A 111,499-nucleotide genomic window follows, 5' to 3' on the forward strand; every position below is an offset into this window, starting at 1 on the left:
CAGCGCCGACTCGTCGGCGCTCAGTGCCACCCCATTGGCGAACCGCAGCCCGGTGGCCAGTGTGGTCACGGTGCCGTCGATGCCCCGGCGGAACAGCGAGCCACAGGGGCGACCCTCCAGGACCGCGCCCTTGTAGTACTCGTAGTGGAACCGCGACGTCGATTCGGTGAAATAGATGGTGCCATCCGATGATTCGACGACGTTGCTGCAGAATGTCAGCGGCCGTCCGGCCACCTCACGCACCAGCGTTTCGAGATGCCCGGTGGCCGGATCCAGCCGCAGCAGCCCGCGGTGGCTGTCACAGATCAGCAACCGGCCGTCGCGGCCCACCGCCAGGCCCAGCGGGCGCCCGCCGGTGTTGGCCACCACCTCGGGGACGCCCCCGGACCGGATCCGCACGATCCCGCCGTCGTCGGTACCCGTCCAGATCGCGCCGTCGGCGTCGACCACGACGTCCTCGGGCGCGTGGCCGGGTACGTCGATGATCCGAAGGGGTCCGCCGAGATCCGGCGGTGGCAGCGGCACCGAGGCCGGCGGCTGCCACCGCACCGGGTCGATCGACGGTTTAGTGCCAGGCGTCGCCACGGGTCTGCAGGTGATCCCAGGCCTGGGTGAATACCCGGCGCAGGATCTGCTCGATCTCGTCGAACAGCGCCTGGTCGCTGATCAGCGGCGGCGCCAGCTGCACCACCGAGTCGCCGCGGTCGTCGGCCCGGCAGTACAGCCCGGCCTCGAACAGCTCGACCGACAGGAAGCTGCGCAGCAGCCACTCGGACAGCTCGTCGTCGAGGATCGCCTTGGTGGCCTTGTCCTTGACCAGCTCGATGCCGTAGAAGAAGCCCTCGCCGCGGACGTCACCGACGATCGGCAGGTCGAGCAGCTTCTCCAGGGTGGCCCGGAACGCCGGGGCCGTGGTCTTGACGTGATCGTTGAGGCCCTCGCGCTCGAAGACGTCCAGGTTGGCCAGCGCGACCGCCGCGGCAACCGGATGCCCACCCCAGGTGTAGCCGTGGGCGAACGTCGTCTGGCCGTCGTTGAACGGCTCGAAGAGGCGATCCGAGGCGATCATCGCGCCCATCGGGGCGTACCCCGACGTCAGTCCCTTGGCGCAGGTGATGATGTCGGGCACGTACCCGAAGTCGTTGCAGGCGAACATCGAACCGATGCGGCCGAACGCGCAGATCGTCTCGTCGGAGACCAGCAGCACGTCGTATTCGTCGCAGATCTCGCGGACCCGCTCGAAGTATCCGGGCGGCGGCGGGAAGCAGCCGCCGGCGTTCTGCACCGGCTCGAGGAACACCGCCGCGACCGAATCAGGGCCTTCCATCTCGATGGCCTCGGCGATCCGGTTGGCCGCCCACTGCCCGAACTCCTTGATGTCGGTGTCGTGGCCTTCGGGCGCCCGGTAGAAGTTGGTGTTGGGCACCCGGAAACCGCCGGGCGTGATCGGCTCGAACGGTGCCTTGAAGGTCGGCAGGCCGGTGATGGCCAGCGCGCCGTGCGGCGTGCCGTGGTAGGCGATGCTGCGCGAGATGACCTTGTACTTGCCCGGTCTGCCGGTCAGCTTGTAGTACTGCTTGGCCAGCTTCCAGGCCGACTCGACGGCGTCGCCGCCGCCGGTGGTGAAAAACACCCGGTTCAGATCACCGGGAGCGTAACCGGCCAGCCGCTCGGCCAGCTCGATGGCGGGCGGGGTCGCATAGGACCAGAGCGGGAAGAACCCCAGGGTCTCGGCCTGCTTCTTGGCGGCCTCGGCGATCTCCTCGCGGCCGTGGCCGACCTGCACGACGAACAACCCGGACAGGCCGTCGATGTAGCGCTTGCCGTCGCTGTCGTAGATGTAGACGCCGTCGCCGCGCGTGATGATCGGCGGCGTGATGCCCTCCCCGTGCCGGGCGAAATGGCCCCACAGGTGCCGGTCTGCCTTCGCGCCGAGCTCGGCGGTCAGGTTCTGGCTTGCGGTCGTTGTCATCGGGTACCCCAATTGTATTGTTGTTTAACGAGTTTGAGATAGACCAGGGTCTCGGTGGAGGTCACACCTGGTACCGAGCGGATCTCGGTGTTCAGCAGATCGAGAAGTTCCGCGTCGTCCTCACACACCACTTCGGCTATCGCGTCGAAGGTGCCGGCGGTGAGCACCACGTAGTCCACGGCATCGATCTGTGCGAGCTTGTCGGCGACCTTGGTGGTGTCACCGGTGCAGCGGATGCCGATCATCGCCTGCCGGGTGAAGCCCAGCTGCAACGGGTCGGTCACCGCGACGATCTGCATCACCCCGGAGTCCACCAGGCGCTGCACCCGCTGGCGCACCGCGGCCTCGGATAGGCCGACCGACTTGCCGATCGCGGCGTAGGATCGGCGGCCGTCCTGCTGAAGCTTCTCGATGATCGCTTTCGACATCTCATCGAGCTGGACGGGACCGTTGCCACCTGCCCCGACCGCGCGGACGGGGAACCGACTGGCAGGCACACCCGGGTCGCGCATGCCCATGATTGTGCACGGAATCCGTTGTTTTAGGCAACGGGATCGATGAAATTGGTGGCCTTCACCCGTTCATACAGCGGTAATGCGTAGCACCGCTGTGGCTGGTCGGTTACCGTTGCGCTGTGACCACACGCACTTCTGACAAGACCCGAGTCGTGCCCAGTAGCTGGATCGATGGCGCCCCGGTGGTGACCGGCGGCGGCCTGCACACCGTGGTCAATCCGGCCGACGGCAGCGCCGTGGCCGAGCTCGCTCTGGCTCAGCCCGCCGACGTCGACACCGCGGTGGCCTCGGCCCGCGCCGCCCTGCGCGGCTGGTCGGGCGCGGCCCCCGTCGAACGGGCGACCGTGCTCGCCAAGCTCGCCGAGCTGGTCGAAGCCCACGCCGAGGAGATCGTCGCCGAAGAGGTCAGCCAGACCGGCAAGCCGGTGCGGTTGGCGACCGAATTCGATGTGCCCGGCAGCATCGACAACATCGCGTTCTTCGCCGGTGCCGCCCGCCACCTGGAGGGCAAGGCCACCGCGGAATACTCCGGCGACCACACCTCCTCCATCCGCCGCGAGGCCGTCGGCGTGGTCGCCACGATCACGCCGTGGAACTACCCGCTGCAGATGGCGGTGTGGAAGGTCTTGCCGGCGCTGGCCGCGGGCTGTTCGGTGGTGATCAAGCCCGCCGAGCTGACCCCGCTGACCACGCTGACGCTGGCCCGGCTGGCCACCGAGGCGGGACTGCCCGACGGGGTGCTCAACGTCATCACCGGCGCGGGCGCCGATGTCGGCACCGCGCTGGCCGGGCACCGCGACGTCGACGTCGTGACGTTCACCGGATCCACCGCGGTCGGCCGCAAGGTGATGCTGGCCGCGGCCGCACACGGCCACCGCACCCAACTCGAACTCGGCGGCAAGGCCCCGTTCGTGGTGTTCGACGACGCTGACCTCGATGCCGCCATCCACGGCGCGGTGGCCGGATCGCTGATCAACTCCGGACAGGACTGCACCGCGGCCACCCGAGCGATCGTCGCCCGCGAGCTCTACGACGACTTCGTCGCCGGGGTGGGCGAGCTGATGGGCAAGCTGGTCGTCGGCGACCCGCAGGACCCCGACACCGACCTGGGCCCCCTGATCTCAGCGGCGCACCGGGACAAGGTCGCCGCGATGGTGGCCCGCGCACCGGGCCAGGGCGGCCGGGTGGTCACCGGTGGCGCCGCGCCGGATCTGCCGGGCTCCTTCTACCTGCCCACGCTGATCGCCGACGTCGCCGAGACCTCCGAGGTGTACCGCGACGAGATCTTCGGCCCGGTGCTGACGGTGCGCCCCCACGACGGCGATGACGACGCGCTGCGTCAAGCCAACGACACCGAGTACGGGCTGGCCGCCTCGGCCTGGACCCGCGACGTCTACCGCGCGCAGCGCTCCTCGCGCGAGATCAATGCCGGTTGTGTGTGGATCAACGACCACATCCCGATCATTTCCGAGATGCCGCACGGCGGTGTCGGGGCGTCCGGTTTCGGTAAGGATATGAGCGACTACTCCTTCGAGGAGTACCTCACCATCAAGCACGTGATGAGCGATATCACCGGCGTCGCCGAAAAGGGCTGGCATCGAACGATTTTCAAGCTTCGCTGACCGGCCGGTCCGGCACCGGCCGGCGGTGGTGACACAATCTGGCGGTGAAGTATGGGCCGGATTGGCACCCCACCGCCGTCGACTGGTCGTCGACGCGGGGCCGCATTCTGCTGGCGGCCGCCAGCTTGTTCGCGCAGCGCGGTTTCTTCGGTACGTCGACCCGCGACATCGCCGACGCCGTGCACATCCGGCAGCCGTCGTTGTTCCATCATTTCGAGGCCAAGCACGCGATCTACCAGACCCTGGTGGAACTCGACCTGGGGCCGTCGGTCGAGCGGGTACACCGCTATCTCGGTGAGGACACCAGCTGGGCCGAGAAGCTGCACCTGAGCATCGCCTGCGATGTGCGCCAGGCGTTGGAACAGCCCTTCGACTCGCGCGGGCTCTATCAGGACGCGGTCCTGGGCCTCGACGAATTCGCCGACGAACGGGCCGGCATCGCGCTGTTCCACGAGCTGGTCGAGCGGGTGGTCAGCGGCGGATGCGCGGCGGGGGAGTTCGTCGCCTTCGAGCCCGGTTTCGTGCAGCGTGCCATCAACGGCGTGCTCTTCGAAACCCTGCGGGAACAGGGCGGACCGGGCGGCCGGGTCCGCGGACGACGCCCGTTGGAGGCCGCCGACTTCGTGTTGCGGGCGTTGCTGACCGACCAGTCCCGGCTGGCCGGGTTGCAAGCCGAGACCACTGCCAGGCTGGTCGAACTCGACGAGGGCGCGGGGTAGTCGGGGCGACTTTGCCGTATCTGTTGCCTATCAACCGATAGTCTCCTATCGTTCGATAGGCCCGCAGTCTGCGGGGTGGAGATTTCGGAGGCCCTCATGTCTGCAACCGTCCCCAAGTCGACGCTGGTCGCCATCGCGTCGTGCGCGGCCGCCCTCGCCGTGGCACTGACCGGCTGTTCATCGGACTCCACGGAGGCCGCGGCGCCCAGCGGCCCGGCCAAGGTCGCCCCGCCGGCGATCTTGGAGGCCGGCACCCTCAAGGTCTGTGCGCCCAACGACGGCACCCCGCCGAGCGTCTATCACGACGAGACCGGCGCACTGGTGGGCAGCGAAGTCGACCTGGCCAAGGCGCTCGCAGCCCAGCTGGGGCTCAAGCCCGACTTCGTCGAGACGGCGTTCTCGTCGGTGATCCCCACCCTGCAGGCCAAGCAGTGCGACGTGATCATGGCCCAGCTCTACATCAAGCCGGAGCGCGAGAAGGTCGTCGACTTCGTGCCCTACGTCTACTCCGGAACCGGCATTGCGGTCTCCAAGGGGCACCCCGCCGCCATCACCGGGATGGACGAGAGCCTGTGCGGCAAGAAGGTCATCGTCGCCATCGCCACCACCGCCGAGGAACTGACCGTCGAGCAGTCCGGAAAGTGCACCGCCGCAGGCAAACCCGAGATCGACATCACCCGAAACAGCCACGCCGACGTCGCGCTGCAGCAGGTGCAGAACGGTCAGGTCGACGCCTACCTCGACACCGCCGAGACGCTGGGGTACTACGCGACCAAGACTGGCGCCCAGATCCAGCTGGCGGGAAAGCCGTTCGGAACCATCAAGATCGGCGCCGCCACGCTCAAGGGCGACACCGCACTGCACGACGCCATCGCGAAGGCGCTTGGTGAACTCGAGGCCAACGGCACTTACGCCAAGATCCTCGGCGAGTGGGGCCAGACCGATCTCGACATCCAGAAGTGACGGGGGATCGGCGGCGTGCACTTCGATTGGCAGTTCTTCTGGAAGGCGTTGTTCACGCCCAGTGAGCCATTCCTGGACGGTCTGGTCCTCACCATCGTCATCTCCGTGGTGGCGATGGTGCTGGCCACCATCGTCGGATTGGTCATAGCGCTGCTGCGCCGGTCCCGGTTCGCGGTTCTGCGCTGGTGTGCCAGTCTCTACATCTGGGCCGTGCGCGGTACCCCGCTGCTGGTGCAACTGGTCATCATCTACACCGGCCTGGCGGCGGTGGGGCTCTACCAGTTCCACGACGTGTCGTTCCTCGGGCTCTCGGTGAAGGCGGCCATCCAGGCTGCCATCGTCGGACTGACCGTGAACGAAAGTGCCTACATCGCCGAGATCATCAGGGCCGGACTGGATTCGGTGCCCAAAGGGCAGTTCGAAGCCGCCGAGTCGTTGGGCATGAAACCGGGCAAGGTGATGCGCTGGATCGTGGTGCCGCAGTCGTTGCGCGTCATGGTTCCGCCGCTGGGCAACTCGTTCAACGGCATGATGAAGACCACGTCGGTGCTCTCGGTGATCGGTGTCAGCGAGATGTTCCTGGTGACCCAGTCGATCAGCTCGGCCACGTTCCACACCTTCGAGATCTTCATCGTCGCAGCGCTTTACTACCTGGCGCTGACCACGTTATGGACCGTCATCCAAGCCGAGATCGAGAACCGGTTGGCACGCCAGCTCGGCATCAACCAGCGGGTGCGTATTACTCAGCGGCTCCTCGGGGCGCGCCGCAATCCCGCCGCCGCCCCGGCCGAGGTGTGAGGTCGACCATGAACCCTGATCAGAAGTCCCCGATCGTGTCGATCCAGGGCGTGTCGCGCACGCTCGGTGGCCGCAGGGTGCTCGACAACGTCTCGCTCGACGTGATGCGCGGCGAGGTGGTCGTCCTGATCGGGCCATCCGGTGCGGGCAAGACGACCCTGCTGCGGTCGCTGAACCATCTCGAAACCGTCGACAGCGGCCGGATCCTGATCGCCGGCGTGCCGATCGGCCACCGGGACCTCGACGGCACCAAGAAGGTGAGCATCGGTGAGCTGGCCCGCCGCCGCCGCGAAATCGGTTTCGTCTTCCAGCATTTCAACCTCTTCCCGCATATGAGCGCCGCCGAGAACGTCTGGAACGGACCGGTCCGCGTCCTTGGTGTGGCCAAGGACGAGGCCCGACGTGACGCGATCGCGCTGCTGAGCCGGGTCGGCCTCGGCGACAAGGCCGATGCGCGCCCCAGCCAGCTCTCCGGCGGCCAGCAGCAGCGGGTCGCGATCGCGCGTGCCCTGGCGATGCGGCCCAAGGTCATGCTTTTCGACGAACCCACCAGTGCCCTGGACGTCGAGATGGTCGGGGAGGTTCTGGCGGTCATGCGCGAACTGGCCAACGAACACATGACGATGGTGGTCGTCACCCACGAGATGCGCTTCGCCCGCGACGCAGCCGACCGTATCGTCGTCATGGACGGCGGCCGGGTCATCGAAGACGCCCCGCCCGAGCAGTTGTTCGCCAACCCGCAACACGACCGCACCAAGGCGTTTCTGTCCACCATTCGTTGAACCCGCCGGCATCCGGCTGATTCGGCACATTGAGGAGTGATCTTTTCCGTGTCTGCCTCCCTTGGTAGTCCACCGGCAACAGGGGCGCTGGCCACCCCGCACCACCTGGCAACCGAAGCCGGGATCCGCATGTTGCGCGAGGGCGGCACCGCCATCGACGCGGCCATCGCGGCCGCCGCGGTGCTGACCGTGGTCTACCCGCACAACGTCGCCCTCGGCGGTGACCTGTTCGCGCTGATCCGGACTCCCGACGGCACGGTGCGCTGCGTCAACGCCTCCGGGTGGGCGCCCGCCGCGGTCGACGCCGCCGACCTTCGTGACCGCCACGGCGACTGGTTGCCGGCCCGGGGCGCCGACCCGGTGACCGTGCCCGGGGGAGTGCGAGGGTGGGAAGCCATGCGAGGGTTCGGTTCCCGCGTCTCGTGGGGCACGGCGCTCGCCGCCGCCGAGGCGGTGGCCCGCGACGGCGTCGCGGTAGCGCCGTCACTGGCCACCCACCTCGACGACGTCGAGAACCACGACCTGATCGGGACCGAGGACTTCGACCGGGTGTTCCGTCCGCGCGGTGCGCTCCTGAGCCGCGGCGAGGTGCTCCGGCAGCCGGAGTTGGCCGCGACGTTCGCGACCCTGCGGTCCCAGGGGCCCGACGCCTTCTATCGCGGTGAGCTCGCCGAGCAGATGGTGAACTACCTGCGCTCGCGCGGTTCCCGTTTCGACGTGGGCGATTTCGCCGATTTCCGGCCGGAGGTCCAGGCGCCGCTGCAGGCCGAGTTCGGTGAACTGACGGTGCTGACCAGTCCGCCCAACAGCCAGGGCTTGGTGCTGTTGCACGCGCTCGGGGTGGTTCGTGACAGCGCGCTCGAGGATCCAGTGGGTGCGGCCATGGGCGATCTTCTGCGGGCTTTCCACGGCGGCAACGAGTTTCGAGACAACCGGCTGGCCGACCCGCGGTTCGCCGGTGTCGACCAGCACCCGGGACCAGTACCCGCGGCGCCGCCGGGGGTGCCGCGCGGGGACACCGTGGGCATCGCCGCGGCCGACGGCGAGGGCTACGCGGTGTCCCTGATACAGAGCGTGTACCACGCGTTCGGTTCGGGACTGATCGATCCGGTGACCGGGGTGCTGTTCCACAACCGAGGTTGCGGGTTCTCGCTGAACCCGGCGTCGCCCAACGTGATCGCGCCGCGCAAACGGCCGGCGCACACGTTGATGCCGGCGATGACGGTGCGCCAGGGCAGGGTCGAGCACGTGCTGGCGACGATGGGCGGTCAGGGGCAGCCGCAGATCCTCGGCCAGATCCTGCTGCGGGCCGTCGGCGGCGCCGGGGCGATCGAGGCGGTGGCCGCGCCCCGTGCCATCGTCGGCAACCAGAGCGGCGGCGGCCCCGACACCGTGACCGTCGAGGCCGATCTGGCGCCGCCGGCGCTGGCGTCGATTCGCCGGGCGGGCTTCTTCCCGGTCGAGGTGGCGCCGCGCACCGAATCGCTCGGCCAGGCCAATGTGGTGTTCGTCGACCCGACTGGGGCGATGACGGCGGCCTCCGACCCGCGCTCGGACGGCGCCGCGGTCGTGGTGCACTACCCGCGCCCACAGCGGTGAGCGCGTTCGTCCGGACGCATCTGCAGCTGTGGCTGATGCTGGTGCTCACCTTCGTGACCGGCCTGCTCGACGCGGTGGGCTACCTCGCGCTGGACCGGGTGTTCACCGGCAACATGACCGGCAATGTGGTGATCCTCGGCATGGGTATGGCCGGCGAGGACGAACTGCCCGTCGCCGGGCCGCTGGTGGCGCTGGGCGCCTACGTGGTTGGCGCCGCGGTGGTCGGCCGGTTGTTGCAGCGCCGCCGCCACGGGTGGGAGCCGGTGGTCACCGCGGTCTTCGCCACCAGCGCGGTGGTTCTCGCCGTGGTGGCGACGGTGCTGACCAGCGTCGCGGTCAGCGGCAGGGCGCCGATCGGCGTCGGGATTGCGGCCGCGCTGGCCGCGCTGATGGGTGCGCAGGCCGCGACCGCGCGGATGCTGGCGGTGGCCGACGTCACCACTGTCGTGGTGACGTCCACGCTGACGGCGTATGCCAGCGAGACGCTGTTCGGCCCCGGCTGGTTGTGGCTCACCCACCGCCGGCTGTGGGCCATCGTGGTGATCATCGCCGGAGCGTTCTGCGGCGCTTGGCTACTGCACCTGGCCGCGGGCTCGCCGGTCTACGTCGCCGCGGCGGCCACTGCCCTGGTGGCGGTCGTGGGCCACCTCAAGTGGCACGGGCAGTGACCGCGCGGCGGCAGGCTAGACGTGCCGGCTCTTGGTGAACTCCTCGCCGGTCTCGGGGTTGATGGCCGTCTCGCCCGGGGGCAGGTTCGACAGGTCCGGCGCGATCACGGTCGGCATGTCACCGGAGTCCGGCAGGCCTAGCGTGGGCTCGACCGCGGTGGCGGGCGTGAGGACCAAATCGGCGCTGGAGCGCCGGGACAGCGTGCGACCCCGGAAGAAGTCCGGCGAGGCGAACCACCACACCACCATGAGGACGACACCGAGCACCAGCGCTCCGATGCCGACGACCGCGACCGCGCCGAAGCCGAAGATCGTGACGTTGTTGCCGTCGTCGTCGGTCAGCCAATCCGGCTTGGCGTACTGGATGAGGCCGTAGATGAAGATCACCAGCAGAATGACCCCGCCCAACAGCGGGACGACTCCGCGCATCACGAAGTCCCGGACATTCTTGGTGAGGTCCTTGCGGTAGAACCACACGCAGGCGAACCCGGTCAGGCCGTAGTAGAAGGCGATCATCAGACCGACCGAACCGATCAGCGCCGACAACAGGTTCGGGCTGATCAGCGTGAACAGCACATAGAACCCGATCGACACCGCACCCATGACGATGGTCGACGTGGTGGGGGTCAGGTAGGTGCGGTGGATCTTGGCAAAGGACGTTGGCAGCGCGCGGTAGACACCCATCGACAGGGTGGTGCGGGCGGTGGGCAGAATCGTCGTCTGCGTCGACGCCGAGGCCGAGGTCAGGATCGACGCGGCCAGCAGCATCAGCGCGATCTTGCCCAGCACGCTGTCGCCGAACAGATCGGGTCCGATCGCGGCGAAGACATCGGCGGCGTTATCCGCGTTGCCCAGGCCGATGCCCTCGGTGCCGACGCCGGCGAACGCGATCGCCGCCACCGCGACCAGTGCGTAGGTCGCCAGGAGCAGGAACGTCGAGATGACGGCGGCGCGGCCCGGCGTGGTGCCGGGATCGTCGGACTCCTCGTTGCAGGCCACCGCGGTGTCCCAGCCCCAGTAGATGAAGAGCGCGGTGAGCAGGGCGGGCGCGATCACGGTGGTGAAGTCCAGGCCGGCGGGCCAGAACCAGGCCAACGAGGGGTGCAGCGAGTAGGCCTCGGCCTTGCCCGCGTACACCTTGAACAGGGCGACGACCGAGAACACCACCAGCACGACCAGCTCGATGCCCAGCAGGCCGTACTGGATTCGCGCCGACACCTCGATGCCGCGGTAGCAGATGTAGGTCATCACGATGATCCAGATGACGCCGGCCACCGTCGACCACAGAGTGCTGCTGGCCAGGTCGGCCACCGAGGTCCAACCCAGGCCACCGACGAAGGTGAACGAGTAGGAGCCCGCGATCTGGGCCAGGTTGGCCATCACGATCACGTCGGCGGCGATGATGCCCCAGCCGCCCATCCAGCCGACCAGCGGGCCGAACGCGCGGGAAGCCCAGGTGAACGTGGTGCCGCAGTCCGGCTCGGCCTTGTTCAGTTCCTGGTAGGCGACCGCGATCATGTACATCGGGATGAACGCCAGAAGGACGATCGCCGGGGCTTTGACGCCTGCGAGCAGCGCGCCGCCGCTGGCGACGACCAGGCCTAGGGTCGCGGCCAGCGAGTAGGCCGGGGCGGTCGAGGCCATTCCGACGACGATGCTGGACAACAATCCCAGCGCGCCGCCTTTGAGGCCCTTGCTCTCGACGGTGTTGGACGACCCGGGACTCTCGGGCTCGAGCGTGAGCTCACCTTTACTCATGGCATCTCCTGCTTAAACGCCTGAATTGAACGAGACGAGACTACGGTTTCAGTGGCAGATGCGCGCGGAATCTACGGAATTGTTTTCATCGAGGTAACACGACGATGGAATCAGTGGCCAAACCGGGCGCATTTGACGAATTGAGCGGATTATTAACCTGTCGTCCACGAAAACACGGGGTCGCAATCCCCATCAATTTCGGTTGACGAACTAACTATTCGGCTAGGGTGCGCACTTGTGGATTTCGACCTCGACGCCGATCAGCGAGCCTGGTTGGCCGAGGTGCGGGAGTTTTTGAGCGAGAACGTCACTGAGGCACTGCGTGCCGAGATCGCCGAACACAATCTCGAGCACCCCGGCGGCGAGGTGGCGGCATTCCGCCGCAAGCTGGGCGCCAAGGGCTGGTTCGGGCTGAACTGGCCCGCGGAGTATGGCGGGCTCGGACTCGGACCGGTCTACCTGCACCTGCTGATGACCGAGTTCGGATACTGGGGCGCGCCCGGTCCCGATCTGACCGTCACGTCGATCGCGCCGATGATCATGCGGCACGGCACCGAACAGAACAAACGGGACTTCCTGCCACTCATCGCCCGCGGCGAGATGACCTGCGCCCTAGGCTATTCCGAGCCCGACGCCGGCACCGACCTGGCTTCGCTGCGCACCAGGGCGGTGCGCGACGGCGACCAGTGGGTGATCACCGGATCCAAGATCTGGAACAGCGGAGCTCAATGCTCCACCCACGAATGGCTGTGCGTGCGGACCGATCCGAAAGCACAGCGGCACCGCGGCATCTCGGTGATCGTCGTTCCCGTCGACAGCCCCGGCGTGCGGATCCGGCCGTTGATCGCCTGGTCCGGCTACCGCACCAACGAGGTGTTCTTCGACGACGTGCGGGTGCCGGTGTCCAACCTCATCGGCGAGGAGAATCGCGGATGGTCCTACATCACCGGCGCTCTCGACCTCGAGCGCGGTGCCCTGACCAACGCGGGCGACCTGCGCCGAGCGCTCGACGAACTGCAGGTGCTGGCGCGCATGCCGCGACGCGACGGTTCGGTCCCGATCGACACCCCGGGGTTCCGGCGCCGGCTGGCCCAAGCCGAGGCCGACGTCGAAGTCGCCGGCCTGATGGGCTACGAAGCCTCGTCGCTGTTGGCCGACGGGATCATCCCGACCGTCGAGGTCAGTGTCGAGAAGGTCTTCAGCAGCGAACTGCGGCAGCGCATCGCCGACCTGGGTGTGGACCTGCTGGGGGCCGACGGGCTGCTGGCCCACCGGAACCCGGAGGCTCCGGCGGGCGGGCGATTCGAGAAGCTCTACCGGTTCGCCCCGCTGATGCGTTTCGGTGGCGGTACCAACGAGGTGCTGCGAGACGTCATCGCCCAGCGTGGCGACGGCATGCCGTCCTACGGGCGCTGACATGAGACTGGTTGCCGGGCAAGACGAACGCGATCTCGCGGCGAGCCTGCGCGGATTGCTGGGCGCCGGGCGCCCCGATCTGTGGAGCGACCTGGCCGCTGCGGGCGTCATGGGTCTGGGCCTGCCCGAGGCGGTCGCCGGGTCCGGCGGCACGCTCGGCGATCTCGGCGTGTTCTTCCGTGAGTCCGGGCGCGCGCTGTGCCCGGTGCGCGTGCACAGCACCGTGTTCGCCGCACACGCCGTGCACCTGCTCGGTGGCCAGCGCTCCCGCCGTCGGTGGCTGCCCGACCTCGCCGCGGGCCGGATCGCGGGCACCACCGCCCTATGGAACGCCAACGACGCCGCCGACGTAGTGCCCACCCTGCGCGCCGAATCCACGCGTGACGGTGGCTGGCGACTCACCGGCACAGCCGATTTCGTCGCCGACGCCGACACCGCCGACGTCGTCGTCGTCTCGGGTCTGGACCCATCGGGCAACACCATCGGCTTCGTCGTCGCGCTGCGGAACGCCGGCGTCACCCCGCGGCCGCTGGCCCTGATGGGCGGCCACCATGCGTCCTGCGTGCGCTTCGACGACGTGCGGGCCGACGACGTGCTCAACGACGGCGCGCCCCTGGATCCAGACCAGCTTCGGCGGGTCGGCAGCGCCGCGGTGGCGTTGACGTCGCTGGACCTGGTCGGCGTCGGCGAGGCCGTCATGGAGCGGACCGTGCGCTACACCACGATGCGCCACCAGTTCGGCCGGCCGATCGCCTCGTTCCAGGCCGCCCAACACATCGTGGCCGACATGCACATCGCACTGTCCGCGGCGCGGCTGGCCGCGCAGTCCGCGGTGTTCTGGATCGGCCAGGGCCGCATCGGCATTCGTGAGGCCGCGATCGCGCGGATCCAGGCCTGCACCGCCGCCAAGTGGGCCACGCTCGACGCCCACCAGTTGCACGGCGGGATGGGGTACGTGGTGGAGACCGACCTGTACCTGTGGTCGCAACGCGCCCGGGTGCTCTCGACGCTGGGCGGCGGCGCCGACACCGCGGCGAGCTGGCTCGACGACGACGACGTCAGCGGCGCGGCCGTCAACGAGCGGTTGCGGCGCAAGGACGGCCGGTGACCGAGCGTTCCAGCCGGTCCGCCCGCTACCAGGTCGCCGACTGAGCCGAGCTGCAATCCAGGTGTGGGGCCGGGTTCAGTCAGGCGGATGCCGGTCGGCAGCCATCTGGCGGATTCCCGTCGCGGTCCTGCCACGTCACCCTTGAGCCGGCGGACATCCCCCAGATAGGAGCCGGCAATGCGAATCAGGAATCGGTCGTTGGTCACGTCGGGGATGGCACTTGCCAGTGCCGCCGCGATCGTGGCCGCCACACCGACAATCGTGTCGGGGGCGGGCTCCGCCATCGGGGGAACCGGCACCGATCTCCGGGTGTCGGCCGACAACGTCGAACTGACCGCCCTGGCCGACATCACCGTGAAAGGGATTGTCGACGCGTACTGGAGCGGATGGGGTGGCTACATCGGCCCGGTCAACGGAAAGCCGGACAAGTACTACCCCAACATCAACGCCACCGGCACGAGTCCGGTGTATGTCTCCGGGGCTTCCGGCGTCGCCTACTACGTCATCGACGAGGCGTTGGATCAGTTCGGATCCGTCAATCTGGATAACTACTTCTTCGAGACGGGCGCCTACTTCGGCACCGGGAAGGCGACCGCGGGCAGCGCCGCGGGTGCGTTGATCTACGTCGGCAGCAGTGAACTCTTCGGCGACAAGTCGCCGATTGCCCAACTGGCCAAGGCGGTCTTCTACTACGGGATCACGCCGCTCACCCAGTCGACGATCCTCCAATTGGCCACACTGGTCCCCACCGCGACGATCGGGCCGGTCAAAGTCGGCGGCGGGATCCTGGCCAGCCTGTACTTCACCGGCCAGACGCCCGACGGGCAGTACAGCTTCGGATCTGCCGGGCTCCCAGCCGTTCTCGGCTACGTCACCACGTCGATCTCGGATGCGCTGCCCAAGCCCGGTGCCGCCGTGGTGCCCGGCGCGGCCACCAAACAGCTCACCGCCGCCTCAACCGACGACACCGTCGCGAATGCCGTCGAGGCCCCCGCCCATGCCTCAGCCCCGACCCCCGCCCCAGCCCCGTCCTCAGCCCCGGCCGCCGACTCGAAGCCCGAGCAGACCAGCGCCACCGCGGTCACCGATCCCGCGCCCGTGGCAAAGGCGGCACCGAAGCCCACGGCCTCAGCCGGCCGCAAGGATGCCCCGACCACGCCCGACAACCCGACCAGCCCGACCGGCGCCGGGACCAAGCGCGGCACCGGCGGCTTCAAGGCGTCGCCGCACAGCACCGCCGCCGCGGCGTCCGATGGTGCAGAGTCCAAGTCCGGCAGCGACACTCACGCCGCCGCGGCGTCCGATGGCGGAGAATCCAAGTCCGGCAGCGACACTCACGCCTCCGGCGGCTAGCGCGCGAACATCAACGCGCGCTTGACTTCCTGGATCGCCTTGGTCACTTCGATGCCGCGCGGGCAGGCGTCGGTGCAGTTGAACGTGGTGCGGCAGCGCCACACCCCGTCGACGTCGTTGAGGATGTCCAGCCGCTCGGCCGCACCCTCGTCGCGGCTGTCGAAGATGAACCGGTGGGCGTTGACGATCGCGGCCGGCCCGAAGTAGGAACCCTCGTTCCAGAACACCGGGCAACTCGTGGTGCAGCACGCGCACAGGATGCACTTGGTGGTGTCGTCGTAGCGGGCCCGGTCGGTCGGGCTCTGGATCCGCTCCCGGGTCGGGGCGTTGCCCGAGGTGATCAGGTACGGCTTAACCGCGCGGTAGGCGTCGAAGAACGGCTCCATGTTGACCACCAGGTCCTTCTCCACGGGCAGGCCGCGGATCGGTTCGATGGTGATGGTCAGTGGTTTGTTGTTCTTCGGCAGCAGATCGCGCATCAGCACCTTGCAGGCCAGCCGGTTGACACCGTTGATCTTCATCGCGTCCGACCCGCACACCCCGTGCGCGCATGAGCGGCGGAAGGTCAGCGTGCCGTCCAGATAGCTCTTGACGTAGATCATCAGGTTCAGCAGCCGGTCGCTGGGCAGGCACGGCACCCGGTAACTCTGGAAGCCGGCGCTGTCGGGATCCTCGGGGTTGAAGCGCGCGATCTTCAGTGTCACCATCACCGCGCCGTCCGGGATCGGCGGAAGGGCGGGTTCCCGGGTGTCGACCTCTGGCGAAATCGTCATCAGTATTTGCGCTCCATCGGCTCGTAGCGGGTCTGCACCACCGGCTTGTAGTCCAAGCGGATGTCGGAAAGCAGGTCATGGCCTTCCTTGTAGGCCATGGTGTGCCGCATGTAGTTGGTGTCGTCGCGGTTGGGGTAGTCCTCCCGGGCATGCCCACCGCGGGACTCCTTGCGGTTGAGCGCACCGACGACGGTGACCTCGGCCAGCTCCAGCAGGAAGCCCAGCTCGATGGCCTCGAGGAGGTCGCTGTTGTAGCGCTTGCCCTTGTCGTGCACCGTGATCCGGGCGTAGCGCTCCTTGAGCGCGTGGATATCGGTCAGCGCCTGCTTGAGTGTCTCCTCGGTGCGGAACACCGCGGCGTTGTTGTCCATCGACTGCTGCAACTCAGTGCGGATGTCGGCGACCCGTTCGTTGCCGTGCTCACTGAGGATGTCGGCCACCCAGTCGACCACCATGCCGGCCGGGCTTTCCGGCAGATCGACGAAGTCGTGACCGAGGGCGTAGTTGGCGGCCGCGATACCGGCGCGGCGGCCGAACACGTTGATGTCCAGCAGCGAGTTGGTGCCCAGCCGGTTGGCGCCGTGTACCGACACACACGCGCACTCGCCGGCGGCGTAGAGGCCCGGCACGGTCGTGGTGTTGTTGCGCAGCACCTGCCCGGTGATGGTGGTCGGGATGCCCCCCATGACGTAGTGGCAGGTGGGGTAGACCGGCACCAGTTCTTTGACCGGGTCGACGCCCAGGTAGGTGCGGGCGAACTCGGTGATGTCGGGCAATTTGGCCTCGAGCACGTCCTCGCCGAGGTGGCGCACGTCGATGTAGACGTAGTCCTTGTGCGGGCCGGCGCCGCGGCCTTCCAGTACCTCCAGCACCATCGAGCGGGCGACGATATCGCGCGGGGCCAGGTCGACGATGGTTGGGGCGTAGCGCTCCATGAACCGCTCGCCCTCGCCGTTGAGCAGTCGGCCGCCCTCACCGCGCACCGCCTCGGAGATGAGGATCCCGAGTCCGGCCAGACCTGTCGGGTGGAATTGGTGAAACTCCATGTCCTCCAGGGGAAGTCCCTTGCGGAAGATGATGCCCAGTCCGTCACCGGTCAGGGTGTGGGCGTTGGAGGTGGTCTTGTACATCCGGCCGGATCCGCCGGTGGCGAAGACGATCGCCTTGGCGTGGAAGATGTGGATGTCACCGGTCGCGAGCTCGTAGGCGATGACGCCGGTGGCCACCGGACCGCTCGGCGTCTCGGTGAGCGCGATGTCGAGTGCGTAGAACTCGTTGAAGAACTCGACGTCGTGTTTGACGCAGTTCTGGTAGAGCGTCTGCAGGATCATGTGGCCGGTGCGGTCGGCGGCGTAGCAGGCCCGGCGCACCGGGGCCTTGCCGTGGTCACGGGTGTGCCCGCCGAACCGGCGCTGGTCGATCCGGCCCTCGGGGGTGCGGTTGAACGGCATCCCCATTTTCTCCAGATCCAGCACCGCGTCGATGGCCTCCTTGGCCATGATCTCCACGGCGTCCTGGTCGGCCAGGTAGTCGCCACCCTTGACGGTGTCGAAGGTGTGCCACTCCCAGTTGTCCTCTTCGACGTTGGCCAGCGCGGCACACATCCCGCCCTGGGCGGCACCGGTGTGGGACCGCGTCGGGTACAGCTTGGTCAGCACCGCGGTGCGCACCCGCGGGCCCGCCTCGACGGCGGCCCGCATACCCGCTCCGCCTGCGCCGACGATGACGACGTCGTACCGGTGTTCCTGAATCATGTTCGCCCCTGCGAGCTTCTAGGAGATGTTCGGATTGAAGGTGAGCAGCACGTAGGTACCCACCACCAGGACGATGAGAATCGAGATCGCCAGCAGCGAGTTCAGCCAGAAGCGAGTCGAGTCCTTACGCGCGTAGTCGGCGATGATGGTGCGCATGCCGTTGCCGCCATGCAACTGAGCCAGCCACAACAGCAACAGATCCCAGGTCTGCCAGAACGGTGAGGCCCAGCGCTGCGCGACGTAGTTGAAGTCGATGCGGTACACCCCGCCGTCCCACATCAGTCCGATGAACAGGTGGCCCAGCGCCAGGAAGATGAGCACCACCCCGGAGAAGCGCATGAACAGCCACGCGTACTTCTCGAAGTTGGGCATGCCGCCCCGGCGGCGCGGGGTGCGCGGGTTGTCCAGACCGGCCGGGCGGTCGTGGCTGCGTTCCAGGATTGGCGCGGGCGGCCCGAGCCGGCTCTCCGGCGCGCTCACAGGAACCGCTCCGCCATGTGCATGCCGATGATCACCAGCGACGGCACCATCACCAGCAGCCAGACCGCGGCGACACCCCAGAGCATCTGTCGCTGATAGCGCGGCCCCTTCCACCAGAAGTCGATGAGGATGATCCGTACGCCGTTGAGCGCGTGATAGAGCAGCGCCGCCACCAGCCCGATCTCCATGAGGCCGACGATGGGGGTCTTGTAGGTCTCGACCACCTCGTTGTATGCCTGCGGGCTGACCCGGACCAACGCGGTGTCCAGCACGTGGACGAACAGGAAGAAGAAGATCGTGGCGCCGGTGATCCGGTGCAACACCCACGACCACATGCCGGGGTCGCCGCGATAAAGGGTGCGCCGTCGCCGGAGCGACTTGTCGCGCGGGGCCGGCACGACCGGTGCCGCTGTACTCATCAGCGCCTCCAACGCACGTCGATGGACGTTTTGGGTGGACTCTAACTCCGTTTGTACTGTCGGAAGAATTACGGTGCAGGGACAAGATGCGGTGAGCCGGTCGATCCGGTCGGTCTGGCCGCGGTCCAACAGGCGGGGCGAGGCGGCTGGTGAATGCATTCAGTACGGGCGCGGAGAGCAAACCATGACAATCGAAATTGACTGGAAATCCCTGCGTGACAGGGCAATTGATTCATCGCGGCACGCCTATGCGCCCTACTCGCGTTTTCCGGTCGGGGCGGCCGCGCTGGTCGACGATGGCCGGATCGTCGCCGGGTGCAATGTGGAGAATGTCTCATATGGCTTAGGTCTCTGTGCCGAGTGCGCGGTGGTCTGCGCGCTCGTCTCAACCGGTGGTGGACGTCTGCTCGCCCTCGCTGTCGTCGACGCCACCGGTGCCGCTCTCATGCCGTGCGGGCGGTGTCGTCAGCTGCTGCTCGAACACGGCGGGCCGGAGCTTCTCGTCGACCACGCGCACGGGTCGCGCCGGCTGGCCGACTTGCTGCCCGAGGCCTTCGGCCCCGCCGATCTGGCCCGGGTACACGGGGAAATGCCGTGACCCAGTTCACATTCGATGCGCCGACCGTCATCAGGGCCAAGCGTGACGGCGGCCGGCTCTCGGCCGGTGCCATCGACTGGGTGATCGACGCCTACACCCACGGCGGCGTGGCCGACGAGCAGATGTCGGCGCTGCTGATGGCGATCTTCCTGCGGGGGATGGACCGCGACGAGATAGCGCGGTGGACGACGGCGATGATCGCCTCCGGGGAGAAGCTGGACTTCGGTGATCTGCGCCGCGACGGCCGGCCGCTGCCGACGGTGGACAAGCACTCCACCGGGGGAGTGGGCGACAAGATCACCATTCCACTGGTTCCGGTGGTCGCGGCCTGCGGCGCCGCGGTCCCCCAGGCCGCCGGGCGCGGGCTCGGGCACACCGGCGGCACGCTGGACAAACTGGAGTCGATACCGGGGTTCACCGCCGAGATCCCCAAACATCAAGTGCGCCAGCAACTCTCTGAGATCGGTGCGGCAATTTTCGCCGCCGGCGAGCTCGCGCCCGCGGACCGCAAGATCTACGCGCTGCGGGACGTGACCGCAACGGTGGAATCGTTGCCGCTGATCGCCAGCTCGGTGATGAGCAAGAAGCTGGCCGAGGGCGCGGCGTCGCTGGTGCTGGACGTCAAGGTGGGGCGCGGGGCGTTTCTGAAGACCGAGGCGCAGTCACGTGAACTGGCGGCCACCATGGTCGAGCTCGGCCTCGCGCACGGGGTGCCGACGCGGGCATTGCTGACGGATATGGACATCCCGCTGGGCCGGACCGTCGGCAACGCACTCGAGGTGGCCGAGTCGCTGGACGTGCTGGCCGGCGGGGGGCCACCCGACGTCGTCGAACTCACGCTGCGGTTGGCCACCGAGATGCTGGAGCTGGCCGGAATCGACGGGTGCGATCCGGCCCAGACGTTGCGCGACGGCACCGCCATGGACCGCTTCCGCGCCCTGGTCGCCGCCCAGGGCGGCGATCCGGACGCGCCGCTGCCGATCGGTTCCCATTCCGAGACCGTGCCGGCACCCCGTGGCGGCACAATGGGGGACATCGATGCGATGGCGGTGGGGTTGACGGTATGGCGGCTCGGCGCTGGCCGGGCCCACCCGGGTGCGCCGGTGCAGTTCGGCGCCGGGGTGCGGATTCATCGCCGCCCGGGCGAGCCGGTCGCGGCCGGCGAGCCGCTGTTCACCCTCTACACCGAGACACCCGAGCGGATCCCCGCCGCGATGGCCGAGCTCGACGGTGGCTGGAGCGTCGAGGACACCCCGCCGGCCGGATTTCCCCGGCCCCTGATCATCGATCGGATCGGCTGATGACGACACCCCTGACACTTCCGATGATCCATCAGGCGCCCAAGGCGCTGCTGCACGACCACCTCGACGGCGGGCTGCGCCCGGCCACGGTCCTCGACATCGCCGGCCAGATCGGTTACGACGAACTCCCGGCCACCGATGAGGCCGCGCTGGCGGACTGGTTCCGCACCGCGGCGCACAGCGGCTCATTAGTGCGTTATCTCGAGCCCTTCGCCCACACCGTCGCCGTCATGCAGACCCCCGAGTCGCTGCATCGGGTGGCCTTCGAGTGTGTCGAGGACCTGGCGGCCGACAACGTGGTCTACGCCGAGGTGCGGTTCGCCCCGGAATTGCACATCGACGGGGGGCTGTCGCTGGACGACGTGGTCGATGCCGTGCTGGCCGGCTTCTCCGACGGCGAGAAGGCCGCGTCCGCCGAGGGCCGCCCGATCGTGGTGCGCTGTCTGGTGACGGCCATGCGGCACGCCGCGAGATCACGGGAGATCGCCGAGCTGGCGATCCGGTTCCGCCACCAGGGTGTGGTGGGGTTCGACATCGCCGGCGCCGAGGCTGGCTACCCGCCCACCCGTCACCTCGACGCCTTTGAGTACATGCGTGGCCACAACGCCCGTTTCACGATCCATGCCGGGGAGGCGTTCGGCCTGCCCTCCATCCATGAGGCCCTGGCATTCTGCGGGGCGGACCGGCTGGGCCACGGCGTTCGGATTGTCGACGACATCGAGGTGCTGCCGGACGGGTCGGCCCGGCTCGGCCAGCTGGCCGCGATCCTGCGCGACAAGCGCATTCCGCTGGAGATGTGCCCGAGCTCCAATGTGCAGACCGGCGCGGTGGACAGCATCGCCAGCCACCCCTTCGACCTGCTGGCGCGGCTGCGGTTCCGGGTCACCGTGAACACCGACAACCGCCTGATGAGCGATACGACGATGAGCCAGGAGATGCTGCGCCTCGTCGAAGCCTTCGGCTACGGATGGAGTGATCTGGAGCGGTTCACCATCAACGCGATGAAGTCGGCGTTCATCCACTTCGATGAACGGCTGGCCATCATCGACGAGGTGATTAAGCCGCGCTACGCGGTGCTCATCGGCTGAACCAAGGTTGCCGAATCATGCCGACGTGCCGCGCGTTGCCCGCCGTGGGCGCGTACGATCCCGAACCAGGGTGCGTTGCCAACATTTGCCGCGCCCACGTCGTGATACGCGGATGGGTATCCGCGCGATGTAACTTGGTGTGATGTCCAAGCGCGCCATCTTCAGGGGCGTGTCAGCACATCGGCTCTTTACCGCCCTGGGGCGGACGATCGTCCGGCACCCACTGGTCGTGATTGCGGCTTGGCTGGTGCTGGCGGGGGCCCTGATGGCCCTCATCACCCCGTTGGGGGTCGTTTCGGCGCGTAACCCACCGGCGTTCCTTCCCAAGGACGCTCCGGTGCTGCTGTCGGCCCAGAAGATGCAGGAGGCCTTTCACGAGGCAAACGCGGGCAATTTCGCTGCAGTCATCCTCAGTAACGAAAACGGACTGACGCCCGCCGACGAGGACACCTACCGGCGGATCGTCGACAAGCTCAAAGCCGACACCAAGAACGTCACATCGCTCCAGGATTTCGTGCACATCCCGGAACTCAAAGAGGTGATGACCAGCAAGGACAAGAAAGCCTGGAACCTGCCGGTCAGCATGGCCGGCACGATGGGCGCCCCGGACGGCCAGGTCTCGTATCGCGCCGTCATGAAGATCGTCGACGACGAGAGTAAGAATTCGTCGCTGAAGGTGAACGTGGTCGGCGGCGCGTCGACCATCGAGGACTTGGCCGTCATCGGTGCGCGTGACCAGCACATGATCGAAATCGCGACGGTCGGACTGGTGTTCACGATCCTGGTCATCGTCTATCGCAGCCTGCTGGCGATGCTGATGCCGTTGATCACCATCGGAATTTCGTTGGTGGTGTCGCAGCAGGTGGTGGCCGGCCTCGGCGAGCTGGGGCTGGGGCTGGGCCCGCAGACCATGATGTTGATGACCGGAATGATCATGGGCGCGGGCATCGACTATGGGGTCTTCCTATACAGCCGCTACCAGGAGCTCACCAAAACGGGGATGGGCTCCGACGATGCCCTGGTGGAAGCGCTGAGCTCGATCGGCGAGGTGATCGCTGGTTCGGCGGGCACCGTCGCGATCACGTTCCTCGGGATGTCCTTCACCAAACTGGCGATCTTCTCCACCATCGGGCCGGCCCTCGCGGTGACGATCGCGGTGGGATTTCTGGCCTCGATCACCCTGCTTCCGGCCTTCATCGTGATTGCCGGGCGACGGGGATGGATCAAACAGCGGCGCGACATCACCGGCCGGTTCTGGCGGCGCTCCGGTGTGATGATCGTGCGCCGGCCTGTGCTCCTGCTGGTGACGAGCTTGCTCATCCTGGGCGGGCTCGCCTCCACCACGATGCTGATGAAGTTCAACTATGACGACCGCAAGACCTTGCCGCGCGACTCCGCGAGCAACCGCGCCTACGAGGTGATGGACAAACACTTCCCGATCAGCAGCACGCTGCAGCAGTTCCTGTTCATCCAGTCGCCGAATGACCTCCGCACCCCCAAGGCGCTGGCAGACATGGAGCAGATGGCCGAGCGGATTGCGCAGCTGCCCGACATCGACATGGTCCGCGGTATCACTCGGCCGACCGGCCAGGTGCTCGAGCAGGCCAAGACCACCTACCAGGCCGGTGAGGTGGGCACCAAGCTGGGCGACGCGTCCAACCTGATCTCGTCCAACGAGGGCAACTTGAGCCTGCTGTCCGGGGGCGCCGGGAAGATGGCCGACGTCCTGGGGCAGATCCGCACCCAGGTGGTGGGATCGATCGCCAGTGTCCGCGGGTTGACCAGTGCGCTCGACGCGATGTCGCAGAAGTACGGCGGGTCCAAGACGCTGGACCAGATCGACAAGACCGCCTCGCTGGTGACCAACATGCGGTCCCTGGGCGATGCACTCGGGCTCAGCATTCTGCGGGTCACCAGCATCAGCGACTGGGCCACGCCGATGGTCGACGCGCTGAACGTCAGCCCGCAGTGTGATGCGGATCCGGCGTGTGTGAGCTCCCGCTCCGACCTGCAGAAGATCGTCGATGCCAGCAACACCGAAGCCGTGAAGTCCGTCGAGGCCTTTGCCCGTGAGCTGTCGGCGACCGAGGGATCGCAGAAGCTCGACGAGTCGGTCCACGCGCTGAGCCAGAACCTGCAGAAGGCCACGGCGGCCGCGCGTTCGCTCGGCGTGGGTCAGCCGGGCGGGGTGGAAAAGAGGCTCAACGAGGCCGTCCTCGGCGTCAATCAGCTCGCCGATTCCAGCCGCCAGCTAGCGCTTGGCGTGCAGGCCCTGGTCGATCAGACCCGGACCCTGGGTGCGGGCCTGGATCAGGCATCGGACTTCCTGCTGGCGATGAAGCGGGAGGCGGCCGACCCGCCCATGTCGGGTTTCTACATCCCGCCGCAGGTGCTGACCATGGACGAGTTCAAGAAGGCTGCGGCGTTGTTCGTCTCCGAGGACGGACATTCGGCGCGCTACCTGATCCAGACGGCGCTCAACCCGTTCAGCATCGCGGCGATGGATCAGACCAAGACGATCGTCAACACCGCGAACGACGCCCGGCCCAATACCGAGTTGGCTGGTGCCGAGATCTCGATGGTCGGGTACTCGTCGATCAACGCCAACGTCCGCGACTTCTACGACTCCGACTTCGTCTACATCTTGGTCATGACGCTGGTCGTGGTGTTCCTGATCCTGCTGGTGCTACTGCGGGCGATCGTCGCACCCCTGTATCTGGTGCTGTCCGTGGTGCTGTCCTACGGGGCCGCGTTGGGCATCGGCGTCGTGCTGTTCCAGTTCATCCTCGGCGAGGAAATGGCCTGGGGCGTACCGGGAATCGCATTCATGGTGCTCGTCGCGGTGGGCGCCGACTACAACCTGCTGCTGATTTCCCGCATCCGCGACGAGGCCAGATACGGTGTGCGCTCGGCGGTCATCCGCACCGTCGGCGCGACCGGCGGGGTGATCACGTCGGCTGGTCTGATCTTTGCGGCGTCGATGATGGCACTGACCGTCAGCAGCATTCTCACCGCGGCACAGATCGGCTTCGTCATCGGTGTCGGGCTGTTGCTGGACACCTTCCTGGTGCGGACTCTCACCGTGCCGGCGGCCTGTGTGCTGGTCGGTGACGCCAACTGGTGGCCGTCCAAGCCGCCGCGGGTCAAGTTGGAGGCCGCGCGGCGGGCCGCCGCGGCCGAAGCATCCGCCGCCGAAGCATCCACGGCACCCGTTGCGGTCCTCGACAAAGCGGCGGTCGACGTGGACGTCGAGTCCGTCTGGGAAGGGGAGGGCGGGGCGACGCTCGACGACAGGGAACGGTGAGTCGACTACACCGCCGCTGTGGCGCTACTCGCGGCGCAGCCGCGACTCGACGAACCGCTCGAGTTCTTCCCATTCCTTGACCGCGGCCGCGTACGGGGCGGCGGGCCGGGAGTTCTCGTCGGGCTCCAGCGCGTAGTTGACCAGCTTGCCCAGCGCGCTGTCCTCGGCCAGTAACCGGTCGACGGTGTCCTCCTCGGAGTACTCGCCGACATCGCGCACCAGCTCGACAGCCAGGTCGAGCTGGTCGCGGTCGACGGCGTCGGGTCCATCGGAGATGTCATCGGCGAGTCCGGTGAGCACGTAGATGTTGTCCTCGGTGACCTCGACCCGCAGCGATCCGTCGGTGGCGGCGGTCCGGATGTCGTCATAGGTGCTCAGGTCGGACAGGTCGTGGTCGTGCTCGTCGGCCAGGTAGCGGGCCAGCGCGCGCTCCGAGCCGAAGACGCTGATCCGTCCGTTGCGGCCCAGGAAGATCGGCCGGTCGTCGAAGTAGCAGCGCAGCGTGTAGAGCGTTCCCGACCCGGTCATGATCCGCACCGGGTCGATGCCGACCTCGGTCCAGAACTCCTCGTCGCTGCCGAGCACCACCTGCCGTTGCCGGGCGGGCTCGGCGACAGCCTCGGACTCGTCGCCTTCGCCGTCGGCCTCGTCCTCGTCCTCGATGGCCTCGGGCTCGGGGGTGTCGTCCTCGAACGGCTCCTCAAGCTCCTCAGCGGCCAGTGCGGCGGCCTTCTGGTCGACCTCCGGGGTGGTGACGACCTCGTCGATCGCGGTCAGCACACCGTCCCACCCGCGGGCGACAATGTCGCCGATCATGCTCCAGCGCTTGAGCCCGGCCTTGCCGCTGAACTGCTCGAAGCCGCCGGACACCAGGCCGAGGTTGGGGTTGCCGTTGAAGAACCGGGTCACCGTGGGCAGCTCGCACACCGAGCCGATCGAGGAGACCACCGCCAGCGTGTTGGCCAGGGCGGTCACCGATTCCTCGGTGGGCTTGTCGGCCAGGAGTTCCTCGACCGCGATCAGGTCGACCTGCCGATCCTCGGCGGGTGCGAGCTTGTGCGCGTTGGCCTTGGTCAGGGCGTCCCACGCCGGGTGGTCGACCAGGTCGTTGTCGGTGTTGGTGCGCACGAACGCGGCCAGGTCGGCCACCGACTCGAACGCGTAGAGGTCCTCGTCCTTGCCGAGGAACGCCTCCCACTCGTCGCCGCCGTCGCGCCACCGAGGCGCCCACAGGGTGTACAGGTCACCAGCGGTCACACTCATGCGGACCGGAACGAGCTCAGCAGCCATGCCGCACAGCCTAACGACGCATGCTGGCCGGTAACCTGCCCCCCGTGGGCAGGCCCGGTCGAGCGCTGGTGATGGTGGCGGTGATCTGCACGGGAATCGTCGCAACGCTGGGCGTGGCCGGCTATTTCCTGTTCACCCGTCCGCATGTCGACCCGCTGAGCAGAGCCGACGCGATCATCGTGTTGGGCGGGGAGAACGACGGGCGCCTGCAGTACGGCCTGAGCCTGGCGCAGCAGGGCTACGCCGCCACCGTGGTCTTGTCCAACTCCTATGACGACAGGAGCGAGACGGACAAGGCCGAGTATCGTCGAGCCTGCGCCGCCGGCACCGCGGTGATCACGGTCATCTGCTTCACACCGGATCCGTACACCACCCGCGGCGAGGCGATGTTCACCGCCCGGCTTGCCCAGCAGCACAACTGGACCCACGTGATCGTGGTGTCCTGGAACTATCACATGGTCCGCGCCCGCTACATCTTTCATCAGTGCTTCGACGGCGCCGTCACCATGCGGCCGGTGCCGCGTGGCTACGACTTCGCGCTGCCGCGCTGGGCGCTGCAGTATGCCTATCAGTACACCGCGTTGGTCAAAGCGTTCGTGCTGGGCTGCGATCGGCCCTGAGACCTCACTACAGTCTCTGCGCATGGATGTGTGCGTGATCGACCACCCGCTGGCCGCGGCACGGCTGACCACCCTGCGCGACGAGCGCACCGACAACGCCGCCTTTCGCGCCGCGCTGCGCGACCTGACCCACATGCTGGTCTACGAGGCCACCCGGGACGCGGTCTGTGAAGAGATCACGGTGCGCACCCCGATGGCCGACACCATCGGCACCCGGCTGGCCCGGCCACCGCTGCTGGTGCCGGTGCTGCGGGCGGGTCTGGGCATGGTCGACCAGGCGCACGCCTTGATCCCCGAGGCGCAGGTCGGCTTCGTCGGCGTGGCCCGCGACGAGACCACGCACACCCCGACGCCGTATCTGGAATCACTGCCCGACGATCTGAGCAGCCAGCCGGTCATCGTGCTCGACCCGATGCTGGCCACCGGCGGATCGATGGCCTACACGATCGGCTTGCTGCACAGCCGCGGCGCGGTGGACATTACGGTGGTCTGCGTGGTGTGCGCCCCGGAAGGCATTGCCGCGCTCGAACGGGCGGCTCCGGAGGCCAGGTTGTTCACCGCCGCCGTCGACGACGGCCTCAACCACATCGCCTACATCGTGCCCGGCCTCGGCGATGCCGGTGACCGCCAGTTCGGCCCGCGCTGACTACCAGCTGCGGGCGATGTCGAGCAGTTGCGCCTGCAGGGCGGCCGCGCGACCGCGTGCATCGGCCAGCCCGTCGGTGACGGAACAGCGAGACTCGCTGTAGCACTTTACTTTTGGTTCGGTTCCCGACGGTCGTACCACCAGCCGTATCGAGGTGTGCTGATCGCCGCCGGTCAGGATCAGCGCGTCGGCATGCTCGGCGGCACCGACCGGGAACCCGGCCAGCTGGGCGGGTGGCCGGGTGCGCAGCCGGTCCATCATCGCAGCGGCCTCCTCGGCGCTGCCGACCCGTCGCGACACGGCCGCGGTGGTGTACACGCCGTGCCGCAGCGCCAACCGGTCCAGCGCCGCAAGTACCGAATCACCCTGCGCGCCAAACGCCGCCACCAGGTCACAGGCCAGCACCGCGGCGCTGATCCCGTCCTTGTCGCGGACGGCCTTCGGGTCGACGCAGTGGCCGATCGCTTCCTCGTAGGCGTAGACCAGCGAGCACCCCGGTAGTCCGGCGTCTGCGCGGGCCAGCCATTTGAACCCGGTCAGGGTCTGCACGTGGTGGGCGCCGTGGTCGGCGGCGATCGCGGCCAGCAGCTGGGACGAAACCATGCTGCTGGCCACCACGCTGGTGGCCGCGTGGCCCGGGGGCAGCGTTGTCAGGATGTAATCGCCCAGCAGCCAACCGGTTTCGTCACCGGAGAGCATCCGCCACCCGGACGGGGTCCGAATACCGACGGCGCAGCGGTCGGCATCGGGATCCAGTGCGACGGCGATGTCGGCATCGACGGCGGCGGCCAGTTCCAGCACCGCGTCGGCGGCCCCCGGTTCCTCCGGGTTGGGGAAGGTCACCGTCGGGAAGTCGGGGTCGGGACGGAATTGGCTTGCCACGGTGTGAACATCGTCGAACCCGGCAGCGTGCAACGCGCGCAGCGCGAGCTCACCACCGACACCGTGCATGGCGGTCAGCGCTACCCGGGCCGTCCCCCGCGACGTCCGCCGCACCGTCGCCGCGCGCTCGATGTAGGCGTCCACCAGCGCATCGCCGGCCGGGCGGACCTCCCGGCGGGCGATCTGGTCGGCGGGTGGCGCGCCGGCCATTGCCGCCTCGATGTCGCGGTCGGCGGGCGGGATGATCTGCAGGCCGCCGTCGAGGTACACCTTGTAGCCGTTGTCGGCGGCGGGGTTGTGCGAAGCGGTGATCTGGACCCCGGCCGCCGCACCGGTGTGCCGGACAGCGAACGCGACGACCGGCGTGGGGACCGGGTGTGTCCAGGTGATCACCGAGAAGCCATGCGCGGCCAACACTTCGGCCGCCGCCGCGGCGAACTCCGCCGAACCGTGCCTGGCGTCGCGGCCCACCACGACGCTCGACCCGCGCTGGCCGCGTTCGGTGAGCACCTGAGCCACCGCCCAGCTGGCGCGCAGCACCACCGCCAGGTTCATGGCATCGGGGCCGCCGCGCACCGGACCACGCAGCCCGGCGGTGCCGAACGTCAGCGGCCGGGCGAAGCGGGCGGCCAGTTCGGCGTCGTCGAGGGCGGCTAGCTCGGCGGCCGTGACCGGATCCGGGTCGTGGGCGATCCAGTCGTCGGGCGTCACGGCACCGATTGTGCCCCCCGATCGGCGTCGGCGAGTTTGCGTAGCACCGGCGCGGTGAGCATCAGCAGGTTGACCTCGAGCTCGGTGAGGTGGTCGCGCATCGTCTGCTGTAGCCAGGCGTCGCGTTGTGCCCGGTCCTGCATCAGCAGTTCCATGCCGTCGGCGGTGAGCTCGACCAGCTGGCGCCGTCGATCGGTCTCATCGGGACGGCGAGAGAGCAGCCCGCGGGCCTGGAGTTCGTTGATGCTGTCGGTCAGCGACTGCACCCGCACCTGCAACCGGGCGGCGATTTCGGCGGGTGTGGTGACACCAGCCCGGCTCACATCGCCGACGATCTCCAGCTGGCTGAGGGTCAGCCCATGGTCGGGGCGGTGCCGCCGAAGCTGACGGGCCAGCGCCATCAGGGCTTCCCGGAGCTCGGTGGCCGCGGCTGAACTCATATTCCAAGTTATACCTTACTAATAAGTGAGCCAGGTCGCTTAAAACGCGCGTGACAGCGCCATAATTACAAGGGCATACTTGCTATATGCGATGGGCGCTGCTGGTACTGATGACGATCGGGGTCACGGTGCCGCTGGACCTCCTCGGCGTTCCATCGGCCGCATTGTTCGCCGCTCTCCTGGTCGGCGTCGTGCTGGCGGTCGCCCGGTTGGCGCCCCGCGGTGTCCCGCGCCGCGCGGGCCTGGCGGCCCAGGGCGTCCTCGGGGTCTACATCGGCACCATGGTGCACTCCGATGCGCTTGCCGCGCTCGGCCCGAATTGGCCCATCGTGGTGGGCGTCGGCGTGGCCACCTTGCTGCTCAGCATCGGTGCCGGCGCTTTGCTCGGTTTGCACCGCGACGTCAGCCCGCTCACCGGAGCCCTGGCCCTGGTCGCCGGTGGGGCCTCCGGGCTGGTGGCGATCGCCCGCGAGCTCGGCGGTGACGACCGCGTCGTCGCCGTCATCCAATACCTGCGGGTCGCGGTCATCACCGCCGCGATGCCGGTGGTCGTCACCCTCGTCTACCATGCCGACCGGTCACACGCCGGCGTCGGGGGACCCCAAACCGCTTCTGCCCCTTGGTACGTGAGCATGGCGATGATCGTGGCCCTGGTGGTGACCGGCTCGCTCGCCGGCCGATTCGCCCGGCTGCCCGGCTCGGGTCTGCTCGGCCCGATGGCGCTGACGGTCGTGCTCGAACTCGGCGGTTGGTCGTTGGGGCTGGCCGTGCCGGACCTGTTGGTCTCGGCCTCCTACATGCTGATCGGCTGGCAGGCCGGGGTGGCGTTCACCCGCGAGTCTCTGCGCGCGATCGAACGGCTCCTGCCCGCCGCGCTGGGTTTGATCGTGCTGCTCAACGTCGCCACGGCCGGCCTGGGGGTGGCGCTATCGAAGATCACCGGGATCAGCATGCTGGACGGCTACCTGGCCACCAGTCCCGGCGGCATCTACGCCGTGCTGGCCACCTCGGTGGAGACCGGGTCCAACGTGACGTTCATCGTGGCCGCGCAGGTGCTTCGGGTGCTGTTGATGCTGTTCGCCGCGCCGCTGCTGGCGCGCGGCATGGTCTGGTTGACCTACAGGCGAGCCAACAGCGAGGCCAGCAGCGAGCCCATCGCGGTCGCCGACGCCCGACCGGCGGCCAGCACCTCGTCGTGACTGAGTGGCTCGCCGGTCATCCCGGCGGCCAGGTTCGTCACCAGCGAGATCCCCAGCACCGCGGCCCCGGCGGCGCGCGCGGCGATGGTCTCGTTGACCGTCGACATGCCGACCAGGTCGGCTCCCAGGGTCCGCAGCATCCGGATTTCGGCCGGGGTCTCGTAGTGCGGGCCGGGCAGTCCCGCGTACACGCCCTCGGTCAGGCTCGGGTCGACCGCGCGGGCCAGGGCACGTAACCGCGGCGAGTACGCGTCGACCAGGTCGACGAACTGCGCGCCGACCAGGGGCGAGCGGGCCGTCAGGTTGAGATGGTCGCTGATCAGCACCGCCTGTCCGACCTGGTACTCCGGGCGCAGACCCCCGGCCGCATTGGTCAGCACCACGACCTCGGCGCCCGCGGCCCGCGCGGTGCGCACCGGATGGACGACGTCGCGCAGGTCGTGGCCCTCGTAGGCGTGGATGCGGCCCAACAACACGAGCACGTTGTGCGAGCCGAGCGGCACCGACAGCACCCGGCCGCGGTGGCCCAGCGCGGACGGGGGAGTGAAGCCGGGAATCGACGACATCGGGATCTCGGCGGCCGGGGTGCCCAACGCGTCCGCGGCGGGTGTCCACCCCGATCCGAGGACGACGGCGACGTCATGGCGTGCCACCCCGGTGCGCTCGGCGATCACCGATGCGGCGTGTTCGGCGTCAGGACTCACAACCAGCGAGCCTATCGGTGAGTGCGATACTTCGTGGATGCCTACAGCCACCGCGTCGGCCCGCGTCGAGGACGTGGTGGCGGCGCGGCGCGGCGATCTGATCGAACTATCCCACGCGATCCATGCCGAACCGGAGCTCGCCTTCGACGAGTACCGCAGCTGCGCCAAGACCCAGGCGCTCGTGGCCGAGCGCGGTTTCGCGATCAGCGCGGCGCCGGGCGGCCTGGCCACGGCGTTTCGCGCCGACTACGGATCCGGGCCGCTGGTCGTCGGGATCTGTGCGGAGTACGACGCCCTGCCGGACATCGGACACGCGTGCGGGCACAACATCATCGCCGCCTCGGCCGTCGGGACGGCGCTGGCGCTGGCGGAGGTGGCCGACGAACTCGGCCTCACCGTGGCCCTGATCGGAACTCCCGCCGAGGAGTCCGGTGGCGGCAAGGCCCTGCTCATCAATGCGGGGGTGTTCGACGACGTCGCGGCCGCGGTCATGCTGCATCCCGGGCCGATCGACATCGCCGCCGCCCGCTCGCTGGCGCTCTCGGAAGTGACCGTGACCTACACCGGCCGCGAGTCGCATGCCGCCGTCGCGCCCTACCTGGGTGTCAACGCCGCCGACGCGGTGACCGTGGCCCAGGTGGCGATCGGGCTGTTGCGCCAGCAGATGGCCCCCGGCCAGATGGCTCACGGCATTGTTACCGAGGGTGGATCGGCCACCAACGTGATCCCGGGCCGGGCCAAGCTCCAGTACACGATGCGGGCCACCGACAGCACGTCGCGGCAGGCGCTGGAGGCCAAGATGCGTGGATGCTTCGCGGCGGGCGCGGTGGCGACCGGCTGCGAGTATGAGATCGCCGAAGCCGCTCCGCCGTACGCCGAACTGGCCCCAGACCCGTGGCTGGCCGAGGTGTTCCGCGAGGAGATGGTGCGGATGGGCCGCAGTCCGGTGCCAGCCGACCTCGAGGCGGCGATGCCGTTGGGCAGCACCGACATGGGTAATGTCACCCAGCTGCTGCCGGGTATCCACCCGGTCGTCGGCATCGAATCGGGAGGGGCGGTCATCCACCAGCTCGGTTTCACCGCCGCGGCGGCCGGCCCGAGTGGCGACCGCGCGGTTACCGAAGGCGCGATCATGTTGGCGCGCACGGTCGTTCGGCTGGCTCAGGCAGCCAGTGAACGCGACCGGGTGCTCGAGTTACGGGACCGGAGACGCGGATGAGTCTCGCCGATACGGCCGAGTCGTGGCTGGCCGCCCATTTCGATGATCTGGTGGAGTGGCGCCGCCACATCCACCGCTACCCCGAGCTGGGCCGCCAGGAGTTCGCCACCACCCAGTTCGTCGCCGATCGGCTGGTGGAAGCCGGACTCAACCCGAAGGTGTTGCCCCGCGGTACCGGCCTGACGTGTGACTTCGGGCCGGAGCATGCGCCCCGGATCGCGTTGCGCGCCGATATGGATGCGCTGCCGATGGCCGAGCGCACCGGCGCGCCGTACAGCTCGACCATGCCCAACGTCGCCCACGCCTGCGGCCACGATGCGCACACCGCGATGCTGATCGGTGCGGCGACCGCGCTGGCGTCGGCGCCGGAGCTCCCGGTCGGCGTGCGGCTGATCTTCCAGGCCGCCGAGGAGCTGATGCCCGGGGGCGCGATCGACGCCATCGCCGCCGGCGCACTGGTGGGAGTCGAACGGATCTTTGCGCTGCACTGCGATCCGCGGCTGGCGGTGGGCCGGGTGGCGGTCATCCCGGGCCCCATCACCTCCGCGGCGGACTCGATAGAGATCACCCTGCGGTCCCCGGGTGGGCATACCTCGCGCCCGCATCTCACCTCCGATCTGGTGTACGGCATGGGCACGTTGATCACCGGACTGCCGGGTGTGTTGTCCCGGCGGGTCGACCCGCGGCACAGCACCGTGATGGTGTGGGGTGCGGCCAACGCCGGGGTCGCCGCCAACGCGATCCCGCAGGCCGGCACGCTGGCCGGTACCGTGCGCACAGCCAGCCGCGAGACCTGGGTGGGTATGGAAGACCTTGTGGGCGAGATCGTTTCGGGGCTGTTGGCGCCGCTGGGTATTGAGCATTCGCTGCAGTATCACCGCGGCGTGCCGCCGGTGGTCAACGAGGAACGCTCGACGCAGATCATGACCCACGCCATCGAGGCCGTCGACCCCGAAGCGCTGGCCGACACCCGGCAGTCCGGCGGCGGCGAGGACTTCTCCTGGTATCTCGAGGAGGTGCCCGGCGCGATGGCCCGGCTGGGCGTGTGGAGCGGCACCGGAGCGCAGCTCGACCTGCACCAGCCGTCCTTCGACCTCGACGAACGGGCCCTGGCGGTCGGGGTCCGGGTCCTGGTCAACATCGTCGAACAGTCCGCGGAATTCTGATGAGACTCCTGGTTACCGGCGGCGCCGGTTATGTCGGCAGTGTGTGCGCCGCCGTGCTGCTGGAGAAGGGCCATGAGGTGGTCGTCGTCGACGACCTTTCGACCGGCAACGCCGACGCAGTGCCGGCCGGGGCGCAGTTCGTGCACGACGACATGGTTGAGGCCGCGCCGCGGTTGCTGGCCGACCGACCCTTTGACGGGGTGCTGCACTTCGCGGCGAAGTCGCTGGTGGGGGAGTCGGTGGCGGCGCCGGAACGCTACTGGTACGGCAACGTCGTCAAGACGCTGGATCTGCTGGAGGCAATGCGCGCCGCCGGCACGCCGCGGCTGGTGTTCTCCTCGACCGCGGCGACCTACGGGGAGCCGGAGTCGGTGCCGATCACCGAGGACGCCCCGACCCGGCCCACCAACGCCTACGGCGCCACCAAACTTGCGATCGACCACGCGATTACCTCTTATGCCGCCGCCCATGGGTTGGCCGCCACCAGCCTGCGGTACTTCAATGTCGCCGGTGCCTACGGTGGCCTCGGTGAGCGCCATGGCACCGAGACGCACCTGATTCCGCTGGTGCTGCAGGTGGCCACCGGTCAGCGGCCCGAGATCCTGGTGTTCGGCACCGACTGGCCCACACCGGACGGCACCTGCATCCGCGACTACATCCACGTCCGCGACCTGGCCGATGCACACCTGCTCGCGTTGCAGACCGCGCAACCGGGCGAACACCGGATTTACAACCTGGGCAACGGGACCGGCTTTTCGGTGCGCGAGGTGATCGCCTGCTGCGAGCGGGTCACCGGCGCCCCGATCGCGGTGCGTGATGTCGAGCGGCGGGCCGGTGACCCGGCCGTGCTGATCGCCTCCAGCGCGAAGGCCGTCACCGAGCTGGGCTGGCAGCCGCGGCACACCAGCATCGACGAGATCGTCGCCGACGCATGGGAATTCACCCAGTCCCTCTGATCGCGAGCGTGCGTGTCTGTACAGTGACACGCCGCCCTACCGGACAGTTCGCGCACGCTCGCTATCCACAGCAGTGACTTTCCCGGCCGACTGCGGGCCTGCACCATCGGCTGCATGGATCACGAGCTTGCCGCCCTCTTCGAGGACCAAAACGGGGTAGCGACCAGTGGTCAGCTGCTCGGCCTCGTCAGCCGACGTCAGCTCGAGGCGATGCGGGAATCAACTGCGTTACAAAGGGTGTGGCGAGGTGTCTACAGCCGCGGAATGCCGGACGACGAGGTGCGGCTCAGCGGTCTCGATCTCCTGTGCGGTGAGAAGGTGGCGATCTGCTTGGGCACTGCTGCTCGGGTCTACGGGTTCGACACCGAGCGAAGAGCCGAGCTGCACGTGCTCAATCCTGTTGGGCACCAGCTGCGACCAGCTGTCGGCCTCGTTGTGCACCGCCGCGACGGCGCTCCGCTGATCGAGGTATCAGGTCGGCCGGCGACGGCCCCGGCGTGGACGGCCGTCGAGGTGGCGTGCTCATCGCGCCGCCCGCGGGCGCTGGCCACTCTGGATGCCGCGCTGCGCTCAGGACGCTGCGACGTCGCGGAGCTGGCCCGAGCCGTCCTGGCGCAGCGCGGACGACGGGGCATCGTGAAGGTTCGCGACCTCCTGCCGCTTGCCGACGGTCGAGCGGAATCGCCGATGGAAAGCGAGGCCCGGCTGGTGATGATCGACGGGGGCTTGCCTGCCCCGGTGCTGCAGTACGAGCTCGTGGATGGGCGTGGGCGATGGCGCAGGCTCGACTTCGCGTGGCCGCAGCACAGGGTTGCCGCCGAGTACGACAGCGGTGAATGGCACGTCGGGGCCGAAGCGCTGCGGCGCGACCGCGAGAAGTTGGCCGCGCTTCAAGACCTCGGATGGATGGTCGTGCCGATCGTCGCCGACGACGTTCGCCGCCGGCCGGATGCGTTGGTCAACCGTCTCCATGCTCACCTGCGTGCGCGCGAGTGTGCGTGAAGTGCCCGCTGCGACGGCGTGTTGGCGTGCAGACACGCACGCTCGCGAGTGGGCGCTAACTAGCCGCCGTGGCCGGGCCCGATATTGCGGGCCGGGCGGGTGCGCAGGTCGTGCACGTACTCAGCCGGTGCGCCGGCGATCTCGGCGGCGTCGGCCATCACCCCGAGGTAGCGCGCCGAGGGCAGCCCGCCCTCCCAGGCGTCCAGCACATACAGCCAGGCGAGCACGGGATCGGTTGTGGTGTCGGTGGATTCGCATTCGATGCGGCACCTGATCTTCTTGTGGAAGCCAAGCTCCGAACCTTCCCATCGGTCCAGGTTCGTCTCGTCGGCCGAGGTCATGTCGTAGAGGACCACGAACACCTTGGAGTCCGGGTCTTCGACGAGGGTCGCCAGCGCGCCTTCCCAGCCGATGTCCTCGCCGGCGAAGGTCAGCCGCCAGCCGTGCAGCCAGCCGGTCCCGGCCATCGGGGAATGCGGTGCGCGTTCCAGCATCTGCTCGGGATGCATATTGGACCCGTAGGCGGCGTACAGCGGCACGGGGAAAGCCTAGAGCGTCCCCTAGTCAGGAGCGCAGCGACTCGGGTGATTCGTTCAGTGGGGAGGAGCACACCTGCTCGGTCCACTAGATTGGGCCGCGTGACGACGCGGATCGTGATCATCGGTGGGGGGCCGGCCGGCTACGAAGCCGCTCTAGTCGCCGCGGGGCGGGGCAGGGACGTCGCCGAGGTCACGGTGGTGGACTCCGACGGCATCGGCGGCGCGTGCGTGCTCTTCGACTGCGTGCCCTCCAAAACCTTCATCGCCTCCAGCGGCGTGCGCACCGAGCTGCGGCGCGCTGCCGGCCTCGGCTTCGACATCAGCATCGACGACGCGAAGATCTCGCTGCCCCAGATCAACAACCGCGTCAAGACCCTGGCCCGCTCGCAGTCCGCTGACATCGGGAGCCAGCTGCTGCGGGAAAAGGTCAACGTCGTCGCGGGGCGCGGCGAGCTGATCGACGATGTGCCCGGGATGGCGCACCACCGTGTGAAAGTCACCACACCCAATGGTCAGGTGGGGGTGCTCAAGGCCGATGTGGTGCTCATCGCCACCGGTGCCAGCCCGCGGGTGCTGCCCAGCGCGGTGCCCGACGGCGAGCGGATCCTGACCTGGCGTCAGCTCTATGACCTCGACGAGCTGCCCGAACACCTGGTGATCGTGGGCTCAGGTGTGACGGGTGCGGAGTTCTGCAACGCCTACACCGAGCTCGGAGTGACGGTCACGGTGGTGGCCAGCCGCGACCAGATCCTGCCGCATGAGGACAGCGACGCCGCCGCCGTGCTGGAGGAGGTCTTCGCCGAACGCGGGGTGACGCTGGTCAAGAACGCGCGAGCCGACTCGGTGCTGCGCACCGAGGACGGGATCGTCGTCAGGATGGCCGACGGCCGCACCGTCGAAGGCAGCCACGCCCTGATGACCGTCGGCTCGGTGCCCAACACCGCGGGTCTGGGTCTGGAGCGGGTCGGCATCGATCTGGGCCCCGGCAATTACATCCCGGTCGACCGGGTGTCCCGGACGGCGGCCGCCGGCATTTATGCGGCCGGCGACTGCACCGGGCTGCTGCCGCTGGCCTCGGTCGCGGCGATGCAGGGCCGCATCGCGATGTATCACGCGCTGGGTGAAGGGGTGGCCCCGATCCGGCTGCGCACGGTGGCCTCGGCCACCTTCACCCGCCCCGAGATCGCCGCCGTCGGGGTGCCGCAGACCGCGATCGACAACGGCACGGTGCCCGCCCGCACCCTGATGCTGCCGCTGACCACTAACGCGCGCGCCAAGATGTCGCTGCTGCGCCGCGGCTTCGTCAAGATCTTCTGCCGGCCGGCGACCGGGGTGGTCATCGGCGGTGTGGTGGTGGCCCCGATCGCCTCCGAACTGATCCTGCCGATCGCCCTGGCGGTGCAGAACCGCATTTCGGTGACCGACCTGGCGCAGACCCTGTCGGTGTACCCGTCCCTGTCGGGATCCATCGTCGAGGCCGCCCGTCGTCTGATGGCGCACGACGATCTCGACTAGCCTGGGCAGCATGAGCGACCCGATCCAACGACCGGGCACCGGTCAGACCTTCCTCGGGCCAACGCAGCGCGCGCACGCCTGGGAACGGCTGGGCAGCGAACAGTTCGACGTCGTTGTCGTCGGTGGCGGTGTCGTCGGCGCGGGGTGTGCATTGGATGCGGCCACCCGCGGACTCAAGGTGGCCCTGGTCGAGGCACGCGATTTCGCCTCGGGCACCTCGAGCCGCAGTTCCAAGATGTTCCACGGCGGGCTGCGCTACCTCGAGCAGCTGGAGTTCGGCCTGGTGCGCGAGGCGCTGCACGAACGCGAGCTGTCCCTGACCACGCTGGCGCCGCATCTGGTCAAGCCGCTGCCGTTCCTGTTCCCGCTGACCAAGCGGGTCTGGGAGCGGCCGTACATCGCCGCCGGCATCTTCCTCTACGACCAGCTGGGTGGCGCGAAATCAGTTCCCCCGCAAAAGCATTTGACCAAATCTGGCGCGCTGCGGCTGGCCCCTGGGCTCAAGCGCAGCTCGCTGGTCGGCGGTATTCGCTATTACGACACCGTCGTCGACGACGCTCGCCACACCATGACCGTGGCCCGGACCGCCGCCCACTACGGCGCCGTGGTGCGCACCTCCACCCAGGTCGTGTCGCTGCTGCGGGAAGGTGACCGGGTGGTGGGGGCGTCCATTCGTGACTCCGAGGACGGCGCGGTCACCGAGGTGCGCGGTCACGTCGTGATCAACGCCACCGGGGTGTGGACCGACGAGGTCCAGGCACTGAGCAAGGAGCGCGGCCGGTTCCGGGTGCGTGCCTCCAAGGGCGTGCATATCGTCGTGCCGCGGGACCGCATCGTGTCCGAGGTGGCGATCATCCTGCGCACCGAGAAGTCGGTGCTGTTCGTGATCCCGTGGGGCACGCACTGGATCATCGGCACCACCGACACCGACTGGAACCTCGACCTCGCCCACCCCGCGGCCACCAAGGTCGACATCGACTACATCCTCAACACGGTCAACGCCGTGCTGGCCACCCCGCTCAGTCACGACGACATCGACGGGGTCTACGCCGGGCTACGGCCGCTGCTGGCCGGCGAGAGCGAAGAGACCTCGAAGCTGTCCCGCGAACACGCCGTAGCGGTGCCGTCTCCGGGACTGGTGGCCATCGCCGGCGGGAAGTACACGACCTACCGGGTGATGGCGGCCGACGCCGTCGACGCCGCGGCCGAGTACATCCCAGCCCGGGTGGCGCCGTCGATCACCGAGAAGGTGCCGCTGATGGGCGCCGACGGCTACTTTGCACTGGTCAACCAGACACAGAGCGTGGGTGCGCGCTACGGCCTGCACCCCTACCGGGTGCGCCACCTGCTGGACCGGTATGGGTCGCTGATCGACGAGGTGCTCGCGCTGGCGGTCGACCGGCCCGAGCTGCTCGAGCCGATCACCGACGCCCCGGTGTACCTCAAGGTGGAGGCCGCCTACGCCGCGGCGGCCGAGGGTGCCCTGCATCTCGAGGACATCCTGGCCCGCCGGATGAGGATCTCGATCGAGTACCCGCACCGCGGCGTCGATTGCGCCCGGGAGGTCGCCGACGTCGTCGCGCCGATCCTGGGCTGGAGCGACGCCGACTGTGCCCGCGAGGTGGCCACCTACCTGGCGCGGGTGGAAGCCGAGGTGCTCTCCCAGGCTCAGCCGGACGACGCCTCCGCGGACGCGCTGCGTGCCTCCGCGCCGGAGGCCCGCGCCGAGATCCTCGAGCCGGTGCCGCTGACGTGAGCCCACGGCGGGCCGCGCCGCTGCCGGATCGCGACGGTGTAGGGCCGGCGCGGGTGCGGTTGCGCGGCGGGGCGGTGTTGGTCGAGCTGGCCGACCGGTTCGGTGCGGCGGCTGCCGAGAAGGTGTTGGGCGGGGAGGTCGTCGACGCCGATGGCGCCGTGGTCACCGCTGCCACGGTGCTGCCGCCCGGATCCCACGTCTTCCTCTACCGGGAGCTGCCCGACGAGGTAGTCGTGCCATTCGACATTGCGGTCATCCACCGCGACGATGACATCGTGGTGGTCGACAAGCCGCACTTCCTGGCCACCATGCCGCGCGGCGGGCATGTCGCCCAGACCGCGCTGGTGCGGCTGCGCCGCGAGCTGGACCTGCCTGAGCTGTCCCCGGCGCACCGGTTGGACCGGCTGACCGCCGGGGTGCTGTTGTTCACCACGCGGCGCGAGGTTCGCGGCGCGTACCAGACCCTGTTCGCCGGCGGGCTGGTCCGCAAGACCTATGTGGCGCGTTCCTCGGCGCCGCCACGGACGGAATTCCCCGTGCTGGTCCGCAGCCGGATCATCAAGCGGCGCGGTCATTTACAGGCCATCGAGGAGCCGGGGGAGCCGAACGCCGAGACCCTGATCGAGGCCTTGGGGTCGGGCCGTTACCGGCTGTTCCCGCGGACCGGGCGTACGCATCAGTTGCGGGTGCACATGGCCTCGATGGGTCTGCCGATCGACAACGATCCGCTCTATCCCCGCATCGTCGAGGTGGCGGGCGACGACTTCTCCGCGCCGCTGCAGCTGCTGGCGCAACGGCTGGAGTTCGATGATCCGTTTACCGGTGAATGCCGATCCTTCGTCAGTTCAGCTGAGCTGTAACTGTTTACGGTAGGCGGCCGGCCCGCAGTCGAACCAGCGGTGGCAGGACCGGGTGAGCACACTCTGTTCGGCGTAGCCCAACTCGCGGGCCAAGTGCGCCAACGTGATCCGGGTGTCGCGCAGATAGCGCTCGGCAAGCTCACGGCGGACTTCATCGACGATCGCGGCGAAGGTGGTGCGATCGGTGGCCAGCCGGCGCTGCAGCGCCTTGGGGTGCAGGTTTAGCTGCTCGGCGATCAGGTCGAGGGTGACCGTGCCGCTGGGCAGCAGCTGGCGCACCAGCGTGCGCACCGAGGCGATGGTGCGCGGTTCGGCGGTGGTGATGGTGGCCAGGTATCGCATCACGGCGTCGTGGGCCAGCTTGTCGCGTCGCAGCGGGCGGGACAGCTCCGCGGTGCGGACGGTGAAGCCCATCCTGAAACTTGTTGCGCTTTCGGCGAATACCGGCCGGCAGCCGAAGTACTCCCAGTAATCCTCGACGGCGGTCAGCGGGTGGTGCGGAACGTGTACCGATAGCGGGGTGTACTGCGCGCCGAGCAGGAAGCGCAGCACCCGCAGGGTGACGCCCAGCGACAGCTCACTGCCCTGCGGGTGCGACGGCAGATCGGCGCCGAGCATCAGGTACTCGATGAAGGTGCAGTCCGGATCGCTCAGCGCGGTGGTGTGCAGGCTGATCGCCGGGCTGTAGGCAGACAGGAAGTTCTCGAAGATCCGCAGCGCGTCGGCGATTGTCGCGGTGGTGCGAGCCGCTACCCCCACTGGCCCGAGGATCTCGATGCCCTGCAGCTGGGCCAGCCGGCGTCCGAAGTCCGGGGTCTCGGTGGCCGTCGCCGCCGACTCGATGACCGTGGCCACCCGCGGCAGCGGGACGAAGACGTCGTAGCGCCCGACCACGACCGGGTCGATCCCGGCGGCGGTGAGCAGGGCGGTCGGGTCGCCACCGAGCTGGCTGACCAGCTTTGGGTAGTTCGACAGCGATGTGCCGCGCACCACTGACATGTCCTCAAATGTTAAATTTCAGTCGCGGATTGTCAAGGCCAGGCCGGTGCCGGTGGGGCACCATAGCGGGCATGACGCCGATCGAGACTCGCCGGATCACCGTCGACGGCATCACCACCTCGGTACTCGTCGGAGGCAGCGGGGTAGCGGGTGAGGCGGTGGTGTTCGTGCATGGCAACCCCGACGCCGGCGCGGACTGGATGCCGCTGATGACGCGGATCGCGCCATTCGCCACTGTTGTCGCTCCCGACCTGCCGGGCTTCGGCGCGGCTGACGCGCGGGCCGACGGCGACTACACCGTCGCCGGGTACGCGCGATTCCTCGACGGCGTGATCCGCGCGTTCGACATCGAACGGGTTCACCTGGTCGCCCACGACTTCGGCGGCCCGTTCGCGCTGACCTGGGCCGCCGACCACCCCGACCGGGTCGGCAGCGTCACCCTGCTCAACACCGGTGTGCTGCTCGGCTACCGCTGGCACCGCATGGCGCGGGTGTGGCGCACCCCGATCCTCGGTGAGTTCATGATGCGGCGGAGCACCCTGAAGGTGGCCCGGGCCGTGCTGGGGCGGGAGAACCCCGGCCTGCCCCGGGAGTGGGTGGACACCATCGCCCGTCATCTGGTGCCGGCCGAGACCAAGCGCGCCGTCCTGCGGCTCTACCGGTCGACGGAGCCCGCCAAGGTCGCGGAGCTGGCGCCGCGGCTGCGCATCCACGACCACGACGCCCTGGTGGTCTTCGGTGGGGCCGACCCCTACATCCCCGTCGAGCAGGCGCACCGCCAGGTCCAGGCCTTCCCGCGGACCGCCATCCACATCCTGCCCGGTGTCGGCCACTGGCCCTGGCTCGAGCAGACCGACCAGGTCGCCGCCCATGTGGTGCCGTTCCTTCGTCAGCGGGTCGGCACCGCACTGACCACCAATAGTCAAACCACCCAAGGAGATTCGTAATGACCAATGCTGTCGATGATCGTCCGGTCAACCTCAAGGCGCTCGCGGACCTGCCCGCCGACAGCCCGGTGGTGATGATCAACCTGTTGAAGTTCCACGCCGGCGACGGTGTGCAGCACTACCAGCAGTACGCCCGCGAGGTGCAGCCGCATCTGGACCGGGTCGGTGCGGCGGTGCGCTACGCCGGGACCACCCCGCACAACATCATCGGCGACGGTGAGCGCCCGTGGTGGGACGCCATCCTGGTCGTCGAATACCCCTCGCCGCAGGCCTTCGCCGACATGGTGCTCGACCCGGGCTACCAGAGGGTCCACGGGCACCGCGCCGCCGCGCTCGAGCAGGGTGACCTGGTGGCCACGTCGCACTGGGCGCTCGGTTGAGGGGTCCCAATGCCCTCGGCGTGGGGACCTTCGGTCCCTAGCCAGCCGGTGTGAACTGCGTCACGATTTTGGCATGGACGACGATCACGAACTGGTTCTCATTGCCGCGTACGGAGATCTCGACCGGGCCCGCACCGATTTCGGTGAACTGGAAAAGCGGATCAAGCACGGTCTGGAACTGCGGGCCGCGGCGCTGGTCACCAAGGATGCCGAGGGCCACCCGCACGTAGTGGAGGCGCAGAACCGGCACGGTCGGGTGGCGGCCGGCCTGGGTGCGGGGATGGGCATTCTCATCGGGCTCTTCCTGCCGCCGGTGGGCCTCGCGGTCGTGGTCGGCGGGGCGGCCGGCGCGCTGGTCGGCGCCTTCGCCGAGCATGAGCTGCGTACCGGCCTGCAGCACGAGGTCGGTGAGGCGCTCAAGGCTGGCACCGGCGTCGTGATCGCGCTGGTCTACCCCAACGGCCGCGGGCCGGTCGAGTCGACGCTGATCCGGGCGGCCGAGGTCAGGTCCGTTCGGGTGGATCGCGCGACCATCACCAGTCTCGACGATCTGGTCGCCGAGGAGATGTCGGGGCTCAGCGTTGGCACGAAGGACACCAGTACGTGACGCGTTCGGACTCGGCGCGCCGGATGGGCGTGCCACACCGGCGGCACGGCGCGCCGGCCCTGCCGTAGACCCAGAGTTCCTGCCCGGAGCGCCGGTTGCCGGTGGTGGTGCGGTTCGATCGGGCGCGGTTGGCCCACAACATGTCCCGCGCACGGGTCGCCACGCGCAGCGGGTCTGTCAGCGTGCTGACCGAGCTGGTGGGTAGCCGGCCGAAGAGGAAGCACAGCTCGTTGACGTAGACATTGCCTACCCCGGCCATCACCCGCTGATCGAGCAGGGCCGCGGCGATGGGCCGGTCCGGGTCGGCGAGCAGGTTCGCGGCGGCCAGCTGTGCATCCCAATCGTCGCCGAGCAGATCGGGTCCCAGGTGGGCGACCGCGTCCTGGTCGTGCTCGCGGTCGAGCACCTCCAGGATGCCCAGGTCGATGCCGAGCGCTTGAATGTCGCCGGCCTCCAGGATGATTCGGATCTTGTGGGCCTGTCGCACGGGTTTGCCCCGGCGGTCGACCCGCCAGCTGCCATCCATCTTCAAGTGCGAATGGATGCTGGCCGGCCCGACCCGGATGAAGAGGTGCTTGCCGCGGCTGAGCACCTCGTCGACGACGTGTCCGCGCAGATCCACGGTCGCGAACTGCGGAACGCGGATATCGCAGCGAGTCAGCGCCTTACCAACCAGCGCCTCGCGCAGAGTGGCGGCGGTGTGGAAGACGGTGTCGCCTTCGGGCATGGTGCCAGCCTAGAAGGGCGGGGGAACTGCTCATCGCACCTGCAAGTGATCAGTGACGAATCTGATGGACTTCTCGAACCAGTCAGGTGCGTTGCTCATCGCGCAATGGTCGTCACCGGGATAGAGCTTGAGTACCGCGTTAGGGGCGTGGGTGGCGATGTCGATCGAATCCTGGACGGCGACGAGCGTGTCGGAGTCGCCGTTGATCACCAGTAGCGGCGCAGAAATCCGCTCGTAGTACTGCTCGAGTGAGAGCGCCCGCAGCTTGCGCATCAGATCGAGGGTCCCGTCAGCCTGGGTGGCGTTGGCCAGGGTGGTCACCATGATCTCCGGTGTACCAAGGGCGCCCTGGGGTTGAAAAGTGTGATGCGCGGGTGCGCCGTTGGCGACTGCGACGCGCACCCGGGGTTCGACGGCTGCCATTCGGGTGGCCCAGTACCCCCCAAAGCTCAAGCCGAGCATGCCGATCCGCTCGGGATCCACCCGCGGATCGGCAACCAGGCGGTCTATCACGGTCCGGTAGACCTCCTCGCCGTCGGCCCGCAGGGGCTGGCGATAGGAGTAGGTGCCGGGCATCTCCATCACGAAATATCCGAGTCCGCGGGAGCGGTACGTGAGCAGCGGCAGCAGCATCTCGGCCACAGTGCCCTCGAGACCGTTGGTGATCAGCACGGTGGGAATCCCCACCGCGCCGGTCGGGAAGATGGCCGTTCCGTGCACGACATCGCCCCCGGGAACAGGGATGTCCAGGTGATGCACCTGCACCGCCATCGCGGGGGCGAGGGCCTCGACGAGGATGTCGCACAGTCGACGCGAGGTCCGATAGGCCTCGAGCCGTTCCGGGGTGTAGCCCGGCCAAGCCGCGGCGAAGGTGTAGGTGATTGCTTTGATCAGCGCATCCACGGCGACCGCAGCGTCGTCCCCGAATCCGGCACTGGTGCGGCGGAACGTCTGCACGGCATCGGGCGGGGCGATGGCCCCCCGCTCAGCCAGGATCGACACGGCGGGCGCCAAGAGTCCACCGAGAATCGCGAGGTCCACGGATTGCGGCCGGTCGAGCATCTGCTGTACCGACGGACCACCGAGGTTCGCCAGTGCCGCGTCGGCGACTGCGACGTGCTGTGCGGCGATGTGCGACCAGTAGCCGGCCCACACCCGGTCGTCGAATGAACGGCACCCGGCAAGTTGTGCGGTGAAGATCGCAGGATCTATGCCGCCCAAATGCGTGAACCGGTCCACGAACAGTGCGGGCAGGAAATATGCGGTGCCCAGCCGGGAGGCGACCCACTCGGTAGCGTGCGTTACCGCGCAGGCCGATACGAATAGTTTGCGCATGGTGCTACCGACGGACACGCGATCTGGTCCTTGCTTTGAACGCCAGCCCGCGGCTTGGGGCACGGCACCACCATAAATTCGGGAATTGCCAATGGCAACCTAGAAAGTCGGCGTCGCCGTGCCGGTACCCGGACACCGGGTCGAGAACCGCTGCGGTCTCGCAGCGGCGCACTGTCGAGGTGTTCGGTGGCGCACGTTCCCGTGGTGGGGCGGAAAAATCAGTACCCCAGCTGTTTTCGTCCTGTAGGCGGTTGTCACCGGCCGGCTCGCAGGCCCGCCGCCGAAGCTAGAACAGGCCGCCCTTGAACGCCCCGATCGAGGTCCCCTGGCTGGCTCCCGCGGCAGCGTTATTCCCGCCATGGGCTTGCGCTGACGCCGGACCGGCGAACAACAGCGAACCTGTCGTCAACACGCCAGCACCCAGGACGATGAAGGATGTCTTGCTCAGTTTCATGTCAGTACTCCTTGTCTAGGTTGGACGCGTCGAGTCTGCGCAGCTGGCCGGGCGCGTGCCGTCCTCCGGGAGGACCATGCTCGGGATGAATCGTGTGTCCGCTGATCGGCGGACAGCTACCGCAGCCGCAGGCCGCGCGGGGTGCGGGCGAAGCCGGCGTCGACCAGGGCCTCGGCGGTGATCTGCCGGTCGGGGTGAGCGGCGGCCTCCAAAACTGGTACACCGTCTAGCTTTTCGATGAGCACACCGCCGATGCGACCACTGCCGACCAGCTCAGCCAGCGCGCCGGCCGCGGCGCGCTGGGCCTCCGGGTCGGCGCTGAAGTTCAGCAGGGAGCGTCCGCCTCGCTCCAGGAACCACGCCAGCTCACCGTCGACCAGCACCACCAGTGCACCCGCCTTGCGGCCGGGCCGATGGCTGGCATCGGTATCGGCACGGGCCGGCCACGGCAGCGCGGCACCGTACGGATTGGCCGGGTCGGCGGCCGCCAGCACGACCGTGCGGTAGTCCGGGCGTTCCGAGTCCACCCCGTCGAGGTAGGTGCGCAGCCGGTCGACCGTCGAGGCGACCGCGAACTGCGCCCCGCCCAACGATTCGACGAAATAGCCGCGCTGACAACGCCCGGCGTCCTCGAACCCGGTGAGGACTTTGTACAACGTGGCGAATCCCCCCGGTACGCCCTCGGCCGCCACCGCGCCCTTGGTCAGCACGCCGTAACGGTTCAGCAGTAGTTCGGCCGCAAAATGTGCGCGGACAGTTGAATCCGGCTCCGGGACGGGCAGCGCCGACCACCGGCCGGCGACGGTCGGATCGGCGGGACGGGATTGGGCATGGGCCACCGAGTAACGGTTCAGCCGCGGCGCGCGCCGCTGCCGATGGGCGGGCGCAGCGGCGCGGCGGTTGCCCGGCCGGCGTCCGCCGGCGAGCATCGCACGCACCGGGGCGAACGTGTCACCGGTGACCCAACCGGCCCAGATCAGTTCCCACAGTGCGGTTTTGAACGCGTCCTCTGACCCGTCGGCGAGCTGGCGGAAGAAGAATGCGCCGCGCGCCTCGCCGGGCGAACCGAGGACATCGAAGATCGTCCGGTGGGTATCGGTGAACTCGATCTCTGCCGGCGGCGCTAAGGTCAGCGCGGCGGTGTCGGCGTGGTGGAACGCGATCCACCCGTCGCTGCCCGAGATCGAACCCGCCCCCGACCAGGTGACCTCGCCCGAAGCCAACAGCTCGTCGAGCATCGCTGGCTGGTAGTCGCGCACCCGCGGTCCGAACACCAGCGACTCGACCGCCGACGCCGGTACCGGCACCCCGGCGAGCTGGTCGATGACCCCGGCCAACCCATCGACGCCCGAGCTGGCGGCGCTGCCGACCTGCTGCCAGGCCGGCAGAAAACGGGCGTAGGCGGCGGTGCTGACCGGCTCGACCTGGGCGCGCAGCGCCGCCAGCGAACGGCGGCGCAGGATGCGCAGCACCTCGGCATCGCACCACTGGTCGGCATCCGTGCTCGCGACGAACTCGCCGCGAACCAGTTTGCCGTCCAATGCCATTCGGCCCAATACATCGGCGGCGACGCGTAGCCCCAAACCGAACCGGGCGGCGGCCTCGGTAGTGGTGAACGGCCCGCGGGTGCGGGCAAAGCGCCCCAGCAACTCGCCGAGCGGATCGGTGACCGCCTCGGTGAAGCTCGCAGGGACGCCGACCGGGACGGCCACCCCGACGGCGTCCCGCAGCCGCCCGATGTCCTCGATCCCCACCCACCACGACTGACCGGCGTAGGACACCGGCACCGCGCGCTTGGCCGCGTGCAGCCCGGCCAGCCAGCCGCCGACGTCGGCGGCCGTCGACCGTTGGGCGATCTCGGCCTCGGTGAGTGGGCCGAGCAGGCGCAGCAGGTCGGCCACGCCCTCGGCGTCGCGGGCCTTGCGGTCCTCGGACAGGTGCTGCAGCTGGCGGCAGGTGGCGGTGATGACGTCGGAGTCGAGCAGCTCGCGCAGTTCCACGCGGCCGAGCAGCTCGGCCAGCAGCGTGCTGTCCAGAGACAGCGCCGCGGCACGGCGCTCGGCCAGCGGGCTGTCACCCTCGTACATGAACGCCCCGACGTAGCCGAACATCAGCGACGCCGCGAACGGTGAGGGGACCTGTGTCTCGACCTCGACCAGCCGCACCCGCCGCTGGGCCACCCGTGCCATCAGGTCGGTCAGCGTCGGAACGTCATAGACATCCTGCAGGCACTCGCGGACCGCTTCCAGCACGATCGGGAAGTCCGGATATTTGCGTGCCACGTCGAGCAATTGAGCCGCCCGCTGGCGCTGGTGCCACAGCGGGGATCGCTTGCCCGGGTGACGTCTGGGCAGCAGCAACGCCCGTGCCGCGCACTCCCGGAACCGGGACGCGAACAGCGCCGAACCACCCACCTCGGTGGTCACCAGCGGCTCGATCTCGTCGGCGTCGAAGATGAACAGGTCGGCCCCGGGCGGGGCGTCCTCGGTGTCAGGCAACCGGACGACGATGCCGTCGTCGGAGGCGGTGGGTTTCTCGTCGATACCGTAGCGTTCCATCAGCCGGCGGCTGACCGCCAGCGCCAGCGGGCCGTGCACCTTCAGCCCGTACGGCGAGTGCAGGATCACCCGCCAGTCGCCCAGCTCGTCGCGGAAGCGCTCCACCACCAGCGTGGTGTCGCTGGGCACCACCGAGGTGGCGCCCCGCTGGTCGTCGAGCAGCTGCCACAGGTTGTCGGTGGCGTAGTCGGCGAAACCCAGCTCTCCACAACGCCTGTCGAAATCCTCCCGGCCGAGGCCGGCCAGCTCACCGGTGAACTTCCCGATCGCCTGGCCCAGCTCGGCCGGCCGTCCGACACCGTCGCCGCGCCAGAACGGCAGCCGCGCCGGCTGGCCAGGCGCGGGGATCACCAGCACCCGGTCGTGGGTGATCTCGGTCATCCGCCAACTCGTCGCCCCCAGTGCGATCACGTCACCGGGGCGCGACTCGTAGACCATCTCCTCGTCGAGTTCTCCGACACGGGAGGGCTTTTCGGAATCGGTAGCCAGGTACACGGTGAACATGCCGCGGTCCGGGATCGCCCCGCCGGAGGTGACCGCCAGCCGCTGCGCGCCCGGTCGGGCGGTCACGGTGCCGGTGTCACGGTCGTAGACCAGCCGCGGGCGCAGCTCGGCGAAATCGGTGGACGGGTACTTGCCGGACAGCAGGTCCAGCGTCGCCTCGAAGGCGCTGCGCGGCAGGGTCGCGAACGGGGCGCTGCGCCGGACGACGTCGAACCACTCGTCGGCGCTCACCGGCTCCAGCGCGCATGCTGCCACCGTGTGCTGAGCCAGGACATCCAGCGGGTTGGTGGGTACCCGCATGGTCTCGATCTGCCCGGCCAGCATGCGCTGCACGCTGACCGCGCAGCCGATCAGATCGGTGCGGTGCTTGGGAAACAACACCCCGCGCGAGATCTCACCGACCTGGTGGCCGGCGCGGCCGATGCGCTGCAACCCGCTGGCCACCGACGGCGGGGCCTCCACCTGGATCACCAGGTCGACCGCGCCCATGTCGATACCGAGCTCCAGGCTGGAGGTGGCCACCACCGCCTTGAGTCGCCCGGTTTTCAGGTCGTCCTCGACGGCGGCGCGCTGCTCCTTGGACACCGAACCGTGGTGGGCGCGGGCCAGGAGCGTGTCGGCCCCGTAGGTCTGGCCGCTGGCCATCACGTGGGCCGGTGGGCCGCCGGGCACCTCACGGTTGGCCGGCGCGGCCAGTTCGACACCCGAGCGTTCGGCGTGAATCTCGTTGATGCGGGCGGTGAGCCGCTCGGCGAGGCGCCGTGAGTTGGCGAACACGATGGTCGAGTTGTGCGCCTCGATCAGGTCGACCACACGGGCCTCCACGTCGGGCCAGATGGTGTTGTTCTCCAGATTGGCCATATCGGGCACCGGAACCTGCACAGTCAGCTCGAATGTCTTGGCCGACGGCGGGGCGACGATCGTGGTCGGTCGGCTACCGGATAAAAACCGCGCCACCTCCTCGGGCGGGCGCACCGTCGCCGACAGCCCGATGCGCTGGGCCGGTGTCTGCAGCAGGGCGTCGAGGCGTTCCAGCGACAGCGCCAAGTGGGCGCCGCGCTTGGTGCCCGCCACCGCGTGCACCTCGTCGACGATCACCGTCTGAACTCCGGCCAGCGTCTCGCGGGCGGCCGAGGTCAGCATCAGGAACAGCGACTCCGGGGTGGTGATCAGGATGTCGGGCGGCTTGGTGATCAGCTCGCGACGCCGCGCCGGGGGAGTGTCGCCCGAGCGGACCCCGACGCTGATCTGCGGGGCCGGGATGCCGTCGCGCTCGGCGAGCCGGGTGATGCCGGTCAGCGGCGTGCGCAGGTTGCGTTCGACATCGACGGCCAGCGCCTTGAGCGGGGAGACGTACAACACCCGGGTGCTTCGCCTGGTTTCCGGGTCCTGTGCCAGCCGGTCGATGGCCCATAGAAACGCGGCCAACGTCTTGCCGGAGCCGGTCGGGGCGATGACCAGGGTGTTGTCCCCGTCGGCGATGGCCGACCAGGCCCGCGCCTGAGCCGGGGTCGGCTCGGCGAAGGTGCCTGCGAACCAGCTCCGGGTCAGCTGACTGAACCGGGCCATCGGGTCGGCGGGACGCACGTCTCCAGAGTGCCAGGCGGCACCGACACGAGAGGTCAGTCGATCGAGGCGAAGTCCACCCACAGGTGCCGCGGCCCGCGGAACACCTGGTTGTGCCGGTACGGCGGCGGATCCACCACCAGCCGGGGGGACCGCACCCGGCGCAGGAAGATCTCCAGGGCGATGTTGATCTCCAGCCGGGCCAGCGGGCCGCCGAAGCAGGTGTGGATGCCGCTGCCGAAGCCGAGGTGCTCGTTGTCCGCCCGCAGCGGATCGAACCGGTCCGGGTGCTCGAACCGGCGTGGGTCGCGGTTGGCCGCGGCCCAGACCAGGAACACCGCGGACCCGGCCGGGATCCGCGTCCCGGCGATCTCGATGTCCGCGGTGGCCCACCGGCTCGGGAAGAACTGCACCGCCCCCTGCAGTCGCTGCACCTCCTCGATGGTGCGCGGGACCAACTCGAGGTTGTTTCCTACCAGCTCCCACGAACCCTGGTTGCGCAGCAGCGTCAGCACGCAATTGCTGATCGTGTTGACCGTCGAGTCGTGCCCGGCGACCAGCAGCAGCAGCGCATTGGACTCCGCCGCGGCCTTCGACACCGGGCCGTCGGGTCCGTCGTCGTGCAGCGCCGCCGACAGCAGGCCCGGCGCCGGTTCGCGGCTCAGCCGCTCCACGAGGTCATGGACGTAGGAACCCAATTCGGCCATGCTGGCGGCTGCCTTGGCCGCCGCGGCCCGCCCCGCGTCGGTATCGCGCTCGGGTCCCACGTCGGCACCCTGCATGAAGTCGGTCACCCAGCCATGGAACATCGGTTCGTCGGCCATCGGCGCGCCCAGCACCCGGAAGATCACCGACACCGGGATCGGGTAGGAGAAGTCCTCCACCACGTCCATGCGGGTGCCACCGCGAGCCTTCACCTTGTCCAGCAGGCTGTTCGCCAGATCCGCGACCATCCCTTGCATGCTCGGGATCAGGCCGGGGGAGTGCGGCGGGCCGAAGTGGCGCATGAACTGGCGGCGCATCCGGTCGTGGTCGGGCGGGTCGGACACCAGCATGCTCATGTCACGGGCCTGGGCGGCCTCCTCGGGCTCGAGGTGGGCCTGCTTCTCGCCGAACAGACCGGACGGGCTACGGCTGATATCGGAGCTGATCCGCGGATCATGGGACAACGCAACGGCTTCCGGATATCCGGTGACGACGTAGGTATGCTCCGAGACCTTGGCGACGGGCGTCTTGCGCAGTTCGTCGAAGTAGGGGTAAGGATTCGGGCGATTCTCAAACTTCATCGCCTCGGCCCAGGCGGTGGCGGCATCCATGATGCGAGTCTCCTTAAGCGCGCGGCCGGAACTCGGCGCTGCGGTCGGTGGGGTCATGTCCGGTGAGCACCACATCGGGGTTGCCCGCCGGCTCGCGGGGATCGGGGAACCCGGCCGGCATGACCTCGCCGTCCACCGGCCGGTCGAAACCGGGCGGCGGGGGCGGGAACGGCGCGGACTTCTCGATCAGGGATGCGTAGTAGGGCAGCCACTTGCCGTGGTTGAAGGTGACCGCGCCGACGATGCGGCCTCGCCTCCCGTAGGCGGCGGCGAAACGGCGCTGCGACGGCGAACCCTGGGTGAACACGATCTGGTCGCCGTAGGAGCACACTCCGACGCTCTTGATGTTCACCCCGAACTGCCCGGACCAGAAGGACGGCAGGGGTAGGTGTGGCACCCGGCCGACTTCGAGGTGGATCATGTTGTTGGCGGCCACCTGGGCTCCGAAAACCGCGTTGTCCCAATGCTCCTGGGACAGGAACTCATACCCATAGAGCACGTGTGGCGCCCGGGCGACGTCGCCGGCGACGAAGATGTGGTCGGTCACCACGCCGTTGATGTCGAAGGCGCGGCAGCCGGCGTCGCAGCCAACGCCCCATTGGCCGGCGGCCAGGCCCGCGCCGTCGAGCCATTCCACGTTGCGGATCGAGCCCAGCGAGGCCACCACCACGTCGACGTCGAGGATCGTGCCGTCAGAGAGATGGGCCTGACGCACGTGTCCGGTGCTGTCGCCGGACAGGCCTTCCACCGCGACGCCGGTGCGCAGGTCGACCCCGGCATCGCGCATCATGCCGGCGGCGATGTCACTGATCACCCCGCCGAGTGCTCCGCGCAACGGGCCCTTGCCCCGCTCGGCGACCGTCACCGGAAGGTCGAGATCGCGGCACACCGAAGCGATTTCGGAGCCGACGAAGCCCGATCCGACGACCAGAACCCGCTTGGGACGGGCTTTGAGTGCGGCGGCCAGGCCGGCGGCGTCCTCCACGGTGCGCACGGTGAACACCCCCTGCAGTGCGCCCTCGGCCGGGTTGGGCCAGGGCCGGGCCCGGGTACCGGTGGCGATCAGCAGCCGGTCGTATCCGACATCCTGTCCGTTGGCCAGCTTGACGATGTGGTTGAACCGGTCCAGGCCGACCGCGGCGACCCCCAGCTTCCAGTCGGCGTCGACCGGCCGCAGCCGCGGCAACTTGGTGTGGTCGGCCGGAACCCAGCCTTTGAGCACCTGCTTGGACAGCGGCGGACGGTCATAGGGCTCGTGCGGTTCGTCGCCGATGATCGTCAGCGAACCGTTGAAGCCCTTCTCCCGCAACGCCTCCGCCGCACGCAGGCCGGCCAGCGAGGCGCCCACGATGGCGATCCTGCCCTCGGCCCGGAACTTGCGGACGACCTCGTCCAACGAGTAGGTGCCGCTCATGGGAGCTGCCGATCAGACGGCGTTTCCATCTCGACGATGATGGCCTGCACGGGGCACGACGCTGCGGCGCGCAGGACCTGCTGGCGTTGTGAGTCGTCGGGATTGGGGTCGTAGGCCAAGGCCTCCTCGCCGACCAGGTGGAGGACTTCGGGCGCCAGCGGCACGCACTGGGCGTACCCCTGGCACTTGTTGAGATCGACGACCAATCGCATGAGCGCAGACACTAGCCCCGGCGTAAGCCCGACGTGACGATTTGAGTTGACGTAGGCGCTAAATAACCCCGGCTATTTCGGCCTTCAACGGAATGTTGCACCGGTTGCGCAGGTCGACGCCGGGCTGGCGGATCGCGGTGATTTCATCGCGAACCTGCGGGTTGGCCGCGAGGTAGTCCTGGGTCTGCTGGCGGGCGTCGGACTTCTTCAGCCCCTGCAGGCTGGTGAAGAAATCGTTGACATCGGGATGAGTGAACAGGTACGCCGTCAGCGAGGCAGAGACACCGGTCATCACCGCGGTGACGTCACCGGCCGTGCAACCCGGGATCGGGTCGGCGGCTGCGGTTCCCACGGTGCCGAGAAGCACCCCACCGCTGCCCAGGATCACCGCGGCGATGCGACCGATACAACGAGGTGCGGACTTCATGCGGCTCCTAGGGGGTGTCGGGTTGAGGGCAGTCTAGTCACCTCAGTCTGGCCTGGAGACGACACCGACTGGGTACGATTGCCCCAAGCCGACCCAAAGGACAGCTCATGCCACGCACACGTCAATTCCTGCTCCTGCCCGTCGTCGGGATGGGTGTCGCTGCGGCGATCCTGTCCGCTCCCGTTGCCGCCGCCGACGAGACCGCCAACCCGTCGCCGCTGCCGCAGTGTGAGACGTTCGATGGCAGCTCCGTCGTGGGCGGGCAGACCACCGAGTGCGCGACACCGGGCAACGTGCAGCTGAACTCGACGCCGCAACAGTTCCCCGGCGAGGGGTTCTACGGCTTCCCTGCCTTCGGGTTCTGGTGATCCGTCCGTTCCGTATCGCGGTATCCGAGGACGTACTCACCGACCTGCGTGACCGGCTGGCCCGCACCCGATGGCCCGAGCGGCAATGTGTCGAGGACTGGTCCCAGGGCATTCCGCTGGACTACACCCGCGAACTGGCCGCCTACTGGGCACACGGATACGACTGGCGGCGGCGCGAGGCCGCACTCAATCGATTCGATCAGTTCGTCACCGAAATCGACGGCCTGGAACTGCATTTCATCCATCAGCGCTCGGCGGACCCCGAGGCGCTGCCGCTGATCATCACGCACGGCTGGCCCGGTTCGGTGGTCGAGTTCACCAAGGTGATCGAGCCGCTGACCGCCGACTTCCACGTGGTGTGCCCGTCACTGCCCGGATACGGGTTCTCCGGCAAGCCCGCCGAAACGGGTTGGGGCGTCGAGAAGATCGCCCACGCGTGGGACACCCTGATGCAGCGGCTCGGCTACCACCGCTACGGTGCCCAGGGGGGTGACTGGGGATCGGCGGTGACCACCCAGATCGGCCGAAACGGCCGAGGGTGCGTCGGCATTCACACCAACATGCCGATCGCCCGCCCGGCCGGCGCACTGGACAACCCGACGCCCGAGGAGCAGGAGGCGCTGGCCGCCGCCGCGCACTACGACCGATGGGACTCCGGCTATTCCAAGCAGCAGTCGACGCGCCCCCAGACGCTCGGGTATGGGCTGGCCGACTCCCCGGTGGGCCAGCTCGCCTGGATCATCGAGAAGTTCTGGGCCTGGACGGACTGCGATGGCCACCCCGAGAACGCGCTCACCCGCGACGAGTTGCTCGACAACGTGATGCTGTACTGGGCGACCAACGCCGCCACGTCATCGGCCCGGCTGTACTGGGAGAGCTATTCGTCGTTCGGCGCCAAGGGCAGGGTGGAGGTGCCGACCGGGGTGGCCCGGTTCCCCAAGGAGATCATGCGGCCCCCGCGCAGTTGGTGCGAGGCCCGCTACAACGTGACGCGCTGGACGGACATGCCGCGCGGCGGGCATTTCGGCGCCTTCGAGCAGCCCGAGTTGTTCGTCGAGGACGTGCGGGCGTTCTTCGCGACGGTGCGCTGACCGCTAGGTCGTGTCGACCAGCTCGAATTCCTGCTCGAACCGGACATGGGCCAGCCCGCCGCGCGCCAGTCGGCCCGAGGGCAGCGACGGGTGTTCCAGCCAGATCGACACCCCCGGCGAATTGCCGTCTTCGCGGCGCATGATCCGCAGGATCTTGGCGGCATAGACGGTGTCGGATTCGGGGTCGTGGCAGCTGAGGAACTTCCCGACATGCTCCTGGGTCAGATCACCGGCGGCGATCCGGGTGTTGGCGGTCATCCGCCCACTGCCTCGGCGAGTGTGGCGGGTATGCCGGGCACGCGGGCGATGGCGTCGAGCAACGCGTGCGCACACGAGTCGGCGAGGTGGTCGGCGTCGACGGACGGGTCGAGGATGCGCTGGCGGCACAGCTCGAAGGTGAACGCCAGCCAGCCGTAGACGATGACGCCCAGATCACGTTCCACCTTGGAGTCCAGATCCCCGGATGTCACGTCGGTGATGGCGGCCATGATCCGCTGCATCTGGCGCTCGTTGTCGACGTCGTCGATACCGCGCAGCACCGGGTCGGTGCGGCCCATCCCGATGTAGGCCGCCCAGGCGCCGTGCGGATGCTCCTCGTCGTAGCGCACGTAGGCCAGCACGCCGGAGCGCAACCGGTCGAACAGGCTCTGGCCCTCGGCCGCCGGAGTGTTGGTCGCTTCGAACAACCGCTCACTCTCGGCCCGCACCACGGCGGCGAAGAACGCCCGCTTGTCGGGGAAGTAGTGGTACATCAACGCCCGTGACACCCCGGCGCGCTCGGCGATCTCGTCGATGCGCACCTCGTCGTACGGACGCTGGCCGAACACCTCGGCACCCAGGGCGAGCAACTCACTGCGCCGGTCGTCGGGGGACAGGCGACGACGTGCGGGTGGCTCAGCCATGAGCCCATCCTAGTTGGTCACATGTAGAACAGGTTCTGACGAATCAGGAACACATCGCCTGGTTGGGCGGCGGATTGCCGCCGGAGCTGGTAACCGATGAGGTATGGCCACGATATTGGCATACGGCTCCCCGGCGCTCGGTCACCTGCTGCCGGCCAGTGCGCTGCTGGGCGAGCTCGCCGGGCGCGGCCACGAGATCCATCTGCGCACCCAGTCAGCCGGGGTGGCCACCGGCCTGAAGCTGGGCCTGCACACCCAGCCCGTCGACGCCCGCATCGAAGCCATCACCAGCCGAGATTGGACCGCCCGCAGCGTCTTCGGCGTGCTGAGCATGACGATCGACGTGTTGTGCCGGCGCGCCGAACTCGAAGTCGACGACCTGGCCCGGGCGATCGCCGAGGTGAAGCCGGACGCGCTGATCCTCGACGCCAACTGCTGGGGAGCGCTGTCGGCCGCCGACGCCGGGGACCTGCCGTGGGCGGTGTTCTCGCCGTTCACCCCGTTCCTGCGTTCCCGCGGCGTGCCGCCGGTCGGGCCCGGCATGCGGCCGTGGTCGGGGCCGCCGGGATTGGTTCGGGACGCGATTCTGCGGGCGGTGGTATGGCAGGTGATGGACCGGCCGATGCTGCCGCGGATCAACGCGGTGCGGGCCAGGGTCGGCGCGCCGCCGGTGCGATCGGTCGACGGATTCCTGCGTCGCGCGCCGCTGATGCTGGTGGTCGGCGGTGAGCCCTTCGAGTACCCGCACCCGGACTGGGGACCCAATGTGCACCTGATCGGAGCCTGCGCGTCGGCGACCGATCCCGACGTTCCCGACTGGCTGGCGGCGATCGAGGATCCGATCGTCCTGGTGACGACGTCGTCGATCCGCCAGGCGGATTCCGCGCTGGGCCGGGCGGCGTTGCACGCCTTGGCCGACGAACCGCTGCATGTCGTGGCGACCTTCCCGGCCGGAGTGCCCGACGATCTCGTGATACCCGCGAATGCGACTGTGCGGCAATATATTCCGCACAGTCCGGTGCTCGACCGCGCGGTGTGCGCGGTGACCCACGGTGGGATGGGCGCCACCGTGCGGGCGCTGGACCGCGGCGTGCCGGTGTGCGTGGTGCCGTTCGGCCGCGACCAGCCCGAGGTGGCGATGCGGGTTCAGGTGGCTCGCTGCGGCACCCGGCTACCCGCGGCCAGGCTGACGCCGGCCAGACTGCGAGCCAAGGTGTTCGAGGCCATGACGATGACCGACGGCGCCCGACGGGTGGCCGCCGGTTTCGCCGCCACCGGCGGAGTGCGCCACGGTGCGGACCTCGTCGAGCGCCACCTCCTGGACCCCTCGTGCGCCCAAACCAACGTTTCGCCGCGAAAGTGCGAGTAGATCTATACAAAACGTCGATCTCGGAGGCCCGCCATGCTCACTGACGAACTACGCCAGCGCCGCCTCGACGTCATCCGAGAACACATGGACACCGAGGTGACCAAGGAGTTCGACCGCACCCTGGCCACCTTCAACGGTCACCCGCGCTACGAGATCATCCCGACCGGTCAGGTCTTCGACGGCGAGGTGATGGGCTACTACCTCACCACGCGCACCGCGTTTCCCGACCAGCGCCACGAGAACGCGCGCTTCCACCTCACCGACGACGGGGTGATTGTCGAATTCGACCTGCTCGGAACCAATCTCGGCGAATTCTATGGACTACCGCCGACGGGCAAAGCCTTCCGGGTGCCCGTCATCGCGGTGTTCTCGTTCGACGGCGACCGCATCACCAACGAGCGGATCTACTTCGACGCGGCGACGCTGGTGAACCAGATCGGCCGTGGGGAGCTACTCAGCCTGCTGGGCGGCTAACCGAAGTGCACGCCCTGGGCCAGCGGTAGCTCCGAGGAGTAGTTGACGGTGTTGGTGGCGCGGCGCATGTAGGCCTTCCACGAGTCCGACCCCGACTCGCGCCCGCCGCCGGTTTGCTTCTCCCCGCCGAACGCGCCGCCGATCTCGGCACCCGAGGTGCCGATGTTGACGTTGGCGATCCCGCAGTCCGAGCCGTCGGCGGCCAGGAACCGTTCGGCCTCGCGGACGTCGGTGGTGAAGATGGCCGAGGAAAGCCCCTGCGGCACCGCGTTGTTCAGCGCGATGGCCCCGTCGAGAGTCTCGTAGGTCAGCACGTAGAGGATCGGTGCGAACGTCTCGTGGTGCAGGATGTCGGTCTGGGCGGGCATCCGCACCACGGCCGGCTCGACGTAGAAGGCATCCTCGCCGTCCGGCCCGCCGATGTGATGACGCTGTCCGCCGACGACCGTGCCTCCGTCGGCGCGGGCCTGCTCCAGGGCGCCGACCATGTCGCGGTAGGCGGTCTCGTGGATCAGCGGCCCGACGAGGGTGCCCTCGGCCGAGGGATCGCCGATGGGCAGGGTGCGGTAGGCGGCCACGATCCGCTCGACGAGCGCGTCGGCGACCGAGGAGTGCACGATCAGCCGGCGCAGCGTCGTACACCGCTGGCCCGCGGTGCCCGCCGCCGAGAAGACGATCGCCCGCACGGCCAGATCGAGGTCGGCCGACGGGGTGACGATGGCCGCGTTGTTGCCACCGAGTTCGAGCAGGACCCGGCCGAACCGCTCGGCGACCCGCGGGCCGACCTGCCGGCCCATCCGCACCGAACCGGTGGCCGACACCAGCGCCACCCGCGGATCGTCGACCAGCGCCTCGCCGACCTCCCGGCCGCCCAGCACCAGCCGACTCAGCTGAGCCGGCGCGCCGACGTCGGCGGCGGCCCGTTCGATGAGGGCCTGGCAGGCGATCGCGGTCAACGGCGTGAGTTCGGATGGCTTCCACACCACGGTGTCCCCGCACACCAGGGCGACCGCGGTGTTCCAGGCCCACACCGCGACCGGGAAGTTGAAGGCCGTGACCACGCCGACCACACCCAGCGGGTGCCAGGTCTCCATCAGCCGATGACCGGGCCGCTCGGAGGCGATCGTGCGGCCATACAGCTGGCGGGAGAGCCCGACGGCGAACTCACAGATGTCGATCATCTCCTGGACCTCGCCGAGGGCCTCCGAGGTGATCTTGCCGGCCTCAACGGTCACCAGGGTGGCCAGATCCGCCTTGTGCTCGCGCAGCAGCTCACCCAGCCGGGCCACCAACTGGCCGCGCACCGGGGCCGGTGTGGTTCGCCAGGTCGAAAATGCCTGCGCCGCTTCGGCGATCGCGGCCTGAGCCTGCGCGGCGGTGGTCTCGGCGACGGTGAACAGCACATCGCCGGTCAGCGGGGTGCTGGCCGGCAGGCCATGGCCCCCCGGCTCGGCGAGGTCGACCTCGGCGCCGATCGCCCCGAAGGCGTGCCGCACCCGGGTGCGCAGGTCTTCGGCGGTGGGCAGCGCGGTGACGGTGGTGGTGCTCATGCGGGCGGCTCCTGTGCGGTCGCGTCGTAAAGGTCGTACGGGTCGTGGATGTGATGCCCGATCGTGCCGGCCATCCAGTCCATGCTGTAGCCGGATTCGTCGGTACCGGCGGCGGCTTCGGCGTCGGTGTCGAGGTTCGACCGGAAGATACCCGCGGCAGAGGCGGGCAGGAAATCCTCGTAGACCACCGGCGCCGACGGGTCGCCGCGGTGGTAGTAGGCAAGCCCCTGGGACGCCATCTCGTCGTCGGTGCGCGGGAAGTAGTCGGCCCACCGCCCGGCCGGGTCGGCCGTCGCCATCGCGGCGTCGTAGCGCTCGCGGCCCTTACGGGTCAGCGCCACACCGCGGGCCTCCACCTCGCCGAAACGCACCCGCAGTGTCCCGTCGGTCACCTCGCCGTCCGCCTCGAGGAAACGGCGCGGCTCGGCCAGCGCCCGAAACGATGTCTGGCGCAACAGCACATCCGGGCCGTCCCAGCGGGGTGGCCCCTGGATGGCGTCGATCATCGCAATGCCGCGCTCACTCATCCGGCAGTACAGGTCGTCGATGTCGAGCACGCGGGGAGTCAGATGGTTGATATGCGTGGTCGGAACCCCGGCGATGTCGGCGGCCACGGCCGAGACCGCCGTCAGCTCGGTGTACCAGGCCCGTTCTACCGGCTCACGGGACAGCGCAAAGGCCGCCACGGCGCGGGCGACGAAGTCCTGCGCGGTGTCGGCGTCGCACCCGCCGGCGGCGGCGATCCGGCGAGCGGCGGCGATCAGGGCGGGATCGAACAGCGTGCGCCGACGCAGGAATTCGTCGACGCGGCGGCGCAGATCAACGCTGAAGAACCGGGCGTCGCGGCTGGCCAGCATCGAGGTGAACACCCGGAACGGGTTGTGCGCCAGCTCGGCCGCATCCACCGGCCGAAACGCCGTCGACACCACCGGAACCGGCGAGGCGGCCTCGCGCAGATCGTAGTAGCCGACCGGATACATGCCGAACGCCGCGAAAAGGTCTGCGACGTCGGCCAATTCAGCCGGTGTGCCGACTCGGATGGCGCCGTGCCGTTCGGCGGTCACCCGTTCGATCGACCCCAGCCGCTCGGCGTCCGGGTGGGCGGCGACATAGTCGCGGTTGACGGCCTCGCTGACGTCGACCAGCGTGGTGTAGGCCGGCACCTCGGTGCCATACATCGTCGACAGGGCCGCCGCGAACCGGGCTCGCAGCTGCCAGATGGCCACCTCGGGTGCGCTCACCGCAGGACCTCGCTGGGATAGTCTGCGGCCATGGCGGACAGCGCGGAGGCGACCCACGGCCTCGACGAGATCGACCGCACCCTGGTGCGCGAACTGGTCGTCGACGGCAGGGCGACGTTGGCGCATCTGGCAACCACAACCGGCCTGTCGGTGTCGGCGGTGCAGTCACGGGTGCGGCGCTTGGAGGCCCGCGGGGTAGTAACGGGATACAGCGCCCGCATCGACCCCGAAGCGTTCGGGCACATGTTGTCGGCGTTCGTGGCCATCACCCCTCTTGATCCGTCGCAACCCGATGATGCCCCTACTCGCCTGGAGAACATCGCCGAAATCGAGGCGTGCTACTCGGTGGCCGGCGAGGAGAGCTACATCCTGTTCGTGCGCGTCGAGTCGCCGCGGGCATTGGAAGGCCTGCTGCAACAGATCCGCACAACGGCGAACGTCCGCACTCGAAGCACCATCATTCTAAACACATTTTACAGTGATCGAGTCTATCTGCCGGAATAGTTCCGGTGTTCGGCGGGATGGGCCGCGATAATTCCGAGGGTTGTGCGGCGCTGTCGCGTGGCAAGCGAGAGATTCCCTAGGAAAATTTGCGCTCCTAGGACTGGAAGAGCGTAAAAATTACGATAGGATTCCCTCATGACGGAACTCTTGTCGCGGGATGACCTGTTGTCTTCGATTTCGGCCACCTCTCGGCGCAGTGCCGTCGCACCAGGTGACGTCCATGCGGTCCTGGCCCGCAACATCCTGGCCGACGGGCTGGATCTGGTGCTCGATCTGGAGCGGTCGTCGGGTTCACACTTGATCGACGCCCGCGACGGCAAGGGCTACCTCGACATGTTCACGTTCTTCGCCTCCTCGGCGTTGGGTATGAACCACCCCGCCCTCGCCGGCGACGAGGAATTCCGCGCGGAACTGGCCCAGGCCGCGATCAACAAGCCGTCCAACTCCGACGTCTACACCGTGCCGATGGCCCGTTTCGTCGACACCTTCGCCCGTGTGCTCGGCGACCCGGCACTGCAGCACCTGTTCTTCGTCGACGGCGGAGCGCTGGCGGTGGAGAACGCGCTCAAGGTCGCCTTCGACTGGAAGAGCCGGCACAACGAGGCCCGCGGTATCGACCCCGTACTCGGCACCCGCGTTCTGCACCTGCGTGGCGCCTTCCACGGGCGCAGCGGCTACACCCTGTCGCTGACCAACACCGACCCCAACAAGGTCGCGCGCTTCCCCAAGTTCGACTGGCCGCGCATCGACGCGCCCTACCTTCGTCCCGGCGCCGATATGGACGCGGTGGAGGGCGAGTCGCTGCGGCAGGCAAGGGCGGCGTTCGAGGCGCATCCGCACGACATCGCCTGCTTCATCATCGAGCCGATCCAGGGTGAGGGCGGCGACCGGCACTTCCGGCCCGAGTTCTTCGCCGCGATGCGCCGGTTGTGCGACGAGTACGACGCGCTGCTGATCGCCGACGAGGTGCAGACCGGGTGCGGCATCACCGGCTCGGCATGGGCCTACCAACAGCTCGGCTTCACCCCCGACATCGTCGCGTTCGGCAAGAAGACCCAGGTCTGCGGCGTCATGGCCGGCGGACGGGTCGACGAGGTCGCCGACAACGTCTTCACCGTCAGTTCCCGGATCAACTCCACCTGGGGCGGCAACCTCGTCGACATGGTGCGGTCCCGGCGGATCCTGGAGGTCATCGAGGCCGACGGGTTGTTCGCCCACGCCACCGAGATGGGCGCACACCTGAAGGCCGCGCTGGTCGACCTCGCCGCCGAGCTGCCCGACACGGTCGGCGACGTGCGCGGCCGGGGGTTGATGTGCGCCTTCAGCCTGCCCGATGCCGCCCGTCGCGACGCGGTGTTGGCCGCACTGTGGGACCGTGGTGTGATCATGCTCGGCAGCGGGTCGCAGAGCATCCGGTTCCGCCCGGCGCTGACCGTGACGCGCGCCGAGATCGACCGTGCGGTGACGGCGTTGAGAGAGGTATTGCTCGCGGCGGTCTAGCATTCGCTGCATGCGACTGCCCGCTCTTCTCGGCGCGGCGGCGGTGGTGTTGGCCGGATGTGCGCACTCCGTCGCGGGCAGCGCGGTGTCCAATCCGGCCCAGGGAATTACCCCGTTGCGTGCCGGTGACACCGACCAGGTGCTGGTCAGCCCATCGCAGCTGCGCGACATCGTCGGGGTCAAACTGCAGACCGACGCCGACCAGGCGCGACCCATCCCGGGCACCTCGGCGGTGCCGGCCTGTTCGGCGCTGGACGCCGCCGGCATGGCCGCCTTCCTCGGCGACAAGTGGCTGGGCTTCCACGTCCTGCTGTTCACCGACGGCGACCAACACGACCATGTGGTGGCCGAGGCTGTCGCCGTCTATCCCGACGAGGGCTCGGCGGCAGCGCAATTCGCCACCGGCACCAAGAACGCCAAGGCCTGTGACGGCCAACGGGCGCTGAGTACCGGCGGCGACGCCGCGTGGAAATTCACCGTCCCCGAGATCAGTGCCGACACGGTGCGCTGGAGCAAGCAGCAGCTCGGTATCCCGTTCGACTGGACCTGCTACGCCGAAGCGCGGTTGCGCAACAACGCGATCGTGCAGGCGATGGCCTGCCAGGGCGACGACGGCGGCCAGGTCACGGTCACGACGATGACCGACCGGATGTCGGCGAGTGTGTGGGAGCTGTCGGGCCGCTGAGCGCCCGCCACACCCGCGCCGGAGTCATCGGCAGGCTGCGCAGGCGCGCCCCGCACGCGTCGGCGATCGCGTTCGCCAGGGCCGGTGCCACCGGATTGTAGGGTGACTCGCTCATCGACTTGGCGCCCATCGGGCCGAGCTCGTCGACGGTGTCGGCGAAATAGACCTCGGTCACCGGCAGGTCGGCCAGCTGCGGAATGTGATAGTTGCGCAACGCATCCGTGGTCACCGCGCCGTCCGGACCGGTCCTCATCTCCTCGTACAGGGAAGAGCCGATCGCCTGGGCCGCACCGCCTTCCACCTGTCCGCGGCACTGCTCGGGGTTAATCACCACGCCCGCGTCGGCGCTCTGGATCGACTGCAAGATGCGCACCTGCCCGGTCTCGACGTTGACCGCCACCCGGAACGCGTGCACGTTGAAGGCCACCGACCGCGGCGAGCCGTCGTGTCGCCCGGTGCCCCGCAGCGGTCCGGCCAGCAGCAGATCGCCGAAGCCGACGAACGTCTCGCCGCACTGCACCCCGTTGGGTCCGAGGATGCAGGACGAGTCGGGCACCCCGGTGCGGGCGGCGGCCGCAGCGCGGATCTTCTCGTGCAGCTCGCGGGCAGCCAGCAGAACGGCCTTGCCGGCGACCACGGTGCCTGCCGACCCGAATGCGCCGGTGTCGTGCCCGCCGAGGTCGGTGTCGGACTGCCGCAGGTCGATCCGGTCGGCGGTGGTGTGCAACTCCGAGGCGGCCAGCTGGGTGTGGACCGTGGAGGTGCCGTTGCCGAACTCGGCCGTTCCCACCGAAACCACATATCGGCCTTCGGAATTCACACTCACCTCGGCGTCGGCTAGGTGCCCGCGCGGCGGGATGGTGGCGATCATCGCGACGGCCATCCCCTCGCCGACTCGCCAGTGCGACCCCGGTGGCGGCGGTTGCCCGTTGCCCCGGCGCAGCGCGGTTTGAGCCAGGTCCAGGCATTGGTCCAGTCCGTAGCTGCCGAAGGTCAGGTCATCGGACACCACATGCCAGTCCACGAAATCGTCGCCGGGCACCACCACGTTCGCCCGCCGCAGGTCGAACGGGTCGATGCCCAGCTGCCCGGCCAATTCGTCCAGCGCGCACTCGACGGCGAAGATCACCTGCCCCAGCCCATACCCGCGGAACGCGCCCGAGGGCAGGTGGTTGGTGTACACGGCTTCGGCATCGACACGCTTGTTGGGGCACCGGTAGACCGACAGCGACTCCCCGCAACTGTGGAACAGCACCCCGAGGCTGTGGTTGCCGTACGCCCCGGCGTCGGCGAGCACGTCGATCCCGAGCGCGGTGAGCACACCGTCGGGCCGGGCCGCCACCGTCACGTCGACCCGGTAGGGGTGCCGGCACGGCGCCGTCCGGAACTGGTCACTGCGGGTGAACTCGTAGCGCACCGGCAGGCCTAGCCGAAGCACGGCCAGTGCGACGAGATCCTCGACCAGCATTTCCTGCTTGGCCCCGAAGCCGCCGCCCACCCGCTTGGCGACCACCTGCACCCGGTCGGTGTCCAAGCCGAAGATGTGGCACAGTTCGTCGCGCACCAGGAACGGCACCTGCGTGCTGCTGCGAATCACCAAGCGTCCTTGGGTATCTCGCCAGCCGGTGCAGCCGTGTGTCTCCAGGTGGGTGTGCTGCACCCGGGCGGTGGTGTAGCGGCCGGTCACGACCACACCCTCGGCGGCGCGGGCCGCGGCCACCCCGGCGTCGACGTCGCCGACCTGGCCGTGCACCTGTGCGACGAGGTTGCGGGAGGGATCGGCGATCCGGGCGTCGGCCCCCTTGTTGGCGTGTAGCAGCGGCGCGCCGGGCCGGCGCGCCTGATCGGGATCGAAGACCGCGGGGAGTTCCTCGTAATCGACAGCGATGGCACGACAAGCCTTTTCGGCAATCGCCAGGCTGTCGGCCACCACCGCGGCGACCCGCTGGCCGACGAACCGCACGGTGTCGTCCAGGATCCGGGTGTCGTCGGGGTCGTCGGTGCGCAACTCGTGGCGGGCGGTGGAGAACGCCACCGGCGGGCTGTCCCGGTGGGTGAGCACCAGCCGGACACCGGGAATCGCCTGTGCCGCATCGGTGTCGATGGCCACAATCCGGGCGTGCGGCAGCGGACTCGTCAGCACCGCCAGGTGCAGCAGCGGGCCTTCGTCGGGTTCGAAGTCCATGGTGTAGCGCTCGGTTCCGGTCACCACGCGCACTGCCGCCGGCGGGGCTACCGACCGGCCGACGTCGGCGGCCTCGGCCGGCTTCTCGGTGTTTCTCTTGCCGGCCAGGGCGTCGGTGATCGACCGGTAGCCCGTGCACCGGCACAGGTTTCCCTTCAGCTGCTCGGCGAGGTCACCGGGGGGATCAGCATCCAGCGTCGAGGCTGTGACGATCATGCCCGCGGTGCAGAAGCCGCACTGAAAACCGCCGGCCTCCACGAAGCGGCGCTGCACCGGATGTAGATCATCGGGGGTGCCCAGTCCGGCGACCGTCGTCACGTCCCGACCGACGGCACGGAAGGCCGGCACGATGCACGAGTGCATCGCTTGCCCATCGAGTAGCACCGAACACGCCCCGCAGTCACCGGCGTCGCAGCCCTTCTTGACCTCGAAGTGGCCGTGCTCGCGCAGATAGGTGCGCAGGCACTGGCCCGGCCGGGGCGGGTCCGGCTGCTCGGCACCGTTGATGCGGATCATGCCAGCTCCGCCGCGACCTGCCGGGCCAGCAGCAGGGCTATCGCCGCGCGCCAGTCCGGATCGCCGTGCGCATCGTCGGTCCAGTCCCCGTCGGGAATGCTGCCATGCGCGGCGCGCAGTTCCTCCTCGCCCGGCCGGCCGGCGAAGGTGAAGACATAGGGGCGCACGGTGGCGCCGGTGACCGAGATCGTCAGCCGGCCCCCGTCGCCGGCGGTGTCGCGGCGTCCGATCACCACCACACCGGAACGCCCGAGGGTCGACGGGGCGACCTTGCGATAGGCGGTGCGCGACCGCAATGCCGCCGCGGGCAGGTGCACCGACCGGATCACCTCGTCGGCGGCAAGCCGGTTAAGCGCTGCTCCCGTGACGAAGCGGCTTACCGGCATTCGGTGCTCGCTGCCGTCGGGCCGCCAGATCAGCACCTCGCCGTCCAGGGCGCTGGTCAGCGAGATCATCGATCCGGCGGGAAAGGACAGGCTGAGGTTGCCGCCGATGGTGGCGGTCTTCCAGACCTTGAACGAAGCCTTCAACGCGGTCGCGCACTGACGAAACAGGGGTGCGGCCGACCACTGCGGCCGCTGCTCGAGAAGCCGGCCCGACAACCCGGCGACCTGCTCGATGGTACAGGTGGCGGCGATCTCGATTCCGTTGTCGTGCAGCGTGATCGGCACCCAGCCCAGGGTGGTGAGGTCAACCAGGCGGCGCAGGTGGACTTGCGGCTCGGAAAACAGCCAGGTGCCGCCCGCCAGCACCGCGTCGCCGGGTCCCAGCGGCCACACGTCGGCGCGGCGCGTCGGCGTGTCGACGGTCTCGATGGTCGGGATGTCCACGCCACGAACGTAAACGCCGGGGGCGCAGCCCGCACCCGCAACTGGGTGTTCTGCAATCGTGTGGTTGCACAACGGTCCCGCCTTATGCAACTCTGTAGTTGCATACCCGTCGTCCCTCAGGAGACCCGATGAACGCACTGGACATCACCCGCACCATCGATATCGACGCGCCCGTCGCCCGGGTATGGGCGGCGCTGACCGAGCCCGACCTGATCGCCGAATGGTTCGGTGAAACGGCGATATTCGTCGCCGAGGCAGGTGGCGCCGGCGCGTTCGGCTGGGCCGGGCACGGCACGTTCCGGGTGCTCGTGGAGCATGTCGAGGAACCGAAGACCCTGATCTACCGCTGGGCCCGCGACCGCGATGTCGACCCGGTCCCGGGCAACTCCACCCTGGTGCGTTTCGACCTCGAGCAGACTGCCGGCGGCACCCGGCTGACCCTGGTCGAATCCGGTTTCGAGGAACTCGACGACCCACAGGGCCACCACGACGGCAATTCCGAGGGGTGGACGGTGGAGTTGGGCGAACTCGTCGAGTACCTGAGCCGGTGATGGGCCCCGAACTCGAGGATCTGCCCGGGGTGCTGGCAGCCTTGGCCGACGAGACCAGGTGGCAGATCCTGACCGCGCTGGGGACTCAGGAGCTGTCGGCCAGTGCACTGGCCGCCCGGCTGCCGGTCAGCCGGCAGGCGATTGCCAAACACCTGGCCACCCTTGCCGCTTCCGGGCTGGTCGAGCCGGTGCGGGTCGGACGCGAGGTGCGCTACCGCGCGCTGGGCAGTCGGCTGTCGGCCGTCGGGGTCGAACTCGACCGGCTCGGCCGAGTCTGGGATCGCCGCCTGGCCGCCATCAAGCGCATTGCCGAGACTTGAGGGGTGCGCTTGCGGTCGTCCGGCATGGCGTCGTTCGGTGTTCAGTAACTACGGATAAGTGCGATCAGCTTTTCCTTGCTCAAGCCCGAATAGCCGGATATTCCAAGCTGCTTAGCCCGCTTCTTGAGCTCGGCGACGGTCCAGCCCTCATATGCACAGGACCGACTCGGTCGAAAGAAGCGGATGTCATCGGCATCCGTACGTTCGGTCATGGAGATCGACATCTCCTAACCCCCTTTGCTGAGGTATCAACTTCCTCGCAGGGGCTAGTACCCAACCCGGCGGGCGGGCCAAACATTCTCCTGACTAGCGGATCTCGTCCTGATCCGGATCCTCGATGACCTGGCGTTGTTCGTTCCAGTCCGATTCGTTGCTCTCCAGCGGCACGGCACCGTCGTCGATCGCCACCCGCTCCTGCGGGTCGACCACCGGGCGCTGCTGCTCGACGGCGTCGGCAAGGGGGACGTCGTCGGGGAAGGAATCGCGGGGAGTCATCAGTGCCAACATACCCGCGCAACGTGGGGGATTGCCCGCTGCCGGGGTTCGCCGAATGGGACTTTGCGGTCGAAAGGTTTGGCGCGTGCCCTCTAGTGGGTATGAGTGGGCCACCATGACGACGACTTCCTGGGCAGTGCTGCGCTGCATGCCGGCATCCGCACGCGCATCGCGTACCCCGCCGACGCGGTGATGACGCGACCGTGGCGAGCACATCCCTGGGCTGGAGTAGTGTCGGGTCGACATTGCCAGGAGGTCAGATGACGGATGCCGAAAGCCGTGGCAGCGAGCACCAACGGGGTGCCAGCGCTGTCGAGTTCAGGGTTGCTGCGAGGCTGGAGAACCTTGCCGTACTGCGCACCGTGGTCGGCGCGGTCGGCACGTTCGAAGACCTCGACTTCGACGCGGTCGCCGACCTGCGACTGGCCGTCGATGAGGCCTGCACCCGGCTCATCCGCTCGGCATCGCCGGACGCGACGCTCGTCGTGGTCGTCGACCCGCACGACGACGTGGTGGTGGTCGAGGCGTCGACGACGTGCGACACCTACGACGTGGTCACCCCCGGCAGTTTCAGCTGGCATGTGTTGAGCTCGCTGACTGACGAGGTCAGGACGTTCCACAACGGTCACGAGCCCACCGGCGACGGGCAGGTCTTCGGTATCACTCTGACCACGAGGCGGGCGGGCTCCGGCCGGTGACTTCCCGAGCTGCCAACAGTTCGTCACGGTCGAACTCGGAGTACGCCGACGTCCCGGACATGTTCCGGGAACTGGCGAAACTCGACCCCGAGTCCCCCCAGTTCCAGCGCCACCGTGACCGCATCGTGGAACGGTGTCTGCCGCTGGCCGACCACATCGCCCGCCGGTTCGATGGCCGCGGGGAACCGCGCGACGACCTGGTCCAGGTTGCGCGCGTGGGCCTGGTCAACGCTGTCATCCGCTACGACGTGGAGACCGGTTCGGACTTTGTGTCGTTCGCGGTGCCCACGATCATGGGCGAGGTTCGGCGTCACTTCCGGGACAACAGCTGGTCGGTGAAGGTGCCGCGCCGGCTCAAGGAACTGCACCTGAGACTGGGTACGGCCACCTCGGAGCTGTCCCAGCGGCTGGGGCGTGCTCCGACGGCGTCCGAGCTGGCCGAGGAACTCGACATGGAACGTGAAGAGGTCGTCGAAGGCCTGATCGCGGGTAGTTCCTACAACACGTTGTCCATCGACAGCGGTGGCGGCGGCAGTGAAGAGGATGCGCCGGCGATCCTCGATACCCTTGGCGATGTCGACTTGAGCCTGGATCAGATCGAGAACCGGGAGGCGCTGCGCCCCCTGCTGGCGGCCCTGCCGGAGCGGGAGCGCACCGTGCTGCTGCTGCGGTTCTTCGAGTCGCTCACCCAAACCCAGATCGCCGAGCGTGTCGGGATCTCACAGATGCACGTCTCGCGCCTGCTGGCGAAGTCGCTAACTCGGCTCCGCGACCAACTCGAGTAGCCGGCGCGGTTCGCCGTCGAGCAGCGCGACGGCTTCGGCCACCGATTCGGTGATCGGCAGCGCATGGTCGGGATCGCACACCCGCAGCAGCCGGGACACCGCGTCGCCGGTCACCAGTGCCCAGCGTGACGCACTGTTTGCGCAGCGGACGTTGATCGTATGGAGGGCCGAAAAACCGGCTGTGCCAAAGAATTCGAGTGAACTCAAATCCAGGACCAGGCGGGCGGCGCTGCCGGCGCACTCGGCCACGTGATCGGCGAAGGCGGCACTGTTGGAGGCGTCGAGTTCGCCGTGGACGGTGATGACGGCGACGGTGTCGTCGGGCCACTGGGTGGTAAGCCGTGCGGTGTGGCACTCATGGGAGTGCGGCGCGGTCGGACGGTTGGATCGATCTGTTTGGACAACAGACATGGTGACTCCATCAGCGAACGAGTATTCGTACTGTGAATCACGTCAAGTGGGTAAGCCCGTGTGTGCAGGAGTTTCGCGCGCCCCTGCACGTCTTTGACGCTGTTCCGGGCGGCTGTTAACTCAACCTGATTGAACAGTACCCCGTGCGGGCAGCCCGCGACAGCGATCGAGGCGGTTCTCATCGTCCTCACATCTCATCGGCGCCACGCGCCAGGCAAGAATCAACGCGCGGTCAGCTCAGCGGGGTGAGGGGACCGCCCATGATGTTACCCACGATCCCGCGAATAATGTTGGTACCGTCCTCTTTTCGCAGCTCGGCATACCACTCGGCGGTCTTCTCCGGTTCCTTGGCATGCGTCACGTCGCAGCGCCGGCGCGCCCGCAGCACCAGCTCGGCCGCCCGTTCGGTCCGGGTTTGCTGGTAGGTGGCCAGCGCGGCATCCGCATCGCCGGGGTGATCGCGGAACGCCCATTGCAGCGCGACGGCGTCCTCCATCGCCGAACAACCGCCCTGGCCGATGTCGGGTGTGGTGTTGTGCGCTGCGTCACCGAGCACGGCGACGCGGCCCCGCACCCAGGTGTGGAACGGGTCGAGATCGAGGATCTCGACGCGGTTGGTGGTCATCGGGTCGAGCGTGTCGATCAGCACCTGCACGCCGGGCGCCCAGCTGGCGAAATGGCCGCGCAGCACCTCGCGCGCCGACCCTCGCTCGTACTCGGTGCCCTGCGGCTCGACCACGTCGAAGAAGAAATAGAACCGGTCGCCGGCCACCGGCATGACCGAAACACGTTTGCCGTCACCAACATAGGTCGTCCACTCGGTGGGCGGGCCGATCCGCCCGTCGACCGCCACCAGCCCGTTGAAGTTCACATAGCCGGCGTAGCGACGGCTGACCGGTGCGCCGAGCACGTACTCGCGGGTAATGGAGCTGGCGCCGTCGGCGCCGATGACGATGTCGGCCGACACCGTGGTCCCGTCGGAGAACGTCGCGGTCGCGGTCTGCCCGTCGTCGCGGACACCGACCATCTTCATGCCGAAGTGGATTCGGTCGATACCGTAGGCCTGCATCAGCATCAACTGCAGTTCGGCACGGGCAATGGGGTAGGGGCGCTGGCCGACCTCGTCGATCAGCGGCTGCATCGAGAAGCGGCACATGGTCTCACCGGTGTGGCCGTCGACGTAGCTCATGGTGTCGACGATGCCGCCGAGCGCCGCCGTCTGCTCCTCCAAGCCAAGGTAATTGAGGCATTTGACCCCGTTGGACCACACCGAGATGGCCGCGCCGACCGGCTTGTTGTCGGTCACCCTCTCGTAGACCTCGGTGTCGATTCCGATCTGCCGCAATGCGATTGCCGCACTCATACCGCCCATGCCAGCGCCGATGATCACCGCTTTCACTGCTCAGCTCCCTCGATAGGTGGAATAGGCGAAGGGCGACAACAGCAGTGGCACGTGGTACTTGCCCGCCGCGTCGGCGACATGGAAGGCGATCACCACTTCGGGATAGAAGGTCGCGACGTCGCGGGCAGCGAAATAGCCGCCGGTGTCGAAGTGCAGCCGGTGCACACCCTCGGGTATGTCGCCGCCGAGGCCGGCCCGCCCGTCGGCGTCGGTGACGGTGGTCAGTTCGCCGTTGAGGCGGACGGTGACCCCGGCGGCGGGCTTGCCGGTGGTGGCGTCGAGGACATGGGTGCTCAGCTGTGCCATGGGCTCACTCTTCCTCAGACCGGCTCGCTCAACAGCCGCTCCAGCCGCAACCGGTTGATCTTGGCCAGCTCGTTGCGCATCACCCGGCGTTCGGTCTCCGGGTCGTTGCCCAGCCGTTCGGTGAGGATCGCCAACAGCTCCTCGGCCGAACGGCCGCTGGCACACACCAGGTAGACGTAGCCGAAGGTGTCCTCGTAGGTGCCGTTCTTGGCCGCCAGCTCGGCCTTGACCGCGGCGTCGGCACCGGCGACGCCGGCCTGCTCGCGCGCCGAGGACGGGTTACTGGGGCGGTCCCCGATGCGGGGGTGGCCGTCCAGCGCCGCGTCCAGTTCGGCCTCGGGCAGCTCGGCCAGCACCCGGTCGGCGCGGTCCAGCAGCGCCTCGACATCCGGGAAGGGCCCGCCGGCCAGCACCCGCCGGGCCCAGATGGGCGACGAGCACACCTCGAACAGGGCGTGCATGCGCTGTCGTTCCGAGAGCCGGTTGAACCCCTCGAGGCCGATTGCTCTCACGTCAGCTCGTTGAGCCGATTGAACCGCGCGGCGGCGATCGGGTTGGCGTCGGCCACCAGCTCACCGAACCGGTGGTTGGCGATCTTGGCGATCTCGATCAGTGCGAACGCGCGCTCGGCGGAGGCCGAATTGTCCATCCGCGACCAGCCGTTGCGCAGCACCCGGTCGAAATGCTCGGTCTCCCGGGCGCAGATCACCAGCGGGAAGCCGAAATGCTCGCGGTAGGCGGTGGCCAACTCCACCACGTCATTGTGGTCGTCGTCGCTCAGATTGCTCAGCGCCACGTGGTCGACGGCCAGTGCGTGTCCGGTCTCGTCTTCGGCGCCCAGATCGGGGAAGGCGTTGATCAGCTCCAGTTGCTGCTCCGAGGCGCCGGTGAGCACCGCGTCCCCGAAGGCCTCACGAAGGGCCTTGGTGTCGGCGAACGGCCGGGCGGCGAACGCGCGGGCGACGGCCCACGGCACGTCCTGCACCACGTGTCCGAAGACCTCGGTGAATCGTTCGGCTGTCATCGCGTTGACCTCGTCGAGGGTGATGGTGCCGCCCCCGGCGACCCGCGGGCCGCGGCTGCCGGTGTGGAAGAACACGATGTTGAGCAGGATGGCCGCGATCGCCCCGGTGCTGATGCCGCTGCCGAAGAGCAGGTCGACACCGGCGGGCATGGCCTTGGCGACGTCGGGGTAGCTGGTCACCCACAGCGCCAGCGCCAGGCTGGTGGTGACGATGATCAGGTTGCGGTGGTCGGTGAAGTCGACCTTGCCCAGGGTCTGGATGCCGACGACCGCGACGGTGGCGAACAGTGTCAGCGCGGCTCCGCCGAGCACCGGTTGGGGAATGGACGACACCACGGCGGCCACCTTGGGCAGGAAGCCCAGCACGATCATGATGACGCCGGCCGCGGCGACCACCCACCGGCTCTTCACCCCGGTCAGTCGGACCAGGCCGACGTTCTCGGAGAACGCGGTGTAGGGGAACGAGTTGAAGATTCCGCCGATGACCGTGGCCAGGCCGTCGGCCCGCAAGACGTTGCCGATGTCGTCGGCCTTGATCCGCTTGCCGACGATCTCGCCGGTGGCGATGGTGCTACCGGTGGATTCGACCGCGGTGATCAACAGCACGATGATCATCGTGATGCACGCGGCTACGTCGAACTTGGGCATGCCGAACAGGAACGGCTGGGTGAACCCGATGAGGTCGGCGTCGGCCACCTTGTCGAAGTTCATGTCGCCCAACGCAAAAGCCACCGCGCACCCGACGACCAGTCCGAGCAGCACGGCGATGGTGGCGACGAAGCCGCGGAAGAGGCGCTGGATGGCCACGATCACGGCGATGGTGCCGACGGCGTAAAGCAGCCAGCGGATGTTGGTGGGGTCGTGTTCGCCGGTGTGCGGGTTGGTGACCGCGTCGCCCGCGCCGACCGGGACCAGGCACAGGCCGATGATCGTGATCAGCGTCCCGGTCACCACCGGCGGGAAGAACCGCAGCAGCCGGATGAAGATCGGCGCGATCAGAAAGGTGAACACCCCGGCGACGATCACCGCGCCGTATACGTAGAGCAGACTGGCCGACCCGCCGCCGTGGGCCAGGCCGATGGCGATGATCGGGGCGACGCCGGCGAAGGTGACGCCCTGCAGCAGCGGCAGCCGCACACCGATCCGCCAGAACCCGACGGACTGGATGATCGAGGCGACACCGCAGGTGAACAGGTCGGCGGTGATCAGCTTGACGAGATCTTCGCCGGGCAGGTTGATCGCGCTGGCGATCAGGATTGGGACCAGAACGGCGCCGGCGTAGAACGCGACGACATGCTGGAAGCCGTACGTCGCGAGCTTCGGCGCAGGCAGGACCTCGTCGACGGGGTGCACCCGTTTTTTCGCTTTCACCGGGGCGGACATTGACCAAGAATCGCCCGAGTTCACACTGTTCGCATGTCGAAGCGTGACGGCGCGGGCGGCCGGGCGGCCGGCGTGGTGTTGGCCGCCGGCGCGGGGACCCGCTACGGGATGCCGAAAGTTCTTGCCGAGGAAGGTCTTTGGTTGCGCTTGGCGGTGGCGGCACTGGCCGGCGGCGGTTGTGGGGATGTCGTCGTGGTGCTCGGTGCGGCCGTGGTCGAGGTTCCCGCGCCGGGTCGCGCGGTGGTGGCCGAGGACTGGCGCTACGGGATGGGCGCCTCATTGCGGGCCGGGCTGGCGGCGGTGGAGGGCGCCGACCACGCCGTCGTCCTGACGGTCGACACCCCCGATGTCGGCGCCGATGTGGTGGCGCGAATCCTCGCGGCGGCGCGGACATCCGATTCCGGCATCGCCCGGGCCACCTACGGCAAGCGTCCCGGGCATCCGGTGGTCGTCGCCTCCCGGCACTGGCCGGCGCTGCTGGCGACCCTGGATGGTGACCACGGCGCCCGACACTTCCTGTCGGGGCGTGCCGATGTGGTGGCGGTCGACTGCGCGGATCTAGCGACCGGCCTGGACGTGGACGAGCGTTAGCCGCTCCCGATCCCGTGTGCCTCGGCGAAGCGGCGCACCGCGGCCCCGGCAATCTCGGCGGCCTCACCGTGCCCGGGCCGGGACCGCACGCTGACCAGACCGGTGGCGACCTCCAGCGCGACCTCGGCCAGCAGCTCGCCGGTCGTCGGCTCGCAGACCGCCCACGTGTAGGACCGGTCGTGCAGCCACCGGGCGATGCTCTGGGCGACGTAATCGGGTTCGGTCTCCCCGATCTGGGCAAGCCCGGGCCGGTCATCGATGCGGTCGTCGGCGCGCAGGGCCCGCAGATACCAGGTGCCCGCGTTGATTTCGACGGGCTCCATGTCAGCGGCGAACCCCGTAGAGCAGCATGCCGATCACCGGCATCGCCAACCAGGCCAACCACCCGTGCGGCACCAGGATGGTGAACGCCAATGCGACGAGCGGGACGAGCGCCATCACGACGGCCCGCCAGTCCCGGCCACGTTCGGCGATGGTGGATGCGACAGCTCCGGGCTTGGCCGGCAGGTCGGCGAAGATCGGCTCCAGATCTGCTCGGATCACCGCCGCGCTGATTGCAGCGCTGCGTTCGGAGAACTCGTCCGGGTTGAGCCGGCCCTCGGAAAACTGCCTGCTCAGCAGGTTCATCGCTGCTTCACGTTCTGCGGTGCCGATCCGCACCTGGTCTGCGTGCTCGCTCACCGGTCCATCATGCTTGATCGGACGCGCCAAACCGTGTTCGGCGCTCGCGACCCGACCCCGGCGATGGCACAATACCGACATCGACGCCCTCACCCTTGCCCTCATCAGCTTCGGATTGATGGTCGCCGCCGTTGGTGCGTTGGTCGGCGCCGGCGGTTGGAAGCCGGCATTGATCGTCCTTGGTCTGGTCACCGCCCTCGCCGGGCTCACGATCGGGGTGTGCACCCACGGGTGGGTGACCGCATTGGACGGCCCGGTAGCGACTTGGATCAACCAGTGCACGCAACGCTGCCATCCGATTCGTGCCGTGGCGGCAGCCGCCGCCCGGGTTGGTAACCCCGGTGCCGTCGCGCTGGCCGGGCTGATCAGCGGGACGTTGCTGTCGATCCGTCACTGGTCACTGGTTCCCGGCCTCGTCGTAGTCGCCACGACGGGTGTCGCCGTGTTCGCCAAGGACGCCATGAAGGCCACCATCGAGCGACCGGTAAGCGCAGCCGAAATCGCGGCGGCCCCCGGGCTGAGCAGTGTGCTCCACCCTTTCCCGTCCGGGCATGTGGCAGGCACGGCGACGTTGCTCGGCATCGTGGCTGTCGGAATCGGCGCACGAGGCGGCCGGACGGTGCGCGGCCTGCTCGCCGCGCTCGTCGTCACGGGCACCCTGATCGTCTTCGTGAGCCGACTCGTCCTCGGTGCGCACTGGCTCAGTGACGTCGTCGGGGGAGTCTTGCTGGCCGGGATCGCCATCACGCTCGGTGCGACCGCGCTGGGCGCCGCATCCCGGGCCCGCCGTCGCCGGCATGTGCCCGCGCACCGCGCCGTGGCTCAGCCGCGGCGCGTGCGCACGCAGACCCTTACTTGATCTCGGCTAGGACAGTGCCCTGGGTGATCGCGGCGCCGGCCTCGACGGCCAACCCGGTGATGACCCCGTCCTTGTGGGCGGTCACTGGGTTCTCCATCTTCATGGCCTCCAGCACGACGACGAGGTCGCCGGTGGCTACCGTCTGACCCTCCTCGACGGCCACCTTCACCACGGTGCCCTGCATCGGTGCGGTCACCGCGTCGCCGGAGGCGGCGGCGCCGGCGTGGGCACCACGCTTGCGGGCCTTGGGCTTCTTGCGAACGACACCGCTGGCGGCGGCGCCACCACCGTTGCCGAGGGCTAGATCACCGGGCAGCGACACCTCCACGCGCCGGCCGCCGACCTCGACGACCACCTTCTGGCGCGGCTGGGCCTCTTCCTCGTCGACCGGACCGCCGCCGGTGAACGGCTCGATGGTGTTGTTCCATTCGGTTTCGATCCAGCGGGTGTGGACCGTGAAGCCGTTGTCGTCGCCGATGAACGCCGGGTCGCTGACGACCGCGCGGTGGAACGGGATGACGGTGGCCAGGCCTTCGACGGTGAACTCGTCCAGGGCCCGGCGGGCGCGTTCCAGGGCCTGCTGACGCGTGGCGCCGGTGACGATGAGCTTGGCCAGCATCGAGTCGAACTGTCCGCCGATCACCGAACCCGATTCCACACCGGAGTCCAGCCGCACGCCGGGGCCGGTCGGCGGATCGAACTTGTTCACCGGGCCGGGGGCGGGCAGGAAGCCGCGGCCGGCATCCTCGCCATTGATCCGGAACTCGATGGAGTGACCGCGCGGCGTCGGATCCTCGGTGATGTCCAGCTTCTCGCCGTTGGCGATGCGGAACTGCTCACGCACCAGATCGATGCCGGACGTCTCCTCAGTGACGGGGTGTTCCACCTGCAGACGGGTGTTCACCTCGAGGAACGAGATCAGGCCGTCCTGGCCGACCAGGTATTCCACGGTGCCCGCCCCGTAGTAGTGGGCTTCCTTGCAGATCCGCTTGGCGGACTCGTGGATCTCCTTGCGCTGCGCGTCGGTCAGGAACGGTGCTGGCGCCTCCTCGACGAGCTTCTGGAAGCGGCGCTGCAGCGAGCAGTCGCGGGTACCGGCGACGACGACGTTGCCGTGCTGGTCGGCGATCACCTGGGCTTCGACGTGCCGTGGCTTGTCCAGGTAGCGCTCCACGAAGCACTCGCCGCGACCGAACGCGGCGATGGCCTCGCGGGTGGCCGACTCGAACAGCTCGGGGATCTCCTCGATGGTGCGGGCCACCTTCATGCCGCGGCCACCACCACCGAAGGCGGCCTTGATGGCCACCGGGACGCCGTACTCCTGGGCGAAGGCGACCACCTCGTCGGCGTCCTTCACCGGATCGGGGGTGCCAGGCACCAGCGGCGCCTGGGCGCGGGCGGCGATGTGGCGAGCGGTGACCTTGTCGCCGAGATCGCGGATGGACTGCGGGCTGGGGCCGATCCAGATCAGCCCGGCGTCGAGGACGGCCTGGGCGAAGTCGGCGTTCTCCGACAGGAAGCCGTAGCCCGGGTGGATGGCGTTGGCGCCGGACTTGGCTGCGGCATCGAGGATCTTCTCGAACACCAGATAGGACTCGGCCGAGGTCTGCCCGCCGAGGGCGAACGCCTCGTCGGCCAGCCGCACGTGCGGGGCGTCCGCGTCGGGCTCGGCGTAGACCGCCACACTGGCCAGTCCGGCATCCCTGGCCGCCCTGATCACACGGACCGCGATTTCACCGCGGTTGGCGACGAGGACCTTCGAGATGGTCTGACTGGGCGTCTGAGTGGGCACCGCGCCTCCTGCTTCACGTGATCTTAAGAACGTTCTTTAAAATAGGTTCGCACGGCAGTGTAGGCGGCGCTCGTTCGACACGAACCAGCTGGTACCCCTACCAATGAGTAAGTTCAGATTTCCGCGCGCAGACGGCGCTTGATCCGGGCCAACATCGCCGACATTCCGCGCAGCCGAAGCGGACTGATCAGCGCCCCCAAGCCCAGCTCGGAGTAGAAGTCGTCCGGCACGGCCAAGATGTCGGCTTTGGCCTGCCCATCCAGCCCGGCGGCCAGGATCGAGGCGAACCCCCGGGTCGTCGGTGCCTCGGCGGGCGCGCTGAAGAACAACCGGACGTGGTCGGGGTCGGCGGCGTCGACATGCAGAAACAGCGGCGACTGGCATTCCGGCACCGGCTCCATCGCCGCCTCTTCCAACGAGGCCGGCAGTGCTGGCAACTCGTTGGCGAACTCCAGCAGCAGGGTCAGCTTGTCCTGACCCTGCACGTCGGCGAAGTCGGACACCACTTCGGCCAGCGCCGGCGGCATGCTCACGCCGAGCCCGGATCCTCACCGGCGACGATGGGCACCCGCACGGTGTTACCCCACTCGGTCCACGAACCGTCGTAGTTGCGGACACCGGGGATGCCCAGCAGATAGGTCAGGACGAACCAGGTGTGGCTGGACCGCTCGCCGATGCGGCAGTAGGCGATGATGTCTTTTGCGGAGTCGGAGCCGGGCTTGACGAAGGAGTACACCTGCTCCAGATCGGCCCGCTTACGGAACCGGCCGCTGTCCTCGGCGGCCTTGGCCCACGGCACCGACACCGCGGTGGGGATGTGACCGCCGCGCAGTGCACCCTCTTCGGGGTAGTCCGGCATGTGGGTGCGCTCGCCGGTGTACTCCTGCGGGGAACGGACGTCGATCAGCGTCGAATGGCCAAGGGCGGCAAGGACATCGTCCTTGTAGGCGCGGATGGCGGTGTCATTGCGCTCGACCACCGGATAGCCCTTGCCGGCCTTGCTCGGCACGTCCAGCGTCGTCTCGCGGCCGTCGGAGATCCACAGGTCGCGCCCGCCGTCGAGCAGCCGTACATCCTGGTGGCCGAAAAGGGTGAACACCCACAGCGCGTAGGCCGCCCACCAGTTGCTCTTGTCGCCATAGATCACCACGGTGTCGTCGCGGGAGATGCCCTTGCGGTTCATCAGCTCGGCGAACCGCTCACCGGTGATGTAGTCGCGCACCTGCGGATCGTTGAGGTCGGTGTGCCAGTCGATCTTCACCGCGCCGGGAATGTGGCCGATGTCGTAGAGCAGCACGTCTTCGTCGGACTCCACGATCGCCAGTCCGGGGGTGCCCAGATGCGCCGACAACCAGTCGGCGGTGACCAGGCGCTCGGGGTGGGCGTAGTCCTTCAGGGCGGGGCTGGGATCTGCAGCAAGCGGCACGACGACGAGCCTACCGCCGATCATCCGACCGGATTGGCCGCCCACAGATCGCCGATCGCCAGCCCCACGGAGTTGAACAGGCCGTGGGTGACCGACAAGCCCAGGCCCACCACATTGGACGGGTCGCCGTCCACGCCGTCGATGAACCAACCGCCCAACCCGTCGAGGGTGAACGCACCGGCCACCCGCAGCGGCTCGCCGCTGGCGATGTAGGCGGCCAGGTCGGTGGGAGTCGGGCTGGAGAACCGCACCCGGGTGACCGCCGCCGCGGCGGCACTGCGCGCCGCCGAACCGTGCAGTACCCGGATAACGCAGTGCCCGGTGTAGAGCAGCCCGTCGCGGCCGGCCATCGAATTCCACTGGCGCTGAGCCTCTTCGGCAGTTCCAGGTTTACCGCGCAGCTGCCCGTCGATGTACAGCATCGAGTCGCAGCCGATCACCGCGCAGTCCGCGGCCACCTGGGGTGGCAGAACCTGGTGCACCGCATCGGCTTTCGCCCGGGCCAGGGCGGTCACCACATCGCCGGGGTCGGCATCGGGCCCCAGATTGGCGACGATGGCGTCCTCGTCGACCCCCGAGACGATGACCAGCGGGTCGATGCCGGCACTGCGCAGCACCCGCAGCCGGCCCGAGGATGCCGAGCCGAGCACGAGGCGGGTCATTCGGCGCCGCTCATCGGGGCCGTCTGCTCTTCGCGCAAGCGCTCATCGGGGCCGTCTGCTCTTCGCGCAAGCGCTCATCGGCGCAGGTGGGTCCGTTCCAGCAGCGTCACGCGCTGCCAGCTGGAGACCGAATACCGCAGCTTGTCCACCGGGTGGCCCCACAGGTTGAGTTCCTGCGGTCCGGGGGCCGCCTGGCCGCCACCCGCGGCGGCCAGCACCGTGACCAGAGCTGCGATGTCCTCGTCGGTCGGGTTGCCCCTCTCGATCCGGATCTCGGGCACGCCCGGCTCCGGATTGTCGAGGGTGATGTCCCGGGGATCACTGAGTTCGGTGATGTCCTCGTGCTTGCTCACAGTCGGGAGCCTTTCGTCACAGTGCCCAACCGTTCGTCTCGTTCGCTGCGCTCTCTCGACTCACAGTGCCTAAACCGTTCGTCTCGTTCGCTGCGCTCTCTCGACTCACAGCGGAATGTTCCCGTGCTTCTTCGGCGGTACCTGGGCGATCTTGCGTTCCAGCAGCCGCAGCGCGGTGGAGATGTAGCCGCGGGTGTGCGACGGCGGGATCACCGCGTCGACATAGCCGCGCTCGGCGGCGATGTAGGGGTTCACCAGGGTGTCCTCGTAGTCCTGCTGCAGTTCCAGCCGCAGGGCGTCGACATCCTCGCCGCTCTTGGCCGCCTCGGTGAGCTGCTTGCGGTAGACGAAGCCGACCGCACCCGAGGCGCCCATCACCGCGATCTGCGCGGTCGGCCAGGCGACGTTGACGTCGCAACCCATGTCTTTGGAGCCCATGACGCAGTAGGCGCCGCCGTAGGCCTTACGGGTGATGACGGTGATCTTGGCGACGGTGGCCTCACCGTAGGCGTACAACAGCTTCGCGCCGCGCCGGATGATGCCGTTGAACTCCTGCTCGGTACCCGGCAGGAAGCCCGGCACGTCGACCAGCATCACGATCGGGATGTTGAAGCAGTCGCAGGTCCGGATGAACCGGGCGGCCTTCTCCGAGGCGTTGATGTCCAGGCAGCCGGCGAACTGGGTGGGCTGGTTGGCCACGATGCCGACGGGACGGCCGTCGATCCGGCCGAACCCGACGATGATGTTCTGCGCGTACCCGGCCTGAACCTCGAGGAACTCATCGTCGTCGAGGATGCGGGTGATCACCTCGTGCATGTCGTACGGCTGGTTCGGCGAGTCCGGGATCAGCGTGTCCAGCTCGAGATCCTCGTCGGTGAGGCTCTCTTCGATGGCACCCGGATGCGGCGGGGCGGGGTAGCGCGGCGGCTCGGCGTAGTTGTTCGGCGGCAGGTAGCTCAGCAGGTCACGGACGTAGTCCAGGGCGTCCTGCTCGCCGGAGGCGACGTAGTGCACGGTGCCCGACTTGGCCATGTGGGTGTGGGCGCCGCCCAGCTCCTCCATGGTGACGTCCTCGCCGGTGACGGTCTTGATGACGTCCGGACCGGTGATGAACATCTGGCTGGTCTGGTCGACCATGATGACGAAGTCGGTCAGCGCGGGGGAGTAGACGTGACCGCCGGCCGCCGCACCCATGATCAGCGAGATCTGCGGGATCACGCCGGAGGCCTTGATGTTGTTGTGGAAGATCCGGCTGTAGAGGCCGAGCGAGACCACACCCTCCTGGATGCGGGCGCCCGCGCCGTCGTTGATGCCGATCAGCGGGCGGCCGGTGGTGATGGCCAGCTCCTGGACCTTGACGATCTTCTCGCCGTAGACCTCACCGAGGCTGCCGCCGAACACGGTGGCGTCCTGGCTGAACAGGCAGACCTCGCGGCCGTCGATGGTGCCGTAGCCGGTCACCACACCATCGCCGACCGGCCGGTTCTCGGCCAGCCCGAAGTTGGTGCTGCGGTGCCGGGCCAGCGCGTCGAGCTCGACGAAGGAGCCCTCGTCGAGCAGCGCCAGAATGCGTTCCCGGGCGGTCAGTTTGCCCTTGGCGTGGACCTTGTCCACGGCGGCTTCGCCCACCGGGTGTAGCGCCTCCTCGGAGCGCTTGCGGAGGTCAGCCAGCTTGCCGGCCGTCGTGTGGATGTCGATCGTGTGCTCAGCCGCCGGCTCGGTAACGCTCGTCATGGGTGACGATGGTATCGGCAACCTTAAGGAGCCGCTAAGGGCACCGGCTGTCTTGTGTTCCGGCGCGTCGTGCCGTAGGGAATGACCATGGGTTATCCCGACAACGTGCTGGCCGACGACGAGCAGGTCGTCCTGCACCGGCATCCGCATTGGAAAAGGCTGGTCGGTCCGGTCCTGGTGCTGTTGATCACCACCGCGGCGGCGGCGTTCGTGTCGGCGTTGGTCAACAACACCAGCTGGGATCCCACCGCCAAGAAGGTGCTCTTCGGCGTGATCGCCGCGATCTGGGCGATCCTGGTCGGCTGGCTGACGCTGTGGCGCTTCTTGTCATGGCTGACAACGCATTTCGTCATCACCGACCGGCGGGTGATGTTCCGGCACGGCCTGCTGACCCGCTCGGGTATCGATATCCCGCTGGCCCGCATCAACAGCGTCGAGTTCCGGCACGGCCTGTTCGACCGGATGCTGCGGACCGGCACCCTGATCATCGAATCGGCGAGCCAAGATCCCCTGGAATTCCACGACATTCCCCGCGTGGAACGGGTGCACTCACTGCTGTATCACGAAGTCTTCGACACCTTGGGCTCGGAGGAGTCGCCCAGCTGACGCTCGCCCGCCTGATTTCTGGCGCGACGGCGCCGCAGCGGGGTGACGGTACCGCCGGCTTCGTACTCGTCTTCCATCGCCTCGGCGAAGCCGCCGCCGGTGAGCGTGGACTCCAGCGCCTTGTCGTGGCTGGGGCCGAGTTCGTCGGGGAATACCCAGCGCCGGAACGCCCAGAATCGGAACGCCATCTGCAGCAGGTTGCCGACGATGTAGGCCGAGACGAAGTCGGCGATGTTCTCGATGGTGAGCGAGACGTGCGGCACCCGCAGTTCCAGCACATAGCTGGAGAACCACAGCGGGGCCATGCTCAACAACACGCCCACGCCACTGAACGCGAAGAACAGCAGTGCTTCGTGGCTGCGTTCGCGGCCGCCGCGGTTGCGGAAGCTCCATTCGCGGTTGAGCACGTAGGACGCGATCACCGCGACGATGCCGGAGATGACCTTGGCGGTCACCGGTTTGGGCTCGAGAATGGTCAGCTTGAGCGTGTAGAAGATCGCGGAGTCGATGACGAACGTGGTCGCACCGACGATCGCGAACTTGATGAGCTCGTGATGCCGCTCGGCGAAGGGCCGGATCGGCCGGGGGAGCCGAGCGATCGTGGCATCAGCAAAAGACACAAGGATGAAGTCTACGGAAATGGCCGCTGGTGTGCGTAGCCGCGCAGGTCTGACACCATGAGGGCCGTGTCGAACAGCCCCAGATCTCCCATCGTCGCCATGATCGGCGGCGGGCAGTTGGCCCGGATGACCCACCAAGCGGCGATCGCCCTCGGGCAGAGCCTGCGGGTCCTGGCCGTCAGCCCCGATGACCCGGCCGCCCAGGTAACCCCCGACGTGGTCCTTGGTGCCCACACCGACCTCGACGCGCTGCGCCGCGCGGCCGCCGGTGCCGGCGCGCTGACCTTTGACCACGAGCATGTGCCGACCGAGATGCTCGACACGCTGGTCGCCGAGGGGGTGGCGGTTTACCCGCCGCCCGAAGCCTTGGTACACGCCCAGGACAAGCTGGTGATGCGCCGCAAACTGGAGTCGCTGGGCGCGCCGATCCCGCGATTCACCGCCGTCGCCGGTGTCGACGACGTCGACGCCTTCGCCGAGCTCGTCGGCGGCCCGGTAGTGGTCAAGACGGTCCGTGGCGGCTACGACGGCCGCGGGGTGGTGCTGACCCGCGATCTCACGCACGCCCGCGAGGTGGTCGCCGGATATCTGGCCGACGGGGTCGCGGTGCTGCTCGAGGAGCGGGTCTCGATGCGCCGTGAGCTCTCGGCGTTGGTGGCCCGCTCGCCGTTCGGCCAGGGCGCCGCCTGGCCGGTGGTGGAAACGGTGCAGCGCGACGGCATCTGCGTGACCGTGCTGGCACCGGCGCCCGGCCTGTCCGATGAGCTGGCCGGTAAAGCCGAACAACTCGGATTGCGGCTGGCCGCCGAGCTGGGTGTCGTCGGAGTCCTCGCGGTCGAGCTGTTCGAGACCGTCAATGGCACGCTGCTGGTCAACGAGCTGGCGATGCGTCCGCACAACTCCGGGCACTGGACCATGGATGGCGCGGTCACCAGCCAGTTCGAGCAACATCTGCGGGCGGTGCTGGACTACCCGCTCGGCGACACCAGGCCGCTGGCCCCGGTGACCGTGATGGCCAACGTGCTGGGGGCGCCGCACGCGCCGGCGATGGGCCTCGACGAGCGGCTGCACCACCTGTTCGGCCGGATCCCCGAGGCGAAGGTCCACCTGTACGGCAAGGCCGAGCGCCCCGGCCGCAAGGTCGGGCACGTCAACATCGTCGGGTGTGATGTTCGAGACGTCGACCGGGTGCGTGAACGGGCCGAGCGGGCGGCACACTGGTTGTCGCACGCGCAGTGGACCGACGGATGGGATACGCATGCCTGAACCGAGGGTGGGCGTGATCATGGGCAGCGACAGCGACTGGCCCGTGATGGAGGCCGCCGCCGAGGCGCTGGCCGAGTTTGACGTCGCGTTCGAGGTCGGCGTGGTCTCGGCGCATCGCACGCCCGGGCGGATGCTCGACTACGCGCGCACCGCGGCGGCGCGCAACATTCAGGTGATCATCGCCGGTGCGGGCGGGGCGGCCCATCTCCCGGGGATGGTGGCCTCGGCCACGGCACTGCCGGTGATCGGGGTTCCGGTGCCGCTAGCCAAGCTCGACGGGCTCGACTCGCTGCTGTCGATCGTGCAGATGCCCGCGGGTGTTCCGGTGGCCACCGTGTCGATCGGCGGCGCGCGCAACGCCGGCCTGCTGGCCGTGCGGATCCTGGGTGCGTCGGACGCGGCGCTGCGCAAGCGCATGGAGGCGTTTCAGGATGACTTGGAAGCCCTGGTACTGGAGAAGGATCGGGCACTGCGGGAGCGATTACTCGGTGAGTGAAGTCCCGAGTTAAAGTTACCGCTGAGTAGCAAGGAGAGTGTGATGGCGGGAAATCCGGATTTCGACGTGTTCAAGTTGCCCGAGGAACACGACGAGTTGCGGGCGGCGATTCGGGCGTTGGCGGAGAAGGAGATCGCTCCCCATGCCGCCGACGTCGACGAGAACTCCCGATTCCCGCAGGAAGCCCTCGATGCGTTGAACGCGTCGGGTTTCAACGCGGTGCATGTGCCCGAGGAGTACGGCGGTCAGGGTGCGGATTCGGTGGCCGCATGCATCGTCATCGAGGAGGTGGCCCGGGTCGACGCGTCGGCGTCGCTGATCCCGGCGGTGAACAAGCTGGGCACGATGGGCCTGATCCTGCGTGGCTCGGAGGAGCTGAAGAAGAAGGTGCTGCCCGCCATCGCCTCGGGCGAGGCGATGGCGTCCTATGCGCTGTCCGAGCGCGAAGCCGGCAGTGATGCCGCGTCGATGCGGACCCGTGCCAAGGCCGACGGGGACGACTGGATCCTCAACGGCGCCAAGGCGTGGATCACCAACGGCGGCAAGTCGTCCTGGTACACGGTGATGGCGGTGACCGATCCGGACAAGGGTGCCAACGGTATTTCGGCGTTCATGGTGCACATCGATGACGAGGGTTTCGTCATCGGGCCCAAGGAGCGCAAGCTCGGGATCAAGGGTTCCCCGACCACGGAGTTGTACTTCGAGAATTGCCGGATCCCGGGGGACCGGATGATCGGTGATCCCGGTACCGGGTTCAAGACGGCGTTGGCGACGTTGGATCACACCCGCCCGACTATTGGTGCGCAGGCCGTCGGCATCGCGCAGGGCGCTCTGGACGCGGCGATCGCATACACCAAGGACCGCAAGCAGTTCGGCACGTCGATCTCGACTTTCCAGGGCGTGCAGTTCATGCTCGCCGATATGGCGATGAAGGTCGAAGCTGCCCGGCTGATGGTGTATTCGGCGGCCGCCCGGGCCGAGCGTGGTGAACCCAACCTCGGGTTCATCTCGGCGGCCTCGAAGTGCTTTGCCTCCGATGTCGCCATGGAGGTCACCACCGATGCAGTGCAGTTATTCGGCGGTGCCGGCTACACCGTGGACTTCCCGGTGGAGCGGATGATGCGCGACGCCAAGATCACCCAGATCTATGAAGGCACCAACCAGATTCAGCGCGTGGTGATGAGCCGCGCACTACTGCGTTAGTCCGCGGGCCGCAGGTGGGTGATATCGCCCGCTGATACCGTCACGGGCTCGGATCCGGTATCCAGGACGAGGCGTCCCTGGTCGTCGACTTCCGTTGCAGTGCCGATGATCTCGCGATTACCCGGCAGGATCGCCCGGACCCGGCTGCCCAGCGTCAGGCTGCGCTGTCGGTAGTCGGCCGCCAGGGCGGGATCGGATCCCTTGACGGTCTGCCAGCGGTGGATACGGGTGGTCAGCTCCCGCAGGATCGCCCCGGCCAGAGCATCGCGGTCGAGCATCGTCGCGCCCAGCATCTGCAGTGAGGTGGCCCGAGGGTCGGGAGCCTCCTCGGGGGTCAGGGTGACGTTGAGCCCGAGGCCCACCACGATCACCGGGTCCGGCGCGGCTACCTCGGCCAGGATGCCGGCCAGCTTGCCGCTTCCCAGCAGAACGTCGTTGGGCCACTTCAGACCCGCCTCAACACCAGTGGCGGCGCCGATCGCATCGACGAGCGCCACGCCGGTGAGCAGCGGCAGCCAACCCCACTCCTCGGTCGGCACGGCGTCGGCGGCGACCCCGATCGACAGGGCGATCTGCGAGCCCGCGGGAGCCGACCAGCTGCGCCCGTTGCGGCCCCGCCCGGCGCTTTGGTGTTCGGCGAGCAGCACCACACCACGGATGTCCTCACCCCTGGCGTGGCGTGCCAGCAGGTCGGCATTCGTCGATCCGGTCTCGGCGACGACGTCGATACGCCGCAGCGGGCCTGCGGGGCCGGCGAGTTCGCCGCGCACGGCGGTCAGGTCAAGTGGTGGGCGTCGCATGAATAGGGAACTTACTGAACACCAGAGTGAGCCGGAGCGGCCCGATGCGGTTGCGCAGTTCCTCATACGTGCGCGCCCGCAGCTCGTCTTGCTCCTGCACGGTCATCGTGCCGGTGTAGGCCACCCGCAGGTCCACCTCGGTGGCCTTGCCCCTGCTGATCGCCAGCACGTCGATCAGGGTCAGCTCATGGTCGAGTTCGTCGGCGTGCTCGTCGGAGACGGCGGTGATCGCCGCCCGCACCGCGGCGTCGAGGGCGGGGTCGGCCCGGCGTCCGGACAGGCGCCCGAACTCGAGGCGGATCTGCCGGATCGGTTCGCCCACCAACAGGGCGCACAGGATCAGCACGATGATGCTGTCGGCGATGTCCTTGATGTTGAAGCTCTCCGAGGTGAGGAAGGTGCCCTCCGGGAGGACCGCGACGACGATCAGCGAGGCGCAGATCCCGCCGCTGATGAGGGCCTCCATCTTCGCGGCGGTGGCCTCGACCCGCAGCAGGGCCGACGCTCCGTTCACCGAGCGGTTGTTGTGCTCGTGGTTCCACTTGAGGCCGAAGCAGATCAGCACACACGCGGCGGTGTAGACCGCGGCCACCCCGAACTCCGGCTCGCTGCCCTGCCGGGTGATCAGATACTCGATCACCTTCACCGAGTTGGTCACCACACCCACGATCACCACACCGAGGATCATCAGCGACCGGAACAACGCGTAGAGGTTCTCCAACGCCAAACGCCCGTAGGGGCTTTCGGCATCGGGTGGCTTGGCCGAGGTGACCGCGAGCCGCGCCGCGATGAATGCGGCGGCCGCGTTGATCAACGAAATGACGCCGTCGAGCTGGGTGGCCGACACCCTGGTGATGGCATACACGGCGAAGCCCAGCACCGCCAGGCCGATCATCGTGACCATGTAGGTGTAGAGGCTGCGCCGCTCGGCGCGAAGGACCGCTGCCTCCGAGGCGTCTGTCATGGGCGTCAGCCTAACGGCTGCGTTGGGCCGCCACCGGGGCAGCTCAGGCCAGGTCCCGGGTCACCTTTTCGGTGTCCCGCCGCCGGTCTTGAACGGCGGGATCGGGGTTGGCCACCTGTACCAGTGACGCACCGGCGACGTACACCGCCAGCAGGTTGTCGACGATCTCGTCGGGGGTGGACCACGGCAGCGACGACATCACCCGGTCACCGGCCGCCAGGCCGGACGTGCGCGCCGAGGCCAGCACGTCGTCGACGGACCGCCCGGCCAGCGCCGGCCCAGGGTGGGCCTCCGGGACGTACTGGTCACCGTGCACCCGCACCGCGGTCGCGTAATCGGTCACGCCGATCGGCAGATCGGGCGCCGGCTTGCCGAACGGGTCCAGCGACAGCACCGCGACCTCACCACCGGCCGCCGCGGCGTCGGCCTCGTCGAGCCGCTGCGCGGTGCACAACGCGAGGTCGGCGGGGCCGTCGAGCACCACCTCGGCGCCAATCCACCACACGCCCAGCAGCACCGCCGCCGTCTGCCAGTGCGCCGGCAGCAACACCGCGACCCGGGTACCCGGCCCAGCGCCGAGCTCGTCGCGTAACAGGTTGGCCGTCTTGGCCGCCCAGTTGGCCAGCGTCACGGTCGACAGCTCGATGCGCTCGCCGGTCGCGTCGTCGTAGTAGGTGATCCGCGGCCCCATTGGGTCGGCGCGCAGCAACGGATCCAGCACCGCGGCAGTCAGATTGGTCATCAGTTGACGCACTTGGGGTCATCTGACCCGGCCGTGATGATCGGTGAGGGCGGCGGGGGTACGCCATCGCCGGCCTGCCCGGCCGCCTGGTCCACCGTCGCCGAGGTCGGCAGGGTGCCCTCCAGGCCGGAGCCGGGCCCGCTGTAGTCGCTGGACAGCACCACCCGCACGGTCCCGGCGGGAATCGAGCCGTCGGCCACCACGGGCAGCCCCCCGAGCTCCTTGGCCACGGCCTGGGCGCCGAGGTCGTCTTCCTTGGCGGCCTGCACCTGGCTCTTGGCCACGTGGTCCTTGTCGTTGTTACCGACGTCGCCGGCACCAAAGCCCTTGGCGGTCAGCGCTTCCGACACCGCACTGGCCAGGCCATTGATGTCGGTGTCGTTGATGACGTCGGCCTTGGTCTGCTCCGGTGAGTAGGCGATCTTCTCGGTCTTGCCCTCGTCCTGGTCGTGCAGCAGGCTGGCCACCCACGCCTGTACCTGAGCCGGGTCGACCCGGACCACCGACTGCATCCCGTCGTCGCTCCAGCCGGCCTCGTCGAGCACCGGGATGGTGGCGAAGGCCACGTTGCCGCCCGCGAGGTTCTCGAGCTGCTTGATGAAGTCCATGATGTCCCAGCCCGCGGAGATGACGACCGACCGCTGGATCGCGTCCTGTAGCCGGTTTAGGGTTGCGGGGCTGGTCAACGTCTTGCTCGAAATGACCTGGTGGGCAAGTTGAGCCATCACCACCTGCTGGCGCACCACCCGGTCCAGATCGCCGCGGGGCAGGTCGTGGCGCTGCCGCACGAAGCTCAGAGCCTGTGGCCCGTTGAGCTTCTGCCAGCCTGCCGGGAAGTCGGCACCAGAAAGTGGTTCGTAGACAGCGTCTTTCAAGCACACGTCGACGCCACCGAGGGCGTCGGTGATCAGCGCGAAGCCCAGCAACCCGATCTCGGCGTAGTGGTCGACGGTGACTCCGGTCAGGTCGGCGACGGTCTTGATCAGTGCCTCCCGGCCAGCCTCCACCGCCTTGGGCTCGGCCTCGGCGGGGTCCATGCCCTGCTGCTCGACCAGCTCCTTCATCGTCTCCAGCTTCACCTGGCCGTAGACGCCGTTGATCTTCGTCTTGTCCAGGCCCGGCGCCTTGACGTAGGAGTCCCGGGGGATCGAGATCGCCGTCGCCGACTTCCCGTTGTTGGGGATGCGGACCAGGATGATCGTGTCGGTGTTGGTCGACACGTCGTCGCCGGCGTGCAGGGTGGCCAGCTCGTCCTCGGACAGCGGGTTGCCGTGCGCATCGGTGCGGCTGTCCATCCCCACCAGCAGGATGTCGATGGCACCGTCGTCGCCACCACCGCCGCCGAGCGCGGATGTGCTCATGTGGAAGATGCCGTTCTCGAACGAACGGATCTTGCCCCACGCCACGCCAGTGCCGACCATCACCGCCACGGCGATGATCGCGAGCACGGTACGAGCCACCCGCCGCGGGGCGGTACTCGCATCGGTGTCAGGCATCAGCCCAGGCTACTGGCGAGACGGGCGCATACCCGGTAGCCGAAACCGGCGTGCCAGACTCGTCCTTGTGCCAGCGAGGATCGTGATCACCGGTGCCGGCGGCCAGGTCGGAAGGTTTCTTGCTGGTGAGGCGGGCCGGCGGGGCTACGAAGTCAGCGCGCTGACGCACCGCCAGTGGGACATCACCGATCCGGCCGCGGCGCAACGGTTCGTCGCCGCGGGGGACCTGGTGGTCAATTGCGCGGCGCTGACCAACGTCGACGATGCCGAGGAAAACCCGGATGCCGCCAACGCGATCAACGTCGCCGGCCCGGAGCACATCGCGCACGCCTGCGGCCGAGTCGGCGCCCAGTTGGTGCACATTTCCACCGATTACGTCTTCGGCGGTGAGCAACGTCACCCCTACGACGTCGGTGACCAGACCGGGCCGCTGAATGTGTACGGCCGGACCAAGCTCGCCGGTGAGCTCACCGTGCTGGCGGCGCTGCCCGATGCCACCATCGTGCGGACCTCCTGGGTGTACACCGGCGGCGACGGCAACGACTTCGTGGCCCTCATGCGGCGGCGGGCCGGCACGGCGGACACCGTCGAGGTCGCCGACGACCAGACCGGTTCGCCCACCTACGTCAAAGACCTGGTCGATGCCCTATTCGAGGTCGGTACGGGCCGGATCCGAGAGCCGATCCTGCACGTGGCAAACGACGGTGCGTGCAGCCGCTTCGAGCAGGCCCGCGCGGTGTTCGAGGAACTGGGTGCCGACCCGCAGCGGGTCCGGCCGGTAGGTTCCGCACAGGTGGCCCGCCGCGCCCCTCGCCCGGTGTATTCGGCACTGTCGATGGCAACGTCGGTGCGGGCCGGGTTGAGCGCGCCGCGGCCGTGGCGGGTGGCGTTGGCCGAGGCGCTTGCCCAACCCGTCGGTGGCGGACAGTTACCCTCTACGCCGTGACGTCGAGCCGCCCCCTGACCGTGGTGACGGTGACGTATTCGCCCGGCTCGCATCTGGATCGCTTCCTGTCGTCGCTGACCGTGGCCACCGACCGGCCACTGACGGTGGTGATGGCCGACAACGGTTCGACCGACGGGACCCCCGAAGAAGCCGTTGACCGCTACCCGGGCACTCAACTCCTGCGCACCGGCGGCAACCTCGGCTACGGCAGCGCCGCCAACCGCGGGGTGGCCACCGCACCCGACGGCGACGAGTTCGTGCTGGTGGCCAACCCCGACGTGGTGTGGGGGCCGGGCAGCATCGATGCGCTGCTGGCCGCGGCCGAGCGCTGGCCGCGCGCGGGCACGCTGGGGCCGTTGATCCGCGATCCCGACGGGGCCGTCTATCCCTCGGCGCGGCACCTGCCCAGTCTCATCCGCGGCGGCATGCACGCGGTGGTCGGGTTCGTCTGGAAGTCGAACCCATGGACCAAGGCCTACCGCCAGGAGTACCTCGAGCCGACGGAACGCCCGGTGGGCTGGTTGTCGGGATCCTGCCTGTTGGTGCGCCGGGCCGCGTTCGACGAGATCGGCGGCTTCGACGAGCGGTACTTCATGTACATGGAAGACGTCGACCTGGGCGAGCGGCTGGGTCGGGCGGGATGGCTCAACGTGTACGTGCCCTCGGCGGAGATCCTGCACGACAAGGGACACTCCACGGGCCGCGATCCGGCGACCAACCTGCGGGCACATCACGAGAGCACCTACATTTATCTATCGGACCGCCATTCTGGCTGGTGGCGGGCGCCGCTTCGATGGACGATGAAGGGCGCGCTGAAGGTTCGGTCGCGTGCGGCGGTGCGCAAGTCCCGGCGTGAGCTGGCGAAAGGGTTGGAGAGCCGGTGAGTGAAGTCGATGCCTCCAAGGTCGATGCCGTTGTTCTCGTCGGGGGTAAGGGCACCCGGCTGCGGCCATTGACGCTGTCGGCGCCCAAGCCGATGCTGCCCACCGCGGGGCTGCCGTTCCTGACCCACCTGCTGTCCCGGATCGCCGAGGCCGGCATCGAGCACGTCATCCTCGGCACGTCCTACAAGGCCGCGACGTTCGAATCGGAGTTCGGCGACGGGTCCAAGCTGGGGCTGCAGATCGAATACGTCACCGAGGAACATCCGCTGGGCACCGGCGGCGGCATCGCCAACGTGGTGCCGAAACTGCGCCACGACACCGTGATGGTGTTCAACGGTGACGTCCTGTCCGGGATGGACCTGCGGGCGATGTTGGCCAGCCACCGGGACTCGCAGGCCGATCTGACCCTGCACCTGGTGCGCGTCAGCGACCCGCGGGCGTTCGGTTGCGTGCCCACCGACGTCGACGGCCAGGTGCAGGCGTTCCTGGAGAAGACCGAGGACCCGCCGTCGGATCAGATCAACGCCGGTACCTATATCTTCCGGCGCGAGATCGTCGAGCGGATACCGCGCGGGCGTGAGGTGTCGGTGGAGCGCGAGGTGTTCCCGGCGCTGCTCGCCGACGGGGTGAAGGTGTGCGGCTTCGTCGATTCCAGCTACTGGCGCGACATGGGCACACCGGAGGACTTCGTGCGCGGCTCGGCCGATCTGGTGCGTGGCATCGCGCCGTCGCCGGCGCTGGGCGGGCGCCGCGGCGAGAGCCTGGTGCACGATGGCGCCTCGGTGGCCCCCGGTGCCGTCCTCATTGGTGGGACGGTGGTGGGCCGCGGCGCCGAGATCGGGCCAGGTGTCCGCCTCGACGGTGCGGTCGTCTTCGACGGGGCCCGCATCGAGGCCGGTTCGGTGGTGGAGCGCTCGATCATCGGCTCCGGTGCCCGGATCGGCCCGCGGGCGTTGATCCGCGACGGCATCATCGGCGACGGCGCCGACATCGGTGCGCGTTGTGAGTTGCTGCGCGGCGCGCGGGTGTGGCCTGGGGTGCTGATCCCGGATTGCGGGATCCGCTACTCGTCGGACATCTAGTTCCTAGGGCCACCTCGAGTGGCCAGTTGATGCACGCATTTCGCTCGAACTCGTGTCATAAGTGGCCGCTCGTGGAGCATGTCGGTGTGCCATGTCAGGGTCCCGTCATGGCTGTTCTCGACGCACCGTTTCGCGGATCGGCGGCGATGGCCGCGGGTCTGGTGAGCCGGCGGGCCCTGGTGCGCGACTACCGCGCTGTACACCGTGACGTCTACCTACGACGCGACCTCGAGTTGACGCCCGTCGTCAGGGCCAAGGCGGCCTGGGCGTGGTCGGGGCAGTCGGCGACCGTCGCCGGGCTGTCGGCGGCAGCGCTGCTCGGTTCCCGGTGGATCGACGATCACCACCCCGCCGAGTTGGTGCGCCGCAACGGTAAACCGGTGGCCGGCATCCTGATTCATCGCGACGAACTGGTCGCGGACGAGAGCTGCCGTATCGATGGGATGGCGGTGACTACGCCGGCCCGAACTGCCTTCGATCTGGGTCGGCGGGGTGCCGTTGACGGCGCTGTTGTTGTTCTCGATGCGCTCGCTAACGCCACCGGGCTCCGCCGAGAGGACGTCGGCGTGCTGATCGAGCGCCACCGCGGCGCCCGCGGCGTGACCCAGCTACGCCGGGTGCTCGACCTGCTTGACGGCGGCGCGGAGTCGCCCCAGGAGACCCGCACCAGGCTGGTTCTGGTCCGCGCGGGACTGCCGACGCCCACGACGCAGATCACGGTCTTCGACGACTTCGGCCATCCGATAGCGCGGGTGGACATGGGGTGGAAGCACTGGCGGGTGGGCGTGGAGTTCGACGGCGCCCAGCATTGGACCGACCCTGTGCAGCGAACACGCGACATCAATCGGCTGGCGGAGTTGGAGGGGTGTGGTTGGCGCATCATCCGGGTCAGCGGCCAACTGCTGCGTCATGCCCCCGCTGTGGTCGTCGACCGGGTGGTGGCGGCGCTGATCGCTGCCGGCTGCCCCCTCGAGTGGCCAGCTGATGCACACATTTCGCTCGAACTCGTGTCATAAGTGGCCGCTCGGGTCAGTCAGCGCCGGCCGCGGCCGACGGCAACCAGGTGGGCCACCGCGTCATCGATGCCTTCGGGCAGCGCGTCAGCCGGCCACCAGCGCAGATCCAGCGACTCGTCGCTGATCGCGATGACGGCATCGGCCGGGGCCCGGGCGATGAACTGCAGATCCAGGTGCCGCGTCGGTACACCCAGCGAGCAGGTGAGTGCGTGGACGTGGATCGCGCCCAGCGCCGCATCGATGTGCAAGCCGTCGATCCCGGACTCTTCGGTCGCCTCCCGCATGGCCGCCGCGACGATGTCGGTATCGGCGGGCTCGCAGTGTCCGCCGAGCTGTACCCAGCGGCCCAGCCGCGGGTGCAGGGTGAGCAGCACCTGATTGCCGGAGTCGGAGACCACCAGCGCCGATGCGGTGATGTGGCCTGGCACGCAGGCCCGTTCACAGGCGTCAGTACGCGCGTACAAGAATGCCAGCACCGCCTGGCGCAGCGCGTCCTGGCAGGCGTCGGGGGCCTGCCAGTCCGTCAACAACTCGATGGCCGAATCCCGCACGCTCATCGGCGCACCAGCAGGTCGCCAACCGGCGCCGGGTCGCGCGGCCCGGGCGCCTCGGTGGGATAGCCGATTGCGACCGCGCCCAGCGGCTCCCAGTCGGCGGGCAGGTCGAGGACCTCGCGCACCAGGTCCGGCGCGAAAATCGTCGAGCCGATCCAGCAGCTGCCAACGTCCCGCACGGCCAGCGCGACCAGCAATGCCTGCACCGCGGCGCCGACGGCAACGGTGAACATGGTGTGCTCGGCGTCGGTGCGGGCCGCGTCCGGATAGCTGTGGGCGCCCTCGGGCACCAGGAACGGGATGACGACCTCCGGTGCGTCGTAGAGAATCTGGCCGCGGGCCACCCGCCGCTCGACGGCCTCGGCCGGCTTTCCGTCGGCGGTCAGGTCGTCGCGCCAGGCCCGCTTCATCGCATCCAGCAGTGCGGTGCGCCGGTCGCGATCGGCCAGCCAGACGAAGCGCACCGGCCTGGTGTGGTGTGGCGCCGGGGCGGTGAGAGCCTCGGCGACGGCCTGCTCGATCAGTGCCGGGTCGACCGGCTCCGGTGCAAACCGGCGTACCGACCGGCGCAGCAGCTGGGCCTGGCGGCGGCCGAGTTCGATCGACTCGGCGGTGCCCAGCCAGAACAGATCGTCCTCGCCGCTGCGCACCAGCCGCGCCGCCGTCGATCCGTCATCGTTGAGATCCAGCCCGCGCACCACCGCGACCGGCACCGCGGTCAGCTTGCCCTTGACCAGGTCTGCGGCGGCGGCGATTTCGTCGGCGACGGCGACCTCGGTGACCAACAGCTCATTGCCGTGGGTGTCGACGGCGCCGGCGTAGCCGTACAGGACCGGCAACCCAGCGGAGCCGATCGCGGCATCGGTCTGCCCGTTGCGCCAGGCGCGCCCCATCGTGTCGGTGATGAGCACCCCGACCTCGACGCCCAGGCGCTCTCGAAGCGCCGCGCGAAGTCCTGCCGCGCTGGCGTCGGGATCGACCGGAAGCAACGCCAATTCGGTCGTTCCGACGTTCGAGCCGTCGACACCGGCGGCGGCCTGCACGATGCCGTTGCGGTTCTCGGTGATCAGCGTACGGCCCTTGCGGGCCAGTACCCGTACCGCTTCATCGTCGATAATGCTGCGCCGCAGTGCATCTCGCTCATCGGGGTCGGCGGGCGCTGCCACGATGCGACCCTCGCACTTGGAGACGACCTTGCTGGTGATCACCACGATGTCGCCGTCGCGCAGCCAGGGCGCGGCGGTGGCCAGGGTTTCGGCCAGATCGTTGCCGGGCCGGAATTCGGGAAGGCCGGTGACGGGCAGGATTTCGACGGGTGCGGCGCTGCCGTGCTCGAAGCCGGGGCTCACCACGTCACGCCTGCCAGTTCGAGCCCGGCCCGCACCATCTCGGCGGTGGCGGCGGGGTCGGACATCAGCAGCGGGATCGGCTTCACCGTCACCCCGGGGATGTCGGCGTGGTCGCCTTCGGAGATCAGCCAGTAGTCCAGGATCCCGGTGGCCGACCGCGCACCGAAGTGATGTCCGACGGCCTGCGACGAGGTGTCGACGCCGATCACCGACAGGCAGTCGTCGGCCATCCCGCGCAACGGCTTTCCGCCGATGATGGGGGAGTAGGCGATCACTGGGGCCGGAGTGGAGCGCAGCGCAGAGCGGATTCCCGGGATTGCCAGGATCGCACCGATACTCACTACCGGGTTCGACGGAGCCAGCATCACCACGTCGGCGTCGCTGATCGCGTCGACGACTCCGGGCCCGGCCGTGGCGTTTTCAGATCCGACGAACGCGAAGCTGTGGGTGCTTACCTTGGCTCGGTAGCGGACCCACCACTCCTGGAAATGAATGGCCTTGCGATCGCCGGTTTCCGGATCGTCGATCACGACATGGGTTTCACAGCGGTCGTCGCTGGCCGGCAGCAGCGCAGCGCCCGGGGACCAGCGCGCGCACAACGCCTCGGTCACCTGGGACAGCGGGTATCCGGCGCGCAGCATCTGACTGCGCACCAGATGCGTGGCCAAATCGCGGTCGCCCAAACCAAACCAGTCCGGCTGCACGCCGTAGGCGGCGAGTTCCTCTTTGGCGTTCCAGGTCTCGTTGCGATGGCCCCAGCCGCGTTCGGGATCTATGCCACCGCCGAGGGTGTACATGCACGTGTCGAGATCGGGGCAGATGCGCACGCCGTGCATCCAGGCGTCGTCGCCGACGTTGACCACGGCCGTCAGCGCGTGATCAAGATCGCCTGCGGCTGCGGATATCTGGCCGGCGAACTGGCCCAGCCCGAGCAATCGTTGCACGCCCAGCAGGAAGCGAGCGCCCCCGACGCCGCCGACCAGAACGGTGATCTTCACACCGTCCGACACTAGGCGGTCGGGCGATTGGAGGATGCATGCGGTCACGATCGCGTCACCGACAAGACACGCCGGTGCATCGACTCGCCGAATTGTCCGAGGAAAGTGGTATTGAATTCTGTTCGATCGCTTGACCGGGCAGGCGCGGACGTGTCTAATCACATCAGTGTCATTTCCCGGTCGACCTGCCGGTTTCGGTGTCGCAGACCGTGATTCGACCAGGTGTTCGAATGAGTTGGGGCGCACTTCAATAGTGGGCGATATGCAGGTATCTACGAAACCAGGTGAGGAGGCGGAAATGTCCTATGAACACCTAATCGGCGCGATCGGGGCGCCGCATACCATTACCGGCTCGCAGAGCATGGGGGTAACGGCGCGCGCTCACCTGAGTTTGGTGCCTGACCCCATCGACGCGACGGCCGAACCAGACGAAGACCAGTGGCAGGAACGCGCGCTGTGCGCGCAGACCGACCCGGAGGCCTTCTTTCCCGAGAAGGGTGGCTCCACCCGGGAGGCCAAGCGCATCTGCTTGGGCTGCGAGGTGAAGGACGCGTGCCTCGACTACGCCCTGGCCCACGATGAGCGCTTCGGCATCTGGGGCGGGCTCTCCGAGCGGGAGCGCCGCCGCCTCAAGCGCGGCATCATCTAGCGCTGGCTGGCTCAGTCTTCTTCGAGGCTCGGGTCGATCACCGACGGTTCGACCCCAAGATAGGTGGCCACCTGAGCCACCAGAATGTCATGCAACAGATCAGTCAAATCGATCGAGTCTTTGGCTCGACGTTCAATAGGCTTGCGAAACAACACTATTCGCGCCCGCGTGGAGTTACCGCGAACGTCGACCCCGGCCGGGATCAGCCTGGCCAGTGCGATCGGCCCGTCGGCCACCACTTCGGCCGGCCACTGCACGCTGTGCGGATCCTTCGGCGCGATCCGGGGAATCTCGTCGACGGCGACATCCAGACCGGTGAGCCGTTGCTGCCAGCGGCGCTCGATCGGTTCGTAGGCTTCGAGCACCGCCATGTCGAACCGCTCCGCCCGGCTGCGCCACCCCGGCACCGTCGGCGGCAACAGCGGCCCGCGCATCTCACGCCCTCGGCGGGTGCCCGCGCCGCCACCGGCCCGGCCACCTCGCCGGGAGCTGCGGGAATCGGCCACGGCAGTGATCGTAACGGTTGGGAATCGGCGGCCCGGCGGCTGCGCGTGTCCGGCAGTCACCTGTGAATGAACCGCGATAGCCTCACGGGCGTGAATGTTCCCCGTCGCTGCTGCCGGCCCGGGTGCCCCCATTATGCGGTGGCGACGCTGACGTTCGTCTATTCCGATTCCACCGCCGTCGTCGGCCCGCTGGCCACGACCCGTGAGCCGCATTCCTGGGACCTGTGCGTCGGACACGCCAACCGGATCACCGCGCCACTGGGCTGGGACCTCGTTCGCCACGCCGGCCCGCTACCGGAGTATCCCGATGAAGACGATCTGGTCGCCCTGGCCGACGCCGTCCGGGAGGGCCGCGATCCGGTGACGGTCCGCCCGCCGGTGGCCGGATTCTCTGATCCCGGCGCGGCGGCACACGCTCCCGCCGCCGGAACCCCGATCATGCCGGCGGCCGCGCACCGGCCCACCACCGCCGGCCGGCGCCGTGGACACCTGCGCGTACTGCCAGACCCGACCGACTGAGCCGATAGGACGCCCGTACCGGCGCGTCGAAACAGATAGGCTGGCGGCCAAGAGTCCCTCTCGGTCAGGAGATCAGCCATGCCCAGGCCCGCCGCCGCGGTCCGCCGTGTGATCAAGGCATACGACGTGCGTGGCCTGGTCGGCGAGGAACTCGACGCAGACTTCGTCGCCGACGTCGCCGCCGCGTTCGCCCGGCTTATCCGCAGGGAGGGCGGCGACCGGGTGGCGGTCGGCCACGATATGCGGGATAGCTCGCCGGCGCTGGCCACAGCGTTCGCCGACGGGGTCGCCGCCCAGGGGCTGGACGTGGTCCGCATCGGGCTGGCATCCACCGACCAGTTGTACTTCGCCTCCGGGTACCTGAACTGTGCGGGCGCGATGTTCACCGCCAGCCACAACCCGGCTGCGTACAACGGCATCAAGCTGTGCCGGGCCGCGGCCCTGCCGGTCGGCGAGGACACCGGGCTGGCGGTGATCCGCGACGAGGTGATCGCCGGTGTTCCCGCCTACGACGGTCCGCATGGGCAGATCCACGATCAGGATGTGCTCGCCGAATACGGCGATTACCTGCGCTCCCTGGTCAATATGAGCAAGCTGCGCCCGCTGCGGGTGGCCGTCGACGCCGGCAACGGCATGGCCGGACACACCGCACCCGCGGTGCTCGGGCCGATCCAGGCGCTGACGCTGCTGCCGTTGTACTTCGAACTCGACGGCTCGTTCCCCAACCACGAAGCCAATCCGCTGGAGCCGGCCAATCTGGTCGACCTGCAGAAGTTCGTCATCGACAGCGGCGCCGATATCGGGTTGGCCTTCGACGGTGACGCCGACCGCTGTTTCGTCGTCGACGAGCTGGGCAAGCCGGTCTCGCCGTCGGCGGTCACCGCACTGGTCGCGGGCCGAGAGCTCAACCGGGAGATCGGCGCCACGGTCATCCACAACCTGATCACCTCTCGGGCAGTGCCCGAGCTGGTCATCGAACGCGGCGGCACCCCGGTGCGTTCGCGGGTCGGGCACTCCTACATCAAGGCGTTGATGGCCGACACCGGCGCGATCTTCGGCGGTGAGCATTCCGCGCACTACTACTTCCGCGATTTCTGGGGTGCCGATTCCGGCATGCTGGCCGCGTTACACGTGCTGGCCGCGTTGGGCGAACAGGACCGGTCGCTGTCGGAGGTGATGGCCGACTACCACCGCTACGAGGCCTCCGGGGAGCTCAACTTCCGCGTCAACGACGCGCCGGCCTGCGTCGAGGCGGTGCTGAAATCCTATGGCAGCCAGATTGTTTCGTTGGATCACCTGGACGGCGTGACCGTCGACCTCGGCGGGGGTTCCTGGTTCAACCTGCGCACCTCCAATACCGAACCGCTGCTGCGTCTCAACGTCGAAGCCCGCACCACCGGCGAGGTTGACGAGATCGTGGCACGAGTGTCGCAGGACATTGCTGCCCTGCAGAGTGAGGCCGTGACGTGAGTGCCGCGCACGCGACAATCGATCTCGACGACACCGAGGGATTGCTCGACGCTGACCGCGACGGCTTGCTGCGCGCCGCGGCCACCGCCGGTGCTCAGGTGCGTGCCACCGCGGCCGCTGTTGCTGAGGGCGAGCTTGACTCGGTGGCCGGCGGCCACCGGCCCAGAACCGTGATCTGGGTGGGGGGCCGGGGAGCGGCCGAGAGTGCGGGCACCATACTGGCCGCCACCCTGGGCGGACTGGCGGGCGAGCCGATCGTGGTGGCCGCCGAGTCACCGCCCTGGATCGGGCCGCTCGACGTGCTCGTGGTGGCCGGCGACGATGCTGGCGACCCCGCCCTGGTGACCGCCGCCGCGACGGCCGTTCGTCGTGGGGCGCGCGTTGTCGTGGCCGCGCCGTACGAGGGGCCACTGCGCGATGCCACCGCCGGCCGCACCGCGGTGCTGGCGCCGCGGTTGTGGGCGCCCGACGAATTCGGCCTGTGCCGGTATCTGGCCGCAGGACTGGCCACCTTGCAGGCCGTCGACCCGGCGGTGCAGACCGACCTGTCCGGGTTGGCCGACGAACTTGACGCCGAGGCGCTCCGCAACAGCGCGGGCCGCGAGGTGTTCACAAACCCGGCAAAGGCGTTGGCCGAGCGGATGTCTGGGCGCCAGGTGGTGCTGGCCGGTGACTGCGCGCCCACCCTGGGCCTGGCTCGCCACGCCGCGGCGGTGCTGCTGCGGCTGGCCGGTCATGCGGTGTCGGCGGCCGGCCTGGCCGACGTTCTGGTGGCGTTACGCGGCGGCATGGCAAACCAATTCGGCGATCCGGTGGATTCGCTGTTCCACGACGAGGAGCTCGACGGTCCGCTACCCAGCCGGACCCGGGTGCTGGCACTGACCCTGGCCGCCGAGCGGCCGTTGGTCGCGGCGCGGGTCAGTGGTCTCGATGACGTGGACCTGGTTGGGGCCGAAGATGTGGGCGACGCCGGATCGGGTCCGGTGCCGGTCGGGGGGGTCGAACAACAATTGGCCACCTTGGCCGTGCGGCTGCAGATGGCCGCGGTTTATCTGAGATTGGTGGGGGGATAACTTCCCAGTGGAACTGCTACGAGGCGCGATACGCACCTACGCGTGGGGATCTCGCACGGCTATCGCGGAATTCACCGGACGACCGGCGCCGACCGCGCATCCCGAAGCCGAGCTGTGGCTGGGTGCCCATCCGGGCGATCCGGCCTGGCTGGACACCGGGGACGGGGAGACGTCGCTGCTAGAGGCCGTCCGTTCGGATCCCGAAGGCCAGCTCGGGCCGGCGGTGCGCGCCCGGTTCGGTGACGTGCTGCCCTTCCTGGTGAAGGTGCTGGCCGCCGACGAGCCGTTGTCGCTGCAGGCCCATCCCAGCGCCGAGCAGGCGGTCGAGGGTTACATCCGGGAGGACCGGCTCGGTGTTCCGCTCAATTCGCCGGTCCGCAACTACCGCGACCGCAACCACAAGCCGGAGTTGCTGGTGGCGCTGAGCCAATTCGAGGCGCTCGCCGGCTTCCGGACCGCGGCGGGTTCGGTCGAGCTGATGCGTGCCCTGGCGGTGCCGGCCCTCGAGCCGTTCATCGCGCTGCTGAGCGGCCAGCCCGACGCCGATGGCCTGCGTGCCCTCTTCACCACCTGGATCACCGCGCCACAACCCGATCTGGACGCGTTGATCCCCGCGGTGCTCGATGGCGCGGTGGACTATGTGCGTTCGGGGGCAACGGAGTTCGCGGCCGAAGCCAAGACGGTGCTGGAGCTGGGCGAACGGTACCCGGGTGATGCCGGCGTGCTGGCGTCGCTGTTGCTCAACCGGCTCAGCCTCGACCCTGGTGAGGCGATCTACCTGGCCGCGGGCAACCTGCACAACTACCTGCACGGGGTGGGCATGGAGGTGATGGCCAACTCCGACAACGTGCTTCGCGGTGGCCTGACTCCCAAGCACGTCGACGTTCCCGAACTGCTGCGGGTGCTCGACTTCACTCCGGCCGACGAGGCCACGCTGTACCCGAGCACGTACCGAGATGGCATCGAGTTGCGCTACGAGACGTCGGCCGTGGAGTTCGCGTCGTGCGTGCTGATGCTCGACGGAGACAACCTCGGCCACGAGATCGATGCCCCGTCCCGCCATGACGGTCCGCAGATCCTGGTGTGCACCGAGGGTTCGGTGGTGGTGCGCGCCAAGTCTGATGTGGTGACGTTGGACCGCGGGCGCGCGGCGTGGGTTGCCGCCGATGACGGGCCGATTCGGCTGGAGGCGAATGAGCCATCGAAGCTGTTCCGGTCTACGGTTGGCCTTTGACCAAGGAGGACCGAATGTCGACCGAGGGCAGTACCAAGGCGATCCTGGCCGCGCTGGCCGCCAACGCCGGCATCGCGGTCGCGAAGTTCGTCGGGTTTCTCATCACCGGTAGCTCCTCGATGCTGGCCGAGTCGGTGCACTCGGTGGCAGACACCTCCAACCAGGGGCTGCTGCTGTTCGGCCAGCGCCAGGCGCGCAAGGAGGCGGACAGCCTGCACCCGTTCGGGTATGGGCGCAGCCGGTACTTCTACTCGTTCGTCGTCGCCCTGGTGCTGTTCAGCCTCGGCTCGATCTTCGCCCTGTACGAGGGCTATCACAAGATCAGTCACCCCGAGTCGCTGACCTCACCGCTGGTGGCCGTCGCGATCCTGGTTGTGGCAATCGCGTTGGAAAGCTACAGCTTTCGCACCGCGATGGTGGAATCGCGTCCGCTCAAGGGCAACAGCAGCTGGTGGCAGTTCATCCGCCGGTCGCGCAACCCCGAGCTGCCGGTGGTTCTGCTTGAGGACACCGGCGCACTGATTGGTCTGGTCTTCGCGCTGCTCGGTGTCGGGCTGACGATGGTGACCGGCGACCCGGTGTGGGACGGTGTCGGCACCCTTCTGATCGGCGTGCTGCTCGGTGTCATCGCGGTGATCCTGATGGTCGAGATGCACAGCCTGCTGATCGGGGAGGGCGCCACCGCCGACGAGTCGCGGGCGATTCAGTCGGCGCTGGAGCAGACCCCGCACGTCGACCGGGTCATCCACCTGCGCACCCAGTACCTGGGCCCGGAGGAGATGCTGGTCGGGGCCAAGATCGCGCTGGCCGCCGATACCGACCTGGCCACGGTGGCGGCGACCATCGACAATGCCGAGGCCGCCGTTCGCGCGGCCGTCCCTGCCGCGCGCGTCATCTACCTGGAACCCGATCTCGATCGCGCGCTGGCGCGCTAGAACACTGCGCGGGTGGGCCCGTTTGGCTCGCCTGTCGACCTGCTCCCACGTAACCTGCTGCAACACCAGCTGGGCATACGAAGGGACGTGCAGATGACCCGCAACTGGCGGACGAAATCGGTGGAGCAGTCCATCCTCGACACCGATGAGCCCGGCACTCGGCTTCGCAAGGAGCTGACCTGGTGGGATCTGACGGTCTTCGGGGTCTCGGTGGTCGTCGGCGCCGGTATCTTCACCGTCACCGCCTCCACGTTCGGCAACATCACCGGCCCGGCCATCTCGGTGTCGTTCATCATCGCGGCGGTCACCTGCGGGCTGGCCGCCCTGTGCTACGCGGAATTTGCTTCGACATTGCCGGTCGCCGGCAGCGCCTACACCTTCTCCTATGCCACCTTCGGTGAGTTCACGGCGTGGATCATCGGGTGGGATCTGATCCTGGAATTCGCCATCGGCGCCGCGGTGGTGGCCAAGGGGTGGTCGAGCTATCTGGGCACCGTGTTCGGCTTCTCCGGCGGCGTCGTCGCCATCGGTCCGCTCAACTTCGACTGGGGTGCCCTACTGATCGTCGCGGTCGTCGCGACCCTGCTGGCGCTGGGCACCAAGTTGTCTTCCACCTTCTCCGCGGTCATCACCACCATCAAGGTGGCGGTGGTGGCGCTGGTCGTCATCGTCGGGGCGTTCTACATCAAGGCGTCGAACTACAGCCCGTTCATTCCGCCGTCGGACTCCGGGCAGGACGGTTCGGAAGTCGATCAGTCGGTTCTCTCGTTGCTCACCGGGGCACACGGTAGCCACTACGGCTGGTATGGCGTGCTGGCCGGCGCGTCGATCGTGTTCTTCGCGTTCATCGGCTTCGACGTGGTGGCGACGACGGCCGAAGAGACCAAGAACCCGCAGCGCGACGTCGCCCGGGGGATTCTGGCGTCGCTGGCGATCGTCACCGTGCTCTATGTCTCGGTATCGGTCGTGCTGTCGGGCATGGTCAGCTACACCGATCTTCGCGACTCCTCCGCCGGTGGCCACGCCAACCTCGCGACGGCATTCGCCATCAACGGCATCAGCTGGGCGGCCAAGGTGATCTCGATCGGTGCGCTGGCCGGACTGACCACCGTGGTGATGGTGCTGATCCTGGGGCAGTCGCGGGTGCTCTTTGCGATGTCGCGGGACGGGTTGTTGCCTCGCGGACTGGCCCGCACCGGGTCGCGGGGCACCCCGGTGCGCATCACCGTCCTCGTCGCGGTCCTGATCGCGGTCGCGGCGACGGTTTTCCCGATCGCCAAGCTCGAGGAAATGGTCAACGTCGGCACCCTGTTCGCGTTCGCGCTGGTGTCGGGGGGTGTGATCGTGTTGCGCCGCACCCGCCCGGACCTGGAGCGCGGCTTCCGGGTGCCGTTAGTGCCGGTGCTGCCCATCATCTCGATCGTCGCGTGCGCCTGGCTGATGCTCAATCTGACCGCGGTGACCTGGATCAGATTCGGGATCTGGATGGTCGTCGGGGTGGCCATCTATCTGCTCTACAGCCGACGGCACTCGGTGCTGGGGCAACGACAGGCGGGGGAGGCCGTCTGATTTACAAATTGCCATTGTTTGTCTAGACACCCGACAAATCAACCTCTATAGTCAAGTCATCAACGGTGATGGCACTCACATGGAGGTATGACTCGTGACGTCTCAGCTGGACACCGGCGCCGCTGTCGCGCCGTCGGCGCAATGGCGCGACAGGAAGCGCTACCTGTGGCTGATGGGGCTCATCGGACCGACGGCGCTGTTCGTCGTGCTGCCGATCATCTGGGGCTTCAACCAGCTCGGTTGGACCACCGCCTCGCAGGCATTCTTCTGGGTCGGCCCGTTCCTGATCTACCTGCTGCTGCCGGTGCTGGATCTCAAGTACGGCCGGGACGGCGAGAACCCGCCCCTGGAGGTGATCGAGCAGCTGGAGAACGACAAGTACTACCGCTACTGCACCTACATCTTCATCCCGTTCCAGTTCGCCAGCATCGTCTTCGGCGCCTATCTGTTCACCGCGTCGAACCTGAGCTGGCTGGGCTACGAGGGTGGCCTGAGCTGGGTCGCCAAGATCGGTCTGGCGTTGTCGGTGGGCGTGCTCGGTGGACTGGGCATCAACACCGCCCACGAGATGGGACACAAGAAGGAGTCGCTGGAGCGCTGGCTGTCGAAGATCACCCTGGCGCAGACCTTCTACGGCCACTTCTACATCGAGCACAACCGCGGCCACCACGTGCGCGTCGCCACCCCGGAGGATCCCGCGTCGTCGCGCTTCGGTGAGACCTTCTGGGAGTTCCTCCCGCGCAGCGTCTGGGGGAGCGCGCGCTCGGCGCTGCGGGTCGAGTCAACCCGGATCCGCCGGCTCGGCAGGAGCCCGTGGGACCCGCGCACCTGGCTGGGCAACGACGTGCTCAACGCATGGCTGATGTCGGTGGTGCTGTGGGGCGTGCTGATCGCCGTGTTCGGCCCGGCGCTGATCCCGTTCCTGCTCATCCAGGCGGTGTTCGGGTTCTCCATGCTGGAGTCGGTGAACTACCTCGAGCACTATGGCCTGTTGCGGCAGAAGAACGAGAACGGCCGCTACGAGCGCTGCACTCCGCAGCACAGCTGGAACTCCGATCACCTGGTGACCAACCTGTTCCTCTACCACCTGCAGCGGCACAGTGATCACCACGCCAACCCGACCCGTCGCTACCAGACGCTGCGCAGCATGGACGAAGCCCCCGAGTTGCCCAGCGGTTATGCGACCCTGATCGGCGTGACCTACTTTCCGTGGATCTGGCGCAGGATGATGGATCACCGGGTGCTCGAGCACTACAACGGCGACATCACCAAGGTGAACATCGACCCACGTCGGCGGGAGAAGATCCTCGCCCGCTATGGGGTGAGCGCAGCGTGAGCGCCTTCAAGTGCCCGGTTTGCGACTATGTCTACGACGAGGCGAAGGGTGCCGCTCGGGAGGGATTCCCGGCCGGCACCGCCTGGGCCGACGTTCCCGATGACTGGTGCTGCCCGGACTGCGGTGTGCGGGAGAAGGTCGACTTCGAAGCGATGGAGGTAATGCAATGAGCGATGAGCGCTTGCGCGAAGAGCAGGCAGCCAGTGCCGACTACAAACTCTTCGTCTGCGTGCAGTGCGGATTCGAGTACGACGAAGCCAAGGGCTGGCCCGAGGACGGCATCGCCCCGGGTACCCGGTGGGAGGACATCCCCGAGGACTGGAGCTGCCCGGATTGTGGCGCGGCCAAGTCCGACTTCGAGATGGTGGAAGTCGCGCGCGGGTGACGACCCTGCTCTCGGCTAATGTCGCGCATGTGAAGAGGCCTCGGGTTCCCTATCCCGAGGCCTCTCGTGCGTTGTTGCGGGACTCGGTGCTCGACGCCATGCGCGAGGAGTTGCTGTCCAAGGACTGGTCGGCGATCACGCTGTCCGACGTGGCGCGTACCGCCGGGATCAGCCGCCAGACCATCTACAACGAGTTCGGCAACCGGATGGGCCTGGCCCAGGGGTACGCGTTGCGGCTGGCCGACCGGCTGGTCGACGCCATCGGCGACGCGATCACATCGAACGTCGGCAACGTCTTCGCCGCCTTCTCCGAAGGGTTCCGGGTGTTCTTCACCGAGTCGGCGGCCGACCCGCTGGTCACCTCGTTGCTGACCGGGGTCGCCAAACCCGACCTGCTGCAGATGATCACCACCGACAGCGCGCCGATCATCACCCGCGCCTCCGATCGACTCGCCGAGGCCTTCATGGAGAGCTGGGTCAACGCCAGCGAGGAGGACTCGGGCGTGCTGGCCCGCGCGATCGTGCGGCTGGCGATGAGCTACATCTCGATGCCGCCGGAAGCCAACCATGACGTGGCCCAAGACCTGGCCCGATTGATGACGCCGTTCGCCGAACGTTACGGTGTTATCGATATTCCTTAGCTGTCAGAGTGCCGCCGCTGTGAAGACGGATGAGCGCCTGTCCCGCGAGCCCGCAGGCTAGGAGTGTCGCCCGCGCGTGTCTGCGCGCAGAGAAGGCAATGACGAACGAAATGGGGCTCTACATGTCTGAATTGACCGCCGATACCCGCAACGGGATCGACTTCAAGGTCGCCGACCTGGGCTTGGCCGAATTCGGCCGCAAGGAGATCCGGCTGGCCGAGCACGAAATGCCCGGACTGATGTCGCTGCGCCGCGAGTACGCCGATGTGCTGCCGCTCAAGGGTGCGCGCATCTCGGGATCGCTGCATATGACGGTGCAGACCGCGGTGCTGATCGAGACGCTGGTAGCCCTCGGTGCTGAAGTCCGGTGGGCGTCGTGCAACATCTTCTCCACCCAGGACCACGCGGCCGCGGCCGTCGTCGTCGGCCCGCACGGCACCCCCGAGGAGCCCAAGGGAACCCCGGTGTTCGCTTGGAAGGGCGAGACGCTGGAGGAGTACTGGTGGGCCGCCGAGCAGATGCTCACTTGGGAGGGCGAGCCGGCGAACATGATCCTCGACGACGGCGGCGACGCGACCATGCTGGTGCTGCGCGGCGCCCAGTACGAGAAGGCCGGCGTGGTTCCGCCCGCCGAGGACGACGATTCGGCCGAGTGGAAGGTCTTCCTGGAGCTGTGCCGCAAGAGCTTCGAGAAGGACAACACCAAGTGGACGAAGATCGCCGAGTCGGTCAAGGGCGTCACCGAGGAGACCACCACCGGCGTGCTGCGGCTGTACCAGTTCGCCGCTGCCGGTGAGCTGGTGTTCCCGGCCATCAACGTCAACGACTCGGTCACCAAGAGCAAGTTCGACAACAAGTACGGCACCCGGCACTCGCTGATCGACGGCATCAACCGCGGCACCGACGTGTTGATCGGTGGCAAGAAGGTGCTGATCTGCGGATACGGCGACGTGGGCAAGGGCTGCGCGGAGTCGTTGGCCGGCCAGGGCGCGCGCGTGCAGGTCACCGAGATCGACCCGATCAACGCGCTGCAGGCGCTGATGGACGGTTTCGACGTGGTGACCGTGGAGCAGGCCATCGGCGACGCCGACATCATCGTCACCTCGACCGGCAACAAGGACATCATCACCCTCGACCACATGAAGGCGATGAAGGACAAGGCCATCCTGGGCAACATCGGCCACTTCGACAACGAGATCGACATGGCGGCCCTGGAGCGCTCGGGTGCCACCCGGATCAACATCAAGCCGCAGGTCGACGAGTGGGTGTTCGGCGGATCCGGCAAGTCGATCATCGTGCTCTCCGAGGGCCGGCTGCTCAACCTGGGCAACGCCACCGGCCACCCCTCGTTCGTGATGAGCAACAGCTTCTCCAACCAGGTGATCGCCCAGATCGAGCTGTGGACCAAGAACGACGAGTACGACAACGAGGTCTACCGGTTGGCCAAGCACCTGGACGAGAAGGTGGCTCGCATCCACGTGGAAGCGTTGGGCGGCACTCTCACCAAGCTCACCAAGGACCAGGCCGAGTACATCGGTGTCGACGTCGAGGGTCCCTACAAGCCCGAGCACTACCGCTACTGACGGTTGTCGCATCGAGCCTGCGTACCGATCTCGGTCTGTACGCAGGCTCGATCTCGTCTGAGACCGGGACCCGCCGGCGCCGAGCCGACCCCGACCCTGCTAGCCTCCGCGGATGCGATGGGGGTTGGTGCGCCGGTGCGCTGCTGTAATCGTCACCGTCGCAACGGTATTCCCGCCCCTGGCGCATGCCGATCGAGCGTGGGACCCGTACTACAACGAAGACGAGTACACCGAGTTCTACACGCCGCCGAATCCGCTGCCTCCCGCGGTTCCCGGCGAGGTGATCCGCTCCGAGCCGTCGCGGCTGGTGCTGGAACCCTCCGGTCAGCTCGGCGCCATCATGGCCACCGGCACCCGAGTGATGTACCGCAGCAACGACGGCCGGGGAAACCCCGACGTCGTCACCGGTACATACTTCGAGCCCGACAACGAGTGGCCGGGGCGGGGCCCGCGACCGCTGATCGTCTACGGTCCCGGCACCCAGGGCCAGGGTGACCAGTGCGCACCGTCGCGCCAGTTCAACCAGGGCATCCACTGGGCGCCCTATCTGGACCTGGCCTTCAACTACGAGGAGATGTTCGTCGCGACGATGGTGGCTCGCGGCTTCGCCATCTTCATGACCGATTACGAGGGCCTGGGCACCATCGGCGTCACCCACACCTACGTCAACCGCCTCTCCGAAGGGCACGCCATGCTTGACGGCGCGCGGGCGGCGTTGCGACTTTCCGGCACATCGCTGAAACCCGCTGGGCCCGTGGCCTTCTGGGGGTACTCGCAGGGAGGCGGTGCCGCCGCTTCGGCCGCCGAGCTCGCCGGGGTATATGCACCCGACGTGCATGTGGTCGGCACCTATGCCGGGGCGCCGCCGGCCGACCTGAAGGAACTGTTCCCGTATGCCGACGGCAGCGCGCTGGTCGGGGTCGTCGGCTACGCGCTGAACTCAATCATCGCCACCTACCCCGAGCATGCCGACGAGATCCGGGCGACGCTGACCCCGCGCGGCGAGGACCTCCTGGACAAAGTCAAAGACCAGTGCATCGCCGAGACCGCGACGAAGTTCATGTTCCGGCACCTGCAGCCCTACTTCAATCGCGACATCGCTGAACTGGTCAACGCCGAACCCTTCGCGAGCCTGTTCGACGAACAGCGGATCGGGCGGTTGAAGCCGAACGCGCCGGTGTTGATCAACAGCAACCGGTACGACCCGCTGGTGCCGTGGACCGCGGCCAACCAGCTGGGCCGCGATTGGTGTGCGCAGGGCGCCGATGTCGAGTTCCGCACCAATGAGGAACCACCGCTGCTGAACAAGGCTGTGGTCAACCACGCGCTGCCGATGCTGGTCGACGGCGAATCGGCGATGCAGTGGATCGCCGACCGCTTCAACGGTGTGCCGACCACGCCCAACTGCGGGCAGTTCTGAGACGTTAGGCTGCCCGCGTGCTCATCGTCATCGAGGGACTCGACGGGGCCGGTAAGCGCACGTTGACCGCCGGCCTGCAGCGCGCCTTCGAGGCGGACGGCAAGTCGGTCACGACGCTGGCCTTCCCCCGCTACGGCCAGTCGGTCACCGCCGATCTGGCCAGCGAGGCCCTGCACGGTCGGCACGGCGACCTGGCCGAGTCGGTCTACGCCATGGCGGTGTTGTTCGCCCTCGACCGCGCCGGAGCCAAGGATCAGCTCGCCGCCCTGGCCCGCGACTATGACGTCGTCATCCTGGATCGCTACGTCGCATCCAATGCCGCCTACAGCGCGGCCCGGCTGCATCAGGACGCCTCTGGTGAGGTGGTGGCGTGGGTCGGTGACCTCGAATACGGGCGTTTCGGCCTGCCCCGGCCGGACCGGCAGATCCTGCTCGACGCCTCCGTCGAACTGGCCGCGCAGCGCGCTAGGCAGCGGGCACAGCAGGAAGCCGACCGCGCCCGCGACGTCTACGAGCGCGACGACGGGC

At 68.3% G+C, this 111,499-nt stretch carries 113 protein-coding genes and 1 pseudogene (2 of these 114 only partly in view); 62 read left to right on the forward strand and 52 right to left on the reverse strand.

What is annotated here, in order from left to right:
• The 3 genes in view from ADBZ9K_RS13545 to ADBZ9K_RS13555 are tightly spaced (each overlapping or abutting the next) and all read right to left on the reverse strand, a layout consistent with a single transcriptional unit that may run on beyond the window.
• Positions 1-585, reverse strand: the 5' portion of a protein-coding gene (locus ADBZ9K_RS13545; RefSeq protein ID WP_526621287.1) for an SMP-30/gluconolactonase/LRE family protein. The gene continues 411 nt to the left of window position 1, outside the view; the window shows 585 of its 996 coding nt (coding positions 1-585); the start codon lies at positions 583-585; its stop codon lies off the left edge, out of view.
• Positions 566-1,972 carry an aspartate aminotransferase family protein gene (locus tag ADBZ9K_RS13550; protein ID WP_526621289.1) on the reverse strand — a complete coding sequence of 469 codons (1,407 nt, stop codon included), beginning with the start codon at positions 1,970-1,972 and terminating at the stop codon, positions 566-568. Before ADBZ9K_RS13550 ends, ADBZ9K_RS13545 begins: the two co-directional genes overlap by 20 nt.
• Entirely contained in the window at positions 1,969-2,469 is a 501-nt protein-coding gene (locus ADBZ9K_RS13555; protein ID WP_526622629.1) for an Lrp/AsnC family transcriptional regulator, read from the reverse strand. The genes ADBZ9K_RS13550 and ADBZ9K_RS13555 overlap by 4 nt, the downstream gene beginning before the upstream one ends.
• Before the next feature lie 137 nt (positions 2,470-2,606).
• Between ADBZ9K_RS13555 and ADBZ9K_RS13560 the strand changes: the two genes are divergently transcribed.
• The 7 genes from ADBZ9K_RS13560 (at position 2,607) to ADBZ9K_RS13590 (ending at position 9,638) form a co-directional block, all read left to right on the forward strand.
• Positions 2,607-4,109, forward strand: a complete 1,503-nt coding sequence (locus ADBZ9K_RS13560) for an aminobutyraldehyde dehydrogenase (RefSeq protein ID WP_526621290.1) — start codon at positions 2,607-2,609, stop codon at positions 4,107-4,109.
• Positions 4,110-4,153: 44 nt separating this feature from the next.
• The gene (locus tag ADBZ9K_RS13565) at positions 4,154-4,828 is read left to right on the forward strand and encodes a TetR/AcrR family transcriptional regulator (protein WP_526621292.1); all 675 of its coding nucleotides are present in this window, start codon (positions 4,154-4,156) and stop codon (positions 4,826-4,828) included.
• A 96-nt stretch (positions 4,829-4,924) separates the two neighbouring features.
• On the forward strand, positions 4,925-5,791 hold the full coding sequence (locus ADBZ9K_RS13570; protein WP_526621293.1) for an ABC transporter substrate-binding protein: 867 nt from the start codon (positions 4,925-4,927) through the stop codon (positions 5,789-5,791).
• A 15-nt stretch (positions 5,792-5,806) separates the two neighbouring features.
• Complete coding sequence (locus tag ADBZ9K_RS13575; RefSeq protein WP_526621295.1) at positions 5,807-6,589, forward strand: amino acid ABC transporter permease; 783 nt, start codon at positions 5,807-5,809, stop codon at positions 6,587-6,589.
• Positions 6,590-6,597: 8 nt separating this feature from the next.
• Complete coding sequence (locus ADBZ9K_RS13580) at positions 6,598-7,371, forward strand: amino acid ABC transporter ATP-binding protein (RefSeq protein ID WP_526621296.1); 774 nt, start codon at positions 6,598-6,600, stop codon at positions 7,369-7,371.
• 48 nt (positions 7,372-7,419) lie between these two features.
• The gene (locus ADBZ9K_RS13585) at positions 7,420-8,970 is read left to right on the forward strand and encodes a gamma-glutamyltransferase family protein (protein WP_526621298.1); all 1,551 of its coding nucleotides are present in this window, start codon (positions 7,420-7,422) and stop codon (positions 8,968-8,970) included.
• Positions 8,967-9,638 carry a DUF1275 family protein gene (locus tag ADBZ9K_RS13590; RefSeq protein ID WP_526621300.1) on the forward strand — a complete coding sequence of 224 codons (672 nt, stop codon included), beginning with the start codon at positions 8,967-8,969 and terminating at the stop codon, positions 9,636-9,638. Before ADBZ9K_RS13585 ends, ADBZ9K_RS13590 begins: the two co-directional genes overlap by 4 nt.
• 15 nt (positions 9,639-9,653) lie before the next feature.
• On the opposite strand, the gene ADBZ9K_RS13595 is transcribed toward ADBZ9K_RS13590, so the two are convergent.
• On the reverse strand, positions 9,654-11,396 hold the full coding sequence (locus ADBZ9K_RS13595) for an amino acid permease (protein ID WP_526621302.1): 1,743 nt from the start codon (positions 11,394-11,396) through the stop codon (positions 9,654-9,656).
• Between the two features lie 237 nt (positions 11,397-11,633).
• Here ADBZ9K_RS13595 and ADBZ9K_RS13600 point away from each other — a divergent pair, with 237 nt between their 5' ends.
• The 3 genes from ADBZ9K_RS13600 (at position 11,634) to ADBZ9K_RS13610 (ending at position 15,273) form a co-directional block, all read left to right on the forward strand.
• Positions 11,634-12,812 carry an acyl-CoA dehydrogenase family protein gene (locus ADBZ9K_RS13600; protein ID WP_526621303.1) on the forward strand — a complete coding sequence of 393 codons (1,179 nt, stop codon included), beginning with the start codon at positions 11,634-11,636 and terminating at the stop codon, positions 12,810-12,812.
• 1 nt (position 12,813) lies between these two features.
• Positions 12,814-13,920 (forward strand): acyl-CoA dehydrogenase family protein, encoded by a 1,107-nt coding sequence (locus ADBZ9K_RS13605; protein WP_526621305.1) that lies wholly within the window; start codon positions 12,814-12,816, stop codon positions 13,918-13,920.
• 177 nt (positions 13,921-14,097) lie between these two features.
• On the forward strand, positions 14,098-15,273 hold the full coding sequence (locus ADBZ9K_RS13610; RefSeq protein ID WP_526621307.1) for a hypothetical protein: 1,176 nt from the start codon (positions 14,098-14,100) through the stop codon (positions 15,271-15,273).
• On the opposite strand, the gene ADBZ9K_RS13615 is transcribed toward ADBZ9K_RS13610, so the two are convergent.
• The 4 genes from ADBZ9K_RS13615 to sdhC are packed head-to-tail and all read right to left on the reverse strand — an operon-like array spanning position 15,270 to position 18,699.
• Positions 15,270-16,046 (reverse strand): succinate dehydrogenase/fumarate reductase iron-sulfur subunit, encoded by a 777-nt coding sequence (locus ADBZ9K_RS13615; RefSeq protein WP_526621309.1) that lies wholly within the window; start codon positions 16,044-16,046, stop codon positions 15,270-15,272. The genes ADBZ9K_RS13610 and ADBZ9K_RS13615 overlap by 4 nt on opposite strands.
• On the reverse strand, positions 16,046-17,800 hold the full coding sequence (gene sdhA / locus ADBZ9K_RS13620) for a succinate dehydrogenase flavoprotein subunit (protein ID WP_526621311.1): 1,755 nt from the start codon (positions 17,798-17,800) through the stop codon (positions 16,046-16,048). Before sdhA ends, ADBZ9K_RS13615 begins: the two co-directional genes overlap by 1 nt.
• Before the next feature lie 18 nt (positions 17,801-17,818).
• Positions 17,819-18,280 carry a succinate dehydrogenase hydrophobic membrane anchor subunit gene (locus ADBZ9K_RS13625; protein ID WP_526621313.1) on the reverse strand — a complete coding sequence of 154 codons (462 nt, stop codon included), beginning with the start codon at positions 18,278-18,280 and terminating at the stop codon, positions 17,819-17,821.
• Complete coding sequence (gene sdhC, locus ADBZ9K_RS13630; RefSeq protein ID WP_526621314.1) at positions 18,277-18,699, reverse strand: succinate dehydrogenase, cytochrome b556 subunit; 423 nt, start codon at positions 18,697-18,699, stop codon at positions 18,277-18,279. Before sdhC ends, ADBZ9K_RS13625 begins: the two co-directional genes overlap by 4 nt.
• A gap of 184 nt (positions 18,700-18,883) precedes the next feature.
• Here sdhC and ADBZ9K_RS13635 point away from each other — a divergent pair, with 184 nt between their 5' ends.
• The 4 genes from ADBZ9K_RS13635 (at position 18,884) to ADBZ9K_RS13650 (ending at position 24,990) form a co-directional block, all read left to right on the forward strand.
• Complete coding sequence (locus tag ADBZ9K_RS13635) at positions 18,884-19,297, forward strand: cytidine deaminase (protein ID WP_526621316.1); 414 nt, start codon at positions 18,884-18,886, stop codon at positions 19,295-19,297.
• Complete coding sequence (locus ADBZ9K_RS13640; RefSeq protein WP_526621318.1) at positions 19,294-20,598, forward strand: thymidine phosphorylase; 1,305 nt, start codon at positions 19,294-19,296, stop codon at positions 20,596-20,598. The genes ADBZ9K_RS13635 and ADBZ9K_RS13640 overlap by 4 nt, the downstream gene beginning before the upstream one ends.
• Positions 20,598-21,686 carry an adenosine deaminase gene (locus ADBZ9K_RS13645; protein ID WP_526621320.1) on the forward strand — a complete coding sequence of 363 codons (1,089 nt, stop codon included), beginning with the start codon at positions 20,598-20,600 and terminating at the stop codon, positions 21,684-21,686. Before ADBZ9K_RS13640 ends, ADBZ9K_RS13645 begins: the two co-directional genes overlap by 1 nt.
• Positions 21,687-21,828: 142 nt before the next feature.
• Entirely contained in the window at positions 21,829-24,990 is a 3,162-nt protein-coding gene (locus tag ADBZ9K_RS13650) for an MMPL/RND family transporter (protein ID WP_526621322.1), read from the forward strand.
• 24 nt (positions 24,991-25,014) lie between these two features.
• On the opposite strand, the gene satS is transcribed toward ADBZ9K_RS13650, so the two are convergent.
• A complete protein-coding gene (satS, locus tag ADBZ9K_RS13655; protein WP_526621324.1) occupies positions 25,015-26,280 on the reverse strand; it encodes a protein export chaperone SatS in 1,266 nt (421 codons plus the stop codon).
• A gap of 44 nt (positions 26,281-26,324) precedes the next feature.
• On the opposite strand from satS, the gene ADBZ9K_RS13660 reads away from it, so the two are divergent.
• Together ADBZ9K_RS13660 and upp are read left to right on the forward strand one after the other, a co-directional pair.
• Positions 26,325-26,900 (forward strand): YdcF family protein, encoded by a 576-nt coding sequence (locus tag ADBZ9K_RS13660; protein ID WP_526621326.1) that lies wholly within the window; start codon positions 26,325-26,327, stop codon positions 26,898-26,900.
• Positions 26,901-26,922: 22 nt separating this feature from the next.
• Positions 26,923-27,546, forward strand: a complete 624-nt coding sequence (gene upp / locus ADBZ9K_RS13665) for a uracil phosphoribosyltransferase (RefSeq protein WP_526621328.1) — start codon at positions 26,923-26,925, stop codon at positions 27,544-27,546.
• Here the strand turns inward: upp and ADBZ9K_RS13670 are convergent, their stop codons facing one another.
• Together ADBZ9K_RS13670 and ADBZ9K_RS13675 are read right to left on the reverse strand one after the other, a co-directional pair.
• Positions 27,547-29,139 (reverse strand): phospho-sugar mutase, encoded by a 1,593-nt coding sequence (locus tag ADBZ9K_RS13670; RefSeq protein WP_526621329.1) that lies wholly within the window; start codon positions 29,137-29,139, stop codon positions 27,547-27,549.
• Positions 29,136-29,579 (reverse strand): MarR family winged helix-turn-helix transcriptional regulator, encoded by a 444-nt coding sequence (locus ADBZ9K_RS13675; protein WP_526621330.1) that lies wholly within the window; start codon positions 29,577-29,579, stop codon positions 29,136-29,138. Before ADBZ9K_RS13675 ends, ADBZ9K_RS13670 begins: the two co-directional genes overlap by 4 nt.
• 86 nt (positions 29,580-29,665) lie before the next feature.
• On the opposite strand from ADBZ9K_RS13675, the gene ADBZ9K_RS13680 reads away from it, so the two are divergent.
• Entirely contained in the window at positions 29,666-30,778 is a 1,113-nt protein-coding gene (locus ADBZ9K_RS13680) for an AbrB family protein (protein WP_526621332.1), read from the forward strand.
• Here ADBZ9K_RS13680 and ADBZ9K_RS13685 read toward each other — a convergent pair.
• On the reverse strand, positions 30,697-31,482 hold the full coding sequence (locus tag ADBZ9K_RS13685; RefSeq protein ID WP_526621334.1) for a purine-nucleoside phosphorylase: 786 nt from the start codon (positions 31,480-31,482) through the stop codon (positions 30,697-30,699). The two genes, ADBZ9K_RS13680 and ADBZ9K_RS13685, sit on opposite strands and share 82 nt — an antisense overlap.
• Before the next feature lie 37 nt (positions 31,483-31,519).
• On the opposite strand from ADBZ9K_RS13685, the gene ADBZ9K_RS13690 reads away from it, so the two are divergent.
• The 4 genes from ADBZ9K_RS13690 to ADBZ9K_RS13705 all read left to right on the forward strand — a co-directional run bounded on the left by ADBZ9K_RS13690 (position 31,520) and on the right by ADBZ9K_RS13705 (position 35,825).
• On the forward strand, positions 31,520-32,701 hold the full coding sequence (locus ADBZ9K_RS13690; RefSeq protein WP_526621335.1) for a M20 family metallopeptidase: 1,182 nt from the start codon (positions 31,520-31,522) through the stop codon (positions 32,699-32,701).
• Positions 32,698-33,867 (forward strand): amidohydrolase, encoded by a 1,170-nt coding sequence (locus tag ADBZ9K_RS13695; protein WP_526621337.1) that lies wholly within the window; start codon positions 32,698-32,700, stop codon positions 33,865-33,867. The genes ADBZ9K_RS13690 and ADBZ9K_RS13695 overlap by 4 nt, the downstream gene beginning before the upstream one ends.
• The gene (gene galE / locus ADBZ9K_RS13700) at positions 33,867-34,823 is read left to right on the forward strand and encodes a UDP-glucose 4-epimerase GalE (protein WP_526621339.1); all 957 of its coding nucleotides are present in this window, start codon (positions 33,867-33,869) and stop codon (positions 34,821-34,823) included. The genes ADBZ9K_RS13695 and galE overlap by 1 nt, the downstream gene beginning before the upstream one ends.
• A gap of 114 nt (positions 34,824-34,937) precedes the next feature.
• Positions 34,938-35,825: a type IV toxin-antitoxin system AbiEi family antitoxin gene (locus ADBZ9K_RS13705; protein WP_526621341.1), complete on the forward strand. Its 888-nt coding sequence runs from the start codon at positions 34,938-34,940 to the stop codon at positions 35,823-35,825.
• A 59-nt stretch (positions 35,826-35,884) separates the two neighbouring features.
• On the opposite strand, the gene ADBZ9K_RS13710 is transcribed toward ADBZ9K_RS13705, so the two are convergent.
• The gene (locus tag ADBZ9K_RS13710; protein ID WP_526621343.1) at positions 35,885-36,364 is read right to left on the reverse strand and encodes a gamma-glutamylcyclotransferase family protein; all 480 of its coding nucleotides are present in this window, start codon (positions 36,362-36,364) and stop codon (positions 35,885-35,887) included.
• 99 nt (positions 36,365-36,463) lie between these two features.
• Between ADBZ9K_RS13710 and ADBZ9K_RS13715 the strand changes: the two genes are divergently transcribed.
• Genes ADBZ9K_RS13715 through ADBZ9K_RS13725 form a run of 3 tightly spaced genes read left to right on the forward strand, consistent with a single transcriptional unit; the run spans position 36,464 to position 40,495 of the window.
• The gene (locus tag ADBZ9K_RS13715) at positions 36,464-37,879 is read left to right on the forward strand and encodes an NAD(P)H-quinone dehydrogenase (protein ID WP_526621345.1); all 1,416 of its coding nucleotides are present in this window, start codon (positions 36,464-36,466) and stop codon (positions 37,877-37,879) included.
• A gap of 10 nt (positions 37,880-37,889) precedes the next feature.
• Entirely contained in the window at positions 37,890-39,635 is a 1,746-nt protein-coding gene (locus tag ADBZ9K_RS13720; RefSeq protein ID WP_526621347.1) for a glycerol-3-phosphate dehydrogenase/oxidase, read from the forward strand.
• Positions 39,632-40,495 (forward strand): pseudouridine synthase, encoded by an 864-nt coding sequence (locus ADBZ9K_RS13725; RefSeq protein WP_526621349.1) that lies wholly within the window; start codon positions 39,632-39,634, stop codon positions 40,493-40,495. The genes ADBZ9K_RS13720 and ADBZ9K_RS13725 overlap by 4 nt, the downstream gene beginning before the upstream one ends.
• Here ADBZ9K_RS13725 and ADBZ9K_RS13730 read toward each other — a convergent pair.
• Positions 40,481-41,494 carry a helix-turn-helix domain-containing protein gene (locus tag ADBZ9K_RS13730; protein WP_526621350.1) on the reverse strand — a complete coding sequence of 338 codons (1,014 nt, stop codon included), beginning with the start codon at positions 41,492-41,494 and terminating at the stop codon, positions 40,481-40,483. The genes ADBZ9K_RS13725 and ADBZ9K_RS13730 overlap by 15 nt on opposite strands.
• A 71-nt stretch (positions 41,495-41,565) precedes the next feature.
• Here ADBZ9K_RS13730 and ADBZ9K_RS13735 point away from each other — a divergent pair, with 71 nt between their 5' ends.
• From ADBZ9K_RS13735 to ADBZ9K_RS13745, 3 genes are all read left to right on the forward strand, one after another.
• Positions 41,566-42,441, forward strand: coding sequence for an alpha/beta fold hydrolase (locus ADBZ9K_RS13735; RefSeq protein WP_526621352.1), 876 nt, complete (start codon positions 41,566-41,568; stop codon positions 42,439-42,441).
• Positions 42,441-42,821 carry a DUF1330 domain-containing protein gene (locus tag ADBZ9K_RS13740; RefSeq protein WP_526621354.1) on the forward strand — a complete coding sequence of 127 codons (381 nt, stop codon included), beginning with the start codon at positions 42,441-42,443 and terminating at the stop codon, positions 42,819-42,821. Before ADBZ9K_RS13735 ends, ADBZ9K_RS13740 begins: the two co-directional genes overlap by 1 nt.
• A gap of 73 nt (positions 42,822-42,894) precedes the next feature.
• A complete protein-coding gene (locus tag ADBZ9K_RS13745; RefSeq protein ID WP_526621356.1) occupies positions 42,895-43,428 on the forward strand; it encodes a DUF1269 domain-containing protein in 534 nt (177 codons plus the stop codon).
• Here the strand turns inward: ADBZ9K_RS13745 and nei2 are convergent.
• From nei2 to ADBZ9K_RS13785, 8 genes are all read right to left on the reverse strand, one after another.
• Positions 43,397-44,155 carry an endonuclease VIII Nei2 gene (nei2, locus tag ADBZ9K_RS13750; protein WP_526621358.1) on the reverse strand — a complete coding sequence of 253 codons (759 nt, stop codon included), beginning with the start codon at positions 44,153-44,155 and terminating at the stop codon, positions 43,397-43,399. The two genes, ADBZ9K_RS13745 and nei2, sit on opposite strands and share 32 nt — an antisense overlap.
• Before the next feature lie 30 nt (positions 44,156-44,185).
• Entirely contained in the window at positions 44,186-45,508 is a 1,323-nt protein-coding gene (locus ADBZ9K_RS13755) for an alpha/beta hydrolase family protein (RefSeq protein ID WP_526621360.1), read from the reverse strand.
• Between the two features lie 268 nt (positions 45,509-45,776).
• The gene (locus ADBZ9K_RS13760) at positions 45,777-45,944 is read right to left on the reverse strand and encodes a hypothetical protein (RefSeq protein WP_526621362.1); all 168 of its coding nucleotides are present in this window, start codon (positions 45,942-45,944) and stop codon (positions 45,777-45,779) included.
• Between the two features lie 116 nt (positions 45,945-46,060).
• A complete protein-coding gene (locus ADBZ9K_RS13765; protein WP_526622635.1) occupies positions 46,061-50,575 on the reverse strand; it encodes an ATP-dependent helicase in 4,515 nt (1,504 codons plus the stop codon).
• Positions 50,576-50,628: 53 nt separating this feature from the next.
• Entirely contained in the window at positions 50,629-51,888 is a 1,260-nt protein-coding gene (locus tag ADBZ9K_RS13770; RefSeq protein WP_526621364.1) for a cytochrome P450, read from the reverse strand.
• Between the two features lie 13 nt (positions 51,889-51,901).
• Entirely contained in the window at positions 51,902-53,302 is a 1,401-nt protein-coding gene (locus ADBZ9K_RS13775) for an NAD(P)/FAD-dependent oxidoreductase (protein ID WP_526621366.1), read from the reverse strand.
• Positions 53,299-53,514: a ferredoxin gene (locus tag ADBZ9K_RS13780; protein WP_526621368.1), complete on the reverse strand. Its 216-nt coding sequence runs from the start codon at positions 53,512-53,514 to the stop codon at positions 53,299-53,301. The genes ADBZ9K_RS13775 and ADBZ9K_RS13780 overlap by 4 nt, the downstream gene beginning before the upstream one ends.
• Before the next feature lie 58 nt (positions 53,515-53,572).
• Positions 53,573-53,941 carry a hemophore-related protein gene (locus ADBZ9K_RS13785; protein ID WP_526621370.1) on the reverse strand — a complete coding sequence of 123 codons (369 nt, stop codon included), beginning with the start codon at positions 53,939-53,941 and terminating at the stop codon, positions 53,573-53,575.
• 107 nt (positions 53,942-54,048) lie between these two features.
• Between ADBZ9K_RS13785 and ADBZ9K_RS13790 the strand changes: the two genes are divergently transcribed.
• Together ADBZ9K_RS13790 and ADBZ9K_RS13795 are read left to right on the forward strand one after the other, a co-directional pair.
• On the forward strand, positions 54,049-54,309 hold the full coding sequence (locus ADBZ9K_RS13790) for a hypothetical protein (RefSeq protein WP_526621372.1): 261 nt from the start codon (positions 54,049-54,051) through the stop codon (positions 54,307-54,309).
• Positions 54,309-55,400, forward strand: a complete 1,092-nt coding sequence (locus tag ADBZ9K_RS13795) for an alpha/beta fold hydrolase (protein WP_526622637.1) — start codon at positions 54,309-54,311, stop codon at positions 55,398-55,400. Before ADBZ9K_RS13790 ends, ADBZ9K_RS13795 begins: the two co-directional genes overlap by 1 nt.
• 3 nt (positions 55,401-55,403) lie before the next feature.
• Here ADBZ9K_RS13795 and ADBZ9K_RS13800 read toward each other — a convergent pair whose 3' ends face one another.
• Together ADBZ9K_RS13800 and ADBZ9K_RS13805 are read right to left on the reverse strand one after the other, a co-directional pair.
• A complete protein-coding gene (locus ADBZ9K_RS13800; protein ID WP_526621374.1) occupies positions 55,404-55,658 on the reverse strand; it encodes a hypothetical protein in 255 nt (84 codons plus the stop codon).
• A complete protein-coding gene (locus ADBZ9K_RS13805; protein WP_526621376.1) occupies positions 55,655-56,302 on the reverse strand; it encodes a TetR/AcrR family transcriptional regulator in 648 nt (215 codons plus the stop codon). Before ADBZ9K_RS13805 ends, ADBZ9K_RS13800 begins: the two co-directional genes overlap by 4 nt.
• Positions 56,303-56,405: 103 nt before the next feature.
• Here ADBZ9K_RS13805 and ADBZ9K_RS13810 point away from each other — a divergent pair, with 103 nt between their 5' ends.
• The gene (locus tag ADBZ9K_RS13810; protein WP_526621378.1) at positions 56,406-57,671 is read left to right on the forward strand and encodes a nucleotide disphospho-sugar-binding domain-containing protein; all 1,266 of its coding nucleotides are present in this window, start codon (positions 56,406-56,408) and stop codon (positions 57,669-57,671) included.
• Between the two features lie 33 nt (positions 57,672-57,704).
• The gene (locus tag ADBZ9K_RS13815) at positions 57,705-58,145 is read left to right on the forward strand and encodes an ester cyclase (RefSeq protein ID WP_526621380.1); all 441 of its coding nucleotides are present in this window, start codon (positions 57,705-57,707) and stop codon (positions 58,143-58,145) included.
• Here the strand turns inward: ADBZ9K_RS13815 and amaB are convergent.
• Together amaB and hglS are read right to left on the reverse strand one after the other, a co-directional pair.
• Positions 58,142-59,695, reverse strand: coding sequence for an L-piperidine-6-carboxylate dehydrogenase (gene amaB / locus ADBZ9K_RS13820; RefSeq protein WP_526621382.1), 1,554 nt, complete (start codon positions 59,693-59,695; stop codon positions 58,142-58,144). The two genes, ADBZ9K_RS13815 and amaB, sit on opposite strands and share 4 nt — an antisense overlap.
• Positions 59,692-60,936 (reverse strand): 2-oxoadipate dioxygenase/decarboxylase, encoded by a 1,245-nt coding sequence (gene hglS, locus ADBZ9K_RS13825; protein WP_526621384.1) that lies wholly within the window; start codon positions 60,934-60,936, stop codon positions 59,692-59,694. Before hglS ends, amaB begins: the two co-directional genes overlap by 4 nt.
• 30 nt (positions 60,937-60,966) lie before the next feature.
• Between hglS and ADBZ9K_RS13830 the strand changes: the two genes are divergently transcribed.
• From ADBZ9K_RS13830 to ADBZ9K_RS13840, 3 genes are all read left to right on the forward strand, one after another.
• Positions 60,967-61,440: an Lrp/AsnC family transcriptional regulator gene (locus ADBZ9K_RS13830; RefSeq protein WP_526621386.1), complete on the forward strand. Its 474-nt coding sequence runs from the start codon at positions 60,967-60,969 to the stop codon at positions 61,438-61,440.
• 135 nt (positions 61,441-61,575) lie between these two features.
• On the forward strand, positions 61,576-62,940 hold the full coding sequence (gene lat / locus ADBZ9K_RS13835; RefSeq protein WP_526621387.1) for an L-lysine 6-transaminase: 1,365 nt from the start codon (positions 61,576-61,578) through the stop codon (positions 62,938-62,940).
• 10 nt (positions 62,941-62,950) lie between these two features.
• Entirely contained in the window at positions 62,951-63,625 is a 675-nt protein-coding gene (locus ADBZ9K_RS13840) for a sensor domain-containing protein (protein ID WP_526621389.1), read from the forward strand.
• Here the strand turns inward: ADBZ9K_RS13840 and ADBZ9K_RS13845 are convergent.
• Positions 63,570-66,326: a molybdopterin-dependent oxidoreductase gene (locus ADBZ9K_RS13845; RefSeq protein ID WP_526621391.1), complete on the reverse strand. Its 2,757-nt coding sequence runs from the start codon at positions 66,324-66,326 to the stop codon at positions 63,570-63,572. The genes ADBZ9K_RS13840 and ADBZ9K_RS13845 overlap by 56 nt on opposite strands.
• On the reverse strand, positions 66,323-67,156 hold the full coding sequence (locus ADBZ9K_RS13850; protein WP_526621393.1) for an FAD binding domain-containing protein: 834 nt from the start codon (positions 67,154-67,156) through the stop codon (positions 66,323-66,325). The genes ADBZ9K_RS13845 and ADBZ9K_RS13850 overlap by 4 nt, the downstream gene beginning before the upstream one ends.
• Positions 67,157-67,284: 128 nt before the next feature.
• On the opposite strand from ADBZ9K_RS13850, the gene ADBZ9K_RS13855 reads away from it, so the two are divergent.
• A complete protein-coding gene (locus ADBZ9K_RS13855) occupies positions 67,285-67,707 on the forward strand; it encodes an SRPBCC domain-containing protein (RefSeq protein WP_526621395.1) in 423 nt (140 codons plus the stop codon).
• On the forward strand, positions 67,707-68,027 hold the full coding sequence (locus tag ADBZ9K_RS13860) for an ArsR/SmtB family transcription factor (protein ID WP_526621397.1): 321 nt from the start codon (positions 67,707-67,709) through the stop codon (positions 68,025-68,027). The genes ADBZ9K_RS13855 and ADBZ9K_RS13860 overlap by 1 nt, the downstream gene beginning before the upstream one ends.
• 41 nt (positions 68,028-68,068) lie before the next feature.
• On the opposite strand, the pseudogene ADBZ9K_RS13865 reads toward ADBZ9K_RS13860, so the two are convergent.
• A pseudogene (locus ADBZ9K_RS13865) lies at positions 68,069-68,179 on the reverse strand (Rho termination factor N-terminal domain-containing protein); the annotation flags it as partial.
• A gap of 154 nt (positions 68,180-68,333) precedes the next feature.
• Complete coding sequence (locus ADBZ9K_RS13870) at positions 68,334-68,522, reverse strand: hypothetical protein (protein WP_526621399.1); 189 nt, start codon at positions 68,520-68,522, stop codon at positions 68,334-68,336.
• A 260-nt stretch (positions 68,523-68,782) separates the two neighbouring features.
• Here ADBZ9K_RS13870 and ADBZ9K_RS13875 point away from each other — a divergent pair, with 260 nt between their 5' ends.
• Together ADBZ9K_RS13875 and ADBZ9K_RS13880 are read left to right on the forward strand one after the other, a co-directional pair.
• Positions 68,783-69,220, forward strand: coding sequence for an ATP-binding protein (locus ADBZ9K_RS13875; protein WP_526621401.1), 438 nt, complete (start codon positions 68,783-68,785; stop codon positions 69,218-69,220).
• Positions 69,217-70,005 (forward strand): RNA polymerase sigma factor SigF, encoded by a 789-nt coding sequence (locus ADBZ9K_RS13880; RefSeq protein WP_526621403.1) that lies wholly within the window; start codon positions 69,217-69,219, stop codon positions 70,003-70,005. Before ADBZ9K_RS13875 ends, ADBZ9K_RS13880 begins: the two co-directional genes overlap by 4 nt.
• Here ADBZ9K_RS13880 and ADBZ9K_RS13885 read toward each other — a convergent pair.
• From ADBZ9K_RS13885 to pbuX, 5 genes are all read right to left on the reverse strand, one after another.
• On the reverse strand, positions 69,976-70,416 hold the full coding sequence (locus ADBZ9K_RS13885; protein WP_526621405.1) for an STAS domain-containing protein: 441 nt from the start codon (positions 70,414-70,416) through the stop codon (positions 69,976-69,978). The genes ADBZ9K_RS13880 and ADBZ9K_RS13885 overlap by 30 nt on opposite strands.
• A 232-nt stretch (positions 70,417-70,648) precedes the next feature.
• Entirely contained in the window at positions 70,649-71,815 is a 1,167-nt protein-coding gene (gene hpxO, locus ADBZ9K_RS13890) for an FAD-dependent urate hydroxylase HpxO (RefSeq protein WP_526621407.1), read from the reverse strand.
• 3 nt (positions 71,816-71,818) lie between these two features.
• Positions 71,819-72,124, reverse strand: a complete 306-nt coding sequence (gene uraH, locus ADBZ9K_RS13895; protein WP_526621409.1) for a hydroxyisourate hydrolase — start codon at positions 72,122-72,124, stop codon at positions 71,819-71,821.
• Between the two features lie 14 nt (positions 72,125-72,138).
• Positions 72,139-72,636, reverse strand: a complete 498-nt coding sequence (uraD, locus tag ADBZ9K_RS13900; protein ID WP_526621411.1) for a 2-oxo-4-hydroxy-4-carboxy-5-ureidoimidazoline decarboxylase — start codon at positions 72,634-72,636, stop codon at positions 72,139-72,141.
• Positions 72,633-74,531, reverse strand: coding sequence for a PbuX/PucJ/PucK family nucleobase permease (gene pbuX / locus ADBZ9K_RS13905; RefSeq protein ID WP_526621413.1), 1,899 nt, complete (start codon positions 74,529-74,531; stop codon positions 72,633-72,635). Before pbuX ends, uraD begins: the two co-directional genes overlap by 4 nt.
• A gap of 33 nt (positions 74,532-74,564) precedes the next feature.
• Here pbuX and ADBZ9K_RS13910 point away from each other — a divergent pair, with 33 nt between their 5' ends.
• Positions 74,565-75,122: a nucleotidyltransferase family protein gene (locus ADBZ9K_RS13910; protein ID WP_526621414.1), complete on the forward strand. Its 558-nt coding sequence runs from the start codon at positions 74,565-74,567 to the stop codon at positions 75,120-75,122.
• Here the strand turns inward: ADBZ9K_RS13910 and ADBZ9K_RS13915 are convergent.
• Positions 75,119-75,445 carry a hypothetical protein gene (locus ADBZ9K_RS13915; protein ID WP_526621416.1) on the reverse strand — a complete coding sequence of 109 codons (327 nt, stop codon included), beginning with the start codon at positions 75,443-75,445 and terminating at the stop codon, positions 75,119-75,121. The genes ADBZ9K_RS13910 and ADBZ9K_RS13915 overlap by 4 nt on opposite strands.
• Position 75,446: 1 nt before the next feature.
• The gene (locus ADBZ9K_RS13920) at positions 75,447-75,803 is read right to left on the reverse strand and encodes a DUF1707 domain-containing protein (protein WP_526621418.1); all 357 of its coding nucleotides are present in this window, start codon (positions 75,801-75,803) and stop codon (positions 75,447-75,449) included.
• A gap of 118 nt (positions 75,804-75,921) precedes the next feature.
• On the opposite strand from ADBZ9K_RS13920, the gene ADBZ9K_RS13925 reads away from it, so the two are divergent.
• Positions 75,922-76,662 carry a phosphatase PAP2 family protein gene (locus ADBZ9K_RS13925; protein WP_526621420.1) on the forward strand — a complete coding sequence of 247 codons (741 nt, stop codon included), beginning with the start codon at positions 75,922-75,924 and terminating at the stop codon, positions 76,660-76,662.
• Here the strand turns inward: ADBZ9K_RS13925 and ADBZ9K_RS13930 are convergent.
• From ADBZ9K_RS13930 to ADBZ9K_RS13955, 6 genes are all read right to left on the reverse strand, one after another.
• On the reverse strand, positions 76,655-78,454 hold the full coding sequence (locus ADBZ9K_RS13930; RefSeq protein WP_526621422.1) for an acetyl/propionyl/methylcrotonyl-CoA carboxylase subunit alpha: 1,800 nt from the start codon (positions 78,452-78,454) through the stop codon (positions 76,655-76,657). The two genes, ADBZ9K_RS13925 and ADBZ9K_RS13930, sit on opposite strands and share 8 nt — an antisense overlap.
• A gap of 113 nt (positions 78,455-78,567) precedes the next feature.
• A complete protein-coding gene (locus ADBZ9K_RS13935) occupies positions 78,568-78,981 on the reverse strand; it encodes a SufE family protein (protein ID WP_526622639.1) in 414 nt (137 codons plus the stop codon).
• Positions 78,982-78,983: 2 nt separating this feature from the next.
• Complete coding sequence (locus ADBZ9K_RS13940; protein ID WP_526621424.1) at positions 78,984-79,880, reverse strand: sulfurtransferase; 897 nt, start codon at positions 79,878-79,880, stop codon at positions 78,984-78,986.
• Positions 79,881-79,900: 20 nt separating this feature from the next.
• Positions 79,901-80,542 (reverse strand): Maf family protein, encoded by a 642-nt coding sequence (locus ADBZ9K_RS13945; protein ID WP_526621426.1) that lies wholly within the window; start codon positions 80,540-80,542, stop codon positions 79,901-79,903.
• A gap of 74 nt (positions 80,543-80,616) precedes the next feature.
• On the reverse strand, positions 80,617-80,895 hold the full coding sequence (locus tag ADBZ9K_RS13950; protein WP_526621428.1) for an acyl-CoA carboxylase epsilon subunit: 279 nt from the start codon (positions 80,893-80,895) through the stop codon (positions 80,617-80,619).
• 105 nt (positions 80,896-81,000) lie between these two features.
• Complete coding sequence (locus ADBZ9K_RS13955) at positions 81,001-82,629, reverse strand: acyl-CoA carboxylase subunit beta (RefSeq protein WP_526621430.1); 1,629 nt, start codon at positions 82,627-82,629, stop codon at positions 81,001-81,003.
• An 87-nt stretch (positions 82,630-82,716) separates the two neighbouring features.
• Here ADBZ9K_RS13955 and ADBZ9K_RS13960 point away from each other — a divergent pair, with 87 nt between their 5' ends.
• Positions 82,717-83,235: a PH domain-containing protein gene (locus ADBZ9K_RS13960; RefSeq protein WP_526621432.1), complete on the forward strand. Its 519-nt coding sequence runs from the start codon at positions 82,717-82,719 to the stop codon at positions 83,233-83,235.
• On the opposite strand, the gene ADBZ9K_RS13965 is transcribed toward ADBZ9K_RS13960, so the two are convergent.
• The gene (locus ADBZ9K_RS13965) at positions 83,190-83,855 is read right to left on the reverse strand and encodes a GtrA family protein (protein ID WP_526621434.1); all 666 of its coding nucleotides are present in this window, start codon (positions 83,853-83,855) and stop codon (positions 83,190-83,192) included. The two genes, ADBZ9K_RS13960 and ADBZ9K_RS13965, sit on opposite strands and share 46 nt — an antisense overlap.
• Positions 83,856-83,912: 57 nt before the next feature.
• Between ADBZ9K_RS13965 and ADBZ9K_RS13970 the strand changes: the two genes are divergently transcribed.
• The 3 genes from ADBZ9K_RS13970 to ADBZ9K_RS13980 are packed head-to-tail and all read left to right on the forward strand — an operon-like array spanning position 83,913 to position 86,820.
• Entirely contained in the window at positions 83,913-85,121 is a 1,209-nt protein-coding gene (locus ADBZ9K_RS13970; RefSeq protein WP_526621436.1) for a 5-(carboxyamino)imidazole ribonucleotide synthase, read from the forward strand.
• Complete coding sequence (gene purE, locus ADBZ9K_RS13975; protein WP_526621438.1) at positions 85,114-85,617, forward strand: 5-(carboxyamino)imidazole ribonucleotide mutase; 504 nt, start codon at positions 85,114-85,116, stop codon at positions 85,615-85,617. The genes ADBZ9K_RS13970 and purE overlap by 8 nt, the downstream gene beginning before the upstream one ends.
• A 42-nt stretch (positions 85,618-85,659) precedes the next feature.
• On the forward strand, positions 85,660-86,820 hold the full coding sequence (locus tag ADBZ9K_RS13980; protein ID WP_526621440.1) for an acyl-CoA dehydrogenase: 1,161 nt from the start codon (positions 85,660-85,662) through the stop codon (positions 86,818-86,820).
• Here the strand turns inward: ADBZ9K_RS13980 and ADBZ9K_RS13985 are convergent.
• The 4 genes from ADBZ9K_RS13985 to ADBZ9K_RS14000 are packed head-to-tail and all read right to left on the reverse strand — an operon-like array spanning position 86,817 to position 90,822.
• Positions 86,817-87,620, reverse strand: a complete 804-nt coding sequence (locus ADBZ9K_RS13985; protein WP_526621442.1) for a biotin--[acetyl-CoA-carboxylase] ligase — start codon at positions 87,618-87,620, stop codon at positions 86,817-86,819. The two genes, ADBZ9K_RS13980 and ADBZ9K_RS13985, sit on opposite strands and share 4 nt — an antisense overlap.
• On the reverse strand, positions 87,601-88,584 hold the full coding sequence (locus ADBZ9K_RS13990; protein WP_526621444.1) for a cation efflux transmembrane domain-containing protein: 984 nt from the start codon (positions 88,582-88,584) through the stop codon (positions 87,601-87,603). The genes ADBZ9K_RS13985 and ADBZ9K_RS13990 overlap by 20 nt, the downstream gene beginning before the upstream one ends.
• A gap of 43 nt (positions 88,585-88,627) precedes the next feature.
• Complete coding sequence (locus ADBZ9K_RS13995; protein ID WP_526621445.1) at positions 88,628-89,326, reverse strand: TIGR03089 family protein; 699 nt, start codon at positions 89,324-89,326, stop codon at positions 88,628-88,630.
• A complete protein-coding gene (locus ADBZ9K_RS14000) occupies positions 89,326-90,822 on the reverse strand; it encodes an LCP family protein (protein WP_526621447.1) in 1,497 nt (498 codons plus the stop codon). Before ADBZ9K_RS14000 ends, ADBZ9K_RS13995 begins: the two co-directional genes overlap by 1 nt.
• 67 nt (positions 90,823-90,889) lie before the next feature.
• Here ADBZ9K_RS14000 and rfbD point away from each other — a divergent pair, with 67 nt between their 5' ends.
• From rfbD to ADBZ9K_RS14020, 4 genes are all read left to right on the forward strand, one after another.
• On the forward strand, positions 90,890-91,768 hold the full coding sequence (rfbD, locus tag ADBZ9K_RS14005; RefSeq protein WP_526621449.1) for a dTDP-4-dehydrorhamnose reductase: 879 nt from the start codon (positions 90,890-90,892) through the stop codon (positions 91,766-91,768).
• Positions 91,765-92,652 (forward strand): glycosyltransferase family 2 protein, encoded by an 888-nt coding sequence (locus tag ADBZ9K_RS14010; protein ID WP_526621451.1) that lies wholly within the window; start codon positions 91,765-91,767, stop codon positions 92,650-92,652. Before rfbD ends, ADBZ9K_RS14010 begins: the two co-directional genes overlap by 4 nt.
• Positions 92,649-93,734, forward strand: coding sequence for a mannose-1-phosphate guanylyltransferase ManB (gene manB / locus ADBZ9K_RS14015; protein ID WP_526621453.1), 1,086 nt, complete (start codon positions 92,649-92,651; stop codon positions 93,732-93,734). The genes ADBZ9K_RS14010 and manB overlap by 4 nt, the downstream gene beginning before the upstream one ends.
• A 107-nt stretch (positions 93,735-93,841) precedes the next feature.
• Positions 93,842-94,750: a PDDEXK-like endonuclease domain-containing protein gene (locus ADBZ9K_RS14020; protein WP_526621455.1), complete on the forward strand. Its 909-nt coding sequence runs from the start codon at positions 93,842-93,844 to the stop codon at positions 94,748-94,750.
• A gap of 17 nt (positions 94,751-94,767) precedes the next feature.
• Here ADBZ9K_RS14020 and ADBZ9K_RS14025 read toward each other — a convergent pair whose 3' ends face one another.
• Genes ADBZ9K_RS14025 through cofD form a run of 3 tightly spaced genes read right to left on the reverse strand, consistent with a single transcriptional unit; the run spans position 94,768 to position 97,651 of the window.
• On the reverse strand, positions 94,768-95,307 hold the full coding sequence (locus ADBZ9K_RS14025) for an NUDIX hydrolase (RefSeq protein ID WP_526621456.1): 540 nt from the start codon (positions 95,305-95,307) through the stop codon (positions 94,768-94,770).
• A complete protein-coding gene (locus ADBZ9K_RS14030) occupies positions 95,304-96,653 on the reverse strand; it encodes a coenzyme F420-0:L-glutamate ligase (protein WP_526621458.1) in 1,350 nt (449 codons plus the stop codon). Before ADBZ9K_RS14030 ends, ADBZ9K_RS14025 begins: the two co-directional genes overlap by 4 nt.
• Complete coding sequence (cofD, locus tag ADBZ9K_RS14035) at positions 96,650-97,651, reverse strand: 2-phospho-L-lactate transferase (RefSeq protein WP_526621460.1); 1,002 nt, start codon at positions 97,649-97,651, stop codon at positions 96,650-96,652. Before cofD ends, ADBZ9K_RS14030 begins: the two co-directional genes overlap by 4 nt.
• Before the next feature lie 298 nt (positions 97,652-97,949).
• Here cofD and ADBZ9K_RS14040 point away from each other — a divergent pair, with 298 nt between their 5' ends.
• Positions 97,950-98,300, forward strand: coding sequence for a WhiB family transcriptional regulator (locus tag ADBZ9K_RS14040; RefSeq protein WP_526621462.1), 351 nt, complete (start codon positions 97,950-97,952; stop codon positions 98,298-98,300).
• 11 nt (positions 98,301-98,311) lie between these two features.
• Here ADBZ9K_RS14040 and ADBZ9K_RS14045 read toward each other — a convergent pair whose 3' ends face one another.
• Positions 98,312-98,734 carry a metallopeptidase family protein gene (locus ADBZ9K_RS14045; protein ID WP_526621464.1) on the reverse strand — a complete coding sequence of 141 codons (423 nt, stop codon included), beginning with the start codon at positions 98,732-98,734 and terminating at the stop codon, positions 98,312-98,314.
• A 162-nt stretch (positions 98,735-98,896) separates the two neighbouring features.
• Here ADBZ9K_RS14045 and ADBZ9K_RS14050 point away from each other — a divergent pair, with 162 nt between their 5' ends.
• The 13 genes from ADBZ9K_RS14050 to ADBZ9K_RS14110 all read left to right on the forward strand — a co-directional run.
• Positions 98,897-99,325, forward strand: coding sequence for a DUF3499 family protein (locus ADBZ9K_RS14050; protein WP_526621466.1), 429 nt, complete (start codon positions 98,897-98,899; stop codon positions 99,323-99,325).
• A gap of 78 nt (positions 99,326-99,403) precedes the next feature.
• Positions 99,404-100,795 (forward strand): phosphomannomutase/phosphoglucomutase, encoded by a 1,392-nt coding sequence (locus ADBZ9K_RS14055; RefSeq protein WP_526621467.1) that lies wholly within the window; start codon positions 99,404-99,406, stop codon positions 100,793-100,795.
• Positions 100,792-101,868: a TobH protein gene (locus tag ADBZ9K_RS14060; RefSeq protein WP_526621469.1), complete on the forward strand. Its 1,077-nt coding sequence runs from the start codon at positions 100,792-100,794 to the stop codon at positions 101,866-101,868. Before ADBZ9K_RS14055 ends, ADBZ9K_RS14060 begins: the two co-directional genes overlap by 4 nt.
• A gap of 7 nt (positions 101,869-101,875) precedes the next feature.
• Positions 101,876-103,102, forward strand: a complete 1,227-nt coding sequence (manA, locus tag ADBZ9K_RS14065) for a mannose-6-phosphate isomerase, class I (protein ID WP_526621471.1) — start codon at positions 101,876-101,878, stop codon at positions 103,100-103,102.
• Positions 103,103-103,116: 14 nt separating this feature from the next.
• Positions 103,117-104,037: a cation diffusion facilitator family transporter gene (locus ADBZ9K_RS14070; protein ID WP_526621473.1), complete on the forward strand. Its 921-nt coding sequence runs from the start codon at positions 103,117-103,119 to the stop codon at positions 104,035-104,037.
• 93 nt (positions 104,038-104,130) lie between these two features.
• Positions 104,131-105,606: an amino acid permease gene (locus tag ADBZ9K_RS14075; RefSeq protein WP_526621475.1), complete on the forward strand. Its 1,476-nt coding sequence runs from the start codon at positions 104,131-104,133 to the stop codon at positions 105,604-105,606.
• Positions 105,607-105,700: 94 nt separating this feature from the next.
• Positions 105,701-106,942 (forward strand): alkane 1-monooxygenase, encoded by a 1,242-nt coding sequence (locus ADBZ9K_RS14080; RefSeq protein ID WP_526621477.1) that lies wholly within the window; start codon positions 105,701-105,703, stop codon positions 106,940-106,942.
• Entirely contained in the window at positions 106,939-107,112 is a 174-nt protein-coding gene (locus tag ADBZ9K_RS14085) for a rubredoxin (RefSeq protein ID WP_526621478.1), read from the forward strand. Before ADBZ9K_RS14080 ends, ADBZ9K_RS14085 begins: the two co-directional genes overlap by 4 nt.
• Positions 107,109-107,327: a rubredoxin gene (locus ADBZ9K_RS14090; protein ID WP_526621480.1), complete on the forward strand. Its 219-nt coding sequence runs from the start codon at positions 107,109-107,111 to the stop codon at positions 107,325-107,327. Before ADBZ9K_RS14085 ends, ADBZ9K_RS14090 begins: the two co-directional genes overlap by 4 nt.
• Before the next feature lie 5 nt (positions 107,328-107,332).
• Entirely contained in the window at positions 107,333-107,968 is a 636-nt protein-coding gene (alkX, locus tag ADBZ9K_RS14095) for a TetR family transcriptional regulator AlkX (protein WP_526622641.1), read from the forward strand.
• A gap of 122 nt (positions 107,969-108,090) precedes the next feature.
• The gene (gene ahcY, locus ADBZ9K_RS14100; protein ID WP_526621482.1) at positions 108,091-109,551 is read left to right on the forward strand and encodes an adenosylhomocysteinase; all 1,461 of its coding nucleotides are present in this window, start codon (positions 108,091-108,093) and stop codon (positions 109,549-109,551) included.
• A 112-nt stretch (positions 109,552-109,663) separates the two neighbouring features.
• On the forward strand, positions 109,664-110,971 hold the full coding sequence (locus ADBZ9K_RS14105) for a lipase family protein (protein ID WP_526621484.1): 1,308 nt from the start codon (positions 109,664-109,666) through the stop codon (positions 110,969-110,971).
• Between the two features lie 17 nt (positions 110,972-110,988).
• A protein-coding gene (locus ADBZ9K_RS14110) for a dTMP kinase (RefSeq protein ID WP_526621485.1) crosses the window boundary here: on the forward strand, positions 110,989-111,499 show its 5' portion. Its footprint extends 119 nt past the window's final position; 511 of the gene's 630 nt are visible here — the first part of the coding sequence; its start codon is at positions 110,989-110,991; its stop codon lies off the right edge, out of view.

Source organism: Mycobacterium sp. (genome assembly GCF_965229265.1).
In the GTDB taxonomy this organism is placed as follows: domain Bacteria; phylum Actinomycetota; class Actinomycetes; order Mycobacteriales; family Mycobacteriaceae; genus Mycobacterium.

Bases quoted from the DNA above. Each gene is read 5' to 3' on its own strand.
- ADBZ9K_RS13550 (WP_526621289.1), bottom strand. From the start codon at position 1,972: ATGACAACGACCGCAAGCCAGAACCTGACCGCCGAGCTCGGCGCGAAG.
- ADBZ9K_RS13570 (WP_526621293.1), top strand. From the start codon at position 4,925: ATGTCTGCAACCGTCCCCAAGTCGACGCTGGTCGCCATCGCGTCGTGC.
- ADBZ9K_RS13580 (WP_526621296.1), top strand. From the start codon at position 6,598: ATGAACCCTGATCAGAAGTCCCCGATCGTGTCGATCCAGGGCGTGTCG.
- ADBZ9K_RS13595 (WP_526621302.1), bottom strand. From the start codon at position 11,396: ATGAGTAAAGGTGAGCTCACGCTCGAGCCCGAGAGTCCCGGGTCGTCC.
- ADBZ9K_RS13605 (WP_526621305.1), top strand. From the start codon at position 12,814: ATGAGACTGGTTGCCGGGCAAGACGAACGCGATCTCGCGGCGAGCCTG.
- ADBZ9K_RS13610 (WP_526621307.1), top strand. From the start codon at position 14,098: ATGCGAATCAGGAATCGGTCGTTGGTCACGTCGGGGATGGCACTTGCC.
- ADBZ9K_RS13615 (WP_526621309.1), bottom strand. From the start codon at position 16,046: ATGACGATTTCGCCAGAGGTCGACACCCGGGAACCCGCCCTTCCGCCG.
- sdhA (WP_526621311.1), bottom strand. From the start codon at position 17,800: ATGATTCAGGAACACCGGTACGACGTCGTCATCGTCGGCGCAGGCGGA.
- sdhC (WP_526621314.1), bottom strand. From the start codon at position 18,699: ATGAGTACAGCGGCACCGGTCGTGCCGGCCCCGCGCGACAAGTCGCTC.
- ADBZ9K_RS13635 (WP_526621316.1), top strand. From the start codon at position 18,884: ATGACAATCGAAATTGACTGGAAATCCCTGCGTGACAGGGCAATTGAT.
- ADBZ9K_RS13645 (WP_526621320.1), top strand. From the start codon at position 20,598: ATGACGACACCCCTGACACTTCCGATGATCCATCAGGCGCCCAAGGCG.
- ADBZ9K_RS13650 (WP_526621322.1), top strand. From the start codon at position 21,829: ATGTCCAAGCGCGCCATCTTCAGGGGCGTGTCAGCACATCGGCTCTTT.
- satS (WP_526621324.1), bottom strand. From the start codon at position 26,280: ATGGCTGCTGAGCTCGTTCCGGTCCGCATGAGTGTGACCGCTGGTGAC.
- upp (WP_526621328.1), top strand. From the start codon at position 26,923: ATGGATGTGTGCGTGATCGACCACCCGCTGGCCGCGGCACGGCTGACC.
- ADBZ9K_RS13675 (WP_526621330.1), bottom strand. From the start codon at position 29,579: ATGAGTTCAGCCGCGGCCACCGAGCTCCGGGAAGCCCTGATGGCGCTG.
- ADBZ9K_RS13680 (WP_526621332.1), top strand. From the start codon at position 29,666: ATGCGATGGGCGCTGCTGGTACTGATGACGATCGGGGTCACGGTGCCG.
- ADBZ9K_RS13690 (WP_526621335.1), top strand. From the start codon at position 31,520: ATGCCTACAGCCACCGCGTCGGCCCGCGTCGAGGACGTGGTGGCGGCG.
- ADBZ9K_RS13695 (WP_526621337.1), top strand. From the start codon at position 32,698: ATGAGTCTCGCCGATACGGCCGAGTCGTGGCTGGCCGCCCATTTCGAT.
- galE (WP_526621339.1), top strand. From the start codon at position 33,867: ATGAGACTCCTGGTTACCGGCGGCGCCGGTTATGTCGGCAGTGTGTGC.
- ADBZ9K_RS13705 (WP_526621341.1), top strand. From the start codon at position 34,938: ATGGATCACGAGCTTGCCGCCCTCTTCGAGGACCAAAACGGGGTAGCG.
- ADBZ9K_RS13720 (WP_526621347.1), top strand. From the start codon at position 37,890: ATGAGCGACCCGATCCAACGACCGGGCACCGGTCAGACCTTCCTCGGG.
- ADBZ9K_RS13730 (WP_526621350.1), bottom strand. From the start codon at position 41,494: ATGTCAGTGGTGCGCGGCACATCGCTGTCGAACTACCCAAAGCTGGTC.
- ADBZ9K_RS13735 (WP_526621352.1), top strand. From the start codon at position 41,566: ATGACGCCGATCGAGACTCGCCGGATCACCGTCGACGGCATCACCACC.
- ADBZ9K_RS13740 (WP_526621354.1), top strand. From the start codon at position 42,441: ATGACCAATGCTGTCGATGATCGTCCGGTCAACCTCAAGGCGCTCGCG.
- ADBZ9K_RS13745 (WP_526621356.1), top strand. From the start codon at position 42,895: ATGGACGACGATCACGAACTGGTTCTCATTGCCGCGTACGGAGATCTC.
- nei2 (WP_526621358.1), bottom strand. From the start codon at position 44,155: ATGCCCGAAGGCGACACCGTCTTCCACACCGCCGCCACTCTGCGCGAG.
- ADBZ9K_RS13760 (WP_526621362.1), bottom strand. From the start codon at position 45,944: ATGAAACTGAGCAAGACATCCTTCATCGTCCTGGGTGCTGGCGTGTTG.
- ADBZ9K_RS13765 (WP_526622635.1), bottom strand. From the start codon at position 50,575: ATGGCCCGGTTCAGTCAGCTGACCCGGAGCTGGTTCGCAGGCACCTTC.
- ADBZ9K_RS13770 (WP_526621364.1), bottom strand. From the start codon at position 51,888: ATGGATGCCGCCACCGCCTGGGCCGAGGCGATGAAGTTTGAGAATCGC.
- ADBZ9K_RS13775 (WP_526621366.1), bottom strand. From the start codon at position 53,302: ATGAGCGGCACCTACTCGTTGGACGAGGTCGTCCGCAAGTTCCGGGCC.
- ADBZ9K_RS13780 (WP_526621368.1), bottom strand. From the start codon at position 53,514: ATGCGATTGGTCGTCGATCTCAACAAGTGCCAGGGGTACGCCCAGTGC.
- ADBZ9K_RS13785 (WP_526621370.1), bottom strand. From the start codon at position 53,941: ATGAAGTCCGCACCTCGTTGTATCGGTCGCATCGCCGCGGTGATCCTG.
- ADBZ9K_RS13790 (WP_526621372.1), top strand. From the start codon at position 54,049: ATGCCACGCACACGTCAATTCCTGCTCCTGCCCGTCGTCGGGATGGGT.
- ADBZ9K_RS13800 (WP_526621374.1), bottom strand. From the start codon at position 55,658: ATGACCGCCAACACCCGGATCGCCGCCGGTGATCTGACCCAGGAGCAT.
- ADBZ9K_RS13805 (WP_526621376.1), bottom strand. From the start codon at position 56,302: ATGGCTGAGCCACCCGCACGTCGTCGCCTGTCCCCCGACGACCGGCGC.
- ADBZ9K_RS13810 (WP_526621378.1), top strand. From the start codon at position 56,406: ATGGCCACGATATTGGCATACGGCTCCCCGGCGCTCGGTCACCTGCTG.
- ADBZ9K_RS13815 (WP_526621380.1), top strand. From the start codon at position 57,705: ATGCTCACTGACGAACTACGCCAGCGCCGCCTCGACGTCATCCGAGAA.
- amaB (WP_526621382.1), bottom strand. From the start codon at position 59,695: ATGAGCACCACCACCGTCACCGCGCTGCCCACCGCCGAAGACCTGCGC.
- ADBZ9K_RS13830 (WP_526621386.1), top strand. From the start codon at position 60,967: ATGGCGGACAGCGCGGAGGCGACCCACGGCCTCGACGAGATCGACCGC.
- lat (WP_526621387.1), top strand. From the start codon at position 61,576: ATGACGGAACTCTTGTCGCGGGATGACCTGTTGTCTTCGATTTCGGCC.
- ADBZ9K_RS13840 (WP_526621389.1), top strand. From the start codon at position 62,951: ATGCGACTGCCCGCTCTTCTCGGCGCGGCGGCGGTGGTGTTGGCCGGA.
- ADBZ9K_RS13845 (WP_526621391.1), bottom strand. From the start codon at position 66,326: ATGATCCGCATCAACGGTGCCGAGCAGCCGGACCCGCCCCGGCCGGGC.
- ADBZ9K_RS13855 (WP_526621395.1), top strand. From the start codon at position 67,285: ATGAACGCACTGGACATCACCCGCACCATCGATATCGACGCGCCCGTC.
- ADBZ9K_RS13860 (WP_526621397.1), top strand. From the start codon at position 67,707: ATGGGCCCCGAACTCGAGGATCTGCCCGGGGTGCTGGCAGCCTTGGCC.
- ADBZ9K_RS13870 (WP_526621399.1), bottom strand. From the start codon at position 68,522: ATGACTCCCCGCGATTCCTTCCCCGACGACGTCCCCCTTGCCGACGCC.
- ADBZ9K_RS13875 (WP_526621401.1), top strand. From the start codon at position 68,783: ATGACGGATGCCGAAAGCCGTGGCAGCGAGCACCAACGGGGTGCCAGC.
- ADBZ9K_RS13885 (WP_526621405.1), bottom strand. From the start codon at position 70,416: ATGTCTGTTGTCCAAACAGATCGATCCAACCGTCCGACCGCGCCGCAC.
- uraH (WP_526621409.1), bottom strand. From the start codon at position 72,124: ATGGCACAGCTGAGCACCCATGTCCTCGACGCCACCACCGGCAAGCCC.
- pbuX (WP_526621413.1), bottom strand. From the start codon at position 74,531: ATGTCCGCCCCGGTGAAAGCGAAAAAACGGGTGCACCCCGTCGACGAG.
- ADBZ9K_RS13910 (WP_526621414.1), top strand. From the start codon at position 74,565: ATGTCGAAGCGTGACGGCGCGGGCGGCCGGGCGGCCGGCGTGGTGTTG.
- ADBZ9K_RS13915 (WP_526621416.1), bottom strand. From the start codon at position 75,445: ATGGAGCCCGTCGAAATCAACGCGGGCACCTGGTATCTGCGGGCCCTG.
- ADBZ9K_RS13925 (WP_526621420.1), top strand. From the start codon at position 75,922: ATGGTCGCCGCCGTTGGTGCGTTGGTCGGCGCCGGCGGTTGGAAGCCG.
- ADBZ9K_RS13935 (WP_526622639.1), bottom strand. From the start codon at position 78,981: ATGCCGCCGGCGCTGGCCGAAGTGGTGTCCGACTTCGCCGACGTGCAG.
- ADBZ9K_RS13945 (WP_526621426.1), bottom strand. From the start codon at position 80,542: ATGACCCGCCTCGTGCTCGGCTCGGCATCCTCGGGCCGGCTGCGGGTG.
- ADBZ9K_RS13955 (WP_526621430.1), bottom strand. From the start codon at position 82,629: ATGACGAGCGTTACCGAGCCGGCGGCTGAGCACACGATCGACATCCAC.
- ADBZ9K_RS13960 (WP_526621432.1), top strand. From the start codon at position 82,717: ATGGGTTATCCCGACAACGTGCTGGCCGACGACGAGCAGGTCGTCCTG.
- ADBZ9K_RS13970 (WP_526621436.1), top strand. From the start codon at position 83,913: ATGAGGGCCGTGTCGAACAGCCCCAGATCTCCCATCGTCGCCATGATC.
- purE (WP_526621438.1), top strand. From the start codon at position 85,114: ATGCCTGAACCGAGGGTGGGCGTGATCATGGGCAGCGACAGCGACTGG.
- ADBZ9K_RS13980 (WP_526621440.1), top strand. From the start codon at position 85,660: ATGGCGGGAAATCCGGATTTCGACGTGTTCAAGTTGCCCGAGGAACAC.
- ADBZ9K_RS13985 (WP_526621442.1), bottom strand. From the start codon at position 87,620: ATGCGACGCCCACCACTTGACCTGACCGCCGTGCGCGGCGAACTCGCC.
- ADBZ9K_RS13990 (WP_526621444.1), bottom strand. From the start codon at position 88,584: ATGACAGACGCCTCGGAGGCAGCGGTCCTTCGCGCCGAGCGGCGCAGC.
- ADBZ9K_RS13995 (WP_526621445.1), bottom strand. From the start codon at position 89,326: ATGACCAATCTGACTGCCGCGGTGCTGGATCCGTTGCTGCGCGCCGAC.
- ADBZ9K_RS14000 (WP_526621447.1), bottom strand. From the start codon at position 90,822: ATGCCTGACACCGATGCGAGTACCGCCCCGCGGCGGGTGGCTCGTACC.
- ADBZ9K_RS14020 (WP_526621455.1), top strand. From the start codon at position 93,842: ATGGCTGTTCTCGACGCACCGTTTCGCGGATCGGCGGCGATGGCCGCG.
- ADBZ9K_RS14025 (WP_526621456.1), bottom strand. From the start codon at position 95,307: ATGAGCGTGCGGGATTCGGCCATCGAGTTGTTGACGGACTGGCAGGCC.
- ADBZ9K_RS14040 (WP_526621462.1), top strand. From the start codon at position 97,950: ATGTCCTATGAACACCTAATCGGCGCGATCGGGGCGCCGCATACCATT.
- ADBZ9K_RS14045 (WP_526621464.1), bottom strand. From the start codon at position 98,734: ATGCGCGGGCCGCTGTTGCCGCCGACGGTGCCGGGGTGGCGCAGCCGG.
- ADBZ9K_RS14055 (WP_526621467.1), top strand. From the start codon at position 99,404: ATGCCCAGGCCCGCCGCCGCGGTCCGCCGTGTGATCAAGGCATACGAC.
- ADBZ9K_RS14070 (WP_526621473.1), top strand. From the start codon at position 103,117: ATGTCGACCGAGGGCAGTACCAAGGCGATCCTGGCCGCGCTGGCCGCC.
- ADBZ9K_RS14075 (WP_526621475.1), top strand. From the start codon at position 104,131: ATGACCCGCAACTGGCGGACGAAATCGGTGGAGCAGTCCATCCTCGAC.
- ADBZ9K_RS14090 (WP_526621480.1), top strand. From the start codon at position 107,109: ATGAGCGATGAGCGCTTGCGCGAAGAGCAGGCAGCCAGTGCCGACTAC.
- ahcY (WP_526621482.1), top strand. From the start codon at position 108,091: ATGTCTGAATTGACCGCCGATACCCGCAACGGGATCGACTTCAAGGTC.
- ADBZ9K_RS14105 (WP_526621484.1), top strand. From the start codon at position 109,664: ATGCGATGGGGGTTGGTGCGCCGGTGCGCTGCTGTAATCGTCACCGTC.